Origin of the sequence: Eubacterium ruminantium (genome assembly GCF_900167085.1) — a bacterium.
GTDB classification, from domain to species: Bacteria; Bacillota; Clostridia; order Lachnospirales; family Lachnospiraceae; genus Eubacterium_Q; species Eubacterium_Q ruminantium.
The window spans coordinates 3,895-119,237 of the sequence record NZ_FUXA01000004.1; the positions used below are offsets into that span (position 1 = coordinate 3,895).

The 115,343-nt window shown below is 38.9% G+C and carries 91 protein-coding genes and 1 tRNA gene (1 of these 92 running past the window's edge); 82 read left to right on the top strand and 10 right to left on the bottom strand.

Going from position 1 to position 115,343, the window contains the following annotated elements:
- Positions 1-241 (bottom strand): hypothetical protein (locus B5D25_RS12815; protein ID WP_159444049.1); only part of this gene is annotated, 241 nt, incomplete at its 3' end.
- A 190-nt stretch (positions 242-431) separates the two neighbouring features.
- On the opposite strand from B5D25_RS12815, the gene B5D25_RS01525 reads away from it, so the two are divergent.
- On the top strand, positions 432-4,283 hold the full coding sequence (locus B5D25_RS01525) for an efflux RND transporter permease subunit (RefSeq protein WP_078785978.1): 3,852 nt from the start codon (positions 432-434) through the stop codon (positions 4,281-4,283).
- Between the two features lie 123 nt (positions 4,284-4,406).
- A complete protein-coding gene (locus B5D25_RS01530; RefSeq protein ID WP_078785979.1) occupies positions 4,407-5,288 on the top strand; it encodes a DegV family protein in 882 nt (293 codons plus the stop codon).
- 126 nt (positions 5,289-5,414) lie between these two features.
- On the opposite strand, the gene B5D25_RS01535 is transcribed toward B5D25_RS01530, so the two are convergent.
- Together B5D25_RS01535 and B5D25_RS13090 are read right to left on the bottom strand one after the other, a co-directional pair.
- A complete protein-coding gene (locus B5D25_RS01535) occupies positions 5,415-7,478 on the bottom strand; it encodes a right-handed parallel beta-helix repeat-containing protein (protein WP_078785980.1) in 2,064 nt (687 codons plus the stop codon).
- A gap of 124 nt (positions 7,479-7,602) precedes the next feature.
- On the bottom strand, positions 7,603-8,682 hold the full coding sequence (locus B5D25_RS13090) for an adenosine deaminase family protein (protein WP_078785981.1): 1,080 nt from the start codon (positions 8,680-8,682) through the stop codon (positions 7,603-7,605).
- Between the two features lie 291 nt (positions 8,683-8,973).
- Here B5D25_RS13090 and B5D25_RS01545 point away from each other — a divergent pair, with 291 nt between their 5' ends.
- From B5D25_RS01545 to B5D25_RS01665, 25 genes are all read left to right on the top strand, one after another.
- Positions 8,974-10,197 carry an aminotransferase class I/II-fold pyridoxal phosphate-dependent enzyme gene (locus tag B5D25_RS01545; protein ID WP_078785982.1) on the top strand — a complete coding sequence of 408 codons (1,224 nt, stop codon included), beginning with the start codon at positions 8,974-8,976 and terminating at the stop codon, positions 10,195-10,197.
- A gap of 1 nt (position 10,198) precedes the next feature.
- Positions 10,199-11,026 carry a Cof-type HAD-IIB family hydrolase gene (locus tag B5D25_RS01550; protein ID WP_078785983.1) on the top strand — a complete coding sequence of 276 codons (828 nt, stop codon included), beginning with the start codon at positions 10,199-10,201 and terminating at the stop codon, positions 11,024-11,026.
- Between the two features lie 121 nt (positions 11,027-11,147).
- Complete coding sequence (locus tag B5D25_RS01555) at positions 11,148-11,426, top strand: AtpZ/AtpI family protein (protein ID WP_078785984.1); 279 nt, start codon at positions 11,148-11,150, stop codon at positions 11,424-11,426.
- Between the two features lie 3 nt (positions 11,427-11,429).
- On the top strand, positions 11,430-11,858 hold the full coding sequence (locus B5D25_RS01560; protein ID WP_078785985.1) for a hypothetical protein: 429 nt from the start codon (positions 11,430-11,432) through the stop codon (positions 11,856-11,858).
- 3 nt (positions 11,859-11,861) lie between these two features.
- Positions 11,862-12,614 carry a F0F1 ATP synthase subunit A gene (locus B5D25_RS01565; RefSeq protein WP_242870158.1) on the top strand — a complete coding sequence of 251 codons (753 nt, stop codon included), beginning with the start codon at positions 11,862-11,864 and terminating at the stop codon, positions 12,612-12,614.
- 46 nt (positions 12,615-12,660) lie between these two features.
- Positions 12,661-12,918: an ATP synthase F0 subunit C gene (gene atpE, locus B5D25_RS01570; RefSeq protein WP_078785986.1), complete on the top strand. Its 258-nt coding sequence runs from the start codon at positions 12,661-12,663 to the stop codon at positions 12,916-12,918.
- A gap of 17 nt (positions 12,919-12,935) precedes the next feature.
- Complete coding sequence (atpF, locus tag B5D25_RS01575) at positions 12,936-13,508, top strand: F0F1 ATP synthase subunit B (protein WP_242870159.1); 573 nt, start codon at positions 12,936-12,938, stop codon at positions 13,506-13,508.
- On the top strand, positions 13,493-14,026 hold the full coding sequence (gene atpH, locus B5D25_RS01580) for an ATP synthase F1 subunit delta (protein ID WP_078785987.1): 534 nt from the start codon (positions 13,493-13,495) through the stop codon (positions 14,024-14,026). The genes atpF and atpH overlap by 16 nt, the downstream gene beginning before the upstream one ends.
- Positions 14,027-14,092: 66 nt before the next feature.
- Positions 14,093-15,595 carry a F0F1 ATP synthase subunit alpha gene (gene atpA, locus B5D25_RS01585; RefSeq protein WP_078785988.1) on the top strand — a complete coding sequence of 501 codons (1,503 nt, stop codon included), beginning with the start codon at positions 14,093-14,095 and terminating at the stop codon, positions 15,593-15,595.
- A 28-nt stretch (positions 15,596-15,623) separates the two neighbouring features.
- On the top strand, positions 15,624-16,550 hold the full coding sequence (gene atpG / locus B5D25_RS01590) for an ATP synthase F1 subunit gamma (protein WP_078785989.1): 927 nt from the start codon (positions 15,624-15,626) through the stop codon (positions 16,548-16,550).
- Positions 16,551-16,566: 16 nt separating this feature from the next.
- A complete protein-coding gene (atpD, locus tag B5D25_RS01595) occupies positions 16,567-17,964 on the top strand; it encodes a F0F1 ATP synthase subunit beta (protein ID WP_078785990.1) in 1,398 nt (465 codons plus the stop codon).
- A 14-nt stretch (positions 17,965-17,978) separates the two neighbouring features.
- On the top strand, positions 17,979-18,380 hold the full coding sequence (gene atpC, locus B5D25_RS01600; RefSeq protein ID WP_078785991.1) for an ATP synthase F1 subunit epsilon: 402 nt from the start codon (positions 17,979-17,981) through the stop codon (positions 18,378-18,380).
- 87 nt (positions 18,381-18,467) lie between these two features.
- Positions 18,468-20,309 (top strand): DUF885 domain-containing protein, encoded by a 1,842-nt coding sequence (locus B5D25_RS01605; protein WP_078785992.1) that lies wholly within the window; start codon positions 18,468-18,470, stop codon positions 20,307-20,309.
- A gap of 46 nt (positions 20,310-20,355) precedes the next feature.
- The gene (locus B5D25_RS01610; protein ID WP_078785993.1) at positions 20,356-21,135 is read left to right on the top strand and encodes an RluA family pseudouridine synthase; all 780 of its coding nucleotides are present in this window, start codon (positions 20,356-20,358) and stop codon (positions 21,133-21,135) included.
- Positions 21,136-21,166: 31 nt separating this feature from the next.
- Complete coding sequence (gene proS, locus B5D25_RS01615; protein WP_078785994.1) at positions 21,167-22,603, top strand: proline--tRNA ligase; 1,437 nt, start codon at positions 21,167-21,169, stop codon at positions 22,601-22,603.
- Positions 22,604-22,714: 111 nt separating this feature from the next.
- Entirely contained in the window at positions 22,715-24,076 is a 1,362-nt protein-coding gene (locus tag B5D25_RS01620; RefSeq protein WP_341443598.1) for a CCA tRNA nucleotidyltransferase, read from the top strand.
- 2 nt (positions 24,077-24,078) lie between these two features.
- Positions 24,079-24,714, top strand: a complete 636-nt coding sequence (locus B5D25_RS01625) for an SGNH/GDSL hydrolase family protein (RefSeq protein WP_078785995.1) — start codon at positions 24,079-24,081, stop codon at positions 24,712-24,714.
- A gap of 114 nt (positions 24,715-24,828) precedes the next feature.
- A complete protein-coding gene (locus B5D25_RS01630; RefSeq protein WP_078785996.1) occupies positions 24,829-26,559 on the top strand; it encodes a phospho-sugar mutase in 1,731 nt (576 codons plus the stop codon).
- A gap of 224 nt (positions 26,560-26,783) precedes the next feature.
- Entirely contained in the window at positions 26,784-27,620 is an 837-nt protein-coding gene (locus B5D25_RS01635) for a hypothetical protein (protein ID WP_078785997.1), read from the top strand.
- Between the two features lie 224 nt (positions 27,621-27,844).
- Positions 27,845-28,756, top strand: a complete 912-nt coding sequence (locus tag B5D25_RS01640) for a DnaJ C-terminal domain-containing protein (protein ID WP_078785998.1) — start codon at positions 27,845-27,847, stop codon at positions 28,754-28,756.
- 211 nt (positions 28,757-28,967) lie between these two features.
- Complete coding sequence (gene dnaX / locus B5D25_RS01645) at positions 28,968-30,659, top strand: DNA polymerase III subunit gamma/tau (RefSeq protein WP_078785999.1); 1,692 nt, start codon at positions 28,968-28,970, stop codon at positions 30,657-30,659.
- A gap of 51 nt (positions 30,660-30,710) precedes the next feature.
- Positions 30,711-31,058, top strand: a complete 348-nt coding sequence (locus B5D25_RS01650) for a YbaB/EbfC family nucleoid-associated protein (protein ID WP_078786000.1) — start codon at positions 30,711-30,713, stop codon at positions 31,056-31,058.
- Positions 31,059-31,655: a recombination mediator RecR gene (gene recR / locus B5D25_RS01655; RefSeq protein WP_078786001.1), complete on the top strand. Its 597-nt coding sequence runs from the start codon at positions 31,059-31,061 to the stop codon at positions 31,653-31,655.
- Between the two features lie 71 nt (positions 31,656-31,726).
- Positions 31,727-32,803 (top strand): 6-phosphofructokinase, encoded by a 1,077-nt coding sequence (locus tag B5D25_RS01660; RefSeq protein ID WP_078786002.1) that lies wholly within the window; start codon positions 31,727-31,729, stop codon positions 32,801-32,803.
- 27 nt (positions 32,804-32,830) lie between these two features.
- Complete coding sequence (locus tag B5D25_RS01665; protein WP_078786003.1) at positions 32,831-35,347, top strand: hypothetical protein; 2,517 nt, start codon at positions 32,831-32,833, stop codon at positions 35,345-35,347.
- A 149-nt stretch (positions 35,348-35,496) separates the two neighbouring features.
- Here B5D25_RS01665 and B5D25_RS01670 read toward each other — a convergent pair whose 3' ends face one another.
- Positions 35,497-37,428, bottom strand: coding sequence for a substrate-binding and GGDEF domain-containing protein (locus B5D25_RS01670; protein WP_078786005.1), 1,932 nt, complete (start codon positions 37,426-37,428; stop codon positions 35,497-35,499).
- Positions 37,429-37,650: 222 nt separating this feature from the next.
- Here B5D25_RS01670 and B5D25_RS01675 point away from each other — a divergent pair, with 222 nt between their 5' ends.
- Positions 37,651-38,925: a diaminopimelate decarboxylase gene (locus B5D25_RS01675; RefSeq protein WP_078786006.1), complete on the top strand. Its 1,275-nt coding sequence runs from the start codon at positions 37,651-37,653 to the stop codon at positions 38,923-38,925.
- A 15-nt stretch (positions 38,926-38,940) separates the two neighbouring features.
- The gene (locus tag B5D25_RS01680; RefSeq protein WP_078786007.1) at positions 38,941-39,441 is read left to right on the top strand and encodes a tRNA (cytidine(34)-2'-O)-methyltransferase; all 501 of its coding nucleotides are present in this window, start codon (positions 38,941-38,943) and stop codon (positions 39,439-39,441) included.
- A 118-nt stretch (positions 39,442-39,559) separates the two neighbouring features.
- Here the strand turns inward: B5D25_RS01680 and B5D25_RS01685 are convergent, their stop codons facing one another.
- Positions 39,560-40,057 carry a peptidylprolyl isomerase gene (locus tag B5D25_RS01685; protein ID WP_090168433.1) on the bottom strand — a complete coding sequence of 166 codons (498 nt, stop codon included), beginning with the start codon at positions 40,055-40,057 and terminating at the stop codon, positions 39,560-39,562.
- A 164-nt stretch (positions 40,058-40,221) separates the two neighbouring features.
- Here B5D25_RS01685 and mltG point away from each other — a divergent pair, with 164 nt between their 5' ends.
- From mltG to B5D25_RS01780, 19 genes are all read left to right on the top strand, one after another.
- Positions 40,222-41,307, top strand: a complete 1,086-nt coding sequence (gene mltG / locus B5D25_RS01690) for an endolytic transglycosylase MltG (protein ID WP_078786010.1) — start codon at positions 40,222-40,224, stop codon at positions 41,305-41,307.
- Positions 41,308-41,365: 58 nt separating this feature from the next.
- Positions 41,366-42,847, top strand: coding sequence for an FHA domain-containing protein (locus B5D25_RS01695; protein ID WP_078786011.1), 1,482 nt, complete (start codon positions 41,366-41,368; stop codon positions 42,845-42,847).
- Between the two features lie 102 nt (positions 42,848-42,949).
- Complete coding sequence (locus tag B5D25_RS01700; RefSeq protein WP_078786013.1) at positions 42,950-45,217, top strand: FHA domain-containing protein; 2,268 nt, start codon at positions 42,950-42,952, stop codon at positions 45,215-45,217.
- 1 nt (position 45,218) lies between these two features.
- Entirely contained in the window at positions 45,219-45,989 is a 771-nt protein-coding gene (locus B5D25_RS01705) for a PP2C family protein-serine/threonine phosphatase (RefSeq protein ID WP_078786014.1), read from the top strand.
- An 11-nt stretch (positions 45,990-46,000) separates the two neighbouring features.
- Positions 46,001-48,211, top strand: coding sequence for a serine/threonine-protein kinase (locus B5D25_RS01710; RefSeq protein ID WP_078786016.1), 2,211 nt, complete (start codon positions 46,001-46,003; stop codon positions 48,209-48,211).
- Between the two features lie 6 nt (positions 48,212-48,217).
- Positions 48,218-49,117: a hypothetical protein gene (locus B5D25_RS01715; RefSeq protein ID WP_078786017.1), complete on the top strand. Its 900-nt coding sequence runs from the start codon at positions 48,218-48,220 to the stop codon at positions 49,115-49,117.
- A 21-nt stretch (positions 49,118-49,138) separates the two neighbouring features.
- Positions 49,139-56,725 carry an Ig-like domain-containing protein gene (locus B5D25_RS01720; RefSeq protein ID WP_078786019.1) on the top strand — a complete coding sequence of 2,529 codons (7,587 nt, stop codon included), beginning with the start codon at positions 49,139-49,141 and terminating at the stop codon, positions 56,723-56,725.
- Between the two features lie 240 nt (positions 56,726-56,965).
- A complete protein-coding gene (gene scfA / locus B5D25_RS01725) occupies positions 56,966-57,106 on the top strand; it encodes a six-cysteine ranthipeptide SCIFF (protein ID WP_078786021.1) in 141 nt (46 codons plus the stop codon).
- Positions 57,107-57,183: 77 nt separating this feature from the next.
- Positions 57,184-58,716, top strand: a complete 1,533-nt coding sequence (gene scfB, locus B5D25_RS01730; RefSeq protein ID WP_078786022.1) for a thioether cross-link-forming SCIFF peptide maturase — start codon at positions 57,184-57,186, stop codon at positions 58,714-58,716.
- 57 nt (positions 58,717-58,773) lie between these two features.
- On the top strand, positions 58,774-61,089 hold the full coding sequence (gene secD / locus B5D25_RS01735) for a protein translocase subunit SecD (RefSeq protein WP_078786024.1): 2,316 nt from the start codon (positions 58,774-58,776) through the stop codon (positions 61,087-61,089).
- 94 nt (positions 61,090-61,183) lie between these two features.
- Positions 61,184-62,932, top strand: coding sequence for a single-stranded-DNA-specific exonuclease RecJ (gene recJ, locus B5D25_RS01740; protein ID WP_078786025.1), 1,749 nt, complete (start codon positions 61,184-61,186; stop codon positions 62,930-62,932).
- Between the two features lie 31 nt (positions 62,933-62,963).
- Positions 62,964-63,488, top strand: coding sequence for an adenine phosphoribosyltransferase (locus B5D25_RS01745; RefSeq protein WP_078786026.1), 525 nt, complete (start codon positions 62,964-62,966; stop codon positions 63,486-63,488).
- A gap of 147 nt (positions 63,489-63,635) precedes the next feature.
- Positions 63,636-65,876 carry a RelA/SpoT family protein gene (locus B5D25_RS01750; protein WP_242870166.1) on the top strand — a complete coding sequence of 747 codons (2,241 nt, stop codon included), beginning with the start codon at positions 63,636-63,638 and terminating at the stop codon, positions 65,874-65,876.
- A gap of 3 nt (positions 65,877-65,879) precedes the next feature.
- On the top strand, positions 65,880-66,515 hold the full coding sequence (locus tag B5D25_RS01755) for an MBL fold metallo-hydrolase (protein ID WP_078786028.1): 636 nt from the start codon (positions 65,880-65,882) through the stop codon (positions 66,513-66,515).
- Between the two features lie 31 nt (positions 66,516-66,546).
- Positions 66,547-68,037 (top strand): coproporphyrinogen dehydrogenase HemZ, encoded by a 1,491-nt coding sequence (hemZ, locus tag B5D25_RS01760; RefSeq protein ID WP_078786030.1) that lies wholly within the window; start codon positions 66,547-66,549, stop codon positions 68,035-68,037.
- 124 nt (positions 68,038-68,161) lie between these two features.
- Positions 68,162-69,454: a histidine--tRNA ligase gene (hisS, locus tag B5D25_RS01765; protein ID WP_078786031.1), complete on the top strand. Its 1,293-nt coding sequence runs from the start codon at positions 68,162-68,164 to the stop codon at positions 69,452-69,454.
- Positions 69,455-69,531: 77 nt separating this feature from the next.
- Positions 69,532-71,331 carry an aspartate--tRNA ligase gene (gene aspS / locus B5D25_RS01770; protein ID WP_078786032.1) on the top strand — a complete coding sequence of 600 codons (1,800 nt, stop codon included), beginning with the start codon at positions 69,532-69,534 and terminating at the stop codon, positions 71,329-71,331.
- A gap of 25 nt (positions 71,332-71,356) precedes the next feature.
- Positions 71,357-72,106, top strand: a complete 750-nt coding sequence (locus tag B5D25_RS01775) for a prepilin peptidase (RefSeq protein WP_078786033.1) — start codon at positions 71,357-71,359, stop codon at positions 72,104-72,106.
- Between the two features lie 137 nt (positions 72,107-72,243).
- On the top strand, positions 72,244-73,698 hold the full coding sequence (locus B5D25_RS01780; RefSeq protein ID WP_078786034.1) for an aminoacyl-histidine dipeptidase: 1,455 nt from the start codon (positions 72,244-72,246) through the stop codon (positions 73,696-73,698).
- A gap of 190 nt (positions 73,699-73,888) precedes the next feature.
- Here B5D25_RS01780 and B5D25_RS01785 read toward each other — a convergent pair whose 3' ends face one another.
- Genes B5D25_RS01785 through B5D25_RS01795 form a run of 3 tightly spaced genes read right to left on the bottom strand, consistent with a single transcriptional unit; the run spans position 73,889 to position 76,484 of the window.
- Positions 73,889-74,716, bottom strand: a complete 828-nt coding sequence (locus B5D25_RS01785) for an ABC transporter permease (RefSeq protein ID WP_078786036.1) — start codon at positions 74,714-74,716, stop codon at positions 73,889-73,891.
- Positions 74,717-74,718: 2 nt separating this feature from the next.
- Positions 74,719-75,534: an ABC transporter permease gene (locus B5D25_RS01790; RefSeq protein WP_078786038.1), complete on the bottom strand. Its 816-nt coding sequence runs from the start codon at positions 75,532-75,534 to the stop codon at positions 74,719-74,721.
- Complete coding sequence (locus B5D25_RS01795) at positions 75,531-76,484, bottom strand: ABC transporter ATP-binding protein (protein WP_078786039.1); 954 nt, start codon at positions 76,482-76,484, stop codon at positions 75,531-75,533. Before B5D25_RS01795 ends, B5D25_RS01790 begins: the two co-directional genes overlap by 4 nt.
- 219 nt (positions 76,485-76,703) lie before the next feature.
- Here B5D25_RS01795 and B5D25_RS01800 point away from each other — a divergent pair, with 219 nt between their 5' ends.
- From B5D25_RS01800 to B5D25_RS01825, 6 genes are all read left to right on the top strand, one after another.
- Positions 76,704-77,618, top strand: coding sequence for a helix-turn-helix domain-containing protein (locus B5D25_RS01800; RefSeq protein ID WP_078786040.1), 915 nt, complete (start codon positions 76,704-76,706; stop codon positions 77,616-77,618).
- 42 nt (positions 77,619-77,660) lie between these two features.
- The gene (locus B5D25_RS01805; RefSeq protein WP_078786041.1) at positions 77,661-79,961 is read left to right on the top strand and encodes a lectin like domain-containing protein; all 2,301 of its coding nucleotides are present in this window, start codon (positions 77,661-77,663) and stop codon (positions 79,959-79,961) included.
- Positions 79,962-80,079: 118 nt separating this feature from the next.
- Positions 80,080-81,453, top strand: coding sequence for a TrkH family potassium uptake protein (locus B5D25_RS01810; RefSeq protein ID WP_078786042.1), 1,374 nt, complete (start codon positions 80,080-80,082; stop codon positions 81,451-81,453).
- 26 nt (positions 81,454-81,479) lie between these two features.
- A complete protein-coding gene (locus tag B5D25_RS01815; RefSeq protein WP_078786044.1) occupies positions 81,480-82,124 on the top strand; it encodes a potassium channel family protein in 645 nt (214 codons plus the stop codon).
- Between the two features lie 9 nt (positions 82,125-82,133).
- On the top strand, positions 82,134-83,534 hold the full coding sequence (locus tag B5D25_RS01820) for an MATE family efflux transporter (protein WP_200803225.1): 1,401 nt from the start codon (positions 82,134-82,136) through the stop codon (positions 83,532-83,534).
- A gap of 65 nt (positions 83,535-83,599) precedes the next feature.
- Positions 83,600-85,243: an AMP-binding protein gene (locus tag B5D25_RS01825; protein WP_078786045.1), complete on the top strand. Its 1,644-nt coding sequence runs from the start codon at positions 83,600-83,602 to the stop codon at positions 85,241-85,243.
- A 107-nt stretch (positions 85,244-85,350) separates the two neighbouring features.
- Here B5D25_RS01825 and B5D25_RS01830 read toward each other — a convergent pair whose 3' ends face one another.
- Entirely contained in the window at positions 85,351-86,775 is a 1,425-nt protein-coding gene (locus tag B5D25_RS01830; RefSeq protein ID WP_078786046.1) for an IS1182 family transposase, read from the bottom strand.
- A gap of 173 nt (positions 86,776-86,948) precedes the next feature.
- Complete coding sequence (locus tag B5D25_RS01835) at positions 86,949-89,015, bottom strand: beta-galactosidase (RefSeq protein ID WP_078786047.1); 2,067 nt, start codon at positions 89,013-89,015, stop codon at positions 86,949-86,951.
- A 532-nt stretch (positions 89,016-89,547) separates the two neighbouring features.
- Between B5D25_RS01835 and B5D25_RS01840 the strand changes: the two genes are divergently transcribed.
- The 28 genes from B5D25_RS01840 to B5D25_RS01975 form a co-directional block, all read left to right on the top strand.
- The gene (locus tag B5D25_RS01840) at positions 89,548-91,383 is read left to right on the top strand and encodes a hypothetical protein (protein ID WP_078786048.1); all 1,836 of its coding nucleotides are present in this window, start codon (positions 89,548-89,550) and stop codon (positions 91,381-91,383) included.
- The gene (locus B5D25_RS01845; protein ID WP_078786049.1) at positions 91,356-91,574 is read left to right on the top strand and encodes a hypothetical protein; all 219 of its coding nucleotides are present in this window, start codon (positions 91,356-91,358) and stop codon (positions 91,572-91,574) included. Before B5D25_RS01840 ends, B5D25_RS01845 begins: the two co-directional genes overlap by 28 nt.
- Positions 91,575-91,653: 79 nt before the next feature.
- Positions 91,654-92,772: a glycoside hydrolase family 53 protein gene (locus B5D25_RS01850; RefSeq protein WP_078786050.1), complete on the top strand. Its 1,119-nt coding sequence runs from the start codon at positions 91,654-91,656 to the stop codon at positions 92,770-92,772.
- 113 nt (positions 92,773-92,885) lie between these two features.
- Positions 92,886-93,953, top strand: a complete 1,068-nt coding sequence (gene mnmA / locus B5D25_RS01855) for a tRNA 2-thiouridine(34) synthase MnmA (RefSeq protein ID WP_078786051.1) — start codon at positions 92,886-92,888, stop codon at positions 93,951-93,953.
- A gap of 49 nt (positions 93,954-94,002) precedes the next feature.
- Entirely contained in the window at positions 94,003-95,301 is a 1,299-nt protein-coding gene (locus B5D25_RS01860; protein ID WP_078786053.1) for a sensor histidine kinase, read from the top strand.
- A gap of 39 nt (positions 95,302-95,340) precedes the next feature.
- A complete protein-coding gene (locus tag B5D25_RS01865) occupies positions 95,341-96,027 on the top strand; it encodes a response regulator transcription factor (protein WP_242870160.1) in 687 nt (228 codons plus the stop codon).
- A 280-nt stretch (positions 96,028-96,307) separates the two neighbouring features.
- Positions 96,308-97,462 carry a trans-sulfuration enzyme family protein gene (locus B5D25_RS01870; protein WP_078786055.1) on the top strand — a complete coding sequence of 385 codons (1,155 nt, stop codon included), beginning with the start codon at positions 96,308-96,310 and terminating at the stop codon, positions 97,460-97,462.
- 32 nt (positions 97,463-97,494) lie between these two features.
- Positions 97,495-98,673 carry a MalY/PatB family protein gene (locus B5D25_RS01875; protein ID WP_078786057.1) on the top strand — a complete coding sequence of 393 codons (1,179 nt, stop codon included), beginning with the start codon at positions 97,495-97,497 and terminating at the stop codon, positions 98,671-98,673.
- 37 nt (positions 98,674-98,710) lie between these two features.
- Entirely contained in the window at positions 98,711-99,349 is a 639-nt protein-coding gene (locus B5D25_RS01880) for a GDSL-type esterase/lipase family protein (RefSeq protein ID WP_078786058.1), read from the top strand.
- Between the two features lie 22 nt (positions 99,350-99,371).
- The gene (locus tag B5D25_RS01885) at positions 99,372-100,274 is read left to right on the top strand and encodes a LysR family transcriptional regulator (protein WP_078786060.1); all 903 of its coding nucleotides are present in this window, start codon (positions 99,372-99,374) and stop codon (positions 100,272-100,274) included.
- Positions 100,275-100,428: 154 nt separating this feature from the next.
- Positions 100,429-101,496 carry an ABC transporter substrate-binding protein gene (locus tag B5D25_RS01890; RefSeq protein WP_078786061.1) on the top strand — a complete coding sequence of 356 codons (1,068 nt, stop codon included), beginning with the start codon at positions 100,429-100,431 and terminating at the stop codon, positions 101,494-101,496.
- Positions 101,497-101,525: 29 nt separating this feature from the next.
- On the top strand, positions 101,526-102,488 hold the full coding sequence (locus B5D25_RS01895) for an ABC transporter permease (protein ID WP_078786062.1): 963 nt from the start codon (positions 101,526-101,528) through the stop codon (positions 102,486-102,488).
- On the top strand, positions 102,482-103,267 hold the full coding sequence (locus B5D25_RS01900; protein WP_078786064.1) for an ABC transporter ATP-binding protein: 786 nt from the start codon (positions 102,482-102,484) through the stop codon (positions 103,265-103,267). The genes B5D25_RS01895 and B5D25_RS01900 overlap by 7 nt, the downstream gene beginning before the upstream one ends.
- 18 nt (positions 103,268-103,285) lie before the next feature.
- Positions 103,286-103,696 (top strand): DUF4418 family protein, encoded by a 411-nt coding sequence (locus B5D25_RS01905; protein ID WP_078786065.1) that lies wholly within the window; start codon positions 103,286-103,288, stop codon positions 103,694-103,696.
- Positions 103,697-103,832: 136 nt separating this feature from the next.
- The gene (locus tag B5D25_RS01910) at positions 103,833-104,897 is read left to right on the top strand and encodes an ABC transporter permease (RefSeq protein ID WP_159444050.1); all 1,065 of its coding nucleotides are present in this window, start codon (positions 103,833-103,835) and stop codon (positions 104,895-104,897) included.
- 1 nt (position 104,898) lies between these two features.
- Complete coding sequence (locus B5D25_RS01915) at positions 104,899-105,567, top strand: ABC transporter ATP-binding protein (RefSeq protein ID WP_078786067.1); 669 nt, start codon at positions 104,899-104,901, stop codon at positions 105,565-105,567.
- Between the two features lie 207 nt (positions 105,568-105,774).
- The gene (gene cysK, locus B5D25_RS01920; RefSeq protein WP_078786068.1) at positions 105,775-106,710 is read left to right on the top strand and encodes a cysteine synthase A; all 936 of its coding nucleotides are present in this window, start codon (positions 105,775-105,777) and stop codon (positions 106,708-106,710) included.
- A 122-nt stretch (positions 106,711-106,832) separates the two neighbouring features.
- Positions 106,833-106,902, top strand: a tRNA-OTHER gene (locus tag B5D25_RS01925).
- A gap of 83 nt (positions 106,903-106,985) precedes the next feature.
- Positions 106,986-107,858, top strand: a complete 873-nt coding sequence (locus B5D25_RS01930; protein WP_078786069.1) for a radical SAM protein — start codon at positions 106,986-106,988, stop codon at positions 107,856-107,858.
- The gene (locus B5D25_RS01935) at positions 107,851-108,201 is read left to right on the top strand and encodes a NifB/NifX family molybdenum-iron cluster-binding protein (protein ID WP_078786070.1); all 351 of its coding nucleotides are present in this window, start codon (positions 107,851-107,853) and stop codon (positions 108,199-108,201) included. Before B5D25_RS01930 ends, B5D25_RS01935 begins: the two co-directional genes overlap by 8 nt.
- A 43-nt stretch (positions 108,202-108,244) precedes the next feature.
- A complete protein-coding gene (gene nifH / locus B5D25_RS01940) occupies positions 108,245-109,093 on the top strand; it encodes a nitrogenase iron protein (RefSeq protein ID WP_078786071.1) in 849 nt (282 codons plus the stop codon).
- Positions 109,094-109,272: 179 nt separating this feature from the next.
- On the top strand, positions 109,273-110,271 hold the full coding sequence (locus tag B5D25_RS01945) for a PLP-dependent cysteine synthase family protein (RefSeq protein WP_078786072.1): 999 nt from the start codon (positions 109,273-109,275) through the stop codon (positions 110,269-110,271).
- A gap of 11 nt (positions 110,272-110,282) precedes the next feature.
- Positions 110,283-111,749 carry a nitrogenase component 1 gene (locus B5D25_RS01950; protein ID WP_078786073.1) on the top strand — a complete coding sequence of 489 codons (1,467 nt, stop codon included), beginning with the start codon at positions 110,283-110,285 and terminating at the stop codon, positions 111,747-111,749.
- On the top strand, positions 111,749-113,047 hold the full coding sequence (locus B5D25_RS01955) for a nitrogenase component 1 (RefSeq protein WP_078786074.1): 1,299 nt from the start codon (positions 111,749-111,751) through the stop codon (positions 113,045-113,047). The genes B5D25_RS01950 and B5D25_RS01955 overlap by 1 nt, the downstream gene beginning before the upstream one ends.
- Before the next feature lie 21 nt (positions 113,048-113,068).
- Positions 113,069-113,506: a NifB/NifX family molybdenum-iron cluster-binding protein gene (locus B5D25_RS01960; RefSeq protein WP_078786075.1), complete on the top strand. Its 438-nt coding sequence runs from the start codon at positions 113,069-113,071 to the stop codon at positions 113,504-113,506.
- Positions 113,507-113,739: 233 nt separating this feature from the next.
- Positions 113,740-113,985, top strand: coding sequence for a PLDc N-terminal domain-containing protein (locus B5D25_RS01965; protein ID WP_242870161.1), 246 nt, complete (start codon positions 113,740-113,742; stop codon positions 113,983-113,985).
- A 12-nt stretch (positions 113,986-113,997) separates the two neighbouring features.
- Entirely contained in the window at positions 113,998-114,903 is a 906-nt protein-coding gene (locus B5D25_RS01970; RefSeq protein WP_078786076.1) for an ABC transporter ATP-binding protein, read from the top strand.
- Positions 114,900-115,343 carry the 5' portion of an ABC transporter permease gene (locus B5D25_RS01975; protein WP_159444051.1) on the top strand. It continues 327 nt past the right edge of the window, so 444 of the gene's 771 nt are visible here — the first part of the coding sequence; it begins with the start codon at positions 114,900-114,902; its stop codon lies beyond the right edge, outside the window. The genes B5D25_RS01970 and B5D25_RS01975 overlap by 4 nt, the downstream gene beginning before the upstream one ends.

Below are 115,343 nucleotides of genomic sequence, written 5' to 3' on the forward strand. Positions count from 1 at the left end.
CAGTTTCGTTTTCGGAAACGAGGGAATCATTTGCCGAAGCAGTTTCGTTTTTGGAATCGGCTGATTCGTTTGACGTTGCAGCATCATTTTCCGGACTTGGAGTTTCATTTGCTGAATCGGCCGTATTTGGTGTTTCAGATCCGTTTTCGGAAGCGGAAACCGGCTGTTCATTGCTGTTATCTATATCATTTTGTTTGATTTCATCGGGTTTTAATTCATTTGATGTCATGTTTTTATCCATATTTAATTTCCTGTATACTAGTTTCAAACATAAACAATCTACCATATTTTTATAATAAAAACAATCAATTATAAATGAAATCTATAGTAGAACGTGATATAATTAAACAGTTTTTCACAAATTGTACACAATATATTGCTATTATGATGCAGATATATTTATTGTTAGTTCCACGTTGGGAGGTTTGGTTTTGATTTCGAAGTATAGTGTTAAGAGGCCTTATACGGTTCTCGTCGGGGTGATTTTGGTTATAGTATTAGGGGTGGTTGCTCTTACGAGCATGACGGCAGACTTATTGCCAAATATGAGTTTTCCATATGTGGTTGTTGTGACAACTGATATAGGTGCGAGTCCTCAGGCCGTAGAGACGGAAGTTACTGCTCCTGTCGAAGCAGGTCTAGCGACAACGTCGGATCTTAAGAATATTCAGTCAATGTCATATTACAGTTATTCAATGGTAATACTTGAATATGAGCAGAGTGCAAATATGGATTCAATCCTTATAGAGATTCAGCAATCGTTGGATCAGGTTAAGGGTACATTTCCGGACACAGTTGGTACTCCGATCGTAATGCAGATCGATCCGGATATGCTTCCTATTCTTGTATCTGCGGTTAGTGTTGAAGGTGTTGAAGGTGCAGATCTTACCAATTATATTGAAAATACTATCAAGCCGCAGCTTGAGTCTGTAAATGGTGTTGCATCGGTAACAACTTCCGGAGGCATCGTCGAAACTGTACAGGTAACAATCGACGAGAAGAAGGTTGACGAACTTAATAAGAAGATACGAAAAGTTATCGATAAAAAGTTCGCGGATGCAGAGAAACAGTTAAATGAATCTGAAGAGAAGCTCGAAGCCGGAAAGGAAGAGCTTGAGTATGGTCAAAATGAATTGATCAGCCAGACCAGCAATGCGGAGACAGAATTACAGAATCAGAAGATTGCCTTATATCAGACAGAGGGCGACCTTAAGACACAGCTTACATTATTAAATGCAACAAAAGATCAGATCAATAATGCTATCGAAATGTTGAATAACATGAACGATAATGTTGCTGATATGCAGAATCAGGCAAAGGGACTCGGTGAAGTTCTTGAGCTTTATACAAATGGTACATTAAATGAAGAACAGTTCAAAGAAGCCACTGGTATGACAGTTGAGGAAGCTCAGCAGAATATGGCCATTTTGACAGAACAGATAAATGGAATAACTGAAGCGCTGCAGGAAAGAACAGCAATTCTTATTCCACTTGGTGTAAATGTTCAAACACTTGAGGATATTCCGACAGCTCTTGATTTTCTTACAGAATCATTAGCACAGATAGAAGTAAATATTGCTACTATTGAAACTGCTCTTGAGCAGATAGAGGGTGGCAAGATTACTTTAGATGATGCTATTTCCGAACTTAATAAGGGAAAACTTCTCGGAACCATAAAGCTTAGCGAGGCATCTTCGCAGATTGCAGAAGGCGAAGCAGCTATGACAAAGGCTAAGGAAGAATTCAAGGCTGAGAAGGATAAGGCATATTCAGCAGTGGATATAAATTCTGTACTTTCGATAGAGACACTTCAGCAGCTACTCGTTGCGCAGAATTTCTCGATGCCGGCAGGTTATATTAATTCTAACGACGGACAATATCTTATAAAAGTTGGAGACAGAGTTAAGGACGTTGACGAGTTACGTAATCTTGTACTTGTTGACTTAAATATGGAAGGAATCGATCCGATCCTTTTATCAGATGTAGCAAATGTTGAGCTTATTGATAACTCAGCAGAAGTTTATGCAAATATAAATGGTAAGCCGGGAATCCTTCTTTCATTTGAAAAGCAGACAGGTTATTCAACAGGAGATGTAACTGATGCTATTCAGGAAAGATTCAAGTCGATTGAAAAGTCAGAGGATCTCAATATTAAGTTCTCTATTCTTATGAATCAGGGTATTTATATTGATATGATCACAAAGTCCATTTTGGAAAATATGATCCTGGGTGCTTTGCTTGCTATCATCATTCTTATGTTATTCCTTAAGGATGGAAGACCAACACTTATCATTGCATGTGCGATTCCGTTAAGTGTAATATTTGCGGTAGTGCTTATGTACTTCTCAAATATCACATTAAATATCATTTCCATGTCAGGACTTACGCTTGGTATAGGAATGTTGGTTGATAACTCGATTGTTGTTATCGAAAACATTTATCGATTGAGAAATGAAGGTATGTCAATCAAGAAGGCAGCTGTTTACGGTGCGAGCCAGGTTGCCGGCGCGATTACAGCTTCAACTCTTACAACAATCTGTGTATTTGCACCTATTGTATTTACTGATGGTATTACGAGACAGCTCTTTGTAGATATGGGTCTCACAATAGCATATACACTTACAGCCAGCCTTATTGTTGCACTTACTATTGTTCCGGCTATTGCTTCCGGAGTTCTTAACAAAGAGAAGCCAAAGAAAGAAGGCGGTTTCGGCGATAAGGTTATGAATCTTTATGCGAGATTCTTAAGGAAATGTCTGAAGTATAAGCCGGTTGTATTTATTACAATGATCGCTCTTTTGGTTCTCAGCATATTCCTTGCTGTATCAAAGGGAACAGCATTTATGCCTGAAATGTCAAGCACACAGGCAACGGTTATTATTGAGCCTGTTGAAGGCGAAAAGACTACATTGGCTGAGCTTAAGAAAGAATCAGATGCTGTAGTTGAAAATATTGTAAAGATTCCTGAGGTTACAACAGTTGGTGCGATGGCAGGAACAGGTTCGAGTCTCGGAGGAATCCAGGCAAATGCGGGCGACAGGATCACAATGTATGTTCTCATTGATGAGGAGAAGAAATTATCAAATGATGAACTTGAAGAGAAAATCAATAAAGCTGCAGAAGGTGCTCATTGCAAGGTAACTGTTCAAACCAACATGATGGATATGTCAGCGCTTTCAGGCGGCGGTATCAAAGTCATGATCAAGGGCCGTGATATCGAGAAGATGCAGAATATCGCAAGAGATGTTGCTGATATCATTAGTAATGTTGAAGGTACTACTGAGATAAATGACGGTCTCGATGAACTTACAAATCAGATCAATATAAAGGTTGATAAATCAAAGGCAGCTAAATATAACATGACAACGGCTCAGATATTCCAGCTTGTTTATGCTCAGATAGCTGATACCAGAGCTACAACAAAGATTTCAACAGATGTTACTGATTATGATGTATTTGTAAGAACCGGCGAGCAGTCAGAAGTTACCATAGATAAGCTTAAACAGATTACGTTTACATATACAAATAGAGAAACACAGGAAACAAAAGAAATTCCGATCACAGATGTAGCTGAATTTACAGAAACAGCTGAGCTTAGCAGTATTCTTCGTGATGCACAGAACAGATACATCCAGGTAACTGCAAGCATCGAAGACGGTTACAATATCGGATTGGTCGGAAATGAAATTCGTGACAGACTTAGTAAATACGATGTTCCTGAAGGCTACTCAGTTCAGATGAAGGGTGAAGATGAGAACATTAATGATGCGATTAAACAGATGACAAAGATGCTTCTTTTAGCAGTAATATTTATTTATCTCGTAATGGTAGCTCAGTTCCAGTCACTGCTTTCACCATTTATCATCATGTTCACAATCCCACTTGCTTTCACAGGAGGATTCCTTGCATTGTATCTTACAAATAAGGAAGTAAGTGTTATTTCCATGATAGGTTTCGTAATGCTGGCAGGTATCATTGTTAATAACGGTATCGTTCTTATCGATTATATTATCCAGCTCAGACGAAAAGGTATGGAGAAGAAAGAAGCCATCGTTGAGTCGGCAAGAACAAGAATGAGGCCGGTACTCATGACCGCACTTACAACTATCATTTCAATGTCAACCATGGCTCTTGGTTTTGGTCAGGGTGCAGAGATGTCACAGCCAATGGCAATAGTTGTTGTAGGTGGTCTTATCTACGGAACATTACTTACACTTATTGTAGTTCCTTGTATATATGATGCATTTAACAAAGAGAAGAATATGGTTGAAGAGGAACTGTAATAAATTAATTTAAATTTAAATGATTGACACAAACCCCGAAGATTGAGAAAATAAAAGTATCAATTTTCGGGGTTTTTACGTTGGAATATTAGACAATATTTGACATATAATCGGAGGATAATAATGAAAGAATTTACACTTATGACAGATGTAAATACTGATGTTGAACCTGAGTATGCGGCAAAAGAAGGCATTGTTATAATGCCACAGTATTATTATTTTGAAGATGGAATAATTTATGGAGATGAGATAAAACTCGAACCGGATGAATTTTATAAAAGACTTGCAAATGGAGAAGTTGCAAAGTCAAGTGGATGTAATCCGGGAAAGGTTAGAGAAATGTTTGAAGCCGAGCTGGATAAAGGTAAGGATATCCTGGCAATCATTTGTACTTCAGGCTTATCGGGAAGCTATAATACATGCCACAGTGTTGCTGATGAATTAATGGAAGAAAGACCTGATGCAAAGATCATTGTTATAGATTCTTTGAATGAATCTGAGGGCGCAGGACTGATGCTTCATTTGGCACGTGATATGCAGCTTGAAGGAAAGGCTATGGATGAGATTGCTGAGGAAGTATTACGACTCAGAAGCAGTTTTTACGCAATGTTCATTGTGGATGATCTTAAATATCTTGTTCGCGGAGGCAGGCTCAGTCCTCTTAGCGGAACAGTCGGAACCATCCTTGATATTAAACCTATTCTTTATATAAATATAGAAACCGAAGGTAAGATAGTTCCTTTCAAAAAAGTCAGAACCAGAAGAAAAGCTATTGATGAGATAATAAAAGTATTTAAAGAATCGGATCCGGACTATCGCTATAGCTGCGTTGTTTATACCGGTGACAGAAATGAAGCTGTTATGATGCAGAATAAAGTGAAGGAATGTCTGGGTGTTGAGATACCTATAGTTGCAGAGATCAATAATACAATAGGAGCTCATACGGGACCTAATGCTTTAGGATTCGGATGGCTTGCTAAAAATCCTGTTCAGACTGACAAATAAATTTTTGTTTTATATATTTTATTTATTTACACAAAAAAAGGAGTTACATATCCAAGTGGAGCATTAACCACTTATATGGATATGTAACCCTTTTTTATAGTAGAAGTTTTGTATTACCTAAGGTATTTATTTGAATGAGATTGATTTAATAACAAATGTCTGCTCTTTTCCTAAAGCATCCTTATCGCTGCTTGTTGGATCACAGTAGAAGTAAAGACCTGCTTTATTCTTGCTGTCGAGCTTGATTTCAATTTTCTGTTCCTTTGTTGAGTTAAATCTATTGTTCTTGTCCCAATGATCTTTATAGAACTTAGGATCATCTTCATCCTGGTTTGTGATACCAAGGTTCATTTTCTTACGTGAAGGAACAACCTTGATAACAACCTTCTTGTACTTAGATGTATCAACATTACTGAAGTTGATATCTAAATGCTCCCAGTTTTCCTTGTTCTTCTTTGACTTTGTATATGTTATATGATAACCATCAGATTCTTCGCTAACAGTGTAGAAGCTGCTCTTGGCAATTGTGAATGATGGCTTGTCTGAAACTGCTTCAGAAGCTTTTTCAGTAGCTTTCTCAGAAGCTTTCTCAGTTACCTGTTCAGTAGTCTTCTTCTCAGTAGCTTTTTCAGTAGCCTTCTCTGTAGCTTCTTCAGATACCTGCTCAGAAGTCTGCTTCTCTGATGTTTCAGGAGCTACATTTTCAGAATCTTTTGATTCGTAAGAAAGTGAATCAAGAAGATCTTTCTTCTCAGGTGTTCTACTGAAATCAGCACCGAATGTATCTTTGTCATACTTTGCATTAAATGAAATTGTTCTGTCAGATGATTTTATAGTAATACCATTCTTTTTCTGATTGAAAACTGTATCATTCTTTGAAATAGAACTTTTTACAGTTACAAGGTTATTCTTAATAGTATTTCCTGTGTTATCATAAGGATGATCATCATTTTTCTCAAGTGTATATGTATCAGCTTCGCCATATACTGCAAAAATATTATTCTCTATAACATTATTTTCGTCATTTGCACGCTGAACCATTAATCCGCTACCCTTTGTAACATATACGGTATTATGGTAAATATGGCAATTTGTTGCGATACCTGTTTCTTTATAGTTTCCGTTATCATCTTCTTCGTCAAGGCATCCGCCGATACCGATACCACCAAGATAATCAGGTTTAACATCGATAACAATATTATCATGAACATTTATGCTATCAGATGCTCTACCTTTCCATTCACTGGAAACTTCGATTCCCATATCACATTTATCAATATAGTTATTGCAGATTTCGATGTTTGAACCGCCGTCTGAATAGATTCCGGCAGCACACTCACTACTGTATGTAAGGTTCTTCTTAGGATCTGAAGAGTTGTTATATACATAGTTATTAATAACAAGACCATTTCTGGCTGTATCTTTTTCATAATTATCGCTGTTAGACTTTTCATAGCCGATAAGGTCAATACCAATATTATCGTTATTTGTTACGATATTATCCTTAACTAAGAAATTTGAAACATTACCGTTTAAGACAAGTGCTTCGCTGTTTCCTAAGTCACATTCAGTTACTGTACATTTTTCAATAGTAACATTTGTAATAGGATCGGATGGATCAGTACCAACGATGATTCCGTGTGCATTATAATCGTTTTCATCTTTGTGATTCCAGTCATATTCACATCCAACATCATTTACTTCGCAGTTATAGATTGTGATGTTGCTTGAATTTCCTTCAACTCTGATACCTGTTGGACAGATATCATCATCGCTGTGATCAAGCTTTATTCCTGTTACTTTGATATTTTCAACGACTATATTATTACCTTTGATGCAGATCATATCTGCGTTTTTATCATCTTTGAGGTATACACCCTTTCCGTTGATAACAACGTTACCCTTACCCCTAAGAGTAATATTTGATACATCTTCAAGAGAAATTGTATTATCAAAAGTATATGTGCCTGCTGGAATTTCAATAACAGCACTTTCATATCCTTTGTTTGAAATAGCCTTTTTTGCTGCTGAAATTGCTGAATTGATACTAGAGGATTTTGAACCTGTTACCTCTGTTTTGTAAACGCCATCAGAAGATGACTGATTTGTTGCAGCTAATGCAGGAACGCTTGAAACGCTCAGTGCGGCTGCAAAAGATAATGCTGCAATCTTTTTGAAACTTCTTTTCATAGTTTAGTCCTTTCGTGTGTAGATATATAGTTTAGACTAGGGCCATGAAGTAAAAAAGACATTGTTTTGATACATTCATGACTTTCGAGTCCGAATTATATCATAACAATGTCATTTTTGGAAGCTATAGCCAGCTGTTCTCGGCGTTCTTAAGAATTATTAACTTTTCTTCATAAGTCAGTCCTGAACCTGAAAGTGCTCCAAATTCACGGATTATATCGGTATTGGAAACAGTCATATTATCTGAATTTATAGTGACCGTTATACCCATTTTTAAGAATTTTTTTATTGGAAGTTCTGCATAATTTTGAACGATTTTTGTGTTAATATTGCTGGTAGGGCATATTTCGAGGACGATATTATTGTCCGCAAGATAACGCATAAGTTGTTCATCTTGAACAGCTGCGATGCCATGTCCTATACGTTTTGCACCAAACCTTACAGCTGTCCAAATACTTTCGGGTCCGGCAGCTTCACCGGCATGTATCGTAAATGGAACATTCAGCTCCTTGGCAAGGCTGAATATATCGGCAAAATTCTCTGTCGGATAAAGGGCTTCGGCTCCGGCAAGGTCTATTCCGGCAATTACAGGAAGACTTTGGCCTTTTGCTGAAGGAATGAAAACCTTCTTATATGATGAAGCTGATTGACCTAACGGATTGGAATTTTCTACTGATTCATTATCTGTCGCATGACCTGAAGAATGGATGAGATCGCTGTCATTCATAAATTCTGCGGCCAGTCGAACCGTTTCCATATTTGCTTCATGATTATCATCACCCCTCATACAGCATAATATAAGTCGGATCTTTGTACTGTGATCAGCATTGAAAAATACAGCGCTGTCAGCAGCGGCTTCTATAACTTGACGCTGAGTCAGTCCTTTTTTAAGATGGAGCTGAGGTGCAAATCTTATTTCAACATAATCAACGCCCAAAGCTTCTTCGGTATGTCCTATTGATTTTACTGCATATGAGATTGCTTCTTCTGTCTGAAGAAGTGAGAGAGGAAGATCGAATTTCTCAAGGTATTCATTTAAATCCTTGCAATCTTCCGGTACGGAAAATCTTGATTTCAGAATATTTGTATCTGTGTCAGGAAGTGTAGAACCCGGCTCCTGTTCAGCAAGATATTTGATGGTTTCGATAGGAAGTGAACCATCAAGATGAAGGTGCAATTCGCACAAATAATGGTCGTCTAACATTTATTTCCTTTCTTTAGGGTCAAAATGAATAGTTTATTGTTACCCTTAATTATGAAGTATAAAATTATAGATAAAACAGATTAAATATATAGATAAAAATAGTGCAGTATCTGCGGCTTTTGCAAAAATACATGTAGGGAGTATAGCACATTTCCTCGATAATATTAAGTGTTTTCATATTGAAAAAATTGTGATAAAATATTTTTTCGGTGAAGTTTAGAAAGAAAACTCGGTCGAATAAAGTTTTTTCGACTGAAAATAAATATATAAAACTATAACGGAGGCAGTGAAATGAGAACATTTGAAAAGTCAGTAAAGCTGAATAATGTATGTTATGACATAAGAGGTCCGGTTATGGACGAAGCCAACCGTATGGTAAGAAACGGGGAAAGTGTTCTTAAGCTCAATATCGGTAATCCGGCTCCATTTGGGTTCAGAGCGCCGAATGAACTTATAGCCAATATGTCAAGTAATCTTACCTCAACAGAAGGATATTCGGATTCGAAGGGACTTTTCGCTGCAAGAGAAGCTATAGTTAAATATGATGCCAAGAAGGGTATAAACGGAGTGACTATAGATGATGTTTATACAGGTAACGGAGTAAGTGAGCTTATCACGATGTCTATGCAGGGACTTCTTGATTATGGCGATGAGATACTTGTTCCGGCTCCGGATTATCCTCTTTGGACGGCATCGGTAACACTTGCCGGAGGAACGGCGGTTCATTATATCTGCGACGAAGAATCAGAATGGTTCCCGGACATAAATGACATTAAGAAGAAGATAAACCCTAGAACAAAGGGTATTGTTATAATAAATCCAAACAATCCGACAGGTGCATTATATCCGGAAGATGTTCTTAAAGAGATAGTTAAACTTGCTGAGGAAAATGATCTTATTATTTTTTCTGATGAAATATATGACAGACTGGTTATGGATGGTGCAAAGCATACTTCCATCGCAAGCATGACTGATAAATGTCTCTGTCTTACATTTAACGGACTTTCAAAGTCACATCTTATAGCAGGATACAGAGTAGGTTGGGTTTCACTCTCAGGTGATAAGAGCAATGCAAAAGGTTATATAGAAGGACTTAACCTTCTTTCATCAATGAGACTTTGCTCAAATGTTCCGGCACAATCACTTGTTGCTTCGGCTCTTGAGATGAATGAAGAGACAGAAAAACTTATTTGTCCGGGCGGAAGAGTATATGAGCAGAGAGAGTTTATCTATAATGCGGTAAACAGCATTCCGGGAATGAGCGCTGTAAAGCCGAAGGCTGCATTTTACATTTTCCCTAAGGTTGATATAGAAAAATTCAACATAAAGGATGATGAGAAGTTCGCTCTTGATGTTCTTAGAGAGAAGAAGATACTTTTCACACATGGCGGAGGCTTCCATTGGGAGAAACCGGATCATTTCAGAATAGTTTATCTTCCTGAAATTTCGGTACTTTCCGAAGCAATGACAAAAATGAAGGAATTCCTGGCTGATTATAGACAGGTGGATTATTGATATGAATAAAAAATTGCTCGTTCTCGATATAGACGGAACTCTTACCAATTCCAAAAAGGAGATTACTCCAAAGACAAGAGAAGCGCTTATCTCTATTATGGAGGAAGGTCATCTTGTTATGATCGCATCAGGCAGACCTACGCAGGGTGTCAGAAAATACGAAGAGGAATTGGGATTAAAGAAATACGGTGGTTATCTTCTTACATATAATGGGGCCAGGATAACAAGATGTAAGGACAATAAAGATATTTGTACTACAAAGTTTAGTAAAGAATATGTTCATGCATTATATGATTACTGCTGTGAAAAGGATATGGGCATAGTTACATATGAGGATTTTGAAGATACTCCGAAGCCTTATATCATAAGCGGCAGACGAACAGATGAATATCTTATGCTTGAAGCGAATATCAATAATCTTGACATCAGGGTGAGCGAGGATTTCAAAAAAGATATAAATAGAGACGTTTATAAAGTTCTTATGACGGCAGATCCTTCTGTTTCGGAAGGACTTGAGAAAGATCTTATAGACAGATTCGGTGCTGAATTTCATATAACAAGATCTGAGCCGTTCTTTATTGAAGCAATGAATACCGAGGTTGATAAAGCAAAGTCAATCGCGAAGGTTATAGATATACTCGGCATAGATCATGATTCCGTGATCGCTTGCGGAGACGGCTTCAACGACATTTCGATGGTTGAATATGCAGCCATAGGTGTTGCGATGGGAAATGCCCAGCAGGCTGTTAAAGATGTCGCGGATTATATCACAGCAACCAATGACGAAGACGGATTGGTAGAGGTTATAGAAAAATTTATTTTACATTAAATATGAAGTAACGGCATTTGCTGATTTTTTGGTAATTTTAGATAATAAATCGGTTGCATTATGGATAAAAAATGATTAAACTAAACATGTTATGCAAGTCCGGGAAACTGAGTGAGGAGATATGAAGAGAAGCAGAGTTGCTGAGAATTTATTTCTTGTTCTTCAGATAGGGATATCCATGTTGGTCCCTATACTGCTCTGTACGGCCATAGGATACTTTATAGATAAAAAGTATCACACGAAATGGATAATTTTATTTATAGTACTTGGTGTTCTCAGTGGATTCAGGTCTGTTTACAGCCTTGTGAAGAAAGAGATAAATGCTGCAAGACGTGAAGAAAAGGACAGACCGGAATGGGAAAAGAAGGCATTTGATAAGGATGATAAGGAGACATATTAAGTTATGAGAAAGATCATAAATCGCCTCCTAAGGATCAGGAGAGATGATAATGCCGGAAAGGTTCTTGCACAACTGATCATTGGTATAATCCTGATATGCCTTATATTTTTGATACTGGGTGTTGTGATAATCCCGGGGATGGGGAAGATTTTCTACCTGGTTGGGATATTGCTCGGATCGGGACTTGCCGTGGCAGCGGTCATTAATATGTATGATGCACTTGATGCAGGACTTCGTCTTAATGAAAAAGGCGCTGCAACTTACATAAGAAATAGAAGCGTTCTCAGGATAGTGATCGCGTTTGCGGTACTTCTTGTGGCTATATTTATAAATATTTATGCCTTTATTGGCGTGACACTGGGACTGATATCTATAAAGCTGTCAGGTCTGTCAAATAAATTTATTAAAAGATATCTGTTCAGGGAGGATTAATAGATGTTACCTTCAATACCGGGAATGACCGGCGGGATGGGAGGAGCAACGATAACTAGAGATGCGGATTTCTACATTCATGAGCTCTTTCCGATCAACTTTTTCGGATCAACAGTATATATAACAACCACACATGTCTGTACGATCATCATCATGGTGGCACTTATGATATTTGCTCTTGCAGCAAGGAGAAGCGTCCTTAAAGCAGAGAGAGAACATAAGATGACAACATTCTCGACACTGGTAGAACTTGGAGTTGATGCTCTGAATAAATTTGTTTCAGGCACAATGGGAGAGAGAGTTGCCGGCAAATACGCAAATTATATTGGTGTACTTGCTTTATACATTTTCTTCAGTAATACTTCGGGTATATTTGGTCTTAGACCGCCAACGGCAGATTACGGTACAACACTCTGTCTGGCACTTATTACATTTATAATGATCGAATATGCCGATATCAGATATAACAAATGGGGAGTTGTTAAGGGACTTTTCGAGCCTGTATTTTTCTTCTTCCCAATGAATGTTATAAGTATTTTCTCGACACCACTTTCAATGTCACTCCGTCTTTTCGGAAACATTCTCGGTGGTACAGTACTTATGGCACTTTATTACGGAATGCTTCCTTGGTTTGCCAAGATCGGTGTTCCGGCCGCACTTCATGTTTACTTCGATGTATTCTCAGGTGCAATCCAGACATATGTATTCTGTATGCTGACAATTACGTTTATCAAGGATAAACGAGGAGAGGCATAAACTATAAAAATATATTAAGTTAATAATATAACGGAGGAAAAGATTTATGAATTTCAACAGTATTGATTTGGTACATGCATTCTCGGCTCTTGGCGCAGGAGTTGCAGTTTGTTCAGGTATCGGTACAGGTATTGGACAGGGTAATGCGGCAGGTATGGCAGCACAGGCAGTTGGACGTAATCCGGGTGCAAAGGGTGATATCATGTCAACAATGCTTCTCGGACAGGCGGTTGCAGAGACAACAGGTCTTTACGGACTCGTAGTTGCTCTTCTTCTTATGTTCGTTAAGCCATTTGATAAATAAATCGGAGGAGAAGTATAGTGACTGATATTTTAATGTTTAGAAGTACGGCTTCCACAGCTGTTATGGCAGGAACAGGACGTATCTTCGGACTTGACAGTCAGCTTCTATTCGACCTTCTTTTTCAGGGCATAGCAGTATTTATATTGTTCCTTTTTGTAGGTTATCTGCTTATAAATCCGGTCAGAAATATTTTGGCCAAGAGGCAGGAAAAGGTTCAGTCAGATATTGAAAATGCAGCTAAAGATAAAGAAGAGGCAGCTCTTCTTAAGGCACAGTATGATGAGAAGTTAAAGGGTATTGGCGAAGAGGCAGCTCTTATTCTTTCTGAAGCTCATGCAAAGGCAGCTAAAAATGAAGCAGCTATTATTGCAGAGGCTAAGGAAGAGGCAGGCAGAATCAGAACAAATGCCCAGAAAGATGCTGAACTTGAGAAACTTAAGGTTCATGACGAGGTACGTACCGAGATCATAAATGTAGCATCGGCTATGGCTGGTAAGATAGTTGAAGAAGCTATTGACCAGGATAAGCAGAATGAGCTTCTTGATGCAACTCTGAAGGAAATAGGTGATGATACATGGCAAGAGAAGTAGAATCAGTTTATGGACTTGCATTATTCGAGGCTGCAGAGGATGAAGGAAGGATAGAGGAACTTTATAAAGAGGCAGAAGAACTTGTGAAGATCCTTCACAATAATACTGATCTTATGAAGGTTCTGGCTCATCCAGATATAAAAACAGAAGAAAAAGTTGGACTCGTTGAAAAGATTTTTAAGGGTACAACAGATGCTCTGTTCACAGAAGTATTCAAGCTTGCTGTTGAAAAAGGGCACAGCAGATATATAGAGAAGATACTCAAGGTATTTATCGATAATTCCATGAAGAAACTTGGAATCGGAAAAGCTGAAGTCAGTTCGGCATTTCTTCTTTCGGATGAACAGAAGAAAAAAGTTGAGTCAAAGCTTCTCGAAACTACCAAATATAGTTCACTTGATGTGAATTATATAGTAGATCCATCACTTATCGGCGGTTTAGTGATCAAGATAGGAGACAGGGTTGTTGACAGCAGTGTCAAAACTTCTCTTGAGTCACTTAGAAAAAGCCTTATTTAGGCAGTTGATAGGTGAATATGAGTATCATGAATACTCATTTATAATTCAGAAAGGACATTAGGCTTTATGAAGTTAAATCCGGAAGAGATTAGTTCCGTAATTAAAAAACAGATTGAAGGCTACAAGGTAAAACTTGAGACATCTGATACAGGAACTGTTATTCAGCTGGCTGACGGAATTGCCCGTGTTCATGGACTTGACAAGGCCATGATGGGTGAGCTCCTGTTATTCCCGGGTGATGTCTATGGTATGGTTCTTAACCTCGAAGAGGACAATGTTGGTGTTGTTCTTCTTGGTGATATGAAGAATATCAGCGAGGGTGATACGGTTAAGACAACAGGACGAGTTGTTGAGGTTCCTGTAGGTGATGCCATGCTTGGACGAGTTGTTAATGCACTTGGACAGCCTATAGATGATAAAGGACCTATCGTTACAGATAAGGCCAGACAGATAGAAAGAGTAGCACCGGGTGTTATCACACGTAAGTCAGTAGATACACCACTTCAGACAGGTATCAAGGCTATCGATGCCATGGTTCCTATCGGAAGAGGACAGAGAGAGCTTATTATCGGTGACAGACAGACAGGTAAGACAGCTATCGCGCTCGATACTATTATCAACCAGAAGGGACAGAATGTTTACTGTATCTATGTAGCTATAGGACAGAAGGCATCAACTGTTGCCAATATTGTTAAAACACTTAATGAATATGATGCCATGTCATATACAACTGTAGTTGCTGCTACAGCAAGTGAGATGGCTCCTATACAGTATATTGCACCATACGCAGGATGTGCTATCGGTGAGGAATGGATGGAGAACGGAAAGGATGTACTTATCATTTATGATGATTTAAGTAAGCATGCTACCGCATACAGAACACTTTCACTTCTCCTCAGAAGACCACCAGGACGTGAGGCTTATCCGGGAGATGTATTCTATCTTCATTCAAGACTTCTTGAGAGAGCAGCTAAGCTTTCTGATGAACTTGGAGGAGGATCTCTTACAGCCTTACCTATCATTGAAACACAGGCGGGCGATGTATCAGCATACATTCCTACAAATGTTATTTCAATCACAGATGGTCAGATTTATCTTGAAACAGAAATGTTTAACTCAGGATTCAGACCTGCTGTAAATCCGGGCCTTTCAGTATCTCGAGTTGGTGGTGCAGCTCAGATTAAGGCTATGAAGAAGATTGCAGCTCCTATCCGAGTTGAACTTGCACAGTATAGAGAACTTGCTTCTTTTGCTCAGTTCGGTTCAGAGCTTGATGAAGATACAAAGAACAAGCTTGCTCAGGGTGAAAGAATCAAGCAGATGCTTGTTCAGCCACAGTATAAGCCACTTCCTGTTGAGAAGCAGGTAGTTATCATTTATGCTGCTGTAAATAAGTATCTTATGGATGTTGAAGTTTCCAGAATAGGCGAATTTGAGAATGGTCTTTTTGACTATATTTCAACAAACGAGCCTGATATCTTTACAAATATCAAGCAGGAAAAGGTTATCAGCGATGAGACCGAAGTACTCCTTAAGAAGGCTATAGAGACCTTCAAGGAAAAGTTTTAATGAGATTATCTTAAGGAGGTAAGTTTCTATGGCTTCAATGAGAGGCATTAAGAGACGTCGCGAGAGCGTTCAAAGTACGCAGCAGATAACAAAAGCCATGAAGCTTGTTTCTACTGTAAAACTGCAGAAGGCCAGAGCTAAGGTTGAAGCAAATGAACCTTATTTTGAACTTCTGTACACTACTATATGCTCGATCCTTTCTAAGACATCAAGCTTGGATAGCAAATATCTTGCGAAGAATAACAGCGCAGGAAAGGCTGTTCTGGTTATGAGTTCTAACAGAGGACTTGCGGGCGGATATAACTCAAATATCGTAAAGCTTATTGAAGGAAGCGGATTCGATAAGGAGAGTACATACATTTATGCACTCGGACGTAAGGGACTCGAAGGTCTTTCACGTAAGGGTTATACAATTTATAAGGATTATTCCGATATCATAAATGATCCGTTATATGATGACTGCATGGCACTTACCAAGGAGCTTCTTCAGCAGTTTGAAAAAGGTGAAATCGGTGAGATATATGTAGCATATACGGATTTTAAAAATACTGTAGTCCATGATCCTGTGATCAGAAAACTTCTTCCTGTTGATAAGGATGACTTTGATCCTGAAAAGTTTGGAGAAGCTGAAGAAGATCAGAATCTTCTCATGAATTACGGCATGGAAACAGAAATGCAGATTCCGATGAATTTTGGAGTAGCTATGCCGGGTGGAAAGACACCGGAAGAGAGAGTGCTTAATCTTATCATTCCGAAATATATGACCAATATCATATACGGAGCTTTTCTGGAGTCGATTGCAAGTGAAAATGCAGCACGTATGCAGGCTATGGATTCAGCGACAGAAAATGCGGAAGATATGATAAGCAGACTTTCGCTTCAGTATAACAGGGCAAGACAGAGTTCTATCACACAGGAACTTACAGAGATCATTGCCGGTGCAGAAGCATTGTAAACAGAGGAGAATATAAATGGCAGATAAAGTTAAAGGTAAAATATCACAGATAATCGGTGCTGTCATTGACATCAAGTTTCCGGAAGGACAGCTTCCTGAAATCTATGATGCTATAGAGATACCGAAACCTGATGGCGAAAAGCTCTGTGTTGAAGTATCACAGCATATGGGCGATGATACTGTTAAATGTATTGCCATGGGTTCAACGGATGGTCTTGTAAGAGGAATGGAGGCCATATCTACAGGAGGACCAATTACAGTTCCTGTAGGTGAGAATACACTTGGACGTATGTTCAATGTTTTGGGAGATCCTATCGATGGAGGAAAGGCTCCGGAGACAGAAGAAAAGCTCCCTATTCACAGAGCAGCTCCGGATTTCTCAGAACAGGCTACAGATACAGAGATACTTGAAACAGGTATAAAGGTCGTAGATCTTCTCTGCCCATATCAGAAGGGTGGTAAGATCGGTCTTTTCGGCGGTGCCGGAGTAGGTAAGACGGTCCTTATTCAGGAGCTTATCAGAAATATCGCTACAGAGCATGGTGGATATTCCGTATTCACAGGCGTTGGCGAGCGTACTCGTGAAGGAAATGACCTTTATTATGAAATGAAAGAATCAGGAGTTATCAATAAGACCACCATGGTATTCGGTCAGATGAACGAACCACCTGGAGCAAGAATGAGAGTTGGTCTTACAGGTCTTACTATGGCTGAGTACTTCAGAGATGTAAGTCATAAGGATGTGCTCCTTTTCATCGATAATATTTTCAGATTTACACAGGCAGGTTCAGAAGTTTCAGCGCTTCTCGGACGTGTGCCTTCAGCAGTTGGTTACCAGCCAACACTTCAGACAGAAATGGGTGCTCTTCAGGAAAGAATCACTTCTACAAAGAATGGCTCTATCACATCGGTACAGGCTGTATACGTTCCTGCCGATGACCTTACTGACCCGGCACCTGCTACAACATTTGCTCACCTTGATGCAACAACAGTTCTTTCAAGATCGATCGTTGAGCTTGGTATTTATCCGGCCGTAGATCCACTTGAATCAACATCAAGAATTCTTGATCCAAGAGTTGTAGGTGAGGAGCATTACAGGGTTGCACGTGGAGTTCAGGAAACTCTTCAGAAGTATAAAGAACTTCAGGATATCATAGTTATCCTTGGTATGGATGAACTTTCCGAAGCTGATAAGCTTACAGTAGCCAGAGCAAGAAGAATCCAGAGATTCCTTTCACAGCCTTTCCATGTTGCAGAGCAGTTCACAGGTCTTCCTGGAACTTATGTACCTGTAGCTGAGACTATCAGAGGTTTCAAAGAGATTCTCGAAGGACTTCATGATGAAATTCCTGAAAGCTATTTCCTTAATGCAGGAACTATCAATGATGTAGTTGAGAGATATAAGAACAGATAATAAGGAATGATGATATGGCAGAGATGATGCAGTTAAAGATAATAACTCCGGATAAGGAGTTTTATAATGGCGAAGCAGATTTTGTGGAATTTACTACAGTAGAAGGTGATATTGGTATCTATCCAAAGCATGTACCTACAACTGTTGTTATAGCGCCCGGGGTTTTGCGAATACATAAGAATAAAGAAGTAAGAACTGCAGCACTTCATTCGGGATTTGCGGAAATTCTCGGCCATAAGATAACAATACTTGCGGAAGCCGTAGAGTGGCCGGAAGATATTGATAAAAACAGAGCAGAAGCAGCTAAGATCAGGGCGGAGCGTAAGCTTTCGGATGATGCCGGTGATATTAGTAAAGCCGAGCTTGCTCTTAAGCGTTCAGTTCTTCGTATAAGAATGGCTGAAAAAAACAAATAACAGTACATGAAGCCGTGACATTTTTGTCCACGGCTTTCATGCTATAAAAGATTAGTGAAGAGTTAAAAACTAAAGGAGGTAAAAATCTTGAGGAAATTAAAAAAGATTGCCGCGGTGCTCTCTGCAACCATGATGCTTTTTGTAGCAGGATGTGGAAAAGTTGATCCGGCGGAAAAACCTACAAGAGCCGGCAGGAGTAACCAGCCAAATGCAACTACTGAAGAAGTAGTTAATAAAGAAGCTGAAGAGGCTTTTAAGCAGTTTGAAGATGATTACTTCAAATATGTAATGGGCGAAAGCTTCTTAAATTACCACTATTCGATAAAGGATGGAAGTAAATTCGGAATCGACAGACCAGAGGCAAGCTGGGGAGAGACCGACTGGTCAGAAGAAGGAGTGGAAAAGGATCAGAAAGAAGCAAGAGAATGGTATGACAAGCTTACAGCCATCGATAGAGAAGGATTAAACAGTGTTGACCAGGTCTCTTATGATGTATATAAAGAAGAAATGGAGCTTGATTTCGATCAGGTAGAATATAGATTCTACACAGGAGATTTTTCTCCTATGAGAGGAATTCAGTCTGACTTTGCAAGTTATTTTACAGATTATCCATTCTATGAAAAACAGGATGTTGAGGATTATGTATCACTTCTTGAACAGTCAGGTGATTATATACAGGAACTTCTCAAATTTGAAGCATACAGAGCAGATCTTGGATTTGCAATGAGCGATGCGAATATTGATGATGTTGTTGAGCAGTGCCAGACATTTGTAAAGGACGGAGATAAGCATTTCCTTATCACACTTTTTGATAAAGAAATAGATAAGTTGGATTTCCTTACAGATGATGAAAAGGCACAGTATAAAGAAAGAAATAAAAAAGCTATCATTGAGGTAGTTATTCCTGCATTCAATAATATCGAAAAGACTTTACCTACTTTAAAGGGTAAATCAAAGAATCAGGGTGGTCTTGCAGGATATGATAAAGGTAAGGAATGCTATGCACTTATCATGAAGAGCAGAACAGGTTCTTCGAAGAGTCCTGATGAGGCTCTTGAACTCCTTTATGCACGTCTTGATGAGCTCATGATGGAAATGGCTGAGGCATATAAAGAAGATCCTGACGGATATCAGTATTATATTTCAAATTATGATAACCTTCTCAGTGAAGCTGATAATATGAAATCTAAAGAAGTTATCGATAAGCTCATGGATGTTGCCATGAAAGATTATCCGGAACTTCCTACTATTCCATATAATGTTGATTATCTTGATGAAACATTAGAGACTATCATGGAAAATACACTTGCTTACTACAGATCGCCTGCGCTTGATACTCCTGATAACAATATCATCAGAGTAAACGGTGGTCACAAGGATGGACAGTGGGCTACACTTGCACATGAAGGATGTCCGGGACATATGTTCCAGAATGCTTATTACATGTCAACTAATCCAAGTAATTTAAGAGCTGTTAACGGTTTTGTCGGATATATGGAAGGATGGGCAAAATACGTTGAATACCAGGTATATGACGTATATGATTATCCAAATACAGAAAGCGACGCAACTGTAGCAAAACTTTCAAGAATAGAATCAGAACTTGGTATGCTCATCATGGGTATCTTTGATATCGAAGTAAATTATAATAACTGGTCAGTGGAAGATGCCAAGAAATTCATGTCTTCTCATGGATATGCTGAATCTGCTGCAGAGTCAATAATCAATACTGTAGCCGGAGATCCTGCTGCATACCAGAGTTATGTACTCGGTTATTATGAAATGAAGTCTCTCAGAGATAAGGCTGAGGAGGAACTTGGTTCAAAGTTTGATCCTGTTGAATTTAACAGAGTTATTCTTGAGACAGGTCCATGTCAGTTTGATATACTTGGTAAACAGGTAGACAAATATATTGAAAAGAACAAATAATGATTAAAGGTTTTTTCGATTATGAAAGTCGGAAGATGGTAAATAAATGAAACTTGATATTCTTTATGAAGATAAATATTTAATTGCATGCATTAAGCCCTGCGGGGTACCGGCACAAGGAGATAAAACAAATGACCTTGATATGGTAAGTCTTGTCAGAGATCATATTTTCGATAATAATGATTCTGATGAGGAGCCATATGTTGCTGTGATCCACAGACTTGATAAGCCCGTTGGTGGTATAATGCTTTTTGCTAAAGATAAGGATACAGCAGCTAAACTTTCCGATATGCTGCAGGATAATGAGATAGTGAAATATTATCAGGCAGTCATTACGGGAGAGCTCCCTGACGACTTCGGAACTTTTGAAGATTATCTTCTTACGGACAGTAAGACAGGTACAACAAGGGTGGTTCCAAAGGGGACAAAAGGAGCTAAGATAGCGAAGCTTTCTTATGAATTATTGGATGAATTTGAGACGGATGATGGGCCGTTATCATATGTTCTTGTTGAGCTTTTAACCGGAAGACATCACCAGATAAGATGTCAGATGGCTTCTCACGGAGCGCCTATCTGGGGTGATCAGAGATATAACCCGGCATTTTCAAAGGCAAAGGATCAGGCGAAAAAAGGAAAGAACATGAAGGGCGGCAGCGGTCACGCCCCCGGTAAGAAAGGCAGAAATGCTTCTGATAAGGCCGGGATCGGACTTTATTTCTCGAGAATGGAATTCGATCATCCTGTAACAAATGAACATATCGTTCTGAAGGCTGAGCCGGAAGGAAAAGCATTTCAGGCAATTGAACTTGAAGAAGATTTCGATTAGAAATGATTAAAGAATAGAGAGGATTTTAAAAATGGCAGACGATAAGAAAAAAGTTGAAGCAATAACTTCCATGGAGAAGGATTTTGCACAGTGGTATACAGATGTTGTTATCAAATCAGAACTTATAGGATATACAAGTGTTAAGGGATGTATGGCTATTAAGCCTGCAGGATATGCGATTTGGGAACTTATTCAAAAACAGCTTGATGCTAAATTCAAGGAAACAGGCGTAGAAAATGTATATATGCCTATGTTCATCCCTGAAAGCCTTCTTGAGAAGGAAAAGGATCATGTTGAAGGATTTGCACCTGAAGTTGCATGGGTAACACACGGCGGACTTTCTGAGCTTCAGGAAAAGCTTTGTGTAAGACCTACATCAGAGACACTTTTCTGTGATTTCTATGCAAAGGACATCGAATCATATAGAGACCTTCCAAAGGTTTATAACCAGTGGTGTTCAGTAGTAAGATGGGAGAAGGAAACAAGACCATTCCTTCGTTCGAGAGAATTCCTGTGGCAGGAAGGACATACAGCGCATGCAACAGCTGAAGAAGCAGAGGAAAGAACAATCCAGATGCTTAACGTATATGCTGATTTCTGTGAAAATGTTCTTGCTATGCCTGTAATTAAAGGACAGAAGACAGAGAAAGAAAAGTTCGCAGGTGCTGTAGCTACTTATACTATCGAAGCACTCATGCATGATGGTAAGGCTCTTCAGTCAGGAACAAGCCACAACTTCGGTGATGGTTTCGCAAAAGCATTTGGTGTACAGTATACTGACAAGGAGAATAAACTCCAGTATGTTCATCAGACATCATGGGGCGTAACAACAAGACTTATCGGTGCTATTATCATGGTTCACGGTGATGATAACGGACTTGTTCTTCCACCAAGAATCGCACCTACACAGGTTATGATCGTTCCTATCATGCAGAAGAAGGAAGGAGTTCTTGAAAAGGCTGAAGAACTCAGAAGTGCTATCAGTGCTTATGCAAGAGTTAAGGTTGATGCTTCTGATAAGTCACCTGGATTCAAGTTCGCAGAGCAGGAAATGAGAGGAATTCCTCTTAGACTTGAAGTTGGACCAAGAGATATCGAAGCAGGTCAGGCTATCCTTGTAAGAAGAGATAATGGCGAGAAAGAAACTGTTGCATTTACAGATCTTGAAAAGCGTATTCCTGAACTTCTTGATACTATTCAGAAGGATATGCTTGAGAAGGCAAGAGCACATAGAGATGCCAATACTCATACTGCAAAGTCATGGGATGAGTTTAAGGATATTATAGAGAATCGTCAGGGATTCATTAAAGCAATGTGGTGCGGAGACACAGAATGTGAAGAAGCAATCAAGGCAGAGACAGGTGCATCTACAAGATGTATGCCATTTGAACAGGAATGCTTCTCAGATGTCTGCGTTCACTGCGGAAAACCTGCGAAGAAAATGGTTTATTTCGGAAGAGCATATTAAGATATATGCGTCATAATGTCATCCTCCTTTTCCTGCAAGCAAGAGGGTGGTTTGACATTTGACGAGTATGTCATATTACTATTTCGAAATGGTTTTACAATAAGGATATATATGAACAATATCAAAATAGAGCTACCTTCAGGGGTAGCTCAAATTATAGGTGAACTAAATAAAGCAGGATATGAAGCATATGCTGTGGGCGGTTGTGTAAGAGACAGTATACTCGGAAGAGATCCGCATGACTGGGATATCACAACTTCGGCAATGCCTCTTGAAGTAAAAGGTATATTTAAAAGGACTGTTGATACCGGGATCAAGCATGGAACGGTTACAGTTCTTCTCGGTGATGAAGGCTTCGAGGTTACGACATTCCGCGTGGACGGAGAATACAGCGACCACAGACATCCGACGGATGTGAAATTCACAAGGAATTTAAGAGAAGATCTATTAAGAAGAGATTTCACGATAAATGCCATGGCATACAGTGAGAAAACCGGTATTGTGGATATATACGGCGGTATGGATGATCTTGAAAATAAGATCATAAAAGCTGTAGGGGATCCGGATGCAAGATTTGACGAAGATGCGCTCAGGATAATGCGTGCGGTAAGATTTGCTGCACAGCTTGGATTTGATATAGAAGAAAATACAAGAGAAGCCATAAAGCGTCATGTGAAATATCTTGAAGATGTAAGTGCTGAGAGAATCGAGACAGAACTTACCAAACTTATTATGTCCGATCATCCGGAACTTCTTATCGATGCATATAACCTTGGAATTACGGAAATAATATTTCCTGAATTTGACAAAATGATGGAAACTCCGCAGAATACTCCATTTCATATATATGATGTGGGCAGACATACCATTAAAGTTTTGCAGAGCGTGCCGGCGGAAAAAGTACTTAGATATGCAGCATTACTGCATGACATAGCAAAGCCGGAATGCAGGACCACAGATGAAAATGGAGTTGATCATTTTAAAAAGCATGCTGTTTACGGCGCGGACAAATCCGTTCTGATAATGAAAAGGCTCAGAATGGATAACGACAGTATCAAGGCTGTGAGAAGACTTGTTTATTGGCATGATTACGGGATTTACGGTGATGTTTCCAAAAGGTCTCTTCGTAGAATGTTGTCGGAATTCGGGGCAGAGAATTTTCAGGATTATCTGGCGATAAGATATGCTGATATTTGTGGCCAGAGCGACCATCTTAAAGAAGAGAAGATTAAAAATACCGAGAGCATCAAAAAGCTTTATGATGAAATAATCAGAGATAAAGATTGTTTCACAGTAAAGCAGCTTGATATCACAGGTAAAGATATAATGGGACTTGGTATTCCTGCGGGGCCGAAGATAGGGGAGATACTAAACTATCTTCTGGAACGAGTGATGGATGACCCGTCGCTTAATGAAAATGATAAGTTGAAACATATGATAGAAGAGCATTTAAGTAATGTGGAAGGAAAATGATCATGAAAACGGTACTTTGTTATGGGGACTCAAATACATACGGATATAATCCGGAAGACGGCTCCAGATATCCGTCAAATATCAGATGGACGGGAAGACTTGGAAAACTTCTGGGAAATGAATATAAAGTCATTGAAGAAGGTTGCAACGGCAGAACTACTGTGAAAGATGATCCGGTTGAAGGATGGAAAAACGGAAGGGATTATTTGAAACCTTGTCTTAATTCGCATAAGCCTGTGGATATAGTGATACTGATGCTTGGAAGCAATGATCTTAAGGAGCATTTTCATGCAACAGCGGAAGGAATTGCAGCGGATGTTGAGATCCTTGTAAAGGACATTATAGAATTTACAAAAGAAAAACAGGGATTTGTTCCTGGAATAGTTCTTATCTCTCCTCCGGAAATCGGAGAAGGAATTAAGGATTCCGTATTCTATGGAAGCTTTCTTGAAAATGCCATCGACAGGTCGAAAGAATTTCCGAAATATTATAAAGAAGTTGCCGACAGAAATGGCTGTATTTTCCTTGATGCGGCTAAATATATTAAGCCTTCTGTGATAGATTCGCTTCATCTTTCACCTGAGGCGCATGAGCAGTTGGCGGATGCTATTTACAAAAATTCCGGCTGTTTTAAGTAGAAATTTATTTTGTGATTCTTCCATTAACTTTTATATATTAACTTCACAATTTTGCATAATTAGAGTATAATCGAAAGTAGTTTTTTGTAAGTTATAACCGGAAGGAGTTTATATATGGATTATAAGAATGTTTATGAAGAGTGGCTGACAAATCCTTTTTTCGATGAAGAAACAAAGGCGGAACTTAAGGCTATTGAGAATGATGAAAATGAGATCAAAGAAAGATTTTTCTCTGAACTTGAATTCGGAACAGCCGGTTTAAGAGGTGTTATCGGAGCCGGAACCAATCGTATGAACAAGTACGTTGTTGCAAGAGCAACACAGGGACTTGCGAATTATATCATTTCAAAAGGCGGCCAGGATAAGGGCGTAGCCATTGCATTTGACTGTAGAAATTTTTCTCCTGAATTTGCAGATGTTGCGGCACTTACACTTAATGCAAACGGCATCAAGGCATATCGTTTTGAATCATTAAGACCAACTCCTGAATTATCATTTGCAGTAAGACATCTTGGATGTATCGCAGGTATCAATATAACAGCAAGCCATAATCCACCTGAATATAACGGATATAAGGTTTATTGGGAGGACGGAGCACAGATAACTCCTCCAAATGATACAGGTATCATGGACTGTGTTAAAGCTCTTAAGATTGAAGATGCTAAGACAATGGATATGGATGCAGCTGTTGCGGCAGGACTTTATAATGTTATCGGTCAGGAAGTTGATGATGCATATATTGCTGAACTCAAGAAGGTAATAATCCATCAGGATACTATAGATAAATTTGGTAAGGATATCAAGGTTGTATATTCTCCGCTTCACGGAACAGGAAATATTCCTGCAAGAAGAATCCTTAAAGAAATCGGATTCCCTAATGTTTATGTTGTACCTGAGCAGGAACTTCCGGATGGTAATTTCCCAACTGTTGATTATCCAAATCCTGAAGCTAAGGAAGCATTTAAGCTTGCCCTTAAACTTGCTGAAGAAGTTGATGCAGATCTCGTTCTTGCAACAGATCCTGATGCAGACAGACTTGGTGTATATGTAAAAGATTCTAAGACAGGCGAATATATGTGCCTTACAGGTAATATGTCAGGAAGCCTTCTTGCTGAATATGAGCTTAGTCAGGTTGCTGCTACAAAGGGAATTCCTGCAGATGGAAAACTTGTTAAGACTATAGTTACAACCAATCTTGTTGATCAGATCGCAAAAGCATACAATGTTGAAGAAGAGGAATGCCTTACAGGATTCAAGTGGATCGGAAGAAGAATCCTTGCATATGAAAATGAAGGACATGGAACATATCTCTTCGGTTTCGAGGAAAGCTACGGATGTCTTATCGGAACACATGCACGTGATAAAGATGCTATCGTTGCTACAATGGCTCTTTGCGAAGCTGCTGCATTCTACAAATCACAGGGCAAGACACTTTGGGATGCAATGATTGATATGTACGATAAGTATGGATATTATATCGATGCTATCACAACTATTACAATGAAGGGTATCGAAGGAATTGCTAAGATCGGTTCCATAATGGAAGCGCTCCGTGCTGATTCACCTTCAGAGATTGCTGGTTATAAAGTTCTTGCAGTAAGAGATTATCAGAAAGATACAGTTACAGATCTTGCAACAGGCAAGGTAACATCAACAGGACTTCCTAAGTCAAATGTTATCTATTATGATCTTTCAGATGATGCATGGCTTTGTGCACGTCCTTCAGGAACTGAGCCAAAGATTAAATTCTATTATGGAGTTAAGGGTACATCTCTTGAAGACAGCAAGGCTAAATCAGATAAGTTTGCAGAAGATGTTCAGAAGCTTATCAGCAGTCTGGAATAATTAAATAAATAATTTTGTTTACTAAAATTACGTATATTTTCTTTGGGGATTTATATTATCTCTCAAAGGAAATATACGTTTTTTATTTTTGGAATTACCATAATTTTGCTCTCCTATTCCGTATATATAATATGACTACATAAGCGGAGGATGAAAATGACCCGCTTATTGAAAGTATGAAAGTGTTGGATTAAAAGTTATATGAATATCGGAAGGAGCTTTTTATGAATGAATTGAACAATCAGAATATGAATGCAAATGTGAATGTGAACCAGGGCATGAATCCGAACATGAATGCAAATATGAACATGAATTCCGTGCAGGGAGGATATGCAGGATCGAATATATATAATGGTCAGGGCATGAATCTGAATATGAACCAGGGCATGAAACCGAATATGAATGTGAATATGAACCAGGGCATGAAACCGAATATGATACAGGGAAGATACGTAAGACCGAATGTATATGAGGGTCCGAACATGAATATGATCATGAATGGCGGAGGTCAGGCATATGATCAGAAGAAAATGAGAAAAAAGTCTTCAAAGAAAATACTTGCGTATTCGATAATTGGTGCGCTTTTAGCACTGGCGCTTATTGTTTCATTTCCTCTGATCAGAAAGATGGAGGAAAATAGCAAGAAAAATAAACTTACGACATCAGAGGAAATAATCAAACATTGCGGATTTGATGAATCAACTATCAGGCATACAGAAGTTGATGGGATTGAATGTGATGAAATATTCAATAATGGCAAACGTGAGACACCATACGATCAATTGCATTTTTATGTATTTAAAAATGAGAAAGATGCAAAAAGGGTATTTGCCGGCGATATCAGAAATTACGGAGTTATAGAAGATGCAGGAGACGATTTCAGAATGGGATGGCTCAAAGATGTTTGTGATGCATCGGTCTGTGAATATGAATATATTTCCAAAAATGTTATTGTCAGCGCTGAAGTAGAGATAAGCGGAGGATGGGGAGATATTAATAGCGCCGGTAGCGGTACGGTAGATTATAGAGAAGAGCTTATTGATGTCATACGAGAGTTTTAATTTTACTAAATTCTTAAATAATCTTTATTATTAGCACTCAAAGTTGACGAGTGCTAACTTTGATGTTATAATCACTATGTTTGAAAAAATAATGATGGTCACATGGTGGCGGAATCCGGTGGCAATTTATTTAAGGACTATTTATCGGTCGCTCAAAATATTTTATTTTGAGATGGGATTCGCAACATGAAGTGATAGTGTTTATTTAAGAAGGTGACTGAGTGATGAGCCAGAAGAGAGATTTTTATGAAGTTCTGGGAATAGATAAATCAGCTGATGAAGAAGCTATTAAGAAGGCTTATCGTATACTTGCAAAGAAGTATCATCCGGATGCCAATCCGGGAGATAAGGAAGCTGAAGAAAAGTTCAAAGAGGCTTCGGAAGCTTATGAGATATTAAGTGATCCAAAGAAGCGTAGCGTATACGATCAGTTTGGTATGGCTGCATTTGAAAATGGAGGGGATCCGGGATTCGGCGGAGCCGGTGGATATTCTTCATATGGATTCAGCGGAGATCTTAATGATATTCTTGAAGGACTTTTCGGAGGCGGATTCGGCGGAGGCTTTGGAAGTTTCTTCGGAGGTGGATTCGGCGGACGGAGAGGACCTATGCGCGGACGTGATGTAAGTGCAGCGGTTACTATAACTCTTGAGGAATGTGCTAAAGGCTGTGAAAAAGTATTAAATATAAGAAATGCCGGTAAACAGGAAAGCTTAAGTGTTCAGATTCCTGCAGGTATGGAAACAGGTCAGAGAATAAGACTCAGAGGAAAAGGTGAACCAAGTCCAAATGGTGGTGAGCCGGGAGATCTTATACTTCTTGTTGAAGTAGCGGAAGATGAGAGATACAGAAGAGAAGGAATAGATATTTATTCTACTATCAGAATTCCTTTCACAACTGCTGTTTTCGGTGGCGAGGTTGTTATGCATACTCTTTACGGCGATGTAAGCTGTAAGGTTAAGGAATGCACTCAGGCCGGAACGCAGGTAAGACTTAAGGGCAAGGGTATGCCGATCATGAACAGAAATTCATATGGTGATCAGTATGTAACCATAGAGATTGATGTTCCTAGAAAAGTAAGTAAAAAGGCCAGAGAAAAACTTGCTGAATACAGAAAGATTATGGAGAATGATTAGTAATCGGCAGTATATTGATTAAAGTATTGATGATCTCCCTACAGGTATTTAGAGATACTTACCTGTAGGGAGTTTTCGTGTCTTTACTGCGTAAACTAAAGTTAGGCCATACTTGAATTAGACCTGTATATTTATTATAATTAAGGTGGTATGCGATTCGGCGGGATCATGCCGTCCGCGGATATAAATTTGACTACAGAAGGTTTGGAAAATGTCATATACAGCACTGTATCGTAAATGGCGTCCTGACAGTTTTGAAGAAGTAAAAGGTCAGGAACATATAGTTAAAACATTAAAAAATGAGGTTATCCATAACAGGATAGGGCATGCTTATCTTTTCTGCGGAACCAGAGGAACAGGTAAGACCAGTATTGCAAAGCTTTTTGCAAAGACGGTCAATTGTGAGCATCCCGTTGACGGAAGTCCGTGTGGAGAATGTGAAAGCTGTAAAGCGATTGCCAGAGGTAATTCATTCAATGTGATAGAGATAGATGCTGCTTCTAATAACGGCGTTGACAATATAAGACAGATTACTGAAGCTGTTCAATATGCGCCGAGTCAGGGTAAGTATCTTGTATATATCATAGATGAGGTTCATATGCTTTCTGCAGGAGCATTTAATGCTCTTCTTAAGACTTTGGAGGAACCACCGGAATATGTTATATTTATTCTTGCCACAACAGAGGCAAGGAAGGTTCCTGTGACCATAATGTCAAGATGTCAGAGATATGATTTCCACAGGATAAGCATTGAGACCATAACTGCAAGACTTGCTGAACTTATGGAACGAGAAGGCATAAAAGCCACAGATGAAGCACTTAGATATGTTGCGAGAGCAGCCGACGGATCAATGCGAGATGCTCTTAGTATACTTGATCAGTGCATTTCATTTAATCTCGGCGAAGAACTGACATTTGAAAAGGTACTGAATTCCATCGGTGCGGTGGATGTGGATATTTTTATCAGGATGACCGAGACCATAATTAAAGATGATATCAACAGCCTTATGGATATTGTAAATGAGGTGGTTTGGCAGGGTAGAGATCTCACACAATTTGTGTCGGATTATATATGGTTCATCAGAAATATGCTTTTCCTGAAAATATCACCGGGAGTAAGAAGTAATCTTGATATTACGGAAGAAACCGCTGAGAGACTTGTAGAACTTGGAAAAGATTTTTCAACCGATGCTCTTATGAGATATCTTGATATACTTGGGGAACTTCTTCAGGAGATAAGGATATCTACAATAAAGAGGATCACTCTTGAAATAGCGCTTATCAGAATGGTAAGACCTGAGATGCAGAGTGATATTTCGGCTGTGACCGGACGAGTTGAAAGACTTGAGAAGATCGTTTCCGGAGAAGGAGGCAGTTCTTCTTCAGAGGGTACAGGATCCCAAAGTTCAGGTGGAGCAGGTATCAGTGAAGAGGCTGTAAGAAAGCTGATAAGAGAAGAACTTGCTAAAGGTAATTATTCGGATTCTTCAGGGACAGGAAGTGCCGGTGACGGTCCTGTGAGAAGAAATAGCGATATCGACATGAATGAAGTAAGAAAGTCTTATAACGAGGCTTCGGTGGATGTGCTTCAGGATGTGGTAAATAATTGGGACAGTATTGTTAACAGGATTCCGAAGGTTTATCAGCCTTTTGCAAAAAAACTCAAGATAAGGCTTTATGGTGATAAGCTTGTTGTGGATAATGATTGGAGTGAGTATGAAGATGCTCATTCGCAGAAATTTTTCATTTCTCACATTAAAGAGATCACAAATGGAATAGCTGATATTTACAAGCGTAAGATAGTATTTTACATACGAAATAATTATAATGACGGCAGTGATTCAAAACAGGGAAAAAGTGTTAAAACCAAAGGGAAAGTTGATTTTCCGATAGATCAGGCCTGAGTTGTTTTATTTATATAAAAGTAGTTTTTTTAATCAAGGAGGATTTTTAAAATGGCAAAAAGAGGTGGATTCGGTGGCGGCATGATGCCGGGAAATATGAACAATCTGATGAAGCAGGCACAGAAGATGCAGAAGCAGATGGAGGATACACAGGCTGAACTTGAAGTTAAAGAATATGAAGCATCTGCAGGTGGCGGAGTTGTTACTGTAAAGATCAACGGTAAGAAAGAAATCACTTCTGTTAAGATAGCTGAAGAAGTTGTTGACCCTGAAGACATCGAGACTCTTGAAGAAGTTGTTATGGCTGCTGTAAATGAAGTTATCCGTATGCAGGCTGATGATGAGAGAGAACAGCTTGGTAAGATAACAGGTGGTTTAGGAGGAGGTTTTCCTTTCTAAATGGATATATATGGCGGAGAGGTTAACCGTCTTATTGAGGAGCTGTCTCATCTTCCGGGTATCGGAAGTAAGTCGGCTCAGCGCCTTGCATTTTATATAATCAATATGTCTGAAGAGAGGGCGAAGGCTCTTTCGGATTCCATCATAAATGCAAAGCGCAATATCAAATATTGTAAGACGTGTTACACTATCACGGATAAAGAAGAATGTCCGATCTGTTCATCGCCTACAAGGAATCATAAGATCATTATGGTGGTGGAAACACCGAGAGAACTTGCGGCATATGAAAGGACAGGCAAATACGAAGGCGTTTATCATGTCCTTCACGGAGTTATAAATCCGAGCGCCGGTATCGGTCCGCAGGATATAAAGCTGAAGGAACTTATGGTCAGACTTCAAGGGGATGTAGAGGAACTGATCATCGCAACCAATTCCAGTGTTGAAGGAGAAGCGACGGCTATGTATATTTCCAAGATGGTTAAGCCTGCAGGCATAAAAGTCAGCAGGATTGCAAGCGGTGTTCCGGTTGGAGGCGATCTTGAATGCATAGATGAAGTTACGCTTACCAGGGCTCTGGATGGCAGGGTTATATTATAAATGCCAAAATGTATCTGATTTAAAATGTTATTTTATAACATCTGATTTTAAGGAGAGGGAGGTACAGTATTATGTTACGTATAGGTATGCTTACAAGCGGGGGTGACTGTCAGGCGCTTAATGCAACAATGCGAGGCGTTGTAAGAGGCATTAAGACTCTGATCGGGGATGAATTTGAAATCTATGGTTTTATAGATGGATACAAAGGACTTGTTTACGGCAATTACAGAAAAATGAAATATAATGATTTTGCCGGAATATTCAACAAAGGCGGTACAATTCTCGGAACCAGCAGAATGCCGTTTAAGGAAATAGATATTCCTACGGCTGATGGGGTTGATAAGGTAAAAGCCATGAATGAGAACTACAAGAAGTTAAAGCTTGATGCACTTGTTGTTCTTGGCGGAAATGGTTCTCAGAAGACTGCCAACAGACTTTCGGAAGAAGGTCTTAATGTTATAGGTCTTCCAAAAACTATAGATAATGATATTTACGGAACTGATGTGACTTTTGGTTTTCAGAGTGCGATAGATGTTGCTACAAGATGTATCGATAATATCTATACTACAGCAGAATCTCATAGCAGAATTTTTGTTATAGAGATAATGGGACATAAGGTTGGATGGATCGCTCTTCATGCCGGTATAGCAGGTGGTGCTGATGCTATTCTTCTCCCTGAAATTCCATATGACATTAAGAAGGTTTATAAAGCCATCGAGAAAACTCAGAAGGAAGGAAAGAAGGCAATAATCATCGCTGTTGCGGAAGGTGCCATTCCTAAGGAAGTTGCAAAGCTTCCTAAGAAGGAGAGAAAGGCTGTTCTTGCCAATTCAACATATCCTTCGGTTTCGTATGAACTTGCGGATAAAATACGTGCGAAGTTTGATTCTGATGTAAGAGTTGCTGTACCGGGACATACACAGAGAGGTGGATCTCCGGACGCATATGATAAGGTTCTTTCAAGCAGGTTTGGTGCCAAGGCTGCAGAACTCATCAGAGATAAAGATTTTGGCAAATTGGTTGTCATGAAGAATAATCTTGTTGATGCTATTCCTCTTGCAGAATCTGCAGGAAAGCTCAAGGTTATCGATCCGGATGATCAGCTTGTAAAGAGTGCCAAGGATCTCGGAATCTGCTTCGGCGATTAATTATAAGAATATTGGTGACTATTTATAATGGCTGAAAAAATAATAGGTACTGTGCTTAAAGTGGCACTTTTTGTGGCACTTTTTGCTATGTCTGCATATACGGTAAATTACATATTTAATCAAAATGCAAATAAGGTTTCTGAGGAGCAGGATCTTACATCTTTGCCGGATGTTTCTGTCTACCGTGATGGAAATATCATTAATAAGATGGAAGGATATAGGACTAAGCTTGATACAAGGCTTGAACGAAATGGTATAGTTCCTATTTCTTCGGATAAGAAACTTGAGATCATTGTAGATGGTGATTTCAGTGGCAAGGTCAAGTATGAGCTTAGAGACGGCTCAGGTGAAAATCTTATTGAAGACGGAGAAATGGAATATGTCGGAACTGCAAGCCTTGATAATTCCAATGGTTTTGCGAAAGTTTCGGGCATAAATACCGGTGAAGCTGAAGGAAATGACAAGGTATATGCTATTTCCATTCGAATGGATCTTGTTGAAAGCGCCGAGTATACATTTGTGATCATTCTTAAACAGGATGATGAACAGATAAGATATTATACGAGGGTTGTAAGCTTCGAGAAGGATAATTACAGAAAGCTTCTTGACTATGCCGCTGAGTATAGCCAGAACATTTTCCCTTCAACAACATTAAATGCCGGAACCGGTGATAAGGGTAAGGAAAAGGATGAAAGTGTACCTGAGGATGATCTCTGGGTTGATATAAATCCTATGCTTGCCACTTCCATTGTTCCTCGAATTAAAGAATTTACGGAAGACACAGCTCTTATAGAATTAAAATATATTGTTAAGTCACCTGATAATGATGTTATTGTTGAATACGGTGTTTGCGATAATATTTATATTTCCTATGATGAAGAGGAAGATAAGGTAAATCTTGTCAGCAGCACAAGAAATGTAGATGAGCTTTTTGCTTCGGGAAACTTCTCTTCTGAAAGTAATCCTGACAGAAAACATTATACGGATAGAAGCAGATATATCTGGTCGGAAAATGGATATAAATGTGCATTCATTCTTGCGGGTGAATTGTGGTTTTATGACAGTAAAGAAGTAAAGGCCGCAAGGCTTTACGGCTGCGGAAGTAAGAATAAGGAAAAAGATTATTCTTTATTCAATCCTTCTGATGTGAGGATCGTATCGGTTTCAAATGATGGTGTTGTTTTATATGCTGTCGTCGGCCGAATGGACTACGGAAGATTTGAAGGTGAAAACGGAATATTCCTTTATGAATACCGCGCTGATAAGATGGAAACAAAGCTTTTGTTTCGTATTGAGTCGGACGAATCATATGAAGCTTTAAAACTTGGGCCTTCAAGATTCATCTGGTATGACGAGAAGAAGAGTGAGCTTTATACAATAATTGATGATTGTTTCAGGGTTTACAATATCAGAGACGGTAAATATACAGACATCTCTGTTAAGATGCCTCAGGACATGATATATGTTTCTGAAGAAGGTGACAGAATCGCTTATCCGGGAACTGCCGATGAAGATGGTACGGATGAAATATTCTTTATGAATATGAAAACTATGAAAACCTTCAGCTATAAAGAGCCGAATAAAAAGCTTAAGATCATCGGATTTAAGGATGATGTATTGGTATATGGTGCGGCTGAACCTGACAACATTAAAAATGGCGGTGATGGTCATCCGGTATTTACATACTCCAATATATTTGTAATTGATGATGAAGGAAGAGTTTCCAAAAATTACAAAAAGCAAAATATATTTATCAAAGATGTTGAGCTTACCAGCAATGATATTAAGCTTCAGAGAGTGGTGAAGACTGACGGTAAGTTTGAAGATACGGAAGACGATCATTTGACATATAAGGTTCATCAGAAAAGCGGCGACGGAAAGATGCCGGACGTTCTTTATGAAAGAACCAGAATGAATGAAATCGTTGTTAAAGAAAATACGGAATTCAGTATCATCACAACATGCAATCCTGAAAATAGTAACGGAAGATTTTATGTTTTCTGGGACGGTGGAATAAAGGGAAGCTTTGCCAGCATCGGAAAAGCCCTTGTTTATGCTCAGTCAAACGGTGGAGTTGTCATTTCCGGAGATAACGGATCGGTAGTTTGCGGCATAAGTAAAAGTGATCCGTTCAATACAGTTGCGGAAGATGTGGAATACATTCCTTGCCAAAGTGATGGAGAAAGTCTTGCGGTATGTGCTCTCATGAGTATGAAATATGCAGGAGCTGATATTTCCGGGGTGGACCTTAATACCATATCTGAAAAAGGATTTGTGGATGGCATAAATGAAAATAATGAAATTATAAATGGACTCAATATTTCCGGGTCGGATGTTGATACGGCCATTAGTTTTCTGAGTAACGGAAAACCTTTTGCTGTAAAGATCGAAGAAGGAAGGTTTGTACTTGTAGTAAGTTATAATGATGAAGCCATAAGATATTATGATCCTGTTCAGGATAAAGAGGTCAAATTATCAAGAAGCAGCTTCGAAAAGGAAGTAGATGCTGCAGGGCGGGAAATATATGTTTATATGTTTCGGTAACGATAGTTCACGTTTATTTCACAAAAAATACTCAACTTAAACATATATTTAGTCTATATTTATAACTGTTCCAACGAAGGATTCTATACCTTCCCCCACATTTTTTCATACCTTAAGCCGCACCCCCCAACGGTGCGGCTTTTCAAATGTCAGGATTTATTTTCTTTCTTATGTTCTTTTTTCTCGACATACATCAGTGCATCGGCTTTCTTGAGGAAGGCTTCAAGCATTGTATTCATACCATCTTCTGTAACTTTTGGAGGAACCTGAAGATGACATCCTATACTGACTGAAACAATGAATGGTTTTTTGTCATTTATGCATTTATTTTTGATAGACTCCTTGATGGTAGTACAAAGCTGTTCTGCTTTTTTATCATTGTAGTTCTTGGCGAGGATAACGAATTCATCACCGCCGGAACGTATGCATATTTCATCATTTTGTGCTGCCTCTATCATTGCGTCGCCGATTGTACGAAGACAATAATCGCCTTCTTCATGACCGTAATTGTCATTTACATATTTGAGATTGTCCATATCCAGAACGAATACCGCAAGACATGAATCGGATTCGATGCAGTCCTTATAATATCGCTTGAAATTAAGCTCGTAACCGCGTCGGTTGTAAAGACCTGTGAGAGTGTCTTTATTATAAAGATTCTCGAGGGTCAGTACGGTTTGTTTAAGTATCTGTCTTATACGGAAATTATCAAGTATGGTTCCGATATTTACGAGCCATGATTTAAGATTCTGCTGATATACATTTTCAAGCTCAGGAATAACTATGATATATCCCATAAAATATTTCAGATGATGTATCGGGAAGAAGTAGAAAGGTGAAATGTCATCTTTCATTTCGTCCGGTATGTACTGTCCTTTAGGAAGAGGACCTCTTGTTATTTTCTTGTCATTATACATTCCGCAGATAACGCTGAAGTTCTTGTTATGCAGCTCTTCCTGAGAGGTGATAACAACCTGCTTGTCCCAGTCATCCATAAGGCAGAATACAGCGCTCTTAAATCCTGTATCTCTTAGGCATATTGATTCAATCTGATTGAAGATATCTTCCTGTGATTCGGATTCCGATGTGCTGAGGATAAGGGCGGTGTTGCTCTTTGCGAGATATCCCATACCTTCAAGGTTTCTGGCATATTTTTCTCTGATATTACTCTGATTGAAAAAGTTTATAGGTTCACATCCGCATGATTGACGAGTTAAAAGATCGCCCGGTTCGTAAAAAACTTTTTCAGTAGGTATACCTTCCCATACTTTTTTAAGTATTTTGAGGCATTCCTTTCCAATCTGCTCGAAAGTCTGGCAAAGAGTTGTTATAGTAGGACTTCCGAACTGGGCCTCTTCGACATTGTCATAACCTGTAACGATTACATCTCCCGGCACCTTGTAGCCCCTTGCTTTTAAGGCATCAATTACGCCGATGGCGGTGAAATCATTTGCGCAGATTATTGCGTCCGGAAGGATACGTCCTTCAACTGTTTTATACTTTTCGAGAAGCTGCTGAACAACCGGCTCGCCGCAATCTTTCCATAATGATCCGTAGATGACACGACTGTCATCATAAGGAAGATTGTGCTTTTCAAGGCCGGCTTTAAAAGCATCTATTCTTATCTGAGTAAATGTTTCGGATGTTCTACCTGCGATATGAACCATTTCACGGCATCCGTGAACGTCATACAGGTGGTCTATAAGATTTATAAATGATTGGGTTTGATCGGTTGTTATTGTATAAGAAAAATCATATTCTTCGCCAAGGGATACGGTCGGACATTTGGCTTTCTTTTTAATATCATTTACTTTATCGAGATACATGCTCGGAAGGCATGAATCGAAAGTTATGATGCCGTCATATTCATCATAATCCGGCAGCATATATGCTACGAAATCCCCTTTATCATATTCAGTGAACTGAGTATATTCACGCGTAGTAAAATCATCATTGAAACTCGTATAGAAATACAGCTTGATATTGCTCCTCTTGGCACACTGAATCAAGCCATACTGAATCTCTTTAATCATTGGCGCGTATATCTCTGCTATGAAGACAGCGACTTTCTTTTTTTCCATAAGCAACCTTCTTTTTTCAACCCCAATTAAATCACAACTCTACACTCTAAGTATATCATATATGGTATTATTTTCAATCTTAAACTATGGGGAAATTGCTTCGGGATAAATAATTTTAAACATTTAAATTGTTTCATATTTTGTTCTGAAAAAATGTAGATTATTCAGAAAAGCTATGCTAAAATCTGTCTTGTTATAAAATCTTAGTTTGGAGGAATTGTGATGGAAAAGATACCTTTTGTTACTAAAGAACAGGTTGAAGAAATAGTTAAAAAATATCCTACTCCTTTTCATATTTACGATGAAAAAGGGATTCGTGAAAATGCAAGAAAACTTAAGCAGGCATTCTCATGGAACAAGGGATTTAAAGAATATTTTGCAGTGAAAGCAACACCTAATCCAAGTATCATAAAGATTCTTCATGAGGAAGGATGCGGAACAGACTGTTCATCTATGGCAGAGCTCGTTCTTTCGGATAAGCTTGGAATACGTGGAAATGACATTATGTTTTCATCAAATGATACACCTGATGAAGAATTTGCATTTGCGGATAAGATCGGTGCAACAATAAATCTTGATGATATTACACATATTCCATTTGTTAAGAAGGCATGCGGAAAGATCCCTAAGAGAATCTCATGCAGATTTAATCCGGGCGGAGTATTTACACTCGGCGAAAGTAAAGAAGGATTCCAGGTTATGGATAATCCGGGCGATGCTAAGTACGGCATGACAAAAGATCAGCTTTTAGAAGCTTATGCAACACTTAAAAATGAAGGTGCTGAAGAATTCGGTATGCACGCATTTCTTGCAAGTAATACTATTTCAAATGATTATTATCCTGCACTTGCAAAGATCCTTTTCAGCCTTGCGGTTGAGATAAAGGAGAAGACAGGAGTGCAGCTTTCATTCATCAACCTTTCAGGTGGCGTAGGAATCGCATACTCTCCTGATAAGGAGCCGAATGATATCTTGAAGATCGGAGAAGGTGTTAAGAAGGTTTATGAAGAAGTTCTTGTTCCGGCAGGAATGGGCGACGTAGAAATCTACACAGAGCTTGGACGTTTCATGCTTGCACCTTACGGACATCTTATAACAAAAGCTATTCATGAGAAGCATACATACAAGGAATATATCGGTGTTGACGCATGTGCATCAAACCTTATGAGACCTGCTATTTACGGAGCATATCATCATATAACAGTTCTCGGAAAAGAAAATGCACCTCTTGATCATGTATATGATGTGACAGGTTCTCTTTGCGAAAACTGCGATAAGTTTGCTGTAGACAGAAAGCTTCCTGAGATTGAAATAGGTGATTATCTTGCAATTCATGATACAGGTGCTCATGGTTTTGCAATGGGATATAACTACAACGGACGTCTTTGGTCAGCAGAGCTTCTTCTTCGTGAAGATGGAGAAGTAACACTTATTCGTCGTGCTCAGACTATCGATGATTATTTCGCAACTCTTGAAGGATTCTGGGACGTAGTCTGATTCGGAGGATGAAAAATGCTGAATATAGTTCTATATGAGCCGGAAATGCCTGCAAATACCGGGCATATCGGCAGAACCTGTGTTATCACGGGGGCAAAACTTCATCTCATCCAGCCTCTCGGATTTCATCTTTCCGAAAAGGCTGTAAAAAGAGCAGGGCTTGACTATTGGCCAAGACTGAATTATGAAGTTTATCTGGACTATAATGATTTTCTGGAGAAGAATCCCGGAGCGAAGGATAATCTGTTCTTTGCAACAACGAAGGCCAGATATCGCTATACGGATGTTTCGTTTACCGATGATTCATACATAATGTTCGGCAAAGAAAGCGCCGGCATTCCGGAGGAGATACTTGTCGACAGTCCTGAAAAATGCATAAGAATACCTATGAAACCGGGAGAAAGATCTTTGAATCTTGCTGACTCGGTGGCGATAGTAACATTTGAAGCTCTAAGACAAATGGATTTTAAAGGCCTCGAATCAGAAGGGAATCTCCATAAACTTTCATGGGATTAAAAAATCTAAAAAAATAAAAAATAAAAAATAAAACCCCCGGTATAAGACATATTTCAAAATACCGGGGGTTTGCTATATAAAGCTGTTGATCAGCTTTTGTTTTGTGAATCAAATATCATTATCTAGGGAGCTTTTCAGGTTCAGGATATGTAACACCCTTTGTATCGATAACGATGCTTTCAATCTTCTGCTCTTCGATTGGCTTGTCTCCCCAACCTGTTCTTGTTGTAGCAATCTTATCAACAATATCAAGTCCGTTTGTGACTTTACCGAATGCAGCATAAGCGCCATCAAGATGAGGAGCATCCTTATGCATGATGAAGAACTGTGATCCTGCTGAATCAGGAGCCATAGAACGAGCCATTGAAAGAACGCCTGCTGTGTGCTTAAGATCGTTCTTAAATCCGTTAGATGAGAACTCACCCTTGATCGAATATCCCGGTCCGCCTGTTCCACGTCCGTCAGGATCTCCGCCCTGGATCATAAAACCGCTTATTACTCTGTGGAAAATAAGTCCGTTATAGAATCCTTTGTTAGCTAAAGATATAAAATTATTTACAGTGTTTGGGGCGATTTCCGGATAAAGTTCGAATTCTATCACATCGCCGTTTGTCATAGTTAAAATTCCTGTTGGATTTGCCAAAATACTATCATCCTTTCTTGAAATTATTTATAAAAGATGGTAATATAATAGCATTAATGTAAAATTACTTCAAGTGTGTCCATTTTTAGAAATAAGGTGCATTTGAAAATAATCGGACGGAGTTTAATTAGTGACAGATGAAGGCAAGAAGAATTACTGTAAAGATAGTTAAGTGGATAATTTGTATTGTTGTTTCACTTATGCTTTTCGGCATGGTTAAAAGCTATGTTAAAGATGTTTACAAAGAGTATAATGATGAATATACCAGCACTAAGACAGTGGATGGTAAGGATGTAGTAGTAGAGATTCCGGTTGGAGCTTCGGATAGTGATATTGCAACTATTCTTAAGCAGAAGGGCCTTATCAAATACAAAACTGCATTTACAAGAAGACTTTCCAATTCGGAATATAGCGGAAAACTTCATAACGGAAAATTCACTTTGAATACCGGTATGAATACGCTTGATATGATGAAGGTTATGGCTGCAGAGGAAGAAATTGCGGGACCTGTTCAGAAACTCGTGGTTCCGGAAGGATTTTCTGTAGATCAGATAGCAGAAAGATGTGAAGAGCAGGATATCTGTTCAGCATCAGATTTCATAAAAGCAGTTAAGTCAGTAACATCCAGTGATTTTCCTCTTCTTGAGGAGATACCTGCATCTTCGGGAATCAGATACAGACTTGAGGGATTCCTTTTCCCTGCAACATATGATATTTACGAAGATACAACAGCAGAGTCACTGGTGAAGGAAATGCTTCAGACTTTCCTGTATCATTTCGATGATGATAAGAAAGCAAAAGCAGAAGAGATGGGACTTAGCGTTTACGAAGTAATGATAAAAGCGTCCATGGTTGAAAGAGAGTGTAAAGTCGATTCGGAAAGAAAGACAATTGCAGGAGTTTTCAATAATCGTATTGAAGAAGGTATGCTTCTGCAGATCGATCCGACGGTTCTTTATCCGTTGACGGAGGGTAAATACGATAAAGAAGATGTGACCTATGATGACCTTGAGATTGATTCACCGTACAATACATACAAGTATGAAGGGCTTCCGGTTGGGCCTATATGCAATCCGGGAGATGCATGTATAGATGCGGTTTTGGATCCGGAAGAACATGACTATCTGTATTATCATACAAGTAATAAGAATGATGGAAGCCATGTATTTAATAAAACTCTTGAGGAACATGAGAACTCGATGAGCGACGATGGCGATGAATAACATGTGGTCGGTTTAAATATCGATCATAAAATATATTTGCAAAAGGAGATCAGGAGATATGAGAAGCTTTAGTTTTACAGCTAAAAACATTGGCGATGAGCGTTACCTGACTTATGTACTCGGGGAGGGGACAGAGATTGATGAAGATGTGCTTGATTACATGGAAGAAGAGAATCTTGCAGAGCTTATCAATGTAGTTTACGAAGAAGATGATGATTATGATTATCTTACATATGATGTAAGTGGAAAGGTTGAACTTGCGGAATTCGTATCCGGAAGAAGCATCAACAAAGCACAGTTATTTACAATTCTCAGAAATGTATCTATCGGTCTTGTTATGATCAGAGAAGAGGCTATACACCTTTCATACATTTTGCTTCATAAGAAATTTATATATATTGATCCTGAAACATACAGCGTTCAGTTCTTATGCCTTCCTGTAGAAAGCGATGGCTCTATCGGAGTTGAATTCAAGGGATTCGTAAGACAGCTGATTGCCAATATGAAATTCAATGTAAATGAAGACCTCGCTTATATCGGACAGCTTCTGACATATATCAACAGCGATTCATTTAATCTTAGAGGTCTTATCAGTCTTACAGAGGCACTTATGCTTGATGCCGGAATAAGATTTGATGAGGAAGATTATATCTCTACAATCGATGGTACAGAGATAGTTAATAATGCTGAAGAAACCGAAGGTTCCGGAGTTGGCGGATACATGAACGGACTTAGCGATTCTGAAGATAATCTTCCAGAAATCGGTGATGACGATGATGAGGAAGAAGATAAGGTTGAACAGCTTCAGCTTCATGAACTTGAAGAATCCGTAAGCGGTGAAGAAGAAAGCGCTGAAGAGGAAGTTAAGGAAGAACAGCCTGCTGAGGAAAGCGGTAAGAAGAGAGGTAAGAAGAACGTTCCTAAGAATCAGGGACTTACAGAATATCTCAAGAATGAAGATATTGATGAGGTTATACCTAACAGACCTCATGTTCAGACAAAGAATATTAAGGTTAACAGAGCAGCTCTCGTTCAGAGTGCAGCCGAGGAAACTGATGGAATAGAAGTAACAGAAGAATCAAGAAAGAGAGATTCAAAGGATGAGGTAATCGAGAGCATCGATGAAGCATCAGGCGAGCAGAAGGCACCTGTACCAGTACCTGTTGTGGCTCATCCATCAGGAATCCTTTCAAATGATGCTACAATTGCCGGTACAATCGTATCAGGCGGAACACATATTAACATCAACCCATATCTTATCCGTGTAAATACAGAGGAGAAGATAGTTATCAATAAGGGTGTGTTCAAGATCGGTAAGGCCAATAGAGGTGTTGACTATTCTGTATCCGGAAATGGTGCTATCAGCAGACAGCATGCCATTATCACACATAAGGAAGATGGATATTATATCAGAGATAACAAGTCAACAAATCATACATATGTAAACAATGAGCAGGTTGAAGAAGGCCAGGAGGTATTGTTACACAATAACTGCAAGATCAAACTTGGTGATGAAGAATTTCTGTATAAAGTTGGATAATATGAAATAACGGTATTATGAGAATCCCGAAATTTGGGGTTCTCATAGTCGTATTTATTGATAAAGACAAAAGCGATTTTTATGTTGGGAGGAAGGTACGTTATGGGGAAGATTACTGAAACTCATGAGAATGGCAGCGTAATTCTCAGATACGAACTGGAATCTGGGGACGAATTAGATACTGTTGCTGCAGACAAATTAGGAAAAGAACCGATTCCGGGGGTTGCATCTACAACCATCATAGAGGAAAATGGTAAGAAGGTCATCATTGCACTTGCAAATGACTACCCAAACCTCGTCACATTTAGCAAAACAGAACATAATAAAGAAGACATACTGCGTCTTATGGATGGACTCATCAGGTCATTTAGTATAGGCCCAAGAGGTATTCCAATCAGTTATATCTTAAAGGATCCTGACAAGATATTTGTTGATCCGAAGAGTTTGGACGTTGTATGTGCAGTATTCCCTGTTCAGTGCGGTCCGATTGCTATTAAAGATATTTCTGATTTCTTCAGAAATACATTTTCAATATTACGATTCAGTCCGGATGACAAAGATAATTATGTAGCGAGAATACTTAATGAGATCAACAATATCAATTTCTCATTACTCGCATTTACAAATGTTATAAAAGGTATGCTGGGCGAAATTAAAAAAGAAAGCGTTGATGAGTCGGTAGGTGATGCCGATGCAAATGTTAAGGTTAATCGTATGGAACTTATGCGTAACAGAGCGCAGAACCAGAGTGATGAACCTCAGCAGTCATTACAGCAGAATATGATGCCCGGAGCACAGCTAGGATTTGGCGGAATGCCACAGCCTGCACAGCCTGTACAGCCAAATCAGCCACAGCCGGGACTTGGAGGATTTCCGGGAGCACAGCCGGTACGACCAATGCAGCAGCCACAGCCGGGACTTGGCGGAATGCCACAGCCTGTACAGCCAAATCAACCACAGCCTGCGCTGGGAGGATTTCCGGGAGCACAGCCGGTACGACCAATGCAACAGCCACAGCCGGGACTTGGCGGAATGCCACAGCCTGCACAGCCTGCACAGCCGGTACGACCAATGCAGCAGCCACAGCCGGGACTTGGAGGATTTCCGGGAGCACAGCCGGTACGACCAATGCAGCAGCCACAGCCGGGACTTGGCGGAATGCCACAGCCTGCACAGCCGGTTCAGCCAAATCAGCCACAGCCGGCGCTTGGAGGATTTCCAGGAGCACATCCGGTACGACCAATGCAGCAGCCACAACCGGGACTTGGCGGAATGCCACAGCCTGTACAGCCGGTTCAGCTAAATCAGCCACAGCCAACACTTGGCGGATTACAGCAACCTATCCAGCCTGCACAGCCACAAGCAGCACCGGAAGGTATGAAGCAGGAAGTTCAGCAAAATGCAGTTTCTGAAGGTGCAAAGGAAGAGGCTGAGAAGAAGGAAACACCGGTTGCAACAAAAGAAGAAAATAAAGAACCTGCTAAGGTAGAAAGCCTTACAGGTAAAGATATAGATGACATTTTCGGAAGCATGGAAAGCTTTGAAGTAGAAGCATATCCGTTAGGAAAACCGGAAGAGAAAAAGAGTGAAAATATAGATCAGTACGTAGCGAAGAATGCAGAGACTTCCGGACAGGAGAATGCTCCAAAGCAGGAAGTAAATGCGGCGGCTCCTGAGACAAAGAATGAAGCGGAAGCTCCTAAGGCAACTGAAGATAAGCCGGTTAATAAACCGCAGGCTTCTGCCGGAGGCTCAAATCCGTTCGAAGATATTATGAATGAAATGAGCAGCCTTGGTTTCCGGGACGAGGGCGGAGATGTAATCGAGAAGATACCTTCTCAGATGCTCAGAAAACCTCGTACTACTGCAGTTTCTATGGATTCTTCAATGCCACCTGCATTAATGGAAATGGCTGAGAAGATTGAAGCTGAAAAGAAAGCAAGACGCGAGGCAGCTGCAGCCGCAGCCGCAGCTCAGGTCGCTTCTGAAGGTGGAGCAGCATTTCCTCAGCAGGAAACAGTTACGTCACTTGTCAGAGACAATGCTGTACAGGGCGTAAAGATCGTTCCTAGATTTATAAGAACAAAGACAGGCGAGAATATTTATATTACGAAGCCACAGTTCATAATCGGTAAATCAAAGCTTCATGCTGATTATGCCATTGAAAATAACACAGCGGTCAGTAGAGAGCATTGTATTATCGAGAGAGAACTTAGTGGAGCAAATTATATTTTAGATAACAATTCAACAAATGGTACCTATGTAAACGGAATGAAACTTGAAGCAGGTAGAGCACAGCTTCTTACCGATGGAACAAAGGTAAGACTTGGAGATGAGGAATTTATATTCCGTCTCAGAAGTGGAGAGTAGTATGGATTTTACAGCAAGCTATAATACAGATATAGGAATCAAAAAGAATACCAACCAGGATTCTCTTGCGGTCAGAATAATCGATACTCCGACAGGGAAGGCTGCATTTGCTATTATTTGTGATGGCATGGGTGGTCTTGCAAAGGGTGAACTTGCGAGTAAAGAGGTTATTTTCGCCTTTTGCGAATGGTTTGACAAGATCTTTGTACGAGATGCTTGCAAAGGTACATTCACAATGAGAGGCCTGCATGAGGATTGGGACAGAATAATCCAGATCATGAATCAGAGACTTGGTAATTATGGAGCCGAGAACAATCTGATGCTTGGAACTACTGTATCAGCGATACTCATTTATAAAAATGAGTATTACATAGTTCATGTAGGCGACAGTCGAATTTATGAATTAACAAATGAATTTAAGAAATTAACGAAAGATCAGACTTTCGTAGCAAGAGAAGTTGCTATGGGAAGAATGACGGAGGAACAGGCGAAGGTTGATCCTAGAAGAAGTGTACTTCTTCAGTGCGTAGGAGCATCAAGCGTTGTTCAGCCGGACTTCATTAAGGGAGAAGTTAAAGATAATGCGGTTTATCTGCTTTGCTCCGATGGATTCAGACATCAGATCAGTGAAGAGGAAATTATGGATAAGCTCGGACCTGATGCTACTTCATCAAGCGAAGAACTGCAGTATGGGTGTGTATATTTAACTGAACTGGTTAAAAATCGTAAGGAAACAGATAACATTTCAGTGGTTGTTGTAAAAACATTTTAGGGGATTATGAGATGACTAAAGAGGGAACAGTATTAGACGGAAAATACGAAATACTCAAAGAGATAGGCCGTGGCGGAATGTCTATAGTTTACCTCGCAAGAGATAACCGATTGAACAAACAGTGGGCTGTTAAGGAGATGAAAAATGACGGAACCAAAACCCGTGAAACTCTTCTTAAAGGTCTTGAGCGAGAAGCTAATATTCTCAAGGATGTAGACCATCCTGTTCTTCCGCGTATTGTTGATATCATCAACAGTAGAGGAACTATCTATGTAGTAATGGACTTCATTGAAGGTACGAATATCTCTGAGATTCTTAAGGAGAAGGGTGCTCAGCCTCAGGAGAAAGTAATCGAGTGGGGCAGACAGCTTGCGAGTGCGCTGGATTATCTGCATTCCATGAATCCACCTATTATTTACAGAGATATGAAGCCGTCAAATGTTATGCTTAAGCCGGAAGGCGGCGTTAAGCTTATCGACTTCGGTACAGCTAAGGAGTATACCATTGAGAATAATGCGGATACTACAGCTCTCGGAACCAGAGGTTATGCTGCTCCCGAACAGTTTGGTGATGCACAGGGTCGAGGCATTTATAATACGGATGCCAGAACGGATATTTATAACCTGGGCGCAACCATGTATCACATGGTTACAGGAAAGAACCCTTGTGAACCTCCGTATGAAATGAAGCCGATCAGACAATGGAATCCGGCTCTTTCCACAGGACTTGAGAAGATCATACTTAAATGTACACAGCCTGATCCGAACGACAGATATCAGTCTTGTTCAGAACTTCTCTATGCGCTTGATCATTATACGGAACTTGATGATTCGTTTAGAAAGAATAATAAGAAGAAACTCACTTTATTCATAGCGTCGGCAACCCTTGCAATTGTCGGAGGTATCTCTGCGATAGTTGGTTTTAAGGGCCTTAAACGACTCAGAATGGAGAACTATGTTGAACTTGTAAATAGCGGAAATGAAAGCTATGAAGCAGGTAATTATAAAGAAGCCGCGAACTACTACAAAGATGCCATGAATCTTAATGTAGAAAGTTCGGAAGCATACCTCAGAATGCTTGAGATGTATGTCAAAGTTGACGGACAATTTACCGGAAAAGGTGAACCGGCACTTGACTTAAACAGTGGACTTAATTCAATAGAAGCAAAGATAAAGGATCCTTCGCATAATGTTAATGCGGATGTTATCTATCGAGTGGCATACAGATATTTCGTTATGGAACAGTATGATGTTGCCGCACAGTATTTCCAGATGATAGATGAGGCAGAAGATACTCATTATAAGAAGGAATTCGACAGTTATTCAAAATCAGCTAAGTATCTGGGTGAAGTTTCACTTGCACTTACAAGTGGTATTACAGATGCCGAAAATATGTATGTAAATCTGAATGAGTTCTATATGTATAATAAGGGACTTCCGAATTCAGATGATCAGAAGTATTCAAATTACACACTTTTACTTAAGTGTTATGCAAGAATAATCGGTGATATCAATTATGAAGAGCTTGATTCTGTACGAGCTGTAGTTGAGAAGGCGGAGGAGGATCTTAATGATTCCGAGAATGCCGGCGATTATCAGTATGAGATGATCAATTATGCAGCTACTATTTATCAGAAGATAGCTGAACGTACATATGCAAAAGAAGAAGAAAACGGAACTTCTCATGAAGGTTCGAACGGTTATTATAATCTTGCTATTGAGAGAAATAAAGCTTCTCTTGAGATCATTTCAAACTTCACAGATGAGGATGGAAATGTACTTAACCTCAGAAAGAGAAGTATAAATGAAAATGTTAAGCAGGTTCAGTCGGCTTACCAGTCGAAGATATGCAGTATCGCAAGTATGTATATTGCGATGGGAGACTATGACAATGCATTTTTATATTATGTGCTCGGTGAGAATTCACTTTTCACAGAATCAACAGCTATAGCTAAGATATATGCTGCGCATCTTACAGATCTTTTTGCATATTTCGGAGATCCTAAGTCATATACAGCGGCTGAGAAAAAGCAGATATTTGATCTTTATGATGAGGCTACTTCCAGGGTGCCTAATATTAACAGCAACAGTTCATGGACTTCATTAAAGGTTAAGGTCAATGAATTAAGAGAAGGAAGTAATGATCAGAATAACTCTTCTTCCACGAAGAATGAACAAGAGGATAATGTCGGTGAAACGGCAGTATCCGAGGAAGGAGAGTGATGAAATATGGCATTTTACAGAACTCTTTTATATGGCGGTATAGCAGTAGCGATAATATTCCTCATTCTGTCTATCGTATTATTCTTTGTTCTGAAGATTCCGACGGTTATAGGTAATCTTACAGGAAGTACTCAGAAGAGAAGAATTGCCGAGATAAGAAAAACCGGTTATGAGACCGTTTCCAAGGATAAAGCGATACATGATTCTACAAGTAAGATCACAGTTCGTGATGCAGAATTAAAAAGGGCAGACGGAAAGAAGGTTGATTCCGGTGATTTGGCAGGATCGGGTGATCTTGCGAAACCAAAAGCTGATATGGGATTTGGAACTGCAAATCCGGACAGCGAGACAGAACTTCTCAGTTATGCTCAGTTCAATATGAATCTTACACCTTCGGAAAGTGGTACCGAGGTGCTTGGAGCAAATGAGATCTCGAGCGGAAGCAACGAGGAAGCAACGGATCTTCTTAAAGGAAATACAGGTGAACTTCTTGCTAAATACAGCGAAGACGAGACGGCGGTTCTCGGAAATGAAGATGGCATGTATGATACGGATCTTGATGTTGATGTAACAGATGTACTTGCAGAAGCATTTAAGAAGGGTGAAAGAAGAAACGACAGTTATAGAGAAAGAAATTATGAAGCACCTGAGGTGGACGACCAAGTTAAGGGAAGTGAAAATGTCGACACCAAAAATGGCGAAGAATATGATTCGGTCATTACTGATGAAGATGGAGAAGATATTACTTCAGTTCTTCGCGGAGGACCTGGTGTTCCGGGTGCGGCTCCTAAGAATTTAGGAGGTTTAGGACGGAGAGATGATATCGATGATACAGATTATACATCGATGATAACCGTTATGTATTCAGTAACAGTAGTCAACACAGGCGAAGACCTGGGTGATTAATAGAACGGAGGTGAGAGATTAATGAAACAATTAAGAAGAAAAAGACAGTTAAGAAATAGAATAATCGCTTCCGTCATGGCAATTGCCATGGTCTTCACAGTAATAAGAATTGGCGCTTCAGATGGCGTAAAGGCCGGCGAAGGTGCTGACAAGACATACACAGATGAGACTCAGATAAAAACAATCCTGGATGATGCATTCGGAAATGATCTTGTTAACTATCCATTTTCAGCAAAAACTTATTTGACTGAAATCTACGAGGCAGGTTCAAAAGTAAGATTCGAACTGCCGGACCTTTCAAGTGTTAACGAGACTTCTAATCCATTATTCTTTTATCTTAATGGAACAGATGTTGCAACTACAACAAATAGTGCGGATCTTACAGGAAAGGTTTACGTTGAAGCCAAATATTCATATAGCTATGGATGGAAAGACGACAAAAAATATCTCTCGGCAGGTGAAAGTGCAAAACTGAATGTAACAGCTTCGGTAAGCTTTAATTCAATGTCAGAGGGTATTTCAGGAGAAAATGAGGATAAGCTCAAGGATGCAGCACGGGCAAAATGTGATAATATTCCTGCATTTGAGATAAGCTGCGCTAATATTGAAGTTAAAGATATAAGCTTGGTTGCTTCAGTAAGCGGTGATACGGTTTCACTTGATGATACATCATGGGTAAATGGAATTACATATAATGAAGAAAAATCAAAATATGAATGCTATTACGGAGCATTTTCTTATGCAGCAGTAAAGGCTGATTCGCAACCGGAAAGTGCACCTTCTCAGTTTAAGAGTATCGATGAAGCAGAAAATGATTTCAAAGTAGGCGGAGTAACAAAAAGAGGAAAATATTTCCTTTACAGAAGATATGATACAAATGCTGTAGATACAGAAGAGTCAGGTTCTAAAGTATTCTTCACAGATGTAGAAGAATTGAATATAGAATATGATTTTGTAAAGGCAGCAAGTGTCACTGTCGGAACTCTTTCAAGTAGTGATTTGACAGAAGATGAAGGAGTAAAGAAGCTCTCTTTAACAGGTGCAGATCCTAATGATGACCTGGTTATAAGTCTTGAATTTGATTCGCCAGGATCAGCAAGTGTTAAGGGTGATTCGACATTAAATGCAAACATTACAGCTGATTCCGGTAAGTATACAGGAAGTATAACAATTCCTGCAAATGAGGATAATGCCAATAAAACTGTTACTACTGAAATTGAACTTACTTCAGAAGATAATTATAAAAAGAATTTATCCGTTTCAGTTAGTTATACCGATGGCGGTTTTACTATCAGTGATGCAATGATCAATGATACAAACAGCATTGATAACTATATTACGGATCCGTTTATAACTAAAGCTGTTCCAAGCATTTCAGCAAATATTGAATGCGGAGTAAAGATCAGTTCAGTTAAACTTTACAAAGTTGCTTCCGAGGGAGATGATACAGGATTTGATTTCTCTGTAGTTTCCGGAAGTAAGACAGCTGAAGCTAAGTGGACACTCAGTCTTGATAACAGCAGTATTGCTGAAGGCAGTAATGAATATTATATCGAAGCACAGAGCGTTGCCGGAACAAAGGTGAGATATCCTGCAGGAACAGATACATTCAAAATTCTTTATGATAAAACTGCTCCTACAGTTAATAATGTAGAGTTTATTCAGAATGAGGAGACAATTGATGTTTCTTCAAAGAAACTTACAAAAGAAAGAGATATAACGATCAAATTTGGTGTTACTGAAGAAGGAAGCGGTGTAAAGAGCGCTGTAGTTAAGTTCAATGGAACTTCTTATACGGCTTCACTTGATGAAGGTAAATATACAGTAACTATTCCTAAGGCAAATCTTGAGACTATCGATGATGGCGCATCTAATATTCCTTACGGAATATCGGTTGTTGACAAGGCAGATAATGGCACAAGTGCAGCGGCTAAAGAAGGAAAAGTTAATTTCTACAAAGAAAAAGCAGAAATAACCATAACACCTAATTTTGATGTTAAGGTATTTAATCCTGATACTAAAAAATATACTTCGGAACTCAGCTTTACAGTAACAGCAGAGTCTGAAGCAGCAATCAGCTCAATCGAAGCAAAAGACGGCAGCGGAAATAAAGTATCTCTTGTTCCGGATCAGATCGCATCATCAGACGGAAAGTTTGTTTATAAAACATCTGAGATTGAAAAGGCTGAAGGAGAATACAAGTTCAGCGTTACAACAACAAATGTTAATGACTTTAAATCTACAAGTGAAGTTGTTGTGTATTATGTAGATATCACTGCACCGAATCCTGTTATCGTAGGTTATTCCGATCTCGATAGTGAGCAGGTTGTTGAAGAAGGAAAGTGGTATAGAACAGTATATGTTCTTGTAGACTATGTTGACGAAGGCTCAGGAGTAGATAAAGACAGCATAGCTGTTACAGGAATGACAGCTATCGAAGGAAGAGAAGGAGCCTATAAGGTTAATAATTCTACAAGCTCAAGCGGTACTACAGTTACTGTATCCGCAAAGGACCGTGTAGGAAACGGACCTAAGAATGTTTCTGCAACATTCTATGTTGATTCAGCTAAACCAACTATTGAAGAGTTTAAGCTTAATGATGTGACAGCACTTGGCGGATCTACTTTATATACTAAAGAAGAACTTACAGGTTCATTTGCAATTAAAGATAATATCGGTGTTGCTGAATGGGCGGTTACAGTCACAGATGCTGACGGACATGAAAAAGTAACAAGCAGAACATATGGAGCAACTGAATTTAAACTTACAGACAGCATTACAGGAAGTTTTAGTGACGTTGTTCCGGCGGAAGCTCTTGATTCCGACGGAAAGGTTAAAGACGGAAAGTATACAGTAGTATTATCCGCATACGACAAGGCCGGAGAACCTATTACAAAAAGAACTGTTAATGTTGTATGTGATACAAAGGGACCTGAGGTTGAGATCAAGGCTACAGGTCTTGAAGGGCCGCCAAAGTTAACAGGTAAAGTTATAAAGAATAGTTATGTTAGCAAAAATGATTCTTCAAAGAATTATGACTACTACAAATATACTAATTACACTAACGGAAATGTACTTCTTACATTTACTGTAAAAGATGTAAAGGTCGACCCGGCAACTATTGTTGTAACCAACAACAATCAGGAAGTTACAGATCTTACATGGCAGGAAGATTCGGTAACAGGTATTTATAGTGCTTCAAAAGAAATTTCTACATCCGGAGAATATTCTTTCGAAATAACAGCAACCGATGTTGCAGGAAATGTAGCAGAGAAAGATGCTATGCAGAAAGTTGTATTTACCGGAGATGTTCAGGGTAAACCTGCTATCTTAAAGCTTAATGGCGAGAGATATGATGAAACCAAGAATGTTTTCAAAGAGAATGTTACACTTTCTTGGTACAACAAGAATGAAGATACTGCTATAGATGCGGAACTTGATCGTCACCTTGACAGTGAGGATATAAAAGTAACAACCTGTAAGAAAGATGGGGAGGATTATACTCCTCCTACTGATTTAACCTTTACAGAAGACGGAAGTTATGAGGTCGTTGTAACGGCTATTGATCTTGCAGGTAATGTGGCTACTTCTTCAGCAGAGTTTTCTATTGATAAAACTGTACCGGATGTATTTGTTTCAGAAATCTCAGGAAGCACAGCCGGAAAGAGCAGCAAGACATATACTGAAGCAAATACAGAAAGAAATCATCATTATCATGATCAGAGTGTTAACTATGACGGATATTATAAAGGTATAGTTGATAATGTTGATGAAGGCGTTGCTGTTACTGTCAAAGTATTTGAAAAGAACCTTTCATCTGTAGATGTATATGATTTCAATGAAGATAATACTACAGCTAAGCAGGTTCCGGTAGAATTTACCAAGAATGGTGACGAGTATGTTGCGACATTTAAAGTTACAGCTGAAAGATATCATAGAATAAAGGTTTCCGCAGTTGATACATCAGGAAATCAGGGGACATTCGGTTATAATGATGAAAATTATATCAGTTTCGTCATAGACAATACGGATCCTGATTTCGATATTACAGTAAACGGAAGTAAAGCCGGGGACAGCGTTAAGCACTTTAATACAAGTGTTGAAGTCGGATATGAAGGAAATATAACAGCGACTTCCGGTGGTGCTGCAATATTAAAGACAGATGCAAATGAAGATATAAATGATATTGTTCTCAAATATACTTATACTCCTGCCGGTGGATCTGCCGGAGAAGAGCAGACTATAAGTGATTTCGGAACAAGCGTTCCAAAGAAATTTACTGAAGACGGATTATATAAAGTCAGAGTTACCGTTAGAGATATGGTCGGTAATGAAACAGTTAAGGAAGCTTCATTTGTAATCGACAGTGTTGTACCTGAGATAGCATTTGAAGAAGTTAAGGGAACAGCATCGAAGATTTCTTCATTCAACAGAAATTATACACATTCCGGAGAACATTATTCGAGCAAGTCATTTACTTACGGCGCTTATTATAACGATAAATCAGGTGTTGAAGTAAAGCTAAGTGTATATGATGCAAATATAAGTAGGGAAAGCATCAAGGTTTATGATAACGATAAAGAGTTATCACCAACATTAACTAAAGTTAGCGATTATGAATACATTGCCACAGTTGTAGTTAAGGGCGACGGTGAGCATGTGATCACAGCTTCCGCAAAGGATGTATCCGGACAGGAAGGTTCAGATCCTGGAGTAACATTCACAATCGATACAGGTAATCCTATAGTTGGTATCACAGTAAATGATAATGTGATCGCTGATAATGAGCGTATTACAAGTGAGGAAGCAGTTGTAGGATTTACAGTTCAAGATGATAATATTGATAAAAATGACATTATCATCGAGTATACTCATAAACCATTTAGTGGCGGAACTATTAATAAGAGTACAGAGTCGATTGAGATCGGAAGAACGAAGGTCTTTACGGCTGATGGCGAGTATACTGTTACTATTACAGCGAAGGATTGCGCAGGCAATTCCGGAAGTAAGACAGTAAAATTCCTTATTGATAATACAAAGCCTGAACTTGATATCAGGGTTAAGACAGATAAACCTGCCAAGTTCAACAAATATAAGAATACTTATGTACCTGCAGTTGAAGGTCACTTCACAAAGGCTGCTAACGGATATGAGTATGGTCAGTTCTATAAGAATGATGTAACACTCAGAATCACAGGATTTGATTATGATGCTGCAAGCTTCAGAGTTGTGGATAACGGAATTGATATCGGTGCTTCATTTGTTAAGAATGAAAGCGGAGAATATGTCGCAGAAGTTGTTATTAAATCAGAAGGAAAGCATGAGATAAAAGCAATTGGTGTTGATAATTCTCATAATGAAGGATTCAGTTCGGTTGTAAGCTTTACTATCGATAAGACAGCTCCTGTAATCAATCCTACTCTTGACGGAGTTCTCTATAAGGGTATGAATTCTTACAGAAGCTCAGATACAGTTGTAGGTGTGAGTGTTGAAGATGACAATAAGGATGAATCAGATCTTAAGCGTGCATATGAGATAACAATGTCTGACGGATCTAATGTTAAGAAGAATACAGCTAACATTGGAGAAGTTACAGAAACATATAAAGATAATGCTATGCATATTATCTCATATAAGGCAGTTGATAAAGCCGGAAATGAAGGCACTATCACAATCGGATTCCTTATTGATAATACAAAGCCACAGTCGGATATAATCGTAACAACAAAAGCGCCGGCTAAGATGGATAAGTTTTATAATGATTATTCAAATACAGGTGGACATTTCAATACTAAGTACAGATACGGTAAGTACTATGCAGAGAATGTTTCATTTGATGTAAAAGTATTTGAATATAATGTAGCTTCAATAACTGTAACCGATAACGGAGAGAATATTACACCTAAGTTTACAGACGCTGCAAAGGGCGAGAAGGAAAGCAAGGGAATAGTAATATCCGGTGAAGGAAGCCACGATATTGCTGTTACTGTTGTAGATAAGTCGGGTAATTCATCAACAAAGAATATCGGATTTGTCATTGATAAGACTCCACCGGAGCTTTATGCGACAGTAAATAATTCAAGTGAGATAACAAACAGATTTTTAGCTACTGATGCAACAGTAACACTTGGGGTTTCAGATGATAACGAAGATGAAGATGTAACTAGGGTTGTTAGAATGACTCGACCTTCATCATCAACAGAAACCACTTCGGAAAACGGTGACCTTGAAGGATCATCAAGTTACTCAACAGAAGCAGACTATGAGATAGTTTATAAAGCTGTTGACAGAGCCGGAAATGAAAGTTCAGAACTGAAAGTAAGCTTCAGAGTTGATAAGACCGCACCAAAACTTACTATTACAGGCGTAAGTAAGGACGGTACTTCAGCACAGGATACGACTATCACATTTAATATGGAAGAAGCTTTCTACTGGGATATGAACGCAGCTACAGTAAGAGTTTATAAGAAGGTTGATGGAGCGGTTGAGACACTGCTTAAGACCATTCCATTCAATGCAAGCGGAACAAATTCGGCACTTTCTGAACTCTTCAAAGAGGACGGACAGTACAGATTCGAATTTGAGGCAGAGGATAAGACCGGAAATAAAGCTAACGAATCATTTGCATTTACACTTGATCAGAATGCTCCTATCATTACACTTACAGGAGTAGATAAATACTATACAAATAAGGATGTTACATTCGGAGTAAGAATTGAAGAGACATTCTTCACAGGAAATAATATCAATATCGAGGGAACAAGAAAGACTCTTGGTTCCGATAAGGCGGAAGCTATCGAATTTGATGATTATTCTGTGCTCAGAAGAAGTTCTTCAGCAAACTTTGAACAGATATTCTCAAGAGATGGTGTTTATAACATCAAGGTAACTTCAAAAGATATAGCCGGAAATGAAACAGTACAGACTGTAAAATTCACTATTGATAAGACAAAGCCGGTTATCAAGGACATTGAACAGTTTGCAAATGAAGAAGAGTATAAGGCTTACAGCGATGCTCTTAAGGCAAATGATCCTGAGGCAAAGAAGCTTATACCTATTCTTAATAAGTTCGAATTTGACTATGATGTGGATGATGTCGTAAAGGATCTTACAACAGTAACTTACAAGCTTTACTTAGATGATGTTCTTTATGACGGACTCTCAAAGGTGGATGACGGATTCCATGAACTGAAGATCGTAGCTGAAGATGAAGTTGGAAATTCAAGCGAGAGAAGCTTCTACTTCATACTTGATTCAGTTAATCCGGTTATCATCGTTGCCGGAGTTGAAAACGGAGATAACCTTAAAGAGCCTACAACAATTACTGTATCATTACAGCTTGCAGAAGATACACTTACATCTGTTAAGCTTAATGGATCAGACATGGCTATAGAGTCGAATACGGCTACATTTGAGGTTAATCAGAAGGGCAAATATGAACTAGCTGTATCTGCAGTAGATGAAGCAGGAAATATTTCCGAATCTGTAATTAAGTTTGAGTATGGTAAGACAAGCGGTGTGCTTTGGATCATACTTGGAATCCTTGGAGGAGCAGTACTTCTCGGATTGATCTTATTTATACTTGGCAAGAGAAGAAGAAACAGATAAATAATCTTAAGTAAGATGGCGGGGCATGTCTTTTATGGCATGCTCCGTTTTTATATTATTTAAGAGATATGTTTCTTATTATAAAAAACGCTCTTTTATTTGTGTACTTTTTGTGTTATAATCTCTGCGTATATGGGTAAAATTTGCAATTAGACCCGTAATGCAGTATATTTATACAGTTGTATTATGTATATGACTGGAGTTTAATGTAGAATTATATAGATCATAAGGAGTATAAAAATGGAAAGAATCAAGACTTTAACAACAAAGACACTTAACAACACAGTAGCTAAGGGTGGATGCGGCGAGTGCCAGACATCATGCCAGTCAGCATGTAAGACTTCTTGCACAGTTGGAAATCAGCACTGCGAGAATAACTAATTTAAAATCTATATCAAGCCTAAAGAGGGCCATCTTCTACGGATAGTCCTCTTTAAGTAATTTTGAAAGAGGTTTATATGGTTCACCAGTTTAAGAATAACGGCTATAACATTGTACTGGATGTCTGTAGCGGTTCGGTTCATGTTGTAGACGATCTGGTTTACGATATCATTGAGTTATATCAGGGCAGATCTAAAGATGAAGTTGTAAATGATATACTCAGTAACGGCAGATCATACGTTTTTTCAGAGAAAGCTGTATCAGATGAGGATAAGAAGGCTGAGGTTGCCGAAGCCTATGACAGTGTTAAGATGCTGGCTGATGAAGGACAGCTTTTTACAGAGGATGTATACAAAAATTTAATAATAGATTTTAAGAAGAGACAGACTGTAGTAAAAGCATTATGCCTTAATGTGTCTCATGATTGTAATCTTGCCTGCAAATACTGCTTCGCAGGACAGGGCGAGTACAATGGACCAAAGGAGATAATGAGCCTTGAAGTCGGAAAAAAGGCGCTGGATTTTCTTATAGAGAATTCAGGTAACAGAAAGAATCTTGAAGTTGATTTCTTTGGTGGCGAGCCGCTTATGAATTATGAAGTCGTTAAGCAGCTTGTTGAATATGGTAGAACAAGAGAGAAGGAAACCGGTAAGAAGTTCAGATTCACTCTTACAACAAATGGTGTTCTTCTTAATGATGATGTTCTTGAATTTGCAAATAAAGAACTGGTTAATGTAGTTCTTAGTATAGATGGCAGAAGAAATGTTCATGACTTCATGAGACCTACCAGAAACGGTAAGGGAAGTTATGATATCATTATGCCGAAATATAAGAGATTTAAAGAAGGACGTAAAGGTCAGTATTATGTAAGAGGTACTTTTACACATAATAATATTGATTTCTGTCAGGATGTAATAAATCTCATAGATGAAGGATTTGACGAGGTTTCGATGGAACCTGTAGTGGCAGCTCCAAGTGAGGACTATGCCATAACAGAAGAGGATGTTCCAAAGATTTGCGAGCAGTATGACATGCTTGCAAAGGAACTTCTTAAGAGATATGAAGAAGGAAGACCGGTTAATTTCTTCCACTTCATGATCGACCTTGAAGGCGGACCTTGTGTATATAAGAGACTGTCAGGATGCGGTTCAGGTACTGAATATCTTGCAGTAACACCTTCAGGTGATCTTTATCCTTGTCACCAGTTTGTCGGAAATGCTGATTTCCTTTTGGGAAATGTTTATGAAGGCATCAAGAGGACAGAGATGGTTGAAGATTTCAAGCTTTGTAATGTTTATGCTAAGGATAAATGCAAAGATTGCTTCGCAAGATTTTATTGTAGTGGAGGATGTGCAGCAAATGCATATCAGTTCCATGGAAATATTCTTGATGCATATGATATCGGATGTAAGCTTGAGCAGAAGAGGATAGAATGTGCTCTCATGATGAAAGCTGCAATGGCAGAGATTGATGCAGCAAAGGGGTGGGGAACTAACGGATCCGGAAGTAATAATGCTTCTTGTGCTCCGGACAATTGCAGTGATGTGGATGATTGTGATTCAGGCAATAATTGTGATTCACCTGAAGCATATACATACAGCATGAGATAATACAGAATTATTTAGCGGACAAGGCTATGAAAAATAAGAAACAAAGAGGAGAATGACATGAAGAAAGCAAAGAGGAAAGCTGTCATATTATTTTTACTTTTCCTTCTTGCAGTAGCGGGTGGAGTTTACGCTGTACTGTTTGGACTTGGAAAAGAGAAGAATGGCAAGGAAAATGAGAACACTGTTACAGCAACAGGTACTGATGCTGCTCAGATCGGACGAGCAAAAGATATTACATTGGGACTTGACCTTAAAGGTGGTGTCAGTGTAACTTATGAGATTCAGGAAAAGAATCCAAGCTCAGAAGAGATAGATGCTACTATTGATAAACTTCAGCGAAGAGTAGACAGCTACAGCCCTGATGGTGAAGTTTATAAAGAAGGAAGCGACCGTATTACAGTTGAAATTCCTGTAGATACAAGTAAGTATGATCCAAATGTAATCCTTGATGACCTCGGTCGTCCGGGTGAACTTTTATTCCTTGATGCTGAAAATACTCAGAAGTATATGTATGGTCAGGAATATACAGTTGCACTTACAGGTGCAGATATCAAAGATGCAAATGCAGCTATTCAGAAGGGTGCTACTTCTGAAGATTATGTAGTACAGCTTACATTTACAGATGAGGGTACTAAGAAATTTGCTGATGTTACTACAGCAAATATCGGAAAGACAATCGCTATCGTTTATGATGGTGTTATAGTAAGTAATCCTGTTGTTAGATCTGCTATCACAGACGGATCTGCAGTTATCGAAGGACAGGAAAGTATCGAGGAAGCTAAACAGCTTGCAAGTACAATTAAGATTGGTGCACTTCCACTTACACTTTCTGAACTTCGTTCACAGGTAGTAGGTGCTAAGCTCGGTAATGATGCGGTTGATACATCACTTATTGCAGGACTTATCGGAATCTGCATTATCTTCCTTATACTTATTGTGGTATTCAGATTCCCTGGATTCCTTGCATCAATTGCACTTTGCACATATATCATTCTTGAGCTCTTCTTCTTACAGACTTTACATATAACACTTACATTACCTGGTCTTGCAGGTATCATACTTTCGATAGGTATGGCGGTTGACGCAAATGTAATTATATTCACACGTATCAAAGAAGAGATTGCTGCCGGAAAGGGCGTTAAGGGCGCTGTACAGGCAGGTTTCTCAAAGGCTACATCAGCCATCGTCGATGGTAATATAACAACTATCATCGCAGGTGTTGTACTTTTATATATGGGATCAGGTACTGTTAAGGGATTCGCAAGAACACTTATTCTTGGTATCGTGCTTTCAATGATTTCATCACTTTTCATTACAAGATTCCTGCTTTATGTATTTACAACTCTTGGAGTAACAGCTGAAAAGCTTTACGGAAGAGCTAAAGAAGTTAAGGTTAGACGCTATTCTAAATACTTCAAGGTAACAGGTGCTATTTCAGTTATTCTTGTTGTTCTCGGTATCGGATTCCTTTTCGTTAATAAGGGGATGGGTAGCAGAGGAAAGACAATGAACTTCAGCCTTGAGTTCTCAGGTGGTACTTCAACATCTGTAACATTCGACAGAGCTTATACTCTTGAAGAAGCAGAAAAAGAGATCAGACCTGTACTTGCTGAAGCAGCAGGCGTATCTGAAGGAACAATCCAGATTCAGGTAGTTGATAAAGATAATCAGATCGTATTTAAGACAGCTGAACTTTCAGAAGAGAAGAGAGCGGCAGTTTCAAGTGCTCTTCAGGATAAGTTTGGATTAAAGAATGAAAATATCGAATCTGAGAATATCAGTAGTACAATCAGTAAGGAAATGCAGAAAGATGCAATCCTCGCAGTTGTTATAGCATCAATCCTTATGCTTATCTACATTGCATTCAGATTCTCAGATACTAAGTTTGGTATAAGTGCAGTTATCGCTCTTATCCACGATGTAATGATCGTATTCATGGTATACTCTGTAGCATACCTTTCAGTAGGTAGTACATTTATCGCATGTATGCTTACTATCCTCGGATACTCAATTAACGCAACAATCGTTATTTTCGACAGAATCCGTGAGAACTTAAGCGTTATGAGTCCTGAATCAGATGGTTATGAGAAGATAGTTAATACAAGTATTTCACAGACACTTTCAAGAAATATCTACTCATCACTTACAACATTTGTTACAGTACTTATACTTTATATCATGGGAGTTTCTGCTATTAAGGACTTCACATTAACTCTTATGGTTGGTATCCTTTGCGGTACATATTCATCAATTTTCATCACAGGTCCACTTTGGCTTTCATTTAAGAAGAAAAGCCAGAAGAAGCTTGATGAAGCAAGAGCCGCAGCTAAAGAAGCAAAGGCTTCAAAAGGTAAAAAGGCATCTGCAAAATAATAATTAAATTATTGGGCAGTATTTGAAAAAAATATAAACATGAAATAACCCTCCGGCTGGAATAATCCGGAGGGTTATTCATAAAGAGGATAATATGCAGCAGAAATGGGTTTTACGAAGTAGAAATCTTGATTATGAGACAATCACAAGAAAATTTAATATAGATCCGATCGTTGCCAAAGTTATCAGAAACAGAGAAGTAGTCAGCGATGAGGAATTTGAGCTTTTCCTGAACGGAACTCTTAGCGAATGTCATGCTCCTGAGCTTCTGGACGGAATGGATGAAGGCACAAATCTGATGGCTGAAAAGATCAGAGAGAAGGTCAAGATACGTGTTATCGGGGATTATGATGTGGATGGAGTTACATCTGCATTTATCCTGACGAAGGGTTTAAGAGATCTTGGTGCAGATGTGAGTTATCGCATTCCTCACAGGATAACTGATGGATATGGTATGAATGTCCGTCTTATCAGGGAAGCCTTCAGCGATGATGTCGATACCATAATCACATGTGATAATGGAATTGCTGCATTTGATGCTGTAGATGAAGCTAAGAATCTCGGAATGACGGTAATTGTAACTGACCATCATGAGCCGAAGGAAAGAAGGGTCATGGCCGACGTGGTCATAGATCAGAAACTTCCAACCAATAATTACCCATATAGTGAAATATGCGGCGCGACTATTGCATTTAAATTTATAAAGGCGTTATATGCCAAAATGGATAAAGTTCTGGATGAGGAGTACTATATTCCTTTTGTAGGTCTTGCAACCATATGTGATGTTATGAAACTGCAGGATGAAAGCAGGATCTACGCAAGAGAAGCTATGAGACTTATGAACGGCACTGCCAATAAAGGACTTCGTGCTCTTCTTGAAGCTACAGACAGATATGGAAAAGATATAAATTCAATGACAATGGGATTTATACTCGGACCATGTATAAACTCGGCGGGAAGACTTGAGGCTGCGGACCAGGCGGTGGAATTATTCTTATCGGATGACGATGAGAAGATAAGAAGTATAGCCGAGCATCTTAAAGAACTTAATGAAAAAAGAAAATCAATATGTGAAGACGGAGTGAAAAGAGCTGTTGCGGCCATAGAAAGTTCGCCGGAGCTTCTGCATGATAATGTGCTTGTGGTATTTGTCGATAATCTTCATGAAAGTCTTGCCGGAATAGTTGCGGCAAAGCTTAAGGAGAGATATTACAGGCCGGTCATAGTATTTACGGAATCAATGTCCGATCCGGATATATATAAGGGCTCTGCGAGAGGAATAGATGGTTATAATCTTGCTGAGGAATTGGAGAAAGTGAGTTCACTTCTCCTTAAAGCAGGAGGACATAAAAAAGCGGCAGGAATGAGCATTTTAAAATCAAATCTGGAAATGTTCAGAATGGCCTTGAATGACAATGAAAATATTTCCGAGGAAGACCTTATTCCGAAACTTGTTATAGATGCAAAAGTACCGATGTCTTATTTTACGGTTCAGAATGTATCACAGCTTGAGGCATTGGAACCTTTCGGTGAGGGAAATGAATCGGCCGAATTTGCCGATGCGGGACTAAAGGTTGTTCGTGCCGAGATAAAAGGAAAGAATAAAAATTGCCTCTGGCTTTTTGTGGAAGATGAGAGAGGAATGCGCTACAGGCTTATTTCATTTGCACCGGACGAGTTTTTGAGTGATATAAAAAAGTGGTTCGGTGAGGCTGAATGTGATAAAATGTTAAGTGGAGCAGCAGCTGATATAAGGGTGAATATTGCATTTCATCCTGCTATAAATGAGTATCAGGGCAACAGAAGTGTCCAGTTTATAATGGACAGTGTTCAGAAAAATTGATTAGGAATTATTTGTGCGAGAGGATGAGTTTATGAAAACAGTTGCGGATTATATTAAAACAATTCCGGATTTTCCAAAGCCGGGAATTCTTTTCAGAGATGTAACTTCGGTTCTTGATGATGCCGAAGGATTTAAACTTGCGATAGATGAGCTGGATAAGCTGCTTGACGGAGTTGATTATGATATCATAGCAGGAGTTGAATCAAGAGGTTTCCTTTTTGGTGCGCCTCTTGCATATAATAATGATAAACCATTTGCCCTTGTAAGAAAGAAGGGTAAATTACCTAGAGAAACTGTAGAGGAATCTTATTCTCTTGAATATGGTACAGCTACAATAGAGCTTCATAAGGATGCCATAAAGCCGGGAGATAAGGTAATCATTATAGATGACCTTATTGCTACAGGTGGTACGGTTGAAGCTGCAGCTAAGCTGGTTGAAAGACTTGGTGGAGAGGTTGTAAAGATGATCTTCCTCATTGAACTTACAGATCTTAAGGGACGCGAGTATTTAAAGAATTATGACGTGGCTTCTGTAGTTCAGTACGAAGGTGAATAAATAGATTACAGATTATACGGACATTAAATGATTATCAGTTGTTTTTAAGGAGGTAAGGGAATGTCAGATGAAATAAAGAAAGTGGATGAGGTGGTGGATAATCCGGAACCGAAGCCTATAAATATCGTCTATGATGTTCACGGCAAAATGCGTGCCAGTGATCTGGAGACCCCTGCCGACTTTACACCGCCGGAGGAGCTCTATAAAGAACTTATAGAAAAGATTAAGGCATATCATCCTTCGGAAGATTTCTCCATGATCGAGAAAGCATATAAGCTTGCTGATGAAGCACATAAAGGTCAGAAACGTAAATCCGGAGAACCTTATATCATACATCCTATTTGTGTCGGTATTATTCTTGCCGAACTTGAAATGGATAAAGAAACGATAGTGGCAGGACTTCTTCATGATATAGTTGAAGATACGGAAGTAACAAAGGAAGAGATTGCCAAGGAATTTTCGGCTGAGATCGCACTTCTGGTAGATGGTGTAACAAAACTTACCAAATTAAACCTGTCACAGGACAAGATCGAGCTTCAGGCTGAGAACTTAAGAAAGATGTTCCTTGCCATGGCAAAGGATATCCGAGTTATCATTATTAAGCTTGCCGATAGACTTCATAACCTTAGAACTCTTCAGTATCAGTCACATGAAAAGCAGATTGAGAAAGCAAGAGAAACAATGGATATCTATGCGCCTATAGCTCATAGACTTGGTATCAGTAAGATCAAGATCGAACTCGATGATCTTTCTATGCAGTACCTTTATCCTGATATTTATTCAGACCTCAGAGTTAAGATTGATGAGAGACTTTCCGAAAGAGAAGAATTCATCAATGAGATGGTTACAGAAGTTAGGGAATATATAAAAGAAGCCGGAATTGTAGCAGAGATTGACGGCCGTGTTAAGCATCTTTTCAGTATTTATAAAAAGATGAAGACACAGGATAAAACTCTGGATCAGATCTATGATATATTTGCGCTCAGAATTAAAGTTGATACAGTCAGAGACTGTTATGCGGCTCTTGGTATCATCCATGAGAAGTATAAACCTATTCCGGGCCGTTTCAAAGATTATATAGCGATGCCAAAGGCAAATATGTACCAGTCGCTTCATACAACTCTTATCGGTCACGGAGGAAGACCGTTTGAAATCCAGATAAGAACCTATGAAATGCACAGAACTGCTGAATACGGTATCGCAGCGCATTGGAAATATAAAGAGAGCGGAAGCACAAATGTCAACAAAGAGGAAGAAAAGCTTAACTGGCTTCGCGAGATCCTCGAATGGCAGAATGATACTACAGATAACAGAGAATTCATGAATGTTGTTAAGACAGACCTTGATCTCTTCCAGGATCAGGTTTACTGTTTCACTCCTGAAGGTGATGTTAAAACACTTCCTGCAGGTTCAACACCAATCGATTTTGCTTATGTAGTTCATACCGCTGTCGGAAATAGAATGGTAGGAGCCAGAGTTAACGGAAGACAGGTACCTATCGAATATAAGCTTAAGAGCGGCGACAGAGTTGAGATCATTACTTCTCAGAACTCACGCGGTCCAAGTATGGACTGGCTCAGTATAGTAAAGAGTTCTCAGGCTCGTACCAAGATCAATCAGTGGTTCCGTCAGGAGCATAAAGCTGACAATATCGTAAAAGGTAAGACAGCCATTGATGATTATTGTAAAGCCAAGAATATAGATGCATCCGAGATACTTCAGGAAGATTATCAGGAGAAGATACTTAAGAAGTATAATTTCCCTGATTGGGATTCACTTATGGCTGCCATCGGACATGGCGGTATAAAGGAAGGTCAGGTCGTTAACAGACTGATCGAAGAAGTTAATAAACATAAAGAAGCAAGCCGTACAGATGAAGATGTTCTTGCAGAATTAAGAAGGCAGGAGAAGAAATTCGATATACCGAAGGGAAGCATCCAGGTTAAGGGTATCGATGATGTTGCCGTAAGATTCTCAAAATGTTGTTCACCTGTTCCGGGAGATGAGATAGTAGGTTTCATTACCAGAGGACGTGGAGTTTCCATCCACAGAACTGACTGTATAAACATTCTTTGCATGGAAGAAGCTGAGAGAACAAGACTTATCGATGCAGAGTGGATTGACAGCAGTGAAAGCGGAGAAGAGAAGGAATTCACCACAGAGATCAATATCTATGCACAGAACAGACAGGGCATAGTATTTGATATTTCCAAGATCTTTAATGAAGCTAAGATCGATCTCAAGGGCATGAATGTGCGTATAAGTAAACAGGGCAAAGCAACTATAACCATGCAGTTTGGTATCAGATCCAAAGAGCAACTGGCTAAGGTTACAGCTAAACTTAGAAGCATAGAAGGCGTTATAGATATTGAAAGAACAAGAGGTTAGTAAATGCAGAATTTAATAGTCGTAACCAATGTGCTGGGTGATCTGGCAACAAATTGTTATACGGTAGTCAATACGGCTACAAGAGAAGCTATAATCATAGATCCTGCAGCTAATGCGGAATTCCTGTTGGAAATGATCAAGAACCAGCAGTATAAACTTACAAAGATTTTTCTTACACATGGACATTTCGATCATATTCTCGGTATCGAAGGTATCAAGAAGGCTTATCCGGATGTTCCTGTGGTAATAGGGAAAAATGATGAAGACATTTTGGCAACACCTGCGGCAAATCTTTCTATGATGTTCTCCGGAGATCCGGTGGCACTTAAGGCAGATGAAACCGTTAATGACAATGATGTAGTAGAAATCCTTGGAACAAAGGTTAAATGTATCGAAGTTCCGGGGCATACAAAGGGCGGAATGTGCTTCTATTTTGAAGAAAATAAAATGCTTTTTGCAGGAGATACTCTTTTTGCCGGAAGTATAGGACGTTCGGATTTCCCTACAGGTGACGGAGAGGCTCTTGTAAGAAATATTAAGGAAAAACTTCTGGTTCTCCCTGAGGATACAGTTGTTTATCCGGGACATAATAACAGAACTACAATCGGAAGAGAAAAGGTTGATAACTGGTGTTTATAAAGCATTTATAGGATGAGGGGTAGGATTAGTTATGATTCTTCTTGTACAAAGTAATGAATTATATAATAACGATCTAAGAGCCATGTTAATGGCTTTCTATCCGGGAGAGAAACTTACTGTAATGAAGCCTGTGGACGTAGCAAACGTCGGAAAGGAGCTTCATAATGAGTTCACTCTCTGCTTTACTGCGCTTTATGATGAAAAAAGAACTCTTCTTAAGATAGAGGAAAAAGCAGAAGTTAAGTTTTATGCATATGTCAGCGGACCTTATGAAGATAGAAAAGTCTTCAGAAACAGGCTTAAGCTTGCGGCTTATCAGATGCTTTCCGAATTTACCGGAAGAACTCTTCCTTGGGGAAGTCTTACCGGGGTCAGACCTACAAAGATAGCTATTCATGGTATCAAGGAAGGAGAGTCTGACGAAGATATCATTACAGAATATGAAAGACGCTATGCGGCAACCACCGAGAAAGCGGAACTTGCCCTTAAGGTAGCGAAGAGAGAAACGGCTATATTTGAGGAAGAGGATATAGATGTAAATAGAGACTATGCTCTTTATATACATATTCCATTTTGTCCGAGCAGATGTCTTTATTGTTCATTTGCTTCTTTTCCGATACAGCAATATAAATATAAGGTTCCGGAATATCTGGCGGCTCTTACGAAGGAGTTGCAGTTTATTTCATATGTCAATAGAGACAGGAGACTTGTATCGATTTATGTAGGAGGCGGAACGCCAACAGCCTTGGGAGAGCTTTCATTTGACAATTTCCTGACAGAAGCTGTAAGATATTTTGATACATCTCATCTTAAGGAATATACTGTGGAAGCGGGCAGACCGGACAGTATTACCGAAAGAAAACTTGAGATCATGAAGGCTCATGGGGTTACGAGGATAAGTATCAATCCTCAGACCATGAATGATTCAACATTAAAGGTTATCGGACGAGCACATACGGCTGATGATTTTGAGCGGGCTTTCAGACTTGCCAAGGAATATAAATTTGATAATATAAATACTGATATAATCGCAGGGCTTCCTATGGAGAAGCTTAAAGATATGGAGAATACTCTGGATGTTTTAAGAAGGATGCGTCCTGAGAGTCTCACGGTTCATTCACTCGCTATCAAAAGAGCGGCGCATCTAAGTGAGGAGCTGACCACATATCAGGAATACATAAATCATGATGCGAAAGAAATGCAGGCTCTTGCAGCCAAATATGCTACATATATGGGAATGAAACCATATTATATGTATAGACAGAAGAATATAGCAGGCAACCTGGAAAATGTGGGCTATTCAAAGCCGGGAAGGGAATGCCTTTATAATATGCTGATTATGGAAGAAAAAACTGACATTTTCGGCGCGGGTGCAGGTGCATCTACAAAACTTGTCAATCCGGGTAAGGGAAATGTAGAAAGGATCGCCAACAGTAAGTCTGTTGATGATTACATTGTCCGTATCGAGGATATGCTTGATAAGAAGAGAGATGTCATAGGAAATACCCGTATAAATAAGTAATACAGCCGTAAGGTCACTATAAATGGTGAGTGACAGTTACTGCATATATATTTAATTATGGTAGCAGATGACGGACTGTAATTGATTTGTACATAAATAAGATATTTACATAGAGGAGAGAGATATGGCTATGAAGAAAAAGCCGGTTACCGGTATGAAGGATATACTTCCGAGAGAGATGGAGATCAGAGACTATGCGATAGGTCTCATAAAGGATACTTACAAGAAGTTTGGATTTACTTCTGTTGAGACTCCTTGTGTTGAGCATATTGAGAATCTGTCTTCAAAGCAGGGCGGAGAAAATGAAAAGCTTATCTTTAAGATCATGAAAAGAGGTGAAAAGCTTCGTCTTGAGGAAGCAACAAGTGCAGCGGATCTTGTTGATGGCGGACTCAGATATGATCTGACAGTTCCTCTTTCAAGATATTATTCAAATAATTCTAATGATCTTCCTAGTCCATTCAAGGCACTTCAGATGGGAAATGTATGGCGTGCCGACAGGCCACAGAAAGGTCGTTACAGACAGTTTATGCAGTGCGATATAGATATACTCGGCGAGCCTACAAATATCGCTGAGATAGAGCTTATACTCGCAACATCTACATTACTTGGAAAACTTGATTTCAGTAATTTTACAATAAGAATAAATGATAGAAGAATACTTCGTGCCATGGTTGACTATGCAGGTTTTGAACCGGTAGCGGCAGAGGGTGAATCATCTGAAGGTGCGGCAATTGATTATGATAATATTTTCATAACTCTTGATAAGATGGATAAAATTGGTCTTGATGGCGTAAGAGAAGAACTGATCGCTGCAGGAAACAGCAGTGAAACAGTTGATAAATATCTTGATCTTTTCGGAAAGATAACACCTGATGTTGCAGGTATTAAGTTCCTTAAGGATACACTTGGTGAATACCTTGATGAAAGTATCACAGACGGCCTTGCATTTATAATTGAAAGCGTTGAAGGTGCTAAGGAAGCTGAGTTTAAGATGGCATTTGATCCTACACTTGTAAGAGGTATGTCATATTACACAGGACCGATCTTCGAGATTTCGATGGATGAATACGGCGGATCTGTCGGAGGCGGCGGACGTTATGATGAAATGATCGGACGTTTCACAGGAAATGATACTCCTGCATGCGGATTTTCAATCGGTTTCGAAAGAATCATCATGCTTCTCCTTGAGAGAGACTTTAAGGTACCTGGAAGTTCTGAAAAGACAGCATTTATGATAGAAAAGAATATGCCAAAGGAAAAAATGGCAAAGATTCTTTCTATGGCTAAGGAAAGAAGAGCGGTCGGCGAGAATATAAATATTGTCATGATGAAGAAGAATAAGAAGTTCCAGAAGGATCAGCTTACAGCAGAAGGATATACAGAGATTACAGAATTTTTCGCAGACAAAATATGATCATAAAAATGCAACCCGGGTTGCAGATACTGCCGGGAAACCGGTAAAGAATAGGTATAGATAGAGAGGATATTAAAATGGCAGAATCAATGTTAGGTCTCAAGAGGACTAATAGATGTACGGAAGTAGATAATTCTATGATCGGAGAAAAGGTTACCGTCATGGGATGGGTACAGAAGAGCAGAAATAAGGGAGGTATCATTTTCGTTGATCTTAGAGACAGAAGTGGAATCCTCCAGCTTATTTTTGAGGAGAGCAAGGTAGGCACTGAAGGATATGCAAAGGCTGAGAAGCTTCGTTCAGAGTTTGTTATTGCAGTTACAGGTAAGGTAAGTAAGAGAGAGGGTGGAATCAATCCTAATCTTAAGACAGGTGATATTGAGGTCATTGCTGAAGATATAAGAATCCTCTCTGAGGCAGAGACACCTCCATTCCCTGTAGAAGAGAACTCAAAGACTAAGGAAGATATACGTCTTAAGTACAGATTCCTTGACCTCAGACGTCCTGATATCCAGAAGAATATCATGCTCAGAAGTAATGTAACTACAACAGTCAGAAAGTTCCTTGCTGATGAGGGATTCCTTGAGATCGAAACACCTATCCTTTGTAAATCAACTCCTGAAGGAGCACGTGATTATCTTGTGCCTAGCCGTATTCATCCGGGTAATTTCTATGCACTTCCTCAGTCACCACAGCTCTTCAAGCAGCTTCTTATGTGCTCAGGATATGACAGATATTTCCAGATAGCAAAATGTTTCAGAGATGAAGACCTTCGTGCTGACAGACAGCCGGAGTTCACACAGATAGATATGGAGCTTTCATTTGTTGATATCGATGATGTAATCGATGTAAACGAAAGACTTATCCAGAAAATGTTCAAGGAAGCAATCGGTATCGATGTTCAGCTTCCAATCGAGAGAATGACATGGAAGTATGCTATGGAGCATTACGGTTCTGATAAGCCTGATCTTAGATTCGGTATTGAGATCAGTGATGTCAGCGATGTTGTTAAGGGCTCGGACTTTGTAGTATTCAAGAGCGCTCTTGAAGCAGGCGGATCTGTAAGAGGTATAAATGCAGAAGGACTCGGAACACTTCCACGTAAGAAGATAGATGCACTTGGTGATTTCGTTAAGGGTTACGGTGCAAAGGGTCTTGCATGGCTTGCAATAAATGAAGATGGAACATATAAATCATCATTTGCTAAGTTCATGACTGAAGAAGAATTAAAGGGACTTACAGAGAAACTTGAAGGAAAACCTGGAGACCTTCTTCTCTTTATAGCAGACGCTAAGACAAGCCTTGTACTTTCAGTACTTGGGGCGCTTCGTCTTGAGATCGCTGAGGAAAAGGGTCTTATCAATAAGGATGAATATAGATTTGTATGGATCACAGAATTCCCTCTTCTTGAGTGGAGCGAGGAAGAAGAAAGATTCGTTGCTATGCATCATCCATTCACAATGCCTATGGATGAAGATATTCAGTATATTGATTCAGATCCGGGCAGAGTACGTGCTAAGGCTTATGATATCGTTCTTAACGGTGTTGAGATCGGTGGAGGTTCAGTGAGAATTCACCAGAATGACATTCAGGAAAAGATGTTTGAAGTTATCGGACTTACAAAGGAAAGTGCTGAAGATAAGTTCGGATTCCTCCTTACTGCATTTAAGTATGGTGTTCCACCTCACGCAGGACTTGCTTATGGTCTTGACAGACTTCTTATGCTTATGTGTAAGGCAGATACTATCAGAGATGTTATGGCATTCCCTAAGGTTAAGGATGCATCAGATCTTATGAGTGAGGCACCAAACGTTGTTGATCCTGTTCAGCTTGATGAACTTGGTATCAGCATTAAGCCGGTAGAAGATGAAGAGTAAAGAATAATAAGTTCGAGGGTTATATATGGGAACAACAGAGATCATTTGTGCAATCATTTTAGTAGTAGCATTTGTAGCTTCATGTTTTGTTATTGCAAAGATTTCGGCATGGATTACAGCGAGAGATGAAGCGTATGAAAGAGAAATAGCCAAAGATAAGACGGCTGAGGAAAGGATCAAGAGCTGGAGGGATCTTACATTTACTCCTGAAAAGAGAAAGGTAAGTCCTATGAGATTTGCGGCTGCGGTAATATTCGGAGCTGCAGGCGGTTTCCTCCTTGGAAATAGGATAGATGATACAGTGAAACTTATTTTCATGATGGTTCTTTTTGTCATCCTTTTCATGATAGCATTTATCGATCAGGATACTATGGAAATACCTCCTTATCTGAACTATACAATATTAGCTATGGGTATTGCGGCTATCTGGCTTATTAAGGATGTTACTTTAGTTGAGAGACTTATAGGAATGGTATGTACAAGTGTGCCGCTTTTACTTATAAATCTTGTTATCCAGGATGCGTTTGGCATGGGTGATATCAAGCTTATGTTTGCAGCGGGATTCCTTCTTGGATGGAAGGTTATCCTTGTTGGATTCATTTTCGGTATATTTGTCGGCGGCGTTCTCGGAGTTGTTGTTCTTATTAGAAAGTCAAAGACCGGAAAAGATCATATGCCTTTTGGACCGGCTTTGTGTATAGGAATAGCTATTGCGGTTCTTTATGCCGAACCAATCTTAAAGTGGTATACGGATCTTCTGAAATTTAAATCATAATATTTTTATTAAGGGATTTTGCCGGTGTTAATGCCGGCAATAAATATATTTTTTGTAACCTGGGTTACAAAAATCATACAAGACTTTATCGGTGGATATATCAGTGGTTTTACTTGGAAGATTGACGGAGGCTGGAAATGGGAGTTTTATCAGGACTTAAACCTGAAAAAGTATTTAAATATTTTGAAGAGATAACAAGAATCCCCAGAGGTTCTTATAATGAAAAAGCGGTCAGCGATTACATAGTTGGATTTGCCCGTGAAAGAGGATTAGAAGTTTATCAGGATGATCTTTATAACGTTATCATTATCAAAGAGGCGTCAAAGGGTAGAGAGAAGGATCCTGCTGTGATACTTCAGGGCCATATTGATATGGTAAATGAAAAGGCGCCTGATTCAACACATGATTTCATGAAGGATCCGCTTGATATATATATCGATGGTGATTTTATCAAGGCGAAGGGAACAACACTCGGAGGAGACGACGGAATAGCTGTTGCATATATGATGGCGATTCTTGATGATCCTACAGTTGATGCTCCAAGACTTGAAATGGTATTTACAGTTTCCGAAGAAGTCGGAATGGAAGGTGCATCAGGTATTGATCTTAGCAACCTGAAAGGAAAGCTCCTTCTTAATCTTGATTCTGAGGATGAAGGAATACTTCTCGCAGGATGTGCAGGAGGTATGAGAGGAGAATTAAGACTCCCGCTTTCATTTACAGATTGTAAAGACGGTAAGGTTTATGAGCTTAAGATTTCAGGACTTCTGGGAGGACATTCCGGAAGCGAGATAGATAAGCAGAGGATAAATGCAGATCACATGCTTGCAAGAGTTCTTAATGAGCTTATGGTAAGCGGAGCAGATTTAAAGATTCTTTCAATGTGTGGCGGTGGAAAGGATAATGCAATTCCATTTGAAGCTGCAGCTCTGGTAAAAATTGATGATAAAGATAAATCATTATTTACTGAGAAACTTAAGGCGATAGAGGAATCTATCAAAAATGAATATAGAAATACAGACGGCGGAGTAAAACTTTCTCTTGAAGAATCAAATGTTTCAGGCGATAAGGTTCTTACAGATGAGAGTTTAAGAAAAGCAGTAGGACTTATACTTGCGGTACCTAACGGAATCGTTAAGATGTCGGGAGATATAAAGGGACTTGTTGAAACTTCTCTTAATCTCGGAATAATGAGAACAGAAGAAGATACACTTATACTTACATATGCTTTGAGAAGTTCTGTAGACAGCGCTAAGGAAGCTTTAAGACAAAGGGTTTCGCTTATAGCTGACTGCTTCGGGGCAAAGGTATGTTACCATGGAGCATATCCTGCATGGGAATACAAGAAGGAATCCCTTCTTAGAGATAAGATGATAAGAGTCTTTGAAGAAATGTATGGCAAGAAGCCGGAAGTATCTGTTATTCATGCCGGAGTTGAATGTGGACTCCTTGCTGAAAAGATAGATGGACTTGATGCTATATCATTTGGTCCGGATCTTTTTGATATTCATACAGTAAATGAACGTCTTTCAATCAGTTCGGCAGCAAGGACATATGATTATCTTCTTAAGATATTGGCGACAAGAGAATAGTGATTTTTATCGCGGAAGTATGGGGGCCGGTTCAGCGGCTTATATGATAGGACTTGAGATTTTCGAAGCTATACCTTTTCAGCTTAATGTTGAACATTTTCTTGCTGTTGCATTTGGAGGTGCCATACTTGGCGGCGGACTTAGACTGATGATATGTGGATTAGTAAAAAATATGATGGAGCAGGTTCTGTCACGAACCTGTTCCATCATATTTTTTTGCTCCCAACATCCAGAGTTTATAACTCAGATAGAAGAATATAGCTCCGATGAAAGGAGATAACCATGATAATAAAGGGACATTATCAGGTCGGAGTATTACAAGTCCCGGATAATAAGCTATGAAAGCAATCGGGATTATGAATGTGAATATCGCCTTAAAAACAGAATTAAATATAGTTACAGGATATTTTGAATAATCCTTAAATCTAAACATGATGATCATTATATAACCTGAGTTCTGTAACCAGAAGCAGGCTGCTGCAGCGGCATTCATTATTGCAATCATGAAAAGTGATGCGGCAAAAAGGTATACAACAAGCTGGGCGAGAGTTAAAAATGTGACCGGTATTGAAAGGTGGGACCAGGCATAAATAATGGTTCCGATACCGAATGCAAACTGTCCCAGCCCTTTGACATCAAATATTTCCGACATGAAATAAAAGAAGATATTGATAGGTCTGAAACAATATTTTATAAAGTCGCCGGACATGACCAGGTGTCTAAGGTTCCAGTTGTTGTCGAAGAAGCACTGCACAGGAGTCAGGGCAACCAGTGAAAAACCGTAAAGGAAAAGTGTCTCATACATGGTCCATCCGTTTATCGTAGGAAAGTTTTTGAAAAGAATATAGAAACTTATAAATCCTACGAGATTTGAAACGACCATTCCTACAGTGGAAATGATGAAATCCGCGCGGTAGCTCATTTTACTTTTTAAATCCTGAACAAGCAGCTTCTTGTATATGTGGAGGTAGAATTTAAAACCTCTTTTTTTGTTGGTTGAAATAATACTGTTTTCCATTTTTAACCTCCATTTACAGTTATTCTTTTAATCGAATGATTCCAGAATGCTTTACTTATGATATAGAGGATGATACACCAGGAGAGCTGGAGACCGAGAGCAAACAAAAGTCCTTTCGGCGTTGTATAGCCCTTCTTCTGCAGGAGGATATTGAGAGGTGTATCATAAACACTTTTAAATGGCAGGTATGTAACAATATGGCGGAGCTTTTCGGGGAAAAATGCAAGAGGGATGGTGGCACCGGAAAGAAGAAGTACTATACATTCTTTGACCATATTGATTCCCCATGTGGACTCTGTATATAAACAAATAGTTGATACTATAAGATCGATATTGAAGTTTATGATAAGAGCCATGATAACTGAGATGACGAAGTAAATAAGGTTGAAACCGTGGTGGATATAACCTTTTGTAACCGCGTCGATCACTATAAATGTCGGAAGGAATGTCAGGAAAAAGGTCATGATATTTCTTCCAAAATAATTCCAGAAGGAAAATGAGCGGAAACTCATAGGCTTCAGGAGTTTCAAAATGATTCCTCCGGATTGGATATCCCTGCTTATTTCCCAAACCATATACATTTCAAGGAAATTGAATAATGCTGTTGCAAGAACAAGATAGATTAGTGTGTCGGAAAATGACATTCCGTTTACTGTACTTGTTCCGGATGAAGCATAAATGGATTTCCACAAGAAATATACCAGGGTGAGATATACAAGATTTCCGAGTATTACCACAAAAGTGGAAAGTCTGAAATGTAATTCTGAAAGGATACCGATCCGTGAAAGCGCAGTATATTTTTTCAGTCTTGCTTTCATGCTGTGGTCCCTCCTTCGTAGATTTTCTTTATAATTTCCTCGGTTTCAATCTCCTTAAGCTGGATATCGCGAATTGTATAATATTTTTGAGCGTCGCTGATTATGCTCATTACATCTGTTTTTGATTCGTCAACAAGGTACTCTTTCCATCCGACATCCTTGAGGTTTAGGCGGAGAGTTCTGTAGGAACCGAAATAAGTTTTAAGATGTTCCATATCATTATCATAAATCATCTTTCCGTGATCGATGATAACGATCCTTTGGCAGAGAGCATCTACGTCACCCATATCATGGGTCGTAAGTATTACAGTTGTATGCTTTTCTTTGTTAAGTCCTTTGATGAGATCACGTATCTTGGCTTTCATTGATACGTCAAGACCGATGGTTGGCTCATCTAAGAAAACTATCTTTGGGTTGTGCAGGAAGGCTGCGAGAATATCGCTTAATGTTCTTTGGCCCAGGGACATCTGTCTGACCGGCTTATGGAGCAGGGGATCGATGTCTACAAGACTTCGGTATAACTCTGTTATATCGTTATATTCTTTATCGGGAATCATGTATATATCTTTCAGGACTTTGAAAGATTCTATGAGAGGAAGTGCCCACCAGAGCTGGCTTCGCTGTCCGAAAACGACACCGATGTTTTCCGCATTTTTGGTTCTGTTTGAATATGGAACATTTCCATTAACCAGAATTTCTCCTCTGCTGGGTTCAAGGACACCGGACATCATTTTTATGGTTGTTGACTTGCCGGCACCGTTTGGTCCGAGATATCCCACTATTTCCCCTTTATTAATTGATATTGAGATATCATTTACCGCCGTTAGTATCCTGTAATCTCTTGAAAAAAGATCCTTAAGACTTCCCTTAAGTCCTTCGTGTCGATTCAGAACTTTGAAATCTTTTGATACATGGTTCATTTCGATCACAAAATTGTTTGAAATACTCATAACTTTCACCTCTTTTTCATTTAGCATATCGTTGATGTAAAAAAATTATAGAATTCAAACCGGCTTGAAGCTAAACCGGCTTGAATAGGCTTGAATATATGATATTATGGGATTATACTATAAAGCATAGTGAAGAAAAACAGGCATAATTACAGAAAATGATAACAATATAACACGGTAGATATAAAATTGTTATATAAATTCCAAGGAGGGGGAATTATGAAGAAAGAAAACAAAGGCTATATCATCAAGCGGAAAGACGGGTCGGAAATCGTTAATTACAATGACGATAAATTTCCTTCTTATATTCATGATGGTTATGTTTACAGCGGATGCACATGGGAAAGAGTACCGCATTATCATAAGGATGTTGAATTCATTTATGTATATAACGGGGACATGGGCTATTCAGTGGAAGGAATGGATATTAAGCTGAGTGAAGGAGATATACTTTTTGTAAACTCAGACAGGATCCATTATTCATATACAGATAATGATTATGTAACGAGATATATAATAGCTGTTATTGATCCGAGCATTATATGTACATCATATGCTGTTGAAAATAAGGCAGTAAGACCGATCATCACGGATAAGACTATACCATTTGTTCATTTTCACGCGGATGATCATGATTCGGAAGATGTGAGAAGGATACTTTGGAACATGCACAGGGTTTCGCTTGGAAATGAATTTCTTATCACAAAGGATTTTATTTTGTTGTGGGAACTTCTGATGCACAGGTTTAATGATGCCTACAGACTTTTCCTTAATCACAGGAGTGACGATCAGCATGATCTTATTCTGAAAAATATGATGATCTATATAGACGGCCATTATACTGAAAATATTTCATTAAAAGATATCGCGGCTGCGGGTGGTGTCAGTCAGACTCTCTGCAACCAGATATTCAATAAAGTTACAGGAAAGTCGCCGGTAGAATATCTGATCCATTACAGAAGCAGAAAGGTGGCCGACTATCTTGAGACAAGCAAAATGTCTATGGCCGAGATAGCTGAGATCACAGGCTTTTCCGGTGCGAGTTACATGTCGGAAGTATTCAGAAGATTTTATAAGATGTCACCACGTGAATATAGAAAAAATGTTATTGACGGAACGACAAGGCATGTATAAGATTAAGGAACAAATCATTTATTTAGTGAAAGGAAAAGTATAATGAGAAAGATGAATTTAATGAAGCGGGCGAAGACCGGAGCTGCAGCTATCGTTACAATTTGCTCTTTATTGTCTGGGGGGATAGTAAATGCAGCAGAAAATGATGGCGAGACAACGGAAACTTCAATCGAAGTCACAAATGAAGCAGGTGAAGATCAAGCCGCTGTAGATGATGATTCCATATGGGATGATTCTTCTGAAATAATCTATCATGAAAATGGTTATTACAGCGATAATATCATGGCACCGCGCAAGGGCAACACCGGTTCTGTCAGTGTGAATAATGCGGCTTCTTATCCGGCATCTTATAAGGTTAAGAAATTATCCGGAGTAAGAGATCAGGCAAATTCAAGCATTTGTTGGGCATATGCCGCAAATACGGCCCTCGAGACAAGTTATCTGAATCAAAATCTTGGTTCAAGTATCAATTATTCCGAGTATCAGCTGACATATTCTGTATTTCATGGACAGAAAGACAGATTTATATCAAGGGGACAATTTTACGATCAGAGCGGCAGTCCGCTTATGTCTACGGCTACATTTGCCATGAACAGAGGACTTGGTACAGAGGAAAAGTATCCGCTTAATCCTTCAAAAAACCTTACTGATGCAGATATGACAAAGGGTGTCAGTAGAGTTAAAAATGTACTTCTTCTGTATGGATTTTCGGATGAATATTCCGAATATGGCGGAATTTCATGGCAGGAAAGTATCAATAGTATTAAGAAGAAAGTTTATCAGGATAGAGCGGTTGTTGTCAGTATTGATGCCAGTGAAAAAAGATATAATTCATCAACCAATTCATTTTTCACAAGCTGGAACGGTGGTGAGAAACCGTCAGCAAATCATGAACTTACCATCATAGGATGGGATGATAACAAGGTTACGGCATGCAATAAAAAAGGTGCTTTCCTTGCACAGAACAGCTGGGGAAATGATGCAAATAAGGGAACAGTCTGGATATCTTATTATGATGCTTCAATCTGTGCACCTACCGTATTTACTGTAGATACATCAAAAAGTTTAAAGAAGGACAGCAGAGTTTATTCCTATACGGAAACAGGATGCTCAGGCAAGACTCTTGCAAGTAAGGTTGAATTATCAGGTGCCAATGTATTTAAGGCACAGCATACAGTAGAATTGAATAAAGTAGGATTCTATACACTTCAGAAAGGTGAATATACTATAGAAGTAAATGTAGATTTAAAGAATGCTAAGAATCCGGGGTCAGGCAGAAGAGTTTATACTACAAAGGGAAAGACAACTGAGGCCGGATATTTCAGAGCGCCTCTTGCTCAGAAGATCACAGTTCCAAAGGGCGAGACTTTTTCCGTAAAGATTTATCTTAAAGACAGCGCAGGCGTTTACCGTGTCAATTTTGAAGGCGGTGACACAGCGATTGTAGAAACCAATATCGGAAGCGGCGAATCATTTGTTAATTATCGTGACGGATGGTATGACTGCTACGGAACAATGGGTAATTTCGACCTCGGAACAAATTACAGAAATATATGTATTTATGCATATGGAGATACAACCATTCCTGAGGTTGTTCATCACAGAGCGAAGACCGCAACAACAACCACACCGGGAAATATCGAGTATTTCGTAAAGGAAGGTAAATACTACACAGACGTAAATTGTACAAAGCAGGTTTCATCAAGTTCTGTTATAAGATATGCATTTGCTAAGAATGCAAGCGGTGTACAGAAATACGGTGACAAAATGTATTATCTGAAGAATGGAGCAATTGATAAGTCATATACAGGTGTGTCAAAAAACGGCGGAGTATATTATTACTTCAAAAATGGTATCGCCAATACTACAGGGCTTTACAAGATCACTGTCGACAAGGTTACAGGCTGGTGGTATGTAAAGGCAGGTAAGGTAATGACCGGCTACAACGGATTTGTGAAGAATGATTCCGGTTGGTGGTATGTAAGCACCGGCAAGGTTGATTTCTCCAGAAATGAAGTTCTTAAAGGAACAGTAAACGGTGTAGCAGGCTGGTGGAATGTTAAAGGTGGAAAGGTAGAATTTACAAATACTATTTCCAAAAATTCAAGCGGTTGGTGGTGCATCCAGAATGGTAAAGTTAACTTTAATTTCACCGGACTTGCAAAAAATGAAAATGGATATTTCTACTGTTCAGGAGGAAAAGTTGACTTTGGCTTTACAGGTATAGCTAAAAATGAAAATGGCTATTGGTATTGTACATCAGGAAAAGTCAGATTCGATTATTCAGGTAAAGTCACATACAAAGGACAAACATATATTATAAAGGGCGGAAAGGTCCAGTAAATATTTAAAATACAGAATGAGGCATGCCGATTGTGGCATGCTTTGTTCTTTACATGATTGAATAACCGTTTTATAATCACATAGTGATATGAAACTTTGGTGAAGGACAGTTTGACAGATGAATAAACAGACAAAATTCAAATTACAATCAACACAGCTTATACCGCTGAGCTTTTTGGCTGCGATACTTATCGGAACAGTATTACTGCTTCTTCCGGTAGCCAAGGCAGGCGAAGGTTCGGCAAGTTTTACAACTGCATTTTTCACATCCACAACTTCTATATGCGTGACGGGACTTGTAGTTGTTGATACATTTGCTTATTGGAGTCTATTCGGAAAGATAGTTATACTTATACTTATCCAGCTTGGTGGACTCGGTATCATAGCAGTTACTTCAATACTTATGCTGGCAATACATAAAAAATTCTCTCTTTATCAGTCGATAATGCTTCATGATGCATTTAACTTAAGTTCATTAAGGGGACTCAGACGATTTTTACGAGCTGTTTTTAAGGGAACCATCATAGTTGAAATGATCGGTGCATTCTTCTATATGACTGTATTTATACCGGAATTCGGCGCTTTAAAAGGAATATGGTATTCGGTATTTACAGCGGTTTCAGCCTTCTGTAATGCTGGTATAGATATACTTGGACCGAACAGTCTTATTGATTATAATCATAATGTTGTGATCATGCTTACAAGTATGTTCCTCATTATAATGGGTGGTCTCGGATACGTTGTATGGTTTGATTTCCGCAGAGTAATGAAGGAAGGCAGAGATAAGGGCTTTTCTTTCGCTAAGAGAATGAGCAGGCTTGGAGAACACTCAAAACTTGTTCTTGTGGTAACCGGAATCCTTATATTATTCGGATCGGTTTCTGTATTCTGCATGGAATATAATAATCCTGATACCATTGGGAAAATGTCTCCGGGCGGAAAGATACTTAATAGTGTATTCCAGTCAGTTACATTCAGAACGGCAGGTTTTGCGTCGGTTTCTCAGCAGTCTCTTACGGACGGAACATGCGCTGTAGGTACATTGCTTATGTTTATCGGTGGTTCTCCTGTGGGAACGGCCGGTGGTGTCAAGACCATAACACTTTTTGCAGTCATCCTTAATTCGGTTGCATTTATCAGAAACAGAAATGAAAATGTAGTATTTGGAAGAAAATTCACATCGGAACTTATACATAAGGCAACGGCTATCGTATCAGTCAGCTTCTTTGTAACATTCTTTATGCTGATCCTTCTTATGATAACCAATAATGTATCTCTTGTGGACGGTATGTATGAAACCTTCAGTGCGACGGCGACAGTCGGTCTTTCAAGAGCTTTGACGCCTTGTTTAAATCTTGTGGGACGGTGGATAATAATAGTATCTATGTTCCTTGGAAGAATAGGACCTATCTCCATGGCGTTGTTCTTTAATTTCAGCGGATCGGAGAAGAATAAGGTCAAATATGCGAAGGGTAATTTCTTTGTTGGATAAAACAAAAGTTATATTTGGAGGATCATATGAGTAAATCATTTGCGGTAATAGGACTTGGTAGATTTGGTAAAAAACTTGCGCTCAGCCTTTATGATATGGGAGCGGAAGTTCTTGCAGTAGATAAATCGTCTGAGATAGTTGAATCTGTTTCGGGTTCGGTAACTTATGCTATAGAAGCTGATGTATCAAATATTGAAGCTATGAAGGGAATCGGCATCAACAATATGGATGCTGTGGTAGTTGCCATGGGTTCAGATCTTACATCAAGCATCATGGCTGTTATGGCAGCTAAAGAACAGGGCGTGCCTAAGGTTGTTGCCAAGGCGGCCGATGACAGAATGGGCGAAATACTTAAGAGAGTCGGTGCGGATCAGATAATCTATCCTGAAGAGGATACGGGACTTCGTACTGCCAGAAAGCTTATTTCCGATACATTTCTTGAATTCTTTGATATTGATGACAACCTCTGCATGCTTGAAATGCGCCCTAAAGAGGATTGGATAGGAAAGAATCTTGTGCAGCTTAATCTTAGAGAGAAATATCGTCTTAACGTGGTTGCTGTTAAAGACCACAGCGAAATGAGATCATTTATCGATCCTGAGAGAGCGCTTGAAGAAGATACAGAGCTTCTTGTAATTATTGAGAAAAACGACCTTAAATTGTTGAAGTAATATAGAAAAATGTTTAAGAAAAAAACTGTTGATAAATATACATATATGACGGAAACGCCTGTTCCGAAGCTTATAACAGAACTTGCGGTGCCGACTATAATAAGTATGCTCATCACGGGAATTTATAATACAGCCGATACTTATTTTGTGGGTCGTGTTCCGGGAGAAGCTACTGCGGCGACGGCAGCGGTAGGTCTTGTATTTCCATTGATGGCTGTCATACAGGCATTCGGATTCTTCTTCGGACATGGTTCGGGTAATTTCCTTTCGAGAATGCTTGGAGCCGGTAAGAAAAAAGAATCTTCGGAAATGGCTTCTAATGGATTTGTAATGGCACTCCTTTTCGGAATAACCATAGCGATACTGGGAAATATCTTCATGGGTCCTTTGGTTGAATTCTTAGCTTCCGATAAGGTTGATGCTTCGACACTGGCAATGACGGACGATTATGCAAGGATAATTCTTATAGGTGCTCCTTTCATGATGTGTCAGTTCGTTATAAACAGTCAGCTGAGATTCCAGGGAAGTGCAGTATATGCCATGGTCGGTCTTGTTGCCGGTGCCATAGTCAATATAATACTTGACCCAATCCTTATACTCGTATTAAAAATGAATGTAACAGGTGCGGCTATAGCGACAGTTCTTGGACAAATAACCAGTTTTGTGATCCTTCTGATAGGATGCAGCAAGGGTGAAAATATAAGGCTGAGCCTTAAAAATGTTAATATCAATAAATATTACATTGTTCAGATAATCAATGGAGGAATCCCTTCACTTTTCAGACAGGGGCTTGCAGCAATCTCAGGAAGTTTGCTTAATCATGCTGCTGCAGAATTCGGAGGTACTCCGACTGTTTCGGGAATTACCATCGTTTCAAGAACCATGATGCTTCTTATATCTGCGCTGATTGGATTCGGACAGGGATTCCAGCCGGTATGCTCATTTAATTATGGAGCCAATAAAAAGGAAAGAGTACGAGAAGGATTCTGGTTCTGCGTCAAGTGGGGAACGGTATTCCTTACTGTTATAGCGATCGTTTGCTATTCCTATGCGACGAATATAGTAGAGTTCTACAGAAAAGATCTGAGTGTTGTAAGTGTTGGTGAAGTGACATTAAGATTTCAGACTATAGTCCTTCCGCTTAATGCATTTATAGTCATGACAAATATGATGCTTCAATCCATCGGTAAAGGGGTCAAGGCATCCATCACGGCTTCGGCGAGAAACGGACTTTTCTTTATCCCGGCAATTATCATTCTTCCAAAGCTTTTTGGATTAACGGGTGTTGAGATAACACAGATGGTTGCTGATATACTTACATTTATGATAACAATACCTTTTGCAATTTCTGAGCTAAAAAAGATGAAAAGTGATATAATGGTAGCAGGCTTGCATGATTCGGACATTTAACATATATTTTTTAGTAGCCTTCTTTGGCGAGTGAAGAACAAAAGTTAATAAGAGAGGAAGCGGGAATGAGAAATAAAGAATATCCATATGAAAATGTTACACAGATAGAAGACCTTAAGGAAATGATACTTAAGAAAGCACATGATATCCCTGATAAAACAGCATTTATCTATCCATGTGAATCAGGAGAAATGCGTAAGAGCTATCGTGATCTCAGCGAAGATATCAATGCATTTGGTGAGTGGATGTACCACAAAAAGATTAAGGATAAACATGTTGCCATAATCGGTGAAAATTCATATGAATGGCTTATAGTTTACTTTGCAACGGTTAACGGTGGAAATGTTGCGGTTGCTATCGATAAGAGTCTTCCTGACGAAGAGATAATCTCACTTGCAAAGATGGCAGATACAGATGTTGTATTTGTATCGGAGACATATTATGAGAAGGTAAAGAAAAAGGCCAGCAGAAAGGTTTATAACCTTAAAGATTTTGATGATATCCTCAAAGAAGGGCGTAAGCTTATCAAAGAAGGTAAAAATGAATTTGCAAGACATGTCATCGATCCTGATAAGACTTCGACAATACTTTTTACTTCAGGAACATCAGGTGTAAGTAAGGGTGTTGAGCTCAGTCATCACAATATTGCTTATGAAGTAGTTCATACAAGTATGCTTTTTGAGCCACAGGGAGGAACTCTTTCAGTGCTTCCTTTCCATCATGCATTTGGTCTTGTGGTTTCAATATTCATGATACTTAATTACGGTAAATCAGTATTTATCAATAAGAGCCTTAAACATGTAAAGAAGAACATGGAAGAGTTTGGACCTCAGACAATGTTCCTTGTACCGATGTTCGTAGAATTTTTCCATAAACAGATCTGGCTTGAGATTGAGAAGAAGGGTAAGACAAAGATGTTCAAGAGACTTATGAAGTCTACAGATCTTCTTCGTAAGGCTAAGATCGATCTCAGAAGCAAGATGTATAGCCCGATCAAGAAAGTATTCGGTGGAAATCTCGAATATATCATCTGCGGTGGAGCGGCTCTTGATCCTATGTATGTTCGCGAGTTCAGAACATGGGGCATAGAAATCCTCAATGGATACGGTGCAACAGAATGTTCTCCATGTACAGCTGTAAATAGAATCTATCATCATAAGGACGGAAGTGTAGGTCATCTTGTTCCGGGTATTGATGTTAAGGTTACAGATGACGGTGAAATCGCATTTAAGGGCGAACTTGTTATGAAGGGATATTATAAGAACCCTGAAGCAACAGATGCTGCGCTCATAGACGGATGGTATCATACGGGAGACCTTGGATATGTTGATGAAGATGATTTTATCTTCCTTACAGGCAGAAAGAAGAATCTTATCATCCTCAGTAATGGTGAGAACATATCGCCGGAAGAACTTGAGCAGGATATTGCAAGAGATGATGCGGTTGAGGAAGTCCTTGTTTATGATGAAAACGGAAAGATCGTAGCTGAGATATTCCCTAATGAAGCTCATAGAGATGACAAAGAATATTTCGAGAAGCTGAAGAGTAAAGTAAATAAGGGAAGACCAATCTATAAGCAGATCACACGTATAAAGCTTCGTAACGAAGAATTTATAAAGAATGCAAGTATGAAGATCGTCAGATATAAAAATATTCCGGGAATGATGCCTAGAATTGAGAAAAAGGATGACGAGAAATCCGATAAATAAATATTTTTAAAAAATTAACGAGAGAGAATTATTATTCTCTCTCGTCAGAGTGTAGACAAAGACGGTTGCGGAACGATAGTTCCGCAGCCGATTTTTCTTTTTTTGAATTATGCAGCAGCTAATAAACCTGAAAATCGGTTAAATACGTGGCCTATTATACCCTTTCTTTGTAGCATTCTTGCTAGTTTTTTCAAATTAAGGCATGCATAAGTAAGCCCGACCTTCATTTCCATTCGAGCTTTTCCATACATTTGTGTATATCTAAAGTTGTGGTTTTCTTTAGCAGTCCCAAATAGTCTCTCGATAGTCTCTTTACGAAGCTTATACAATTCTTTCATGCCAAGGGTATGTCTTATATCTTCGCATTTCTCCATGTATTCTTCCCAGATATGTCTGGTAACAACTTTTACATGATCTCTGCTTTCTGTACATTGGCTAAGGTATGGGCATTCGGAACATATATGTTTACAACTTTTGTATTCTTTATAGCCATCCCTGTTTGTTGTACTATATCGAAGAATCTGATTGTTAGGACAAATGTAGCAATCGTAGTATTCGTCATATACATACTCATATTTCTTGAAGAATCGCTCTTTAGTCATTGGTTGTTTGTATGGAAATAGAGGTGTGATTCCTTTATCAATAAGTAGTTTTGCTATTGCCGGAGTTTTATATCCGGCGTCTGCTATTAGAGTTCTTATTCCGATATCTTCTATCTTGTCAAATAACCCTTTAAATGTTCTGCTATCATGCTCATTTCCAGGACTAACAGTATAACCTAGAATCCATCCGTTCTTATCACATGCTGTTTCTATAGAGTAGGCAAAAACTTGCTTATGTTCTCCTTTGTGAAACCAGCCGCTTTCAGGATCTGTCGTACTTTCTTTTATTTCTTTTGTGTTTCCGGATGTTCCTCCGGATGAATGATTATTATCATCTGAATTGTCTTTTTCCTTAAGAGGTTTTTTGCCTTTTTTCTCTCTATCATCATTTATCTCTTTTTTGAGAAGTTCTTCATAGAAAAGTGCCTCTTCCTGAGCTATGCGTTTTCTCATCTTTTTATTATTAGCTCTTGCTTTTACATGCGTCGCATCCACAAAAACTTCTGTTGGATCTACTAACTTCCATTTGTAACAGTCTTCAAGAATCTTAGCAAAAATCTGTTCAAATAAATCTGTATCTTTGAATCGTCGAGTATAATTCTTTCCAAATGTAGAAAAATGAGGAACTGGGTCATACATTTCAAGTCCCAAGAACCAGCGGTAAGCAACATTTACTTCAATGTCTTTGATGGTTTGGCGCATACTTTTAATGCCATACAGATACTGAATGAATGGGATTTTAATTAGTACAACAGGGTCAAGGCTTGGCCGACCGTTATCTAAACAATACTTATCCTCAACCAGATCATAAATAAAAGACCAGTCTATAGCCTTATCAATAAGGCGTAAGAGATGGTCTTGAGGCACTAAATCATCCATACAGAACATTTGAATCTGTTCTCTATTCTTATCAGTATTCTGAGTCATCATAGGCGGCTTACCTCCTTAAAAATGATACATTAATTATACCATAAAAAGGGCAGTAAAGCCAGTAAATATAAGGGTTTACGCAGTTTTTTGATATAGAAAAATCAGGGGCAGCGCCCCTGACTTTGTCTACAGTCTGACGAGAGAGAATTATTATTCTCTCTCGTTTTTGCATCTTATATTGTCAGATATTCAAGTATGGCGACTCCCCATGGTGGAAGAGTGATCTTTTCATCTTTGAGGATCTTCTTATTATCATAAGGGTCTGCTACAGTATTATTCATGATTAGATTGGCATCGCCTGCGATATTACTGAAGGTAAGATCATCAGGTGTATAGTTAAGGAAGAAGAGAACATGATTACCGGCATCATTTATTCCCTGCTTAACAGTAAGGCCTTTCTTGTTATCAAATGATAGTTTTGCATCTTCCTTAAAATCTATTCTCTGAAGAAAATCAGAAAGGATGGCAGACATAAGTTTTTCATCAGGAAGAGTTGCTATATACATAGCTTTTCCTTTGCCGTAGGAATTAACAGTTACTGCGGAATAATCACCCCAGAATTTATGCTGATAATTAGCGATGGATTCAGCAGTGTCACGCTTTACAAGTTCCATCCATTCCGAACATTCTCCGGTAACTATATTATCTTCGCCGTTTTCTTTATCAGAAACAGTAACGGATATTTTAAGATCTGTCGGATGAGTGAACTGGTCATAATGTATACCCAGTGATTTGTTGATTATATGAGGCTGGGTGTCGCAATAAATCTTTAAATGTTCGTCTGCAAATCCGGTTTTAAATGTAGCGATGATATTTCCACCGGTTTCTACGTATGTATTTATGGCATTTAAGAATTCGTCTTTAGCGCTGTAAAGTGCAGGAAGGATGACAAGGCTATATTCACTGAGGAGATTCTTATCAGCAGGAATAACATCAAATTCAATATTTAAATCTGACAGGCTGTCAGCTATACGTCGGTAGACTGCATTGTAGGATGAGTCACCATTATTTGCTGTAGGAAATTCAATAAGTCCTGTCAGGGAATTGTTGTCCATAACTACAGCAATTTTATTGATCTTCTTAAGGTTTTTGATGTAATCTCCAATCTTCTTCAGATCGTTTCCTATGGTTGAAATCTCGCGGTAGGTTTCATTTTCTGCAAGGTCATGGGAGAGTATACCCTTCCAGTAACTTTCGATTGCATTATGGATACTGTGCCAATGCCAGTACATTACAGCATTCGCACCATTTGCTATGTGACTGAATGCATGAAGTCTTAACTGTCCCGGGAAAGGAAGCCATCTCAGATTGCCCTGAGCTTCAGTTTCAAGAAGCAGGTAGTTGTCACGTTTTAAACCTCTTATGAGATTTCCACAGGCGGTTATCTCATGACCTGTAAGATCATACTGAGACGGATGATAGATATCGCATCCGGCAACATCCATACGCTTTGCAGCCTCGCGCTGATCGGCTTCAGGATGCATTCCGTAAGAGAAGGTATGCCACTCAAAATCAAAATTATGAGTGATGAACTGGTCCGGACGTTTATATTCCGATACGATATCCAGTTGCCAGTTAAGATAATCTGTAACAATCTTTCGCTGGAATTTTTTGAACTCTGCATCGATACTTTCATTGATAGTCTGCTTGATATCAGGGAAATGTTCCCAGTTGTCAACTCTGTTACTCCAGTAATCAAGACCGAATTCATGGTTAAATGAATTGATATCAGGGAATTTCTCCTTGAGATATTCTACAAAAAGTTTCTGAGGCCTTTCGCCACAGCTGTCATAAGTATGTGTTTCATTGTCGAGCTGATATCCGATAACGCAAGGTCTGTCTTTTACCTGTTCCATAAGTTTTCTGATGATCCTCTCGGCATATTTTCTGAAAATAGGAGAGGTTACATCCATATTCTGTCTTGGACCGTAAGTATTCTGGCCATGATGAGTCATGGCGAGGATATCATCTGCTTTATCTGCAAGCCATGATGGGATTGCATATGTAGGCGTTCCGACTATAACTGACAGGTTGTACTTCTCTGCACAGTCAAGCATTCTATGTAAATGAGTAAAATCGAAACGACCTTCTTCAGGTTCCCAGGTACTCCATGTTGATTCTGCAATTCTTATGGTATTGATGCCGGCTTTAACCATCATTTCCATATCTTTTTCAATTCTGTCATAAGGCATATATTCATCATAATATGCTGCTCCGAATAAGATATTATTTACTTTCATACTGATCCTCGGCTTTCTTTTGGTTGATCTTTCGGTTGGTCTTTTGGTTGATCTTTCATTACTTGACTTGATTCGGCTAAAATATCTAAAAACACACGAATAACAACGTGTGCAACCGATTGCTCAAACTCAGTATAACATGAATCGTTAAAAAAGAAACATATTTTTAAAAAAACTTCAGAAATTGTGCAAAATGTATAAATAAAATCCTTGAAATTCGGCAATATTACATATTTCATTTATTTTTGTAAACAGTTATACTGCAACTATGGACAACCGATTGCGCAACCGGATTTTACGTGATTGCGGCAAGGTTGACCATAGTTGTTCCTAAATTTGTTTAGGATGATCGTAAAAGCACGGCGGATCGTCCGACTCGTTAATGTCATTGTTATAACTACCCATAATAAATGCGTGCTTCACAAGAAAGCCTCCTGCGGCGTCCCTTATTTTCCGCAGGACGTGCTGACTATTTATTCCGTTAAAAGCGGATGATCATAGATACTGAAATTTAAGGAGGTTAAAGAAAAGAATGGATAAGTTTGTGGTTAATATCATTCACCGCCCGGAACTTGTTCCGGAGTATTCTGCAACTGTCACAGGACAGGGCAAAGAAGAGGATATCGGAGATAAGAAGCTTCTTAATGAGTCTCTTGATATTTTTAAAACACAGCAAAGACTTGCTCATGAAAATGGACTTAAGTGTACTATCCAGATGACATATGCTTCTCTTTTCAATGATGAAGCAGTGGAAATAGCAAAACATGATCATGAAGTATACGGAGATGAGATCGCACTTTCTTTACTTGGACTTCCATGCGAGGAGTTTAGAGAGAAGTATAAGACAAAGGATTTCTGTATATGGATGTTCTCGATGGAAGATAAGAAGACCATCGTTACTGATGTATTTGAAAAGTTCCATGACAGATTCGGATTCTACCCTGAGTCAACAGGTTCATACTATATGGATGCCGACCTGATCAATTTCATCAAAGAAAAGTATCCTATGGTTAAATGTGCTATTGCAACATGTTGGGAAGAAGGACCAAAGGCATATCATACATGTAACAATTCATGGTATACACTTTTCGACGGAGGCCCATGGGCACCATGGATTCCTTCGAAGCAGAATACGCATGCACCTGCTGCAAATGAAGCAGAAGACAGCGGTATTGTTGCAATCCCTCATCTTTCAAGAGACCTTATTGCATGCTATGACGGAAATGGTTCGAACTTCGGTACACATCCGCAGAATGTACTTCGTGGAATGATCTATGATACAAAGACATGGGAGTATCCATATCTCTACAATCTCATCGATCAGTACCGTGCTCTTGAGAAATATAATAACGGATATGCTTACAACATGATGTTTGTAGGTCCGGGCTGGATGAATAAAATGGGACGTTGGGAAGCACCATACGAGCTTCTTCTCAAGTCTTATAGTGATGGATGTGCTTACTACGGTAAGCTCAAGAAAGAAGGACAGCTTGTAGATATGACTATGAGCGAGTTCGCTGATTACTATCGTCAGAAGAAGAGTTATACAGAGCCTGAATGTGCTCTTTGGAGAGATATTCTTTATGGTTCGGATAAGCAGCTTTTCTGGTACTGTGATCCATTTATGAGAGCCTGTGTAAATATGGAACAGGGCGGAGCGATTGTTGACCTTCGTCCATATGCAGCAAAGCTTGAGTGGCCTGTAGGAATCGGAACAAAGCATGTGCAGGATGCTTCATATCCATTCCTTATTCAGGAGAAATACCGTGCAGGTTATTTCACACATTATGCAGGTGAAGGAACAGTTCGTTCGGCAAAGCTTTCATATAAGGGTGAGGAAGTTGATCTTTGCCTCTGCCGTACAAAAGCTCATTTCTCTCAGGAAGGAAATGTAAGAATCCTTACGCTCGATCCTGTTGAAATACAGTTTAGTGACCTCACGGTTAAACTTCAGACCAAAGAATATTTCGAAGAAGGATCTTCAAATATCAAGATTGAAAGACATATACTTGAAATGAGTGATCCGACAGCCGAAGTTACACTTAATGAATATATGGTTGCATGTTACGGAACTACCGAATATCCGGAAGATATGACATGTATCACACTTAAGGTAACAGGCGATGAGGAAAAGACAATCAATTATGAATATAAATGTAGAGAGGAGTCGCTTCTCGGAGCAAAAGAAGCATCAGCTGTAATACCTGCTATTGAAACAAAAGTTTCAATTTCTGCAGATAATGCTGAAGCAGAAGGCTACATTAAAGAAGGATATGCATTTTCACCTATGTTTACTCTTGGGTTCAAGAAGAAGATATCTGATAAGGAGGTATTTGCTACATGGCTCAATCTGGAAAAGGCAAATTAAATTACAGATGTCCATCATGTTTCATGAGGGATCTGGATATAGATATGTTCTATGATAAGGACAAGGAAGAATATTATTGCTTGCGCTGTCAGTACACCGGAACAGAAGAAGACGTACTCCGTCTGAATGAAATGGTGCGTGTTCGATATAAAGCGATGAATAAGCGCTTTACAAAATTTGACTTCGATTAAAAGTTAAAACCTTTTACCCTAAAATGCAGCCGGAATCTACAACAGGATATCCGGCTGTTACCCTATAAGGAGAAGATTTATGAGAAAATATATTAAAGGCGTGGACCTCTCTACACTTTATGAATTGGAAAAATTAGGTGCGAAATATTATGATAACGGCAGCGAGAAAGGTATTCTCGAGATAATAAAATCATATGATATAGATACAGTGAGACTTCGTCTTTGGAATGATCCTTATTCGGAGGAAGGGGAAGCTTACGGAGCGGGAACAAATGATCTTCAGACAACTCTGGCCATCGGAAAGAAAGTAACTGAAGCGGGAATGGGAGTCCTTTTGAATTTTCATTATAGCGACTTCTGGGCAGATCCTGGAAAACAGTTTAAACCAAAAGCCTGGGAGCATTATACAGTCAAAGAGTTGGAAGAAGCTATTTATGATTATACATTTACATCAATCAAATATCTTCAGGATAATGGCGTAAATATCACACTTATCCAGATTGGAAATGAACTTTCAAACGGTCTTCTCTGGCCGGAAGGAAAAGTGCCTGAGTATGAAAATATAGCCCGATTTGTCAGCAGCGGACTCAGGGCTGCAAAGGCGGCAGACAGTAGCATTCCTCTCATGATACATCTTGATAATGGCGGAAATAATGAGCTTTATAGAAGATGGTTCGATAACTATTTTGAAAATGGCGGCGAGGATTTTGATATCATCGGAATGTCATATTATCCATTCTGGCACGGATCCCTTGCAAGTCTTACAGATAATATGAACGATATTGCCAAGAGATACGGCAAAGATATCATCATCGCAGAAGTATCTATGGGTTATACCATGGATGATTATAAGGAATTTGAGAAGCTTCCGGATGAAGAACGTAAGGGATATGCAACCAAACCGGCGCTTGTTGATGCCGTTGAATATCCGATGACTATAGACGGACAAAAAAGTTTTATGGAAGATATACTTAGAAGGATAGAAGCTGTTCCGGATAATAAAGGACGCGGATTCTTCTGGTGGGAGCCGGCATGGATACCGGTACCGGGAAGCGGATGGGCAACCCCGGCATCACTCATTTACATGAATGACAAAGGACCATGCGGAAATGAATGGGCCAACCAGGCACTGTTTGATTATAAAGGCAACGCCCTTCCGACGCTTAGTGTTATAAGGGATTATAAGCCTGTGGAATAAAAAATATATATACTTCATCATGAAAATGTTTTAATATATTCATGATGAAGTTTTTCTTTTTTGGAAGAAAGTACGTAAATTTAGATTTATAGATAAATAAAGGAATTGTATCAATGGCTAAGATTATTGTAGGAATGTCCGGAGGAGTGGACAGCGCAGTTGCGGCATATATTCTTAAGATGGCGGGACATGATGTTTCCGGTGTGACACTTCGTGTATGGATGAATATATTTGGAGAAGACAGCAGATGCTGTGAGATTGATGATGCCAGAAAAGCCTCTCATATGATAGGTATTCCGTATTATGTGGAAAACTGTGTTGAGGAATTTAATGAGAAGATCATCAAGAAATTTATAAATGATTATATTTCCGGCCTTACACCGAATCCATGTGTTGAATGCAATCGCTGTATTAAGTGGGATAAAATGATTGAGACTGCTGATATGATGCAGGCTGATTATGTGGCAACAGGCCACTATGCTCATGTGATAAGACTCGATAACGGAAGATATACGGTAAAGACTGCGGATCATGCTGAAAAAGATCAGACATATATGTTATACAGACTGACTCAGGATCAGTTAAAGAGAACTATTATGCCCCTTGGAGCACTATCTAAAGACGAAGTAAGAGAGATAGCCAAGAAGGCTGACCTTTTTGTTGCAAATAAGCCGGATTCTCAGGAAATATGTTTTGTTACTGACGGAAATTACGCAGAATATATAGAGTATAATTCAGAGACAGAAGTACCGGGCGAAGGTAATTTTGTTGATGAGGACGGAAATATCCTTGGAAGACATAAGGGTATAATTCATTATACTATCGGACAGAGAAAAGGACTGGGAATTGCCCTTGGACATCCGGTATTTGTTAAGGAGATAAATGCAGAGAAGAATGAAGTTGTTCTTTCTTTGGAGGACGCACTCTTTACAAATGAAGTGATATGCGGAAGGTTGAATTTCCTTAGTATTCCCGGTATTGAATCGGGTGAGGAGATTAGAGCTAATGCTAAGATAAGATATCATCATAAACCACAGGCGGCTACACTTTCCATGATCGGAGAAGATAAGCTGAAAATAGTTTTTGATGAACCTGTAAGAGCGGCTACACCGGGCCAGTCTTCTGTTTTCTATGATGAAAATGGATGTGTTATTGGTGGCGGAGTTATCGAAAAAGCTTAAATCAGTCGATATTTGATTTTCTTAATCTTGAAATGTTCCGGAGAAAAGTATGTTAATAGCATTATTAAATAATATTATAATACCGCTTCTGATGATATTATCCATTATCATAAAAGGGCAAAATATACCGGTAATGTTTCTTGGCGGCTTCCTTATGATAATCGTTTCATATTCCTGTGTTTCGGGAGATGATGCATTATCTGCAAAAGAAAACACAGGTTCGGATGCGGTGGGGAAAAGATTTCCACTGCTACTCCTGATAAAATGCATTACTGCATCTCTTTTTGCACTGTTCTCCGGCGGATTCTGGGGATTTTTCATTTTTGTTGTCATCGATGAATTAAAGGCATGGATGATAGTGGTTCTGGCAGAAGTAATATATATATGTTCAAATGTTATATCTTATATCAGAGATGTTCCGACGGGAAGAGAAGTTGCAAAAATGTTGATCTTTTCTTTGATAATAGCGGCTGGACATGCCATACTTTTAGCTTTAAAAGCGGTTATAAGGCAAAATGTCATCAGAAATATAGCTGCAAAAGAAAGGATCATGAAAACCAATATAAATGAAATGCATGAAAAAAGGCTGAATAGAGAACTTACCATTAAGAATTATCTTGCTGAAAAAAATGCGAGACTTGTGGAAAGAGAAAATATCAGCAGGAATATCCATAATAGCGTAGGTCATTCCATTACTGCGGCTATTATGACCCTTGATGCGGCTGATATGTTATATGATGTTAAGCCTGATGAAGCGAGAAAACGCATGAATGACGCGAATGAAAGAATGAGAGGCAGCCTTGAATCTATCAGAAGAGCTGTAAGAACTCTCGATGTTGAAACGGGAACTATTTCTGTTATTGATCTTAAAGCGTCTATGGATGCCATAATCGACGAATTTGTAATGGATACCGAAATGAAGGTTGATAAAATGTATGAAATGCCCAACAAAACTTATGTCAGTGATGCCGATAAGTTGTCAGAGGATGCATTGCCTGATGATAATGCCGGGGTATCCGGTGAGGAAGAGGACAGATCTGTAGAGATTCAGATACCTAGAGAACATGCGGAATTTCTTACGGGAGTACTTAAAGAGTTCCTTACAAATGGCGTGAAACATGGGAATGCGACGGAATATGTTGTATTACTTAAAGGCGATTCTGCTCACATAAGTCTGGTTGTTAAAGATAATGGTAAGAGTGACTTTACTCCTGAAAATAGCAGACGTCGTATAGAAAACGGTTTCGGTATAAAAAAGATCATTTCATATGTTGAAAGATGCGGCGGAAAGGCTGTATTTACGAATGAAAACGGATTTAGATCAGAGGTGGAACTGCCTATTTTATAAGAGTGGGAATTAGGTATTTAAATGTTCCGGAGGATGGATATGAGAAAAGTATTGTTGGTTGATGATGAAGTTATGCTGCTTGACAGTCTGGAGATAATACTTTCATTTAATGATATGGAGATTATCGGCAAGGCGACAGACGGAAATGCAGCGCTTGACATCTTAAAAGAGAAAAAGTGTGATATAGCCCTTGTGGATCTTAATATGAAAGGTATGGGCGGAATAGAGCTGATAGGACATATGAAACAGCTTTATCCTGAGATTAAGATACTTGTTCTTACAACATTTTATGATGATAAGAATATCACAGAGGCCATAAGTAACGGCGCTGAAGGATATCTTCTTAAGGATAGCGGAAAGGATGCTATTCTCGGGGCTGTAGATCAGATAATGGGCGGCAGTACAGTGCTGGATAAAAAAGTCATGGAAAGACTTACTGCACTTGTGGCAAATAATGCAGCAGCTCTTCTGGCAAATGATAATAATTCGACGGATAATGCAGCGGATGATCATGCAGAGAAAAATATCCGGGAAATCGGAGTTTATGGGGAACTTACGGAAAGAGAAAGGGAAATTGCTTCCCTTATAGTTGATGGATTTTCCAATAAGCAGATTGCCGATAAATTATATATTTCCGAAGGAACCGTCAAAAATTATATATCAAAGATATATGATAAAACAGGAATTCATGACAGAGTAAAACTTGTGGTTGCTTTGAAGGGATAGTTTTATGGTGTAAGATAATTTAATATTTATATCTAAAAAAGGCAGTGATAAGGTTCACTGCCTTTTTTCTATGTAATGACGAAGGTTTTGAAAGCAGGGAAGATATGATGGCAGATTATTGTTACAAATACTCGCTATAGCTTTTTATTATACACAATAATAGATTTTTGGAATTACTCTATAACCGGCAAAATAATATAGTATAAGAACCATAGTAAATTTCAAAATGCATACGCAGGTACAGCGTTAGACAGTATAGAAGGAAACATGAGGTGTATAAATGGATTTGAGTATTGAAACAAAATGTATGTATGGAGACAGAGAAGGGCTGAAGGGAGAACCGACAGGCTCAATTAGTTTCCCGATTTATCAGACAGCGACATATGCACATCCGGAAGTTGGAAAAAGTACAGGATTTGATTATTCGAGGTTACAGAATCCTACAAGACAGCATTTGGAGAGAGTAGTAGCATCATTGGAAAATGGTATCGATGCCTTGGCATTTTCAAGCGGAATGGCTGCGATTACAGCTCTGATGGAGATATTTAAACCGGGAGACCATTTGATTACAGATATTGATCTTTATGGTGGAAGTATACGTTTGTTTGACAATATCAACGAGAAGAACGGAATTTCATTTTCACATATTAACTGTAGTAAAGAAGATGTTGAGAGTTATATAAAGCCAAATACAAAGGCTATTTATATCGAAACTCCGACAAATCCTATGATGAATGTAGTCGATATCGAGAAAATGGCTGAAATCGCAAAGGCATATAAGCTTCTACTTATTGTTGATAATACATTTTTGTCACCTTATTTCCAGAATCCTTTGGATTTCGGTGCTGATATCGTTATTCACAGTGGAACGAAATTCCTTGGAGGACATAATGATACACTTGCCGGATTTGTAATTACAAACAGTACTGAAATATCCGACAAGATGCGCTTTATCATAAAAACCGTTGGTTCGGGACTTTCACCTTTTGACAGCTGGCTTATCTTAAGAGGAATCAAGACTCTTGCTGTACGAATGGAAAAATCTCAGGAGAATGCAATTGCAATAGTTGATTATCTGAGAAATGAGCCAAAGGTGAAAAATGTATATTATCCGGGAATTAAAGATTCGCCGGGATATGAGATAAGCAAGAGACAGTCAAGAGGTTTTGGATCGATGATAACATTCGAGGTAGAGAGTCCGGAACTTGCAAGACATATTCTGAAATATACAAAGCTTATTCCATTTGCGGAAAGTCTTGGAGGAGTCGAAACGCTTCTCACTTATCCATTTACTCAGACACATGCAGATGTACCTGAAGAGATCAGAAAGGCAAATGGTATCACCGAAAGTGTTCTTCGAATGTCTGTAGGTATTGAAGCCAAAGAAGATCTTGTAAATGATCTTAAAGAAGCAATAAGTTCTTATAAGGGCTGATATTAAACTGTTAGAAAGATGAGGGTGCCACCGTGGCAGAGAGAAATTTAAATTTTGATGAAATAATCGATAGAAAAGGAACAGATTGCCTCAAATATGATTTCGCTGTAAGAAGAGGAAGACCTAAAGATGTACTTCCTTTATGGGTGGCGGATATGGATTTTCAGACATCGTCTTATATTGAAGATGCTGTTATTGAAAGAACGAAGCATGGAATATTTGGATATACGGAAGTTGGCGAGGAGTACTTCAGTGCCCTTGCGGGATGGCAGAAGAGACATCATAACTGGGAGATAAGACCTGAATGGCTTATAAAAACTCCGGGAGTTGTATTCGCACTTGCTACTGCTGTAAAAGCTTTTACGGAACCGGGGGATAAGGTTCTCATACAGCAACCTGTATATTATCCGTTTACAGAAGTTATAGAAGACAATAAAAGAGTGAGGATCAGCAATGATCTTTATCTTGGAGATGACAACAGATATCATATAGACTTCGAAGATTTTGAGAGAAAGATAAAGGAGAATAATATTAAACTTTTCCTTCTTTGTAATCCTCATAATCCTTCGGGAAGAGTCTTCACAAAAGAAGAGCTGGAGAAGCTTGGAGATATATGTCTTAAATACAATGTTCTTGTTGTCAGCGATGAAATCCATAATGATTTTGTCTTTAAGGGTGAACATACGGTATTTGCTACCGTCAAAGAAGAATTTGCACAGAACTCTATCATCTGTACTTCGGCAAGCAAGACATTCAATCTTGCGGGAATGCTGATTTCCAACATACTGATTCCTAATCAGAAGATCAGAAGAAGATTCAGACAGGAGGTAAATGCTTCGGGTATCAGCCAGCTTGTTACACTTGGACTTACAGCGACGAAGGCTGCTTATCTTTATGGTGATGAATGGTATGAAGCAATGCTTTCCTATGTTAAGGCCAATATTGAATTTACAAGAGATTATGTAAGAGATAACCTTCCGGGCGTCGATATGATAGACGGAGAAGGAACATATCTTGTATGGCTGGATTTTAGGAAGACCGGAATCGATGTGGAAGAACTCGAGAGAAGAGTTATATATGAAGCAAAATTATGGCTGGACACCGGTATTATTTTCGGAAATACCGGAGAAGGGTTCCAGAGAATAAATGTAGCGGCTCCGAGAGCTATCGTAAAGGAGTGCTTAGACAGAATAAGAGATCATGTTATCTGATATATGAATTATTAAAATGAAGTAGGAGGTGTAACTCATGAAGAAAGTTTTATGTTTTGGAGATTCAAATACCTGGGGATATGATCCATGTACCAAAAACAGATTTCCGAAAGAGGTACGTTGGACCGGAATACTTCAGGGTAAACTTAAATATGAAGATACAAAGATTATAGAAGAAGGACTTGTGGGAAGAACTACTGTTTATGAAGACCTTAGAAGACCGGGATTAAAGGGCATAGAGAATATCATACGCATTTTTGATGGCCCTACTGATATCGACGCGGTTGTACTTATGCTTGGAACAAATGATTGTAAGACAGCAAATAAAACAACACCAAAGGATATCGCAAGAGGTATCGATAAATGTCTTGATGTGATACTCAAATATGTTCCTGCTGAGAAGGTGCTTTTGATATCACCTATTCATCTTGGGAAAAATGTATGGAAGAAGGAATTTGATCCTGAATTCAGTGAAGAATCAGTAAGGGTTTCAAAGGGACTTAAGAAGGAATACAGTAGAATAGCGGCTAAAAGGGGAGTGAATTTCCTTGCAGCGGCAGATTATGTATCGCCAAGCAGCAAGGATCAGGAGCATTTGAATGAAGCCGGACATAGCAGACTTGCGAATATTATTTACAATAAACTTATAAATATGAATGTCTGCTGCGCCTGTTGATAGAAAGTAATAGGTAATAAATATGACTATAACACAGTTAAAGTATGTCATTGCGATTGCAAAAACAGGGTCTTTCCGTGAAGCTGCAAGTAAGCTGTACGTATCACAGCCGGCAATCTCTTCAACCATAAGAGAACTTGAGGAGGAGCTGGGCATACAGCTTTTTGAGAGAACCAATAAAGGCGTCTGGGTAACAGAAAGAGGAAATGAATTTCTGATGTATGCCAAAGAAGCCGTTGGACAGTTTGAACTTATAGAAGACAGATTTATCGATAGAGATAAAGATAAGAAGCATTTTAGCGTTTCTATGCAGCATTATGTATTTGCTGTTCATGCCTTTGTTAATGCTATAGAGCATTTTGACAAATCAAAATATGTATATTCCGTACATGAAACCAAAACAGAAGAAGTACTTAATAATGTGAAAAATATGAAGAGCGAAGTAGGTGTCATTTCATTTTCAAAGAGTAATGAAAAGGTAATGAAAAAGCTTCTTAGAGATTTCCACCTTAAATTTGTGGAGGTCATGGTTAGGGATACCTATGTATATGTATGGAAGGAACACCCTTTAGCAAACAGGGAGGAAGTGTCACTTAGGGATCTTAAAGAGTATCCTTGTGTTCTTTTTGACCAGAATTCCGAAAGTGAATTTTATCTCGCCGAGGAAGCCTTTGGTGATTATGATTTCGATAAGGTGATCAAATCTACTGACAGGGCGACTTCAGCGGAGCTTATATCAACACTTAACGGATATTCTATAGGGATAGGAAATCTCATCGAGAGTAAAGTGATGAATTCAGGATTCCTTGCGATAAAGTTAAAAGAAGATGATCCTCTTACTATTGGATATATAATCAGAGATAATCATAAGGTAAGTGATATCGGCGAAAAATATATCGAAGAGTTACTGAAATATAAACAATGAGATAAAAAAAACTTATCACGAATGATAAAGTTTAAGAATTAGTCAGAAAAGGTTTTATGTATTATAGTTTGTTTTACATTGAAGCCGGATCTGACCGGTGTATCGGAGAAGAAAAGCTTCTCCGGTTATTTTTTAGAAAGAAGAGGAAAATGAAATGAAGTTATTTTCAAAAGCTGCAAGAAAAAAAATAACAGCCTTGGTCCTGGCAGCGGGAGTAATGGTAATGGGATTTGCCGGATGTGGCAAAAGGGAGGAAAAGAAAGAAGGAGGAGTTGATGTTGTTATCGGAACAGCAAATGGTTCCCTTTGTCTCGCTCCACTTCATGTAGCAATAGATAATGGATACTTTGAAGAAGAATTTTCCAAAGAAGGTATCACATGGAAAACAGAAGAGATCGATATGGGAAATATCGGAGATCTCGTAGCATCAAATAAGATCGATGCTTCAACACAGCTTGCAGGCTCGATGATACCTCAGATAGACAATGGTCTTGAGATCACATTTACAGCCGGCATGCACACAGGTTGTACAAAGGTTTATACAAAGGAGTCTTCAGGTATCACAAAGCTGGCTGACCTTAAGAATAAAAAGATCGGTGTTCCTTCACTTGGTGATTCATCGGTTGTAGCACTTAAGAGAGCGCTTTATGACGAAGGAATAGGAGTTACAACAGAGAATCTTGAAGTTGAATGGGTTGTATACGGACTTACAGATCTTCCGCTTGCTCTTGAAAATGGAGCAGTTGATGCAGTTGCACTTCATGATCCGGTTGCCTATCAGGCAGAGCAGGAATACGGATTTACAAAGATCCTCGATCTTAGTACAGATGCAAAGTTTGCAGGCGAGTACTGCTGTATGTCATTTGTAACAAAGAGACTTGCAGAGAAGAATCCTAAAGCTGCAGCAGCTTACACAAGAGCAATCCTTAGAGCCTGTGCATTCGTTGAAGCAAATCCTGAAGAGGCAGCAAAGCTTCAGATAGACAATAACCAGTGTTCAGGCGATGTTGAGACAAATGCAAGCCTGCTTAGATCTTATAACTATTCGCCATCAGTAAACATCGCATCAGAAACTATCCATAATGCAGCGACAGAACTTATAAGGATCGGAGATCTTAAGTCAGATAATCCTGATGAATTCGTAAGTAAGGCATTTACAAAGTTCGACGGAGTTCCTGATTCATACAAATATGAGAATGGTGAATTTATCGAAGTAAAATAATTAACAGTAACAGGGTGAGGAGAAAATAAATGAAAAAGAAAGTTATTGCGGTGGCTAAAATATTAGCCATATATGTAGCCATAGCTTTATCTTTCCTGGTTTATTACGGAGTGGAAGGCAATGGCAAACAAAAGAAAACTGAACATCCATATTATCTGTACTTCATTTCTCTTATAGGAGCGTTTGTACTTATCGAAGTGATAATAGGATTATTCAATAAATCAATTAAAAAAAGAGTGCATTATAAAGCACCGTTCATAACAGGAATAATTGTTTTCCTGCTTTTGCTGAATTTCATAACAAGTAAGACATTGATTCTTCCGACGCTTTACTTCCCTTCACTTGACAGGATAATCGGACTGATCGTTGAACAAAGAAATTTCCTTCTCAGAAATGTTGGAGATTCTCTGGGACTTCTCTTTACAGGATTTCTTTGGGGAGCGTCAGTTGGTTTCTTCACAGGCCTTGCGCTTGGATATTTCAAAAATGTTGGCTATTGGCTTAACCCGGTAACAAAGGTAATCGGACCTATTCCGACAACAGCATGGATACCTCTTGCATTATCTACATTTCCTACAACAAGAGGAGCAAATATCTTCCTTATAGCATTTGCAGTTTGGTTCCCTGTAACTCTTATGACAAGCAGTGGAATCCAGAGCATCAATAATGTAAATTTCGAAGTTTCAAGAACACTCGGAGCATCAACATTATATCAGATAATTCATGTTGCTATTCCTGCAGCGATGCCAAGTATATTCCTTGGAGTTTTCTACGGAACCGTTTCATCATTTGCAACACTTATGGCAGTTGAAATGAATGGTAACTCAAGTGGTATCGGCTGGTATATCAACTGGCAGAAATCAGTAATGATGTATGACGGAGTTTATGCAGGACTTATAATCATCGCAACCATATGTTCATTAACACTGACAATACTCTTTAAAGTCAGAGATAAAGTACTTGTATGGCAGAAGGGAGTAATCAAATGGTAGGAGAGATAAAGATAAAAGATGTGCACAAATCATTTCCGAATACTGAGCCGGGAAAAGAAGATATTGTGGCATTAAACGGAATAAATCTTGAAATAAAGCCGGGATCATTTGTTAGTCTCATCGGTCCATCAGGATGCGGTAAGTCAACGCTTCTCAGAATCATAGGCGGACTTGACAGGGCAAGCGAAGGAGAGATTTATCTAGACGATAAAGAGATCAAGAAACCGGGAAGCGACAGAGGATTTGCTTTTCAGGGATCGAATCTTTTCCCTTGGCTTACAGTCGAGAACAATATAGCATTTGGCCTTAAAGCAAGACATATTTATAAAAAGGACAAAGAAGAAGTTCAGAATTTTGTAAAACTGGTTGGACTTGAAGGGTTTGAAAAATCTTACCCACACCAGTTATCAGGTGGTATGCAGCAGAGAGCATCTCTTGCACGAGCCCTTGTGGGACATCCTGCAGTGCTTCTTTTGGATGAGCCTTTGGGAGCTTTGGATGCATTCACAAGAATGAATCTTCAGGATGAGATCTTAAACATCTGGAAGAAGAATAATATGACAATGATCATGGTAACACATGACGTTGATGAAGCAATTTACATGTCAGATCAGGTTGTTGTTATGTCGGCAAGACCTTCTAAAGTCGAGGCGATAATTGATATAGACCTTCCAAGACCGAGAGCCAGAGCACAGGATACCTTCCAAGAATACAGAGCTAAAATCTTAAAAGAACTGGATCTCGGCGGAAAGGTTGAAGAAGTAGAATATTATTTATAAAAGAGAGGAATTACAGAAATGAAAAACAGAATTATATCAGGCTTATTATTTACATTAACAGGTGTACTTGTAATACTTATACCAACAGTACTTTTTCCGGTATGTGACAGTGAGATGATGAAAATGTCATGCTACTATACAAAGAGGGCGGAGATTGGTGTTGGAGCACTTATAGCAGTGATCGGACTTGTTTCACTTCTTATTAGTGATAAGAAGATAAGAATCGGACTTGCTATATCTGAGTTTTTCAATGCAGCACTTGTACTCTTACTTCCACTTAAACTTACAGGGCTTTGTAAGATGAGCGATATGTCATGCCGTGTTAAGACAGAACCTGCACTTATCGTTATAAGCATCGTGATATTTATAATATCAGCTGCAGAAGTATTATTTCTTGTCAAACAGGTGAAGAAGGATGGCCTCTCATAGAAAGAGAATTATTTTCAAATATATATTTAATAATGTAATACATAATTACATCTTCATTGTTATCATAATAATCCTGTCGGGAATGCTTTTCGCGGGGAGGGTAACAAGTGAGAGTTTGAAGAAGGCTTTAAATAATATGGAAAAGAGGTTCGGCTCCGACCTTATGCTTGTTCCCAAAGGGAGCAAGGAAAAGGCCGAGGGGCTGATCCTTGAAGGCCAAAGAAGTTCATTTTATTTTGAAAATATAAAGCCGGACGAACTAAATGGTGAAGAGGGAATAGAGAAGATAACAACACAGTATTTTTTAAAATCACTTTCGGCTGACTGTTGCAGCAGTGAAGTGCAGATCGTCTTTTTTAATCCCGATACCGACTTCCTGGTAGGACCATGGATCAAGGAAGAATATAAGAAAAAACTGGATAAGGATCAGGTAATAATCGGAAGTGATATTGATTACGGTAATAGCAACAAGAGAACGATAAAGCTTTTTGGCAAAGAGTATGATGTTGCGGCAAAGATGGATAAAACCGGAACAAGTCTTGATAATTCCGTTTATTTTTCTTTTGCATCCCGTGAAGGTGTTATCAAAGATGCGGAAGCAAAAGGCTCATTTATATCGGATAAGCAGAGAAGCAAGGAGCTTATATCTACAGTATATTTGAATGTTAAGGAAGGATATAAGACAGATGAAGTTCTTTCAACATGCCATAAGAAACTTGGCGAAGATTTTGATGTAGTATTTCCGAAAAGCCTGAATGAATCCATATCGAGAAATATCAAAGGTATAACCGGAATCATCAATACAGTGCTGGTGGTTGCGGGAATCTTTTTGCTTATAATGCTTTTCATTATAAATAAATTCTTTTCAGAACAGAAAAAAAGAGAGATATCGGTATTTCTTATACTGGGAAATTCCAGAAAAAAGATGATACAGATGATGGTAATAGAAGCCGTAACATTAACTGTCATAGGAACGGTTGTCGGATGTTTCATAGGAGCACTTGTGGTGATTCCGTTTGGTAAATATATCGGAATTACTTTAGGTATGCCATACCTTGGACCGTCAGTGGTCGATATACTGCTTCATTTTGCATTTTGTATCTTCGTTGTCCTGATACTTGTACTTATATCATGGATATTACTTTTTATCAGTGTAAAGAAAATGGATCCGTATCTGGCTCTAAAAAAGGAAGCGGAATAATATGGAATTAAAAGCTCAAAATATCAGTATGAAGTATCGAAAAAACGGAAGAAATGTATTGGAAGATGTAAGTCTGTCCGTGAAAGACGGTGATTATACAGCTCTTATGGGCGAGTCGGGAAGCGGGAAAAGTACACTGCTTGCAATAATGGCAGGTATACTAAGACCTACCGAAGGAGAGGTTCATTTTGATGACAAGAATTTGTATCGATTAAAAGATGCAGAACTTTCGGAGGTTCATAAAGAAGGAATTGCATTTGTTCCCCAGAGCAATATTTTCATTAAGAATCATACGGTATTGGAAAATATAATAACGCCACATATCATTCAAAAAGGAGCCGACGAAACTCTTCTTAGGGAAAAGGCTGAGGAGTATCTTGAAAGATTTGGGATAGCCGATCTTGCAAACAGATATCCTTACGAACTCTCGGGAGGTGAACAAAAGCGTGCATCGCTGGTGAGAACGCTTGTTACGGATCCGAAAGTTTTGATAGCGGATGAACCGACCACAGGTCTTGATAAGAAGACAGGGGCGCTCATTATGGATTCATTAAAAGAATATGCAGATTCGGGAAAAGCTGTACTTATCGCAACCCACGATGAACTTATAAAAGGTTACGAAATAAAGGCATTTTATATTGAAAAAGGTAAGATTACAGCTGCCGAATAAACTTATTTCGCGGGTTTCTTCTATAAGAATAAAGCATTTATCAGGGGAAAATTGCTATAGGTTTTAGTTATTACGAATGATAGTTATTTGAAAATTTTCAAATGAATTATTTAATGATAATATATAACCATTCCAAGAGAAAATAATCCAAGTGATAAATCATTATGAGATTGTGAGAAAATACAAAAATTCAAGGAGGAGAAAGAAATGAGCGATATTAAACAGAGTTCACTTGAACTTATCGGAGGAACACCATTATTACAGCTTAATGGTTATTCAAAGAAGAGAGAGATTACAGAAGCAACAGTGCTTGCAAAACTTGAGTACCTTAATCCGGCAGGATCGGTAAAGGACAGAGTAGCACTTGCCATGATAGAAGATGCAGAAAAGAATGGAGTTATCAAGCCGGGAGCAACAATCATCGAGCCTACAAGCGGAAATACAGGTATCGGACTTGCAGCAGTTGCAGCAGCTAAGGGATACAGAGCAATCCTTACACTTCCTGATACAATGAGTGTTGAGCGTAGAAATCTCTTAAAGGCATACGGAGCAGAAATCGTTCTTACAGAAGGTGCTAAGGGAATGAAGGGTGCGATCGCTAAGGCAGAAGAGCTCAATAAGGAAATTGAAAATTCAGTAATCCTTGGACAGTTCGTTAATCCGGCAAACCCTAAGATCCACAAAGAAACAACGGGTCCTGAAATCTGGGATCAGACAGAAGGAAAGGTTGACATCTTCGTAGCCGGTGTTGGTACAGGAGGAACTGTTACCGGTGTGGGTGAATACCTCAAGTCAAAGAATCCAAACGTTAAGATAGTTGCTGTTGAGCCTGCAACAAGTGCGGTTCTTTCAACAGGTAAGGCCGGAGCTCATAAGATTCAGGGTATCGGAGCCGGATTCGTACCGGATGTTCTTAATACAGAAATCTATGATGAGATCATCGCAATTGAAAATGAGGATGCATTTGCTGAAGGCAAAGCTTTCGCAGTTTCAGAAGGTATCCTCGTTGGTATTTCTTCAGGAGCAGCTCTTAAGGCAGCTGAGATCCTTGCTAAGAGACCTGAAAATAAGGGTAAAGTTATCGTAGCACTTTTACCTGACTCAGGTGACAGATACTTATCAACAGCATTATTCAGTAACTAAATAATAAGAATTAATTGTTCTCATAAAATGACTTAAAAGACCGGAGGTTGGCATAAAGATTGGTATTTTGGTTCATTTTTTGCAGACCTCTGGTTTTTTGCGGCCATTTTTAAGGGATTTTGGATGCCGTAGCCGCTGGTAAGGCATAGGTTCGCAAAGCTGAAGTTGTTGGTTCGAATCCAACCGGTATCGTTAATTTAATATCTTTCATTAAATAATACATCGGTTGAAATGATATGAAGATATGATTTTTTAGAGATAGAAAGGAGGCGTTTATGAGTAATACATATAAGGATTTACAAAATTCTCATCCATGCTTTGGTGGATATAAGAATAACGCAGGACGCATACATCTTCCGGTCAGTCCGGGTTGTAACATAGCTTGTAAGTTTTGCGACAGATCCATAAATGATGTTGAAGAACGCCCGGGTGTTACATCAAAGGTTTTAAAACCTGAAGAGAGTGTTGATATTTTGAAGAAAGCTTTGGACATTTGTCCGGATATAAAGGTTGCCGGTATTGCAGGACCGGGAGATACCCTTGCTACAGATAACGCTCTTCAGACATTCAAGATAATAAAAGAAAAGTTTCCTGATCTCATAAAGTGTATGAGTACAAACGGCCTTCTTCTTAATGAAAGGGCACAGGATGTTATAGATGTCGGAATAGACACATTAACAGTTACAGTAAATGCCGTTGATCCGGAGATTGAGAGTAAACTTAATGACTACATTATCTATCACGGAAAGAAGATAGAAGGTGTGGAAGGAGCAAAAATCTTAATTGAGAATCAGTTGGAAGGAATAAGAAAGGTTGCGGCAGCAGGCGTAACGATAAAGGTAAATACAGTGCTTGTTCCTGAGATAAACGGTGATCATATAGAAGAGATTGCAAAGACTGTTAAGGAAGCGGGAGCAACAATTTATAACATAATTCCTCTCATTCCTCAGCATAAATTAAAGGACTGCAAGCCACCGAGATGTCTTGATATAGATGGAGCAAGAACAAAAGCTTCCAAATATATAGATGTATTCAGACATTGTCAGCGATGTAGAGCTGATGCAGTCGGAGTTCCGGGAGTATCGGAATTTGGAGATCAGATATATCAGAGAAGATTAAATACAAAGGAGACGTTTTCTCATGGATAAAGTTTCGATTGCAGTTGCTTCCGGTGACGGAAAAGTTGTGAATGTTCATTTTGGAAAGGCCAGAAAGTTCTATATATATGAACTGGAAGATGACAAATTCACATTTAAAGAATTAAGAGAGTATCCTCCTGCATGTAGTGGTGAAGGCCACGATGATGACAAGCTCCGTGAAAATCTGAAGAATATATCAGATTGTGACTATCTTGTTATAGCGAAGATCGGAGATAGAGCGGCAGCACTTGCTGAAAATGAAGGGATTGTTCCATACGAGATACCGGGTGATATAGAGGAATCTCTGGAACAACTTAATAAGTTTTTGAAAGTAAAAGAATTATTCAATTAGTTAGTTGACTAAATGAATTGTCAGATAAGAAAGGAAGAAAAAAATGAGTGAACTAAGACAGATAGCTATTTATGGAAAAGGTGGTATTGGAAAATCCACAACAACACAGAATCTTACAGCAGGACTTGTTGAGCATGGTAAGAAGGTCATGGTAGTAGGATGTGACCCTAAGGCAGACTCAACAAGACTTCTCCTCGGCGGACTCGCTCAGAAAACAGTTCTCGATACTATTCGTGAAGAGGGCGAGGATATAGCACTTGACAGAATCCTTAAAGAAGGATACGGCGGAACACGATGCGTAGAATCGGGCGGACCTGAACCGGGTGTTGGTTGTGCCGGACGAGGAATCATCACATCAATCAACATGCTTGAGAACCTTGGAGCTTATACAGACGATCTTGATTATGTATTCTATGACGTACTTGGAGACGTTGTTTGTGGTGGTTTCGCAATGCCTATCAGAGAAGGTAAGGCTAAAGAGATTTACATTGTTGCCAGTGGTGAAATGATGGCTCTTTACGCAGCTAACAACATTTCAAAGGGTATTCAGAGATATGCAAGAACAGGTGGAGTTAGACTTGGTGGTATCATCTGTAACTCAAGAAACGTAGACAGAGAGTTGGATCTTCTCCGTGCATTCTCAAAGGAACTTGGAACAAAGCTTCTTTACTTCGTACCAAGAGACAACATCGTTCAGCATGCAGAGATCAACAAGAAGACAGTTATCGAGTACAGACCTGATTCAAACCAGGCTCAGGAATACAGAAACCTTGCTCAGGCTGTTATCGAGAATAAAGATTTCGTTATCCCAACACCAATGACTCAGGAAAGACTCGAAGAGATCCTTATGGAGTTCGGTATGATGGAACTTGCTGATGATTACAAGATCTAATCATTCAGCCTGATCATTTGACTTGATCACTTAACTTGATCACTTAATTTAATTACTTGGTCAGATCAGTAAATTTATTACAGAATAAAAGGTTTCAAAAGTATTTTTGACACCTAGATCATGAAATAAAAAAGATAATTATTACGTATATAAATATTTATTTAGAAAGGACGTGCACTATGGCAAATATCAACACATCAATTGCAGAATTAGTAGGAAAAACACCTCTTCTTGAGCTTACAAATTACGAGAAGAATCACAATCTTAAGGCTAAGATTCTTGTTAAACTTGAGTATTTTAACCCAAATCAGAGCGTTAAAGACAGAATTGCACTTGCCATGATAGAGGATGCTGAGAAGAAGGGTCTTCTTAAGCCGGGCTATACAGTAGTTGAGACAACAAGTGGTAATACAGGTATCGGACTTGCAGCTATAGCAGCAGCTAAGGGATATAAGTTCAGAGTATATATCCAGGATAATGTAAGCCAGGAAAGATTCCAGGTAATCAGAGCATTTGGTGGTGAGCCAATTAAGCTTTCTACAGTTCCTGTAATTGCTGAAGTATTGGAAGAGACAAATGGAGACTTCGTTGCAGCAATCGGTGCTCTCAGAGAAAAAGTACTTGCTAAGGAAGAGAATATCTTCTTCGTAGATCAGACAGCAAACCCTGCAAACCCAGGGGTTCATGAAGCAACAACAGGTCCTGAGATCTGGAATGATACAGACGGAAATGTAGATATCCTTGTAGCTAACGTTGGTACAGGGGGTACAGTTTCAGGAACAGGTAAGTTCTTAAAGAGCAAGAATCCTGACATTAAGGTAGTAGCTATTCAGCCTGGTCCAAATTCAATTCCAAGCGAAGCTAATCCTGAACCGGAAGAAATCACAGGTGTACATCCTTTCGAAGGTGTTCCGGCAGAGAGAGTTCCTTCAACAATGGACTTAAATGTATATGATGAAAAGGTTGAAGTTGAGACTATAGAAGCATTTAGAGCAGCAAGAGAAGTTGCTAAGTCAGATGGTATCCTTATCGGTACATCATCAGGTGCAGCAATTCATGCAGCTACACGTCTTGCTGAGAGACCGGAAAATGAAGGAAAGACAATCGTAGCAATCCTTCCTGATACAGGTCTTAGATATTTATCAACAAATCTTTTCAATGAGGAATATCAAGGATAGGAGAAAAAATAATGGCAATTAATCTTAGTAATTCAAATATAGCCACAAGAGAAAACAGAATTGGTTCAATTACAGGCTATGTTGGTTCATTAAAAGATCTGGCCGAGAAGAGTGAATGTGGAACTCTTAAGGGATGTTCCAGATGTTTCTCTCAGTCAAGTACATGTCTTTCAATGTGCGGACTTTCACAGCTTGCAGCAATACGTGATGTTGCGATCATCCATCACGGACCGGCCGGATGTTCTGTTTCAGGGGCCGGTTCATACTACATGTCACGAGTTATGGCTAAGAAGCGTGGCGTAACAAGTAATACTATTTATGTCGGCACAGACATGAACGAAAATGATACTATTTTCGGATCAACAGAGACTTTAAGAAAAGTTATTCTTGAGGTTAATAAGAGATATTCACCAAAGGCAATATTTGTATCAAGCTCATGTGCAACAGGTATTATCGGTGAAGATATCGACAGTATAGTAGATGAAGTAAGAGACGAAGTTGGAGTTCCTATCGTTGCTGTTCACTGCGAAGGTTTCAAGTCAAGAATTTGGGCAACAGGTTTTGATATTTCTGACCATGCTGTATTACAGGAAATTGTTCAGCCACCTAGAGAAGGAGTTAAGTCAAATAAGATCAACTTCAAGAACTTTTTCGAAAGTGCAAGACCTGAGATCATTGAGATGTTTAAGAACTTTGATCTTGAGCCTGTATTCTTATATTGTAACTCAACAGTTGAAGAGTTATCACATCTTTCAGAGAGTGTAGCTACTACATGTATCTGTGGTACTCTTGGTAACTACATCGGAAATGCTCTTGAAGAGAAGTACGGTGTTCCTTATATCAGAAGTATCAATCAGTGCGGTATCAAGGGATTTGAAGCTTGGCTCAGAGAAATCGGAAGAGTTACAGGCCGCTTAGATAAGGTTGAGAAGTATATCGAAGAGCAGAGAGCAATCTATCTCCCTCAGATCGAGGAAGTTAAGAAGCAGCTTGAAGGACATACAGCAGTTCTTGGTATGGGTCCTGGTTATACATTCGAAGTTTCACGTGTTCTTGATGAACTTGGACTTAAGGTTGTATGGGCACTTGCATGGCATTATGACAAGAAGTATGAAAATGGAGATGTTCCACCTTCAATGAAGTACCTTCTTGAAAATGATATTGATTTCGAAGCCAGCGTTGCGGATCAGCAGAACTATGAGGTTATGAACATCCTTAAGAAGTACAATCCGGATGTTTATTTCTCTCGTCATCCGGGCTCAACAGTATGGGCTATCAAGAATGGTACACCTGCTGTTTATGTTGCTGATGAGTATACAATGTTTGGTTATAAGCATACTTTAGAGTTTGCAAAGAATATTCTTGATGCTATAAATAACAGAAGCTTTGAAGAGAATCTTGCCAAGAGATCAAAGCTTCCATACACAGACTGGTGGTATGAGCAGAATGTGGATACTTTCTTAGAGGAGGCAAATTAATGGCTAAACTATTAGATAAACAAAGATATAAATGTGCATTAGGCGCAATGCAGAGTGTACAGGCTATAACACGTGCCTTACCTATTCTTCATTCCGGTCCCGGTTGTGCTCAGAAGCTTTCAGAGTCTATCGGAAGTTCAGGATATTTCTCACCAAATATCTTCCCATGTACAAGTATCAATGAGAAGGACGTTGTATTTGGTGGTGTTAAGAAACTTAATTCTACTATAGAGAATGCGCTCAAAGTTATTGATGCAGATCTTTATGTAGTACTTACAGGATGTATTCCTGAAATCGTTGGTGATGATTCAGGTGAAGTGGTTTCAAGATTCGCTGACAGCGATAAGCCTGTTATCTATGCTCCAACAGCAGGATTTAAGGGAAATAACTTCAAAGGTCATGAGCAGGTTGTTAATGCGATAATCGATCAGTACCTTAAGAAGTCAGATAAAAAGCAGAAAGGTCTTGTAAATATCTGGGCTGACGTTCCATATCAGGATCTTTTCTGGTTAGGAAATATAAGAGAGCTTGAGAAGCTTGTAGCTGAACTTGGTCTTACACCAAATACTATTTTCGGATATCAGAGAGGAATCGATAATATCAATAAGATTCCTGAAGCTGAATTCAATCTCCTTGTATCTCCATGGGTTGGTCTTTCAAGTGTTAAGAAGTTAGAGAAGAAATTCGGAACACCTTATTTACACTATAAGACACTTCCTATCGGTGCAACAGAGACAAGCAAGTTCCTCAGAGAAGTTGGTAAGTTTGCCGGAGTTGAGGAAGCTAAGGTTGAAGCTGTTATAAAGGAACATGAGGATTATTTCTACTATCTTATTGAAAGATATGCAGATCTTTTCCTTGAGAACCGAGTTATCAATAAGCAGTTCACAGTTGTAGCTGATGCTCAGTATTCACTTGCAATCACTAAGTTCCTTGTAAATGATCTCGGACTTACACCTGCTAAGCAGTTCGTAGTAGATGATACTCCTAAGAATTATCAGGAAGATATCAGAGAAGAATTCAAGAAGCTTAACTACAATCTTGAAGCTGAGGTTTCATTTGAAACTGATGGTTATAAGATTCATGAAGAGATCAAGAATCATGATTATCATGGATATCCACTTGTTCTTGGCGGATACTATGAGAAGGAAGTAACAGAAAATCTTAAAGGAAACTTCCTTAATATCTCATGGCCTGTACAGGATAAGGTAGTATTTGATAACTTCTATGTAGGTTATGCAGGTGGTATCAGACTTATTGAAGATATCTATACAGTTGCTGTCTCAAGATTTAACTAATATTATAACGGAGGTTTTGCAATGGCATATAAGATTGCAGTCGGAACTTCTGATGGAGTAAATGTTGACCTGAAATTTGGTGAGGTTACAAGTTTTACCATCTATGAGGTTGACGGACTCGAATATAAAAAGATAGAGGATAGAACTACGCAGGCAAGCGAAAAGGAACAGGTTGAGGGAAATGCAGCAAACTGTAATGCAGAAGGCTGTAAGTCAGACGGATGTTCCGGAAACGGCCATAGATGTGGCGGCGGTGCGGCAGTTGAGGAGAGAGTAACACTTATTGATGATTGTCGTTGTGTAGTATGTAAGAAGGTCGGTTTCCAGGCGCAGAAGCAGTTTGAAAGAAAAACCATATCTGTATTCGATATTGAATGCAGTGTTGCAGAAGCGCTTGAAAAGATTTCGGCATACTTTAATAAGATCGATAACAATGTATCATTAAGAAGAAAAGTTTAATAAATCGATTTATGATCCGGAAATGATCATAATCTAAAAAAACTCCGAAGGGTTTTCTTTCGGAGTTTTTTTAAGTATAATAGATATATAAAATCATATCAACCGCTGGTAGAGTGACGTATTTACGTGCTTTTTCAGAGACTTGTCAACTCAGGGTTCATTGTAATGATAACCGGACAATATTATATTTGGTACATACAAAACAGTCATGAACATACAAGGAGGAATTCGATATGAATTTATTAAAAGACATGGGAACCATTAATTTTGGAAATATTTCATTTGCGGATATTAAGGAATATCTTCCCATTATCATTCCGCTGGCTTTAGTTGAAGTTGCTCTTCTTTTAGCAGCATGGATACACATTTTTAGACATAAGAATTACAAAAGAGGAAATAGAGTGATCTGGTTACTTGTTTCACTCATCACTATATTAGGACCTGTATTATATTTTGTTCTTGGAAAAGAAGAGGAATAAAAAGAGGGAATTATGCTGAAGATTAGTGGGTTAAAGAAAAGTTTTGGAGATAAGGAAGTCATAAAAGGGCTTGATATGCACATTCCAAGTCATAGCATTTTCGGACTTGCCGGAAGAAACGGGGCAGGAAAGACAACTGTTATGAAGATGATACTTGGGCTTATTAAGGCCGATGAAGGGGAGATATATGTCGGTGATGAGAAGGTTGTATTTGGAAATACACCGACTAACAGATTTGTTGGTTATCTTCCGGATGTTCCTGAATTCTATTCATTTATGAATGCAAGAGAATATCTTAGATTTTGCGGAGAGATAACGGGACTTCCTAAAAATGAGATAAAAGACAGAAGTGAGGAACTTCTTGAAAAGGTAGGGCTTGCAGAAGAAAAACACAGGATAAAGGGTTACTCGAGAGGTATGAAGCAAAGGCTCGGTATTGCGCAGGCTCTTCTCGGCCGACCTAAACTTCTTATATGTGACGAGCCTACTTCCGCACTTGATCCGGTAGGAAGAAAAGACGTGCTTGATATACTGAGTTCTGTTAAGGATGAGACCTCGGTTATATTTTCCACACATATTCTTACTGATGTTGAGAGAATATGTACAGATATAGCATTTCTTAGTGACGGAGTTATAAAACTTTCGGGCAAAACGGATGAGATAAGGGATAGATACAGATCAGAAGAATTATATATTGAATATGATGCCATCTCAGACAAGGTTAAAGAAAAGCTTCTTAAGAAGTTTAATGATGCAGTTTCCGGTGAAGATATAAATAATAATATGAAGTTTGATATGAGTAAAGGCGAGTATGCTGAGCTTATTTATTTTATCGCTGATAATAATATTATGATTCATAAAATGGAGCGAATTGAACCATCATTTGAAGATATATTTTTGGAGGTGACCGGAGAGTGAGAAGTCTTAATGCTGTGATCGGTAAAGAATTCAAAGAACAGTACCGGTCAGGAAAAATATATATATTACTGGGAGTATTTGCGCTAATAGGGATTATGAATCCTTTTATCACGAAGCTTACTCCGGTAATACTTGAAAAGCTGTCAGGGGAATTGGCTGATCAGGGATTTGTTGTTGGCAAAATATCTGCTAATGCACTCAATTCATGGGAGCAGTTTTATAAGAATATACCGCTGGGACTGATATCATTTATATTAATGATGGGCAGTATTTTAACAAAGGAACTGGAATCCGGAACAATAATACTAACTCTTACAAAGGGACTTAAAAGAAGCAAGGTGATCATTTCAAAATACTTTATGATGATAGTCCTTTGGAGCGTATATTACTGGATGTGTTTCGGAATCACATATGGATATAATGAATTTTACTGGGATAAC

Excerpts from the sequence above, each read along its gene's own strand:
- B5D25_RS01530 (WP_078785979.1), top strand. The coding sequence starts at position 4,407 with ATGAAAGAATTTACACTTATGACAGATGTAAATACTGATGTTGAACCT.
- B5D25_RS01535 (WP_078785980.1), bottom strand. The coding sequence starts at position 7,478 with ATGAAAAGAAGTTTCAAAAAGATTGCAGCATTATCTTTTGCAGCCGCA.
- B5D25_RS13090 (WP_078785981.1), bottom strand. The coding sequence starts at position 8,682 with ATGTTAGACGACCATTATTTGTGCGAATTGCACCTTCATCTTGATGGT.
- B5D25_RS01545 (WP_078785982.1), top strand. The coding sequence starts at position 8,974 with ATGAGAACATTTGAAAAGTCAGTAAAGCTGAATAATGTATGTTATGAC.
- B5D25_RS01550 (WP_078785983.1), top strand. The coding sequence starts at position 10,199 with ATGAATAAAAAATTGCTCGTTCTCGATATAGACGGAACTCTTACCAAT.
- B5D25_RS01555 (WP_078785984.1), top strand. The coding sequence starts at position 11,148 with ATGAAGAGAAGCAGAGTTGCTGAGAATTTATTTCTTGTTCTTCAGATA.
- B5D25_RS01560 (WP_078785985.1), top strand. The coding sequence starts at position 11,430 with ATGAGAAAGATCATAAATCGCCTCCTAAGGATCAGGAGAGATGATAAT.
- B5D25_RS01565 (WP_242870158.1), top strand. The coding sequence starts at position 11,862 with ATGTTACCTTCAATACCGGGAATGACCGGCGGGATGGGAGGAGCAACG.
- atpE (WP_078785986.1), top strand. The coding sequence starts at position 12,661 with ATGAATTTCAACAGTATTGATTTGGTACATGCATTCTCGGCTCTTGGC.
- atpH (WP_078785987.1), top strand. The coding sequence starts at position 13,493 with ATGGCAAGAGAAGTAGAATCAGTTTATGGACTTGCATTATTCGAGGCT.
- atpA (WP_078785988.1), top strand. The coding sequence starts at position 14,093 with ATGAAGTTAAATCCGGAAGAGATTAGTTCCGTAATTAAAAAACAGATT.
- atpG (WP_078785989.1), top strand. The coding sequence starts at position 15,624 with ATGGCTTCAATGAGAGGCATTAAGAGACGTCGCGAGAGCGTTCAAAGT.
- atpD (WP_078785990.1), top strand. The coding sequence starts at position 16,567 with ATGGCAGATAAAGTTAAAGGTAAAATATCACAGATAATCGGTGCTGTC.
- atpC (WP_078785991.1), top strand. The coding sequence starts at position 17,979 with ATGGCAGAGATGATGCAGTTAAAGATAATAACTCCGGATAAGGAGTTT.
- B5D25_RS01610 (WP_078785993.1), top strand. The coding sequence starts at position 20,356 with ATGAAACTTGATATTCTTTATGAAGATAAATATTTAATTGCATGCATT.
- proS (WP_078785994.1), top strand. The coding sequence starts at position 21,167 with ATGGCAGACGATAAGAAAAAAGTTGAAGCAATAACTTCCATGGAGAAG.
- B5D25_RS01620 (WP_341443598.1), top strand. The coding sequence starts at position 22,715 with ATGAACAATATCAAAATAGAGCTACCTTCAGGGGTAGCTCAAATTATA.
- B5D25_RS01625 (WP_078785995.1), top strand. The coding sequence starts at position 24,079 with ATGAAAACGGTACTTTGTTATGGGGACTCAAATACATACGGATATAAT.
- B5D25_RS01630 (WP_078785996.1), top strand. The coding sequence starts at position 24,829 with ATGGATTATAAGAATGTTTATGAAGAGTGGCTGACAAATCCTTTTTTC.
- B5D25_RS01635 (WP_078785997.1), top strand. The coding sequence starts at position 26,784 with ATGAATGAATTGAACAATCAGAATATGAATGCAAATGTGAATGTGAAC.
- B5D25_RS01640 (WP_078785998.1), top strand. The coding sequence starts at position 27,845 with ATGAGCCAGAAGAGAGATTTTTATGAAGTTCTGGGAATAGATAAATCA.
- dnaX (WP_078785999.1), top strand. The coding sequence starts at position 28,968 with ATGTCATATACAGCACTGTATCGTAAATGGCGTCCTGACAGTTTTGAA.
- B5D25_RS01650 (WP_078786000.1), top strand. The coding sequence starts at position 30,711 with ATGGCAAAAAGAGGTGGATTCGGTGGCGGCATGATGCCGGGAAATATG.
- recR (WP_078786001.1), top strand. The coding sequence starts at position 31,059 with ATGGATATATATGGCGGAGAGGTTAACCGTCTTATTGAGGAGCTGTCT.
- B5D25_RS01660 (WP_078786002.1), top strand. The coding sequence starts at position 31,727 with ATGTTACGTATAGGTATGCTTACAAGCGGGGGTGACTGTCAGGCGCTT.
- B5D25_RS01665 (WP_078786003.1), top strand. The coding sequence starts at position 32,831 with ATGGCTGAAAAAATAATAGGTACTGTGCTTAAAGTGGCACTTTTTGTG.
- B5D25_RS01670 (WP_078786005.1), bottom strand. The coding sequence starts at position 37,428 with ATGGAAAAAAAGAAAGTCGCTGTCTTCATAGCAGAGATATACGCGCCA.
- B5D25_RS01675 (WP_078786006.1), top strand. The coding sequence starts at position 37,651 with ATGGAAAAGATACCTTTTGTTACTAAAGAACAGGTTGAAGAAATAGTT.
- B5D25_RS01680 (WP_078786007.1), top strand. The coding sequence starts at position 38,941 with ATGCTGAATATAGTTCTATATGAGCCGGAAATGCCTGCAAATACCGGG.
- B5D25_RS01685 (WP_090168433.1), bottom strand. The coding sequence starts at position 40,057 with ATGACAAACGGCGATGTGATAGAATTCGAACTTTATCCGGAAATCGCC.
- mltG (WP_078786010.1), top strand. The coding sequence starts at position 40,222 with ATGAAGGCAAGAAGAATTACTGTAAAGATAGTTAAGTGGATAATTTGT.
- B5D25_RS01695 (WP_078786011.1), top strand. The coding sequence starts at position 41,366 with ATGAGAAGCTTTAGTTTTACAGCTAAAAACATTGGCGATGAGCGTTAC.
- B5D25_RS01700 (WP_078786013.1), top strand. The coding sequence starts at position 42,950 with ATGGGGAAGATTACTGAAACTCATGAGAATGGCAGCGTAATTCTCAGA.
- B5D25_RS01705 (WP_078786014.1), top strand. The coding sequence starts at position 45,219 with ATGGATTTTACAGCAAGCTATAATACAGATATAGGAATCAAAAAGAAT.
- B5D25_RS01710 (WP_078786016.1), top strand. The coding sequence starts at position 46,001 with ATGACTAAAGAGGGAACAGTATTAGACGGAAAATACGAAATACTCAAA.
- B5D25_RS01715 (WP_078786017.1), top strand. The coding sequence starts at position 48,218 with ATGGCATTTTACAGAACTCTTTTATATGGCGGTATAGCAGTAGCGATA.
- B5D25_RS01720 (WP_078786019.1), top strand. The coding sequence starts at position 49,139 with ATGAAACAATTAAGAAGAAAAAGACAGTTAAGAAATAGAATAATCGCT.
- scfA (WP_078786021.1), top strand. The coding sequence starts at position 56,966 with ATGGAAAGAATCAAGACTTTAACAACAAAGACACTTAACAACACAGTA.
- scfB (WP_078786022.1), top strand. The coding sequence starts at position 57,184 with ATGGTTCACCAGTTTAAGAATAACGGCTATAACATTGTACTGGATGTC.
- secD (WP_078786024.1), top strand. The coding sequence starts at position 58,774 with ATGAAGAAAGCAAAGAGGAAAGCTGTCATATTATTTTTACTTTTCCTT.
- recJ (WP_078786025.1), top strand. The coding sequence starts at position 61,184 with ATGCAGCAGAAATGGGTTTTACGAAGTAGAAATCTTGATTATGAGACA.
- B5D25_RS01745 (WP_078786026.1), top strand. The coding sequence starts at position 62,964 with ATGAAAACAGTTGCGGATTATATTAAAACAATTCCGGATTTTCCAAAG.
- B5D25_RS01750 (WP_242870166.1), top strand. The coding sequence starts at position 63,636 with ATGCGTGCCAGTGATCTGGAGACCCCTGCCGACTTTACACCGCCGGAG.
- B5D25_RS01755 (WP_078786028.1), top strand. The coding sequence starts at position 65,880 with ATGCAGAATTTAATAGTCGTAACCAATGTGCTGGGTGATCTGGCAACA.
- hemZ (WP_078786030.1), top strand. The coding sequence starts at position 66,547 with ATGATTCTTCTTGTACAAAGTAATGAATTATATAATAACGATCTAAGA.
- hisS (WP_078786031.1), top strand. The coding sequence starts at position 68,162 with ATGGCTATGAAGAAAAAGCCGGTTACCGGTATGAAGGATATACTTCCG.
- aspS (WP_078786032.1), top strand. The coding sequence starts at position 69,532 with ATGGCAGAATCAATGTTAGGTCTCAAGAGGACTAATAGATGTACGGAA.
- B5D25_RS01775 (WP_078786033.1), top strand. The coding sequence starts at position 71,357 with ATGGGAACAACAGAGATCATTTGTGCAATCATTTTAGTAGTAGCATTT.
- B5D25_RS01780 (WP_078786034.1), top strand. The coding sequence starts at position 72,244 with ATGGGAGTTTTATCAGGACTTAAACCTGAAAAAGTATTTAAATATTTT.
- B5D25_RS01785 (WP_078786036.1), bottom strand. The coding sequence starts at position 74,716 with ATGGAAAACAGTATTATTTCAACCAACAAAAAAAGAGGTTTTAAATTC.
- B5D25_RS01790 (WP_078786038.1), bottom strand. The coding sequence starts at position 75,534 with ATGAAAGCAAGACTGAAAAAATATACTGCGCTTTCACGGATCGGTATC.
- B5D25_RS01795 (WP_078786039.1), bottom strand. The coding sequence starts at position 76,484 with ATGAGTATTTCAAACAATTTTGTGATCGAAATGAACCATGTATCAAAA.
- B5D25_RS01800 (WP_078786040.1), top strand. The coding sequence starts at position 76,704 with ATGAAGAAAGAAAACAAAGGCTATATCATCAAGCGGAAAGACGGGTCG.
- B5D25_RS01805 (WP_078786041.1), top strand. The coding sequence starts at position 77,661 with ATGAGAAAGATGAATTTAATGAAGCGGGCGAAGACCGGAGCTGCAGCT.
- B5D25_RS01810 (WP_078786042.1), top strand. The coding sequence starts at position 80,080 with ATGAATAAACAGACAAAATTCAAATTACAATCAACACAGCTTATACCG.
- B5D25_RS01815 (WP_078786044.1), top strand. The coding sequence starts at position 81,480 with ATGAGTAAATCATTTGCGGTAATAGGACTTGGTAGATTTGGTAAAAAA.
- B5D25_RS01820 (WP_200803225.1), top strand. The coding sequence starts at position 82,134 with ATGTTTAAGAAAAAAACTGTTGATAAATATACATATATGACGGAAACG.
- B5D25_RS01825 (WP_078786045.1), top strand. The coding sequence starts at position 83,600 with ATGAGAAATAAAGAATATCCATATGAAAATGTTACACAGATAGAAGAC.
- B5D25_RS01830 (WP_078786046.1), bottom strand. The coding sequence starts at position 86,775 with ATGATGACTCAGAATACTGATAAGAATAGAGAACAGATTCAAATGTTC.
- B5D25_RS01835 (WP_078786047.1), bottom strand. The coding sequence starts at position 89,015 with ATGAAAGTAAATAATATCTTATTCGGAGCAGCATATTATGATGAATAT.
- B5D25_RS01840 (WP_078786048.1), top strand. The coding sequence starts at position 89,548 with ATGGATAAGTTTGTGGTTAATATCATTCACCGCCCGGAACTTGTTCCG.
- B5D25_RS01845 (WP_078786049.1), top strand. The coding sequence starts at position 91,356 with ATGGCTCAATCTGGAAAAGGCAAATTAAATTACAGATGTCCATCATGT.
- B5D25_RS01850 (WP_078786050.1), top strand. The coding sequence starts at position 91,654 with ATGAGAAAATATATTAAAGGCGTGGACCTCTCTACACTTTATGAATTG.
- mnmA (WP_078786051.1), top strand. The coding sequence starts at position 92,886 with ATGGCTAAGATTATTGTAGGAATGTCCGGAGGAGTGGACAGCGCAGTT.
- B5D25_RS01860 (WP_078786053.1), top strand. The coding sequence starts at position 94,003 with ATGTTAATAGCATTATTAAATAATATTATAATACCGCTTCTGATGATA.
- B5D25_RS01865 (WP_242870160.1), top strand. The coding sequence starts at position 95,341 with ATGAGAAAAGTATTGTTGGTTGATGATGAAGTTATGCTGCTTGACAGT.
- B5D25_RS01870 (WP_078786055.1), top strand. The coding sequence starts at position 96,308 with ATGGATTTGAGTATTGAAACAAAATGTATGTATGGAGACAGAGAAGGG.
- B5D25_RS01880 (WP_078786058.1), top strand. The coding sequence starts at position 98,711 with ATGAAGAAAGTTTTATGTTTTGGAGATTCAAATACCTGGGGATATGAT.
- B5D25_RS01885 (WP_078786060.1), top strand. The coding sequence starts at position 99,372 with ATGACTATAACACAGTTAAAGTATGTCATTGCGATTGCAAAAACAGGG.
- B5D25_RS01890 (WP_078786061.1), top strand. The coding sequence starts at position 100,429 with ATGAAGTTATTTTCAAAAGCTGCAAGAAAAAAAATAACAGCCTTGGTC.
- B5D25_RS01895 (WP_078786062.1), top strand. The coding sequence starts at position 101,526 with ATGAAAAAGAAAGTTATTGCGGTGGCTAAAATATTAGCCATATATGTA.
- B5D25_RS01900 (WP_078786064.1), top strand. The coding sequence starts at position 102,482 with ATGGTAGGAGAGATAAAGATAAAAGATGTGCACAAATCATTTCCGAAT.
- B5D25_RS01905 (WP_078786065.1), top strand. The coding sequence starts at position 103,286 with ATGAAAAACAGAATTATATCAGGCTTATTATTTACATTAACAGGTGTA.
- B5D25_RS01910 (WP_159444050.1), top strand. The coding sequence starts at position 103,833 with ATGGAAAAGAGGTTCGGCTCCGACCTTATGCTTGTTCCCAAAGGGAGC.
- B5D25_RS01915 (WP_078786067.1), top strand. The coding sequence starts at position 104,899 with ATGGAATTAAAAGCTCAAAATATCAGTATGAAGTATCGAAAAAACGGA.
- cysK (WP_078786068.1), top strand. The coding sequence starts at position 105,775 with ATGAGCGATATTAAACAGAGTTCACTTGAACTTATCGGAGGAACACCA.
- B5D25_RS01930 (WP_078786069.1), top strand. The coding sequence starts at position 106,986 with ATGAGTAATACATATAAGGATTTACAAAATTCTCATCCATGCTTTGGT.
- B5D25_RS01935 (WP_078786070.1), top strand. The coding sequence starts at position 107,851 with ATGGATAAAGTTTCGATTGCAGTTGCTTCCGGTGACGGAAAAGTTGTG.
- nifH (WP_078786071.1), top strand. The coding sequence starts at position 108,245 with ATGAGTGAACTAAGACAGATAGCTATTTATGGAAAAGGTGGTATTGGA.
- B5D25_RS01945 (WP_078786072.1), top strand. The coding sequence starts at position 109,273 with ATGGCAAATATCAACACATCAATTGCAGAATTAGTAGGAAAAACACCT.
- B5D25_RS01950 (WP_078786073.1), top strand. The coding sequence starts at position 110,283 with ATGGCAATTAATCTTAGTAATTCAAATATAGCCACAAGAGAAAACAGA.
- B5D25_RS01955 (WP_078786074.1), top strand. The coding sequence starts at position 111,749 with ATGGCTAAACTATTAGATAAACAAAGATATAAATGTGCATTAGGCGCA.
- B5D25_RS01960 (WP_078786075.1), top strand. The coding sequence starts at position 113,069 with ATGGCATATAAGATTGCAGTCGGAACTTCTGATGGAGTAAATGTTGAC.
- B5D25_RS01965 (WP_242870161.1), top strand. The coding sequence starts at position 113,740 with ATGAATTTATTAAAAGACATGGGAACCATTAATTTTGGAAATATTTCA.
- B5D25_RS01970 (WP_078786076.1), top strand. The coding sequence starts at position 113,998 with ATGCTGAAGATTAGTGGGTTAAAGAAAAGTTTTGGAGATAAGGAAGTC.